Below are 115,343 nucleotides of genomic sequence, written 5' to 3' on the forward strand. Positions count from 1 at the left end.
ATCCTGGCCGACCTTCCGGCGCCGGTGCCGATCGGGCTGGACGTGCTGTCCCCGGACGAGGCGGCCACGATGTTCGCCCGGCTGGCCGCGCGGGACGCCGGCCGGGAGGTCGCCGAACTGGTCCACGCCTGCGGACACCTCCCGCTGGCCATCTCCATCATGGCCAGCCTCTACCGGCGGCACCGATCGTGGACCATCGCCGAGCTGCGCCGGGAGATGCGGCAGGCGGCCGGCGGGCTGCTCACCCTGACCGCCGAACACCGCACGGTCGCCGCCGTGTTCGACCTTTCCTACCAACACCTTCCCGCCGGCCGGCAACGCCTGTTCCGGCTACTCGGCCTGCATCCAGGGGTCGAGTTCGACGGGTACGCGGTCGCGGCGCTCGCCGGCCTGCCGGTGCCCGAGGCCGGGCTGCACCTGGACGAGTTGCAGCGTGACCATCTGCTGGAGGAGCCCGCCTACCGCCGCTACCGGATGCACGACCTGGTCCGGTCGCACGCGGTCCATCTCACTACCGCCGCCGACCCGCCCGAGACACGCGCCGCGGCGACCGGGCGGCTGCTGGCCTACTACCGCGACGCGGCCGCCCTGGCGGTGTCGGTGACCGATCCCCACGAACGGCGCCGCCGCAAGACGACGCCGGCCGACAGCCCGTTGCCGGACCTGCCGGACGCCGGCCATGCCGGCCGATGGCTCAAGAACGAGCTGGCGAACCTGCTCACGGCCGCCGCGCACAGCGGGCCGGACCGGCCGGAACCGGCGTGGGAGATGTCGGTCCTGCTCCACCGGCATCTGCGCACCCACGGCCAATACCAGGAAGCGGAGAGCCTGCACCAGCACAGTCTGGACCTGGCTCGACTCGCGGGAAACCAGGAAGCGGAGACGGATGCCCTGATCGATCTCGGCTACGTCCACCGGGCCCAGGGCCGGCACGAACTCGCCGAGGAACACTACGGTCTGGCGTTGCGGATCGCGCGGCGGCGGGGCGACCGGTCCGGCGAACTCTACGCGCAGCACGGGCTCGGCCACGTCAACTGGATGCGCGGGAACAACGAGCGATCGGCCACCCACTATGGACGGTCACTGGCGGTCGCCGCCGAGATCGGGGACCGGGGAGGCGAGCTGGCCGCCCTCAACGGGCTGGGCCACGTCGGCATGCTCCTCGGTCAGTACGAGCAGGCCGAGAACCACTACCGGCGGGCGCTACGGATCGCCGGCGATCTCGGCGACCGGTCCGGCGAACTACAGGCATTGACCGGGCTCGGCGTCATCCGGCTGAAACTGGGCGAGCTCGAACAGGCCCTGCGCCACTACGGGGAGGCGTTGCGGATCGCGCAGGACTCGGGCAACCGCGCCGGCGAACTCTACGCGCTGCACGGGCTCGGCCACGTCCGCTGGCTACTCGGCCAGCACGAGCCGGCCGCCGGGCACCAGACCCGGGCACTGCGGATCGCGCAGGACATCGGCGACCGCACCGGCGAACTGCAGGCCCTGGTCGGCCTCGGGCACGCCCACCTGGCGCAGCACCGGTTCGCGCCGGCCGACGAGTGCTATGAACAGGCGCTGCGCAAGGGCCGCGAACTCGGCAGCGCCAACTGGCAGTTCGAGGCACTGCAGGGCCTGGGCCGGTTGCGGCAGGCGATGGGACAGCCCGCGGTGGCTCTCGTCCAGCACCGGCAGGCGTTGCGGCACGCGACCGGCCTCGGCCAGTTGCCGGATCAGGCGAGGGCACACGACGGCCTGGCCCACGCCTACCTCGCCATCGGTGATCGCGAACTGGCCGGAAAGCACTGGCAGGTGGCCCTGGACCTGCTCGCCAAGCTGGGCACCGACCACACCGACGACGCGCAGACCACCGGTCCGCGCATCCGCGCCCAACTCGGCGAGCTGCGGGGCGGCCGGTGACGACCACCCCGCAGCCGGCCGGGCTCACGGCACGAGGGTCACGTCGTAGTGCTGGAGTGCGCCGATCATCGGGTCGCCGGCCGGGCGCAGGAGTGGCGCGTACAGGACGGTTCTGAAACCCAACACCGGGGAGCCCGAAGGGGCGGCCGACGGGCACGTCGCCCGGTCCACGGCACTGTCCGTCGAGCCGCCGCCCACGATGATGCCGCGCCCCTGGAAGGACGGCCCGGCGAACACGGGACCGCCGCTGTCGCCGGGGCCCGCCGCGCAGCCGGCGTTGGCCCGGGCCCGGATCAGCGGGCCGACGGCGTCCGCGCAGCGGGCGCCGTTGACCCGGGCGAAGACGTTGACCGCCTCCACCGACAGATTCTCGTGCATGCCGGTCTCGGCTCCACTGGTGGTGACGCGCTCGCCGACGAAGTCGGATCCGGCGGTGACGCCGGTGTCTAGGCCGACGATCGCGCCGGCGGTCGAGTTCCACGCGCCGGTGTAGACGACGCCGGCCGCGCCCCCTGGCAGGTGGAGCAGCGTCGTGTCCCGGCAGTCGTGCGTACTTCCGGCCTCGACGCTGCCCGCCGGGTTCGGTAGGCCGGGGACGACGACGGTTCCGCCGCTGGGCCGGGTGCAGTGGCCCGCGCTGAGCATCAGGCGGGACGGCAGGGGCTGCCCAGCCCGCTTGACGGTGAACCCGGTGCTGCACCGTTGGCTGCCGATCGTGTACGCCGCTCCGCCCCAGAACAGCGGGCTGTCGCCCTGCCGGCCGGTCGCCTGGGGACGGGCGCCGGTCCGGACGGTCACCGGAACCCTGGCGGTGCTCAGGAGATCCCGCTGGCCCGCTTCCAGCGTGGTCCCCGTGACGGTCACGGTCAGGCCGCCGCCGTCGGCATCGGGCGCGGCCTCCGCGACCCGCTCGTCGCCGACGATCCGTCGAGCCTCGGCGGTCAGTTCCCGAAGGGTGTGCCGGGCGGGCCGGAACCGTACCGGCACCCCGGCGGTGGCCGCCTCCGCCAGGACGGCGGGTGGGACGGCGCCCTTCCAGTGCACCAGCAGTTCGCGGCGGAGCGGGTCGGCGACGATGCTCGGATTGCCGGCGTCGCCGGCGCGCAAAATCCGCTCGGCGGCCGCGTTGAGCCGGGTCTGTAGTTGGTACACCTCGGCCCAGGATGCGAAGCCGGCCGGGGCGGCCTGGGTGGTCGTCTGCGTCGTGACCGACGGCTGCGGCTTGGCGTGGGCCACCGCGGGTGTCGCCACCAGCAGGAGGGCCACGGCGGCGGACATGAACCGTGCGGGCTTGAGTCTCATTCGGTCTTTCCTGCCTTTCACGTTCCAGCTTGATCGGCTGTCGATGCCCGGGCGGGGCGCCGCGTTCACCCGATGCGGCGCCCCGCCACGGAGCCGTCAGTCCACGACGGTGATGGTGTAGCGGACGCCGCCGATCGGCAGCCGGTTCGGAGGCGGCGGGCAGGGGGCGCCGGTGGGGCTGCACGGGATCGCGACGGACGTCTTGCCCTGGGCGATCTCGACCCCGTAGATGCCGGCCGGTGTGCTGCTTCCGGCCGTGAAGCGGAGGTTGACCGTGACCCGTTCGACGGGGTCGAGTGGCAGTTCCTCAATCCTCGCGGTCGTCGACACCAGCTGGAGCTGGGTGGCCCCGACCTGTTGGATCCCGGTGCCCCGGCGGCCCGCCTGCTGCCAGCGCTGGAACAGGACCGGACCGAGGTCGACGACGATCTGCCCGCCGACGAGATGGAACGGTGTGCCGACCGGGTTGAAGATCAGGCTGGTGTGGGTGCGTACGAACTGGTTGCTGGCCATGGAGAACGACCGGTCCGCCGACTGGGACTTGCCGATCGCGATCGAGTTCACGTTGCGCTGGGCGACGTTGTTGTCGTTCGTCACGACCCTGTCATGGTCGGCCGGGAACGGTTTCAGTTCGTCTCCGTCGGCGTCCCAGAGCGCCGCGAGGCAGAAGTGGCCGGGACCCGGCACGTTGTCGAACTGGATCGGGACGCGGGTGACGCCACCGGCCGGTACCGCCACGTCCAGCTTGGTGGCAATGTTGATCCAGTCGGTGTTCCAGTTGGTGCCGCCGCCCGGCTTGGTGCGCCGCAGTTCGAGGGTGCCGACGGCATCGGTGGTTCCGGAGTTGGACAGTGTGATCCACACGTGGTAGCTGCCACCGATCAGCAGTTGGTCCTGGCTGGTCGGGCACTCCACGGGTGGCACCGTGGGCGTCCAGGCGCAGACCTTGATCGCCGGGCTCTGCCAGAACGGGGAGACGGTGGAGGGTTCGGCACCGTTGTCGCTGAGGGTGTCCTGGATGAACACCTCGGAGGTGGCGTGCAACCCGACGTCGGAGCCTGCCGCGGTCGCTCCCGAAACCGTGAGCAGCAGCGCCAATCCGCTCGCCACCAGCCCGGCCCCGGCCAGCCGCCGCGGTCGCGGGAAACTCTTCAACATCGACAGCTCCTTCCTGTAGAAACGGGCCTTCAGCGTGCGGCAGCAGGTGGACGGGCGGAGAGTGTCCGACCGGCCCGGGTCAGTCCCGGTCCACCGGTTGCAAGCGACAGTGGCCGGTGTCCGGGTACGAGTACCCCGGACACCGGCCACCGCGAGACGGACCCGCACCGCGGGCGCATCACATGGTCAGGAGCGGCCGCCCACTGTCGAGCGTGCGGCGGCGGCGACCAGCGCCTCGACGTCGGCGGCCGTCAGGCGGCCGTCGACCCGCAGGCCGTTCGCCTTGGCCGTGACGAACTCGACGTACTCCTGGTTGCCGCCCACGTCCGGTCCCTCGGGTAGAGGATGTCGGTGTACGCGCAGCCGTTGCCGAGATCACCGTTGGCGACCCCGCTGTTGACGTTGCCGAGCCAGATCTTCCACCGCTTGTCCGAGTCGGGGCAGGCGTCGGGCGTGATGGTGACGATGACGTTGCCGATCTCGGACCGGTTGCCGGCCAGGTCGATCGCCCGGAATTTCACCACGTGCCGGCCCGGGGCGCTGATGGTCAGCGGCGCCTTGTACCGGGTCCAGGCCTCCCCGTCGATGGCGTACTGGAGCACCCGGACGCCGGAGCCGCCCTCGTCGGCGCCGGTCAGGGTGACCGTCACCGGGGTGTGGTAGCTCCGGTTGTCGTCCCCGTTCGGTTCGTCCGGCGACAGCGTCGTCGCCGCCGCCGTCGGCGGGGTGGTGTCGGCCGGCGGCTCGACCTCGAGCGTGAGCACGGCCGGGTTGTGGTCGGCGGCCTTGTGCCCGTCGGTGCCGAACCGGTCGGCGTAGTCGGTGTTGATCGGCGCGTACCGGAAGTCGACCACCGTGTCGTCCAGCCCGTCGGTGACCAGCACGTGGTCCAGCGTCTGCAGGACGCCCTGGTAGTGCGAGCTGTACCAGAACTCCGCCGGGGCGCTGCCCCAGAGGTTGGTGAGCGTCGAACCGGTCTGCAGGTACTGGACGGATTCGGCGGCGTGGGCCGGCGCGCCGGGAAGGGCGCCGACGGCCGTGGCGGCCAGGGCCACGGCACAGGCGAGACCACGATGGACGGATCGCATCGCCAATGTCCTCCTGGGACGGTCGCGGGTCGAAACGTCGGGGACGTCGGCAGCCAAGCGCCAGCGCATGGCAGGGACGCGAACACCGCTCGGACGCCGACCGACAGGTGCGACACAACGACGCCGGCTTGAGATCAGTGCCGTACTCTTCCGCGAATCGACCGGTAACCCGCATAGGCGGCCATAACCCGCCCGGTGCCGGGCGGGTACTGTCCGTCGTCTTCGATGGCGAATGCGTTCATGGACCCGGTGGGGCCGCGCGGGTGCCCGGGGTGTCGCCGATCACCCGCGACCGCGCGTGGGGTGGACCGGCCACATCCCGGGCACCGCGACGCCCGCCGCTCCGGCTATGCGGGCAGTACCGGGCAGTCCCAGACCCGGTGCCGCCAGTTCCTGCGGTCGTGCAGCGCCACCCGGTCCGGCAGAGTCCCGAAGTCCAGCGTCCGCTCCTCGGTCCAGCCCTCGAACCGGTACTCGTCGGGGCCGACCCGGACCAGGAGGCACTCGACGCCCTCCGCCGTGCGCAGCAGCGGGCCGTCCGGACCGGCGGTCACCTCGGTACGCACCCCGTCGGTATCGCCGACCGGCGCGTCGGTGACGTGGGCGAGCAGGTCTTTGCCGAGCACGGCCGGCAGCAGGAACGGCCGGACCTCCAGCGCCGGATCCACGGGCTGGCGCGGCCGGTTGCTCACGTACGAGATCGATTCGAGATTCCCGCGGAACCGGTCGGGGAAGAGTCCGACCATCGCGTCGTTGACCATGCAGTCCACCACCAGGTGGATCCTGCGGCTGGACCCGCCGTTGCGCAGGTAGTGCGGCAGGGCGAAGTTGGCGTACCAGAGTTCGCCCGGGCGCCAGTGGTAGCTGCGGTCCTCGATGAACAGCAGCGCGTCCGGGTTGGTCACGATCGGGACGTGCAGTCGAAGCTGTCCGTAGCCGAAGCCGATGAACTCGTCCGTGTGCTCGTCGAGGCTGGCACCCGGGTCGAGCGCGAGCAGGCGGACGGCGCGCAGTTCCCCGGGGATGCGGTCGAGCAGTCGCGCGAACGCCGGCATCCGGGCCAGCGCCGGGGTCGGGGCGAATCGCACCGTCCCGGGTCCGCCCGGGTCGGTCCGGTCCGCCCGGCCACCGGGGCTGTGCAGCGGGAAGCAGGTCCAGCCGGCGGCGATCGGATCTCCGACCCGCCCGGCCGAATAGGGGCGTTGGTGGTCCCACGGCCCCTGGGCCATGGCGAGCAGGTCGTCTCGCAACGGTGCGGGGTCGATGTCGGTCGTGAGGCGTACGGCGGCTGCGTCGCCGCGCAGTGCCGGCGGAGGTGGCGGGAGTGCGGTCATTGGGCATCCTCGGTCTCGGGCCGGAAGACGCGACGGGGCGCTGCGGTCCCGACATGGGTCGGTCCGGCGGCGGTGATCGATTGGGCGCACGACGGTCCGGTGGTGGTCGACGGGCACGCAGATGGTGGTGACCGGGCGGCGTGCCGCCGCATGGCCATCTCGCACCCGCGGCGGCACGCCTGTTTCGATCAGTAGTAGTGACGCATGGCGAGGACCCCTCTCTGTCGATGGACAAGCGGGGCGGAAGGGGCGTCCCCTGACGCCCCGGATAACCCTTCGCTCCGTCGGCGCGTTGCACTGAGCGTCCCGAGGAGTTGCCGCCAGGGTTACCCTCGCGAGCGATGGGTGTCAATGCCGGTCGTCGTAGATTTTTCATGTTATGAACGACGAGCTGTTTACATTTGCCATCATCGATGGCGGGGTGAAGGATGCGGTTATCGCCATCGGGGATGTCCGCGTACTATCGCGACCCACCGACGCTCGAATCTGCCGATGTGGCGGCACGCCCGGGATCCACGGGTGCCACGCACGGGGACGGACGGATTTGCGGAGGCAGGAGATGAACATCATTGGCGAAGGGGTGCAGGATGCGGCCGGCGCCCCGGATGTCGCGGGCGGCGAACTCTTCGATCCGCTGTCGCCCGAATTCATCGACAATCCCTATCGGACCTACCGAGAAATGCGTTCGGTGGACCCGGTGCACTGGCACGCCGGGCTCTCGGCCTGGATCCTCACCACCTACCGCGACTGCCGGCGGGTCGTCGAGGACTCCACCACCTTCGCCGCCGACTACCGCCGGGCCGGGGTGCCGATGGAGCCCCAGACGATCACGGTCCAGACCCTCGACCCGCCGGACCAACTCCCCGTCCGCCGTCTGCTCGCCGAGGCGTTCCGGGCCCAACGAACACCGGCGATCCGGCGGGAACTGGTGCCGTTCGTCCGGGGCAAGCTCGCGGAACTCGCCCGCCGCGAGGAGTTCGACCTCGTCGCCGAGCTTGCGGTACCGCTCGCCACCTTCGCCATGAGTGGAGTGTTCGGCGGCGACCTGGCCCGTGGCGACGAGTTCCGTACGGCCTCGACAGCGGTGGTGCGAAGCATGATCGCCGGCGTTGCGCCGGAACGGGAACGGCCGGGGCTCGAAGCGCGGGCACTGCTCGCCGACCTGATCCGTACGGAGTACGAACGTGGGCCGACAACGGGCATCCTCGGCTTCCTGTATCGCGGGAACGCGCACCATGCCGTCGGGACCGACCTGTTGACCAATTCGCTGCGCGCGGTCCTGCTGGCCGGACTCAACACCGGGCAGCGCTTTCTCGGAAATTCCGTGCACGGCCTGCTTCAGCAGCCGGGAAGAGTGCGGGAATTCGCCGGGATGCCGGCACGCGAGCGGACCACCGCGCTGCATGAGCTTCTTCGCCACGACACTCCTTTCCAGGCGCAGGAGCGAATTGTCACCACAGACGCCCGGATAGGTGGACGTCAGGTCCGGCGCGGCGATCGGGTGGTAGTGCTGTTCGGGGCGGCGCACCGTGATCCGGCAGTTTTCGCCGAACCCGACGAACTCGTGCTCTCCCGTACACCGAATCCCCATTTCGGATTCGGTCGCGGCGTGCACGCCTGCCTGGGCGCGGCACTCGCCTTCGCGGAGGCGGACGTGCTGCTGTCCGAACTCGCGACCCACCCGGCGGTTCGGCTCGCGGCACCACCGGTGCGCGAGCCGAACCCGACGCTTCGCGGGCTCGCTACGCTACCGGTACGTCTCGGAACCGATGACTGAACCGCGCGCGGACTCACCCGCCGAAGGCATCCGCGAGCCGGTCCAACGCCTGCGCCAGCAGCGGGCGCGGCAGGGCGAAGTTGAACCGCGCGAAGCCTTCGGCGGCGAAGGGTTCGCCGTCGGAGAGTTGGACCCGGGCCCGGGCCAGCAACTCGGCGGCGGGCGCGGCGGCGAAGCGGGTCCGCCGCAGGTCCCACCAGGCCAGATAGGTGGCCTCCGGTGGCCGGCACCGGACGCCTGGCAGCCGCGGCAACGCGTCGAGCAGATCGGTGCGGCGGGCGGCGAGGTACCGCACTACGTCGTCCATCCACCGGTCGCCCTGCCGCCAGGCGGCCTCGGCGGCCACCGCGCCGAGCAGGCTGGCTGTCGCCCCACGGGTGTAGCGGCGATGGGAGATGGCCGCGTGCAGGTCGGCATTTGGCGCCACGGCCAGCGCGTGGCGCAGGCCGGCGGTGCCGAACGCCTTGCTGGTCGAGGTCAGCGTAACGGTTCTGGCCGCGACCGCGTCGCCGAGCGACGCCGTCGGCACGTGCCGCACGCCGGGCAGCGTCACGTCGGCGAAGACCTCGTCGCTGATCACCCACCCGTCATGCGCGGCCACCAGCTCCGTCAACTCCCGCAGTTCGTCCGCCGACCAGCACCGACCGGTCGGGTTGTGCGGCGAACAGAGCAGCAGCAGGCGCGCGCCGTCGCGCAGCGCGGCCGCGACGGCGCCCAGGTCGAACGCGTCCCGGCCAGATCCGTCGACGGTCAACGGCACCGGCAGTGGCCTACGGCCGAGGTCCCTTACGGCGAGCAGGAACGGCGGGTACGTGGGCACCGGCACGATCACCGGTTCACCTGCGGCGGTGAGCAGGTCGATGCAGGCGGCCATCGCCGCCACCACGTTGCCGTGCGCGCTGGCGTAGCTGACGTCCGGCTCCCAGCCGTACCGGCGGGCGGACCAGCGCGCCCAGGCGCGGGCGGGAGCGGCGTCCTCGTACGGATGCCCGAGGTCGTTGCTGTCGAGCGCCGCCCGTACGGCCGCCGCAACCGGCGGAGCGATCGGGAGATCCGGGTCGGCCACCCATGCGGGCAGGACGCCGGGCGCGGTCTCGCCCCACTTGGCACCGCGCTTGCGGCGCAACCGGGCCTCGGTCAGCGCGTCGGCCAGCGCCGCGAACTCCGAGGACCCGCTGGGGGAAGGAGCCGACAGTTGTCCGACCTGATGTTCCATGACTCGTCTCCCCGAGATCGTGACGAGGTGGCCGAGATGATCGATCCGGCCCCCCACATCAAGAAGACTATCGATGTCTTTCGGATCGTCAACGTCCCCGTGGACCGGCCCGACCGGGCACGACGACACGATGGGCCGGCGCGACGGGCGGGTACGCGCCGATGAGCCGGCCACGGACCGTCGACTGGGCCGCCGTCGCCGACGAACTGGAGCAACTCGCGCGGGTGCGGTCCGCGTGGCAGCGCGCTGCGGCCCGCTGGCTGGCGGAGTTGACGGCGGACTCACCGCCGCGCCGGATCCTGGACGTGGGATCGGGCCCCGGGGTGACCACCTGCCTACTGGCTCGGCAGTTTCCGGAGGCCGAGGTGCTCGCGGTCGACGTCCAGCCGGAACTGCTGGCCCGTGCTGCCGCCCTGGCCGGTCGCCTTGGCCTCGACGCGAGGGTCCGCACCCGGCGGCTCGACCTCAACGACGTCACCGAACTGCCCACCGCCGACCTCATCTGGGCGAGCAGCGTGGTGCACCACTTCGGCGACCAGGTCGCGATGCTCGCCCGGTTGGCAAGCAGGATCTCGCCCGGCGGTCTACTGGCGGTCGCCGAGGGCGGCCTGCCGAGCCGCTTCCTTCCCCGCGACACCGGGATCGGCCGGCCCGGACTGCAGGCCCGCCTTGACGCGCTCATGGAGGACTGGTTCACCGAACGGAGGCATGCCGCACCGGGCAGCGTGCGGCGCGTCGACGACTGGCTCGCCCTGCTCGCGGCGGCCGGCCTGCGGCCCCGCCGCAGCCGCACCTTCCTGGTCGACCTGCCCTCCCCGCTGGACGACGAGGCCCGCGACCACGTCCGTTCGATGCTCGCCCGGCTACGGGACCTGCTCGCCGACCGGATCGAGGCCGACGATCGGGCACAACTGGAACGGTTGCTCGACCCGCGCGCGGACGAGGGAGTGCTGCGCCGGCCGGACGTCTTCGTGCTCGCGGCCACGACCGTGCACATCGCACATACGCCCGCGACCCCGCCGCGGCCCCGGACGCCCGCCGCACGCGCGACGCCATGACCACCGGAACGACCCGACGACGGAGCGGACAGATGGAGAACACCCTCGAACCACCGGTCCATGCGGACACCGATCCGCGACAACTGCACCAGGACGCCGCCGGCCTCTTCGCGGACCTCGTCGCCGGTGTGGCGCCACGGCAGTGGACCGGCCCGACCGGCTGCCCGGACTGGGACGTACGCGGTCTCGTCAACCACGTCGTCAACGGCAACCTCCGGTTCCTGGCGATCGTCACGAACCGGCCCGTACCCGACCGCGACGAGTTCGTGCTCGGCGAGAACCCGCTCGCGGCGTTCCGCGGCACCCTCGCCCCGCTGGTCGCAGAGTTCGCCCGCGACGGCGTGCTCACCGGAGAGTTCGTCACCCCGGGCGGGCCGGAACCCGGCCGCCAACTGGTGCAGACCCGCTTCATCGAACTGCTCGTACACGGCTGGGACCTGGCCCGGGCCACCGGCCAGGACACCGAACTCGACCCGGCGCTCTGCCGGGCCTGCCTCGACATCCTGCGCCGCCGCCGGCTGCCGCGCGGCCCGGACCGGCCGTTCGCCGAGGAACGGCCCACCACCGGCGACCTTCACCCGGCCGACCGGCTGGCCGCGTTCGCCGGCCGCGCCGTCACGCCGATCCCGCAATCGGGGCGGTGACCGCGCCCCGCGCCAGACGCGGCTGGCCGATCACCGCCCGATCACCGGAAGGAGAAGACATGCGTTGGTCCACCCCCGTGACCGCGGCCGTTGCCGCCCTCGTCGTCACCGCCTCCGTCGCGGTCACGAGCCCGGCGTACGGGCGGCCGACCGTCCCGGCGGCCGGCTCCGGTCACCAGCTCGCCGACCGGTTGGAACGGGCCACCCGGGCAGCCGGCGCCCTGCGCCACCTCCGGGCCTGGCAGTCGGCTGCCGACGCGAACGGCGGGACACGCGCCGCCGACACCCCCGGGTTCGCCGCGTCGGCCGACTATCTCGTCCGGCGGCTGCGCCTCGCCGGGTACCGGGTAACCCGTCAGCCGGTGCCGTACGAGTACTACCGGATCGACACCGAGCGCGCGGTGGCGCTGACCACGCCACCCGAACCGCTGCGACTCCTCGCGATGACCTGGTCGCCGACGACACCGCCGGGCGGTGTCGAGGCACCGGTACGGGTGCTGCCCACCTCACGCGACGGCGTCGTCGACCCCACGCCGGGTTGCGAGCCAGCCGACTACGCCGGCCTGCCGGTCACCGGAACGGTTGTCGTGCTGCCGAGAGCGAGCTGTGGTTTCGTCGTACAGGAGCAGACCGCGGTGGCGCTCGGGGCGGTTGCGGTGCTGTTCTACATGCCGACCGTCCGGCCGGACAACATCTACCGGGCGTACCTGTTCGACCCCGCCGCGATCTCGGTGCCGGTCGCGACCATCACCCAGCGGGCGGCCGGGCAGCTCGCAGCGCGGACGGCGGGCAGCGAGGTCCGCGTCCGGCTGGAGATCACGGCCCACCGGGCACGAGCGGTCACCGAGAACATCCTGGCCGAGACGGCCGGCGGCCGTCCCGACCGGGTCGTCATGGCCGGCGCGCACCTGGACAGCGTGACCGAGTCCCCGGGCATCAACGACAACGCGGCCGCCGCCGCGGCCCTGCTGGAGACCGCGATCCGCCTGGCACCGCATCAGCGGGCGGTACGCAACAAGGTGCGGTTCGCCTGGTGGGGCGCGGAGGAACTGATCGAGGTGGGCTCCCTGCACTACCTGGCCCAGCTCGACGCCGAGCAGCGCCGACGGATCTCGCTGTACCTCAACTACGAACTCATCGCGTCTCCGAACTTCGGCCGCTTCATAGTCGACGGTGACGACGCCGAGCACCCCGGCGTCGGCGAGAAGCCGCCGCCACCGGGTTCCGGCGCCGTCGAGAAGGTCCTCACCGGCTACTACGGCAGCCGGGGACTGGCCTACGAGACCGTCGACCTGTACAGCATCGGGTCCGACCACTGGCCCTTCGCCGACGTCGGAATCCCGGTCGGCGGCATGGACGGCGGCACCTACCAGGCGAAGACCGCCGAGCAGGCGGCCCGGTACGGCGGCACGGCCGGCGAGATGTTCGACCGTTGCTACCACCAGCCCTGCGACGACCTGTCGAACCTCAACCTCGCCGAGTTCGACCGCAACTGCCGGGCGGTGGCGTGGGTCGTGGGCCGGTTCGCGACCGACGTCGAGGACGTGCTGGCGCAGCGTCACGACGCGTGAGCCGACCGGACGGACCGGGTGGGGGAGGGCGCGTCGGCTCAGTGCGTCGACGCCGACGTGAACGCGAACGAGGACAGGCACAGCGGGGGCGCGTACGCGTCCCCGTAGAACCGCTCGGTCGCCACCTGACCCTCCCGTCCGACCGCCTCCACGCCGGACAACGCCTCCAGCACCGACTGGGTGAAACGCAGGTTGCGGATCCCGCCGACGATCCTGCCGTTCTCGATCAGGAAGGTGCCGTCGCGGGTCGTACCCGTCACGGTGGTGCGCACGGGATGCACCACGTTGGTGTAGTGGAACCGGGTGACGTAGATCCCCCGGTCGATCCGGCCGACCAACGACTCCGTCGTCTCGGATCCCGCCGCCATGAACAGGTGCGTCGGCAAACCGGAAAGCGGGTTCGGCGGTGCCAGCGCGTGACCGGTGGATTCGGTCCCGCCCATCCGTGCCGCCGCCGAGTCGTAGGTCAGGCCCACCGCCACACCCCGGTCGACGAGGATGGTCCGGCGCCGCGGTATGCCCTCGGCGTCGAACGGTGCCGCCGGCAGCGCGGAGGAGAGCGGATCGTCCGACAGTGTGACCGCCGGCGCGCAGATCGGCGCTCCCAGCCGGTCCGCCAGCGGTGAACTTCCCTCGCGCACCGCCCGGCCCGCGAAGGCGTGCGCCAGCCGGTGCAGGAGCACGGCGGTCGCGCACGGCTCCAGCACCACCGGATAGCTGCCGGGTGCCAGCTCCCGCAGCCCGGCGCCGAGCCGCGCCTTCTCGCCCGCCCGGGAACCCAGCGTCACCGGATCGAGACCCGCCAGCCCGACCGCCACACCCTCGGCGTAGCCTGTCGAGTCCCCAGCCGTGGCGAGGATACTCAGGGCCGCCCTGGTTCCCGCGTCGTACGCTCGCACGCCACGACTGTTGACGATCGCCAGTTCGTTGCCGGTCGTCTCCAGGGCACCGGCGCCGTCGGTTCCCGCCGGCAGCGACCGCAGCAGCGCCGCCACGAGATCGGCCCGACGCGCGGGCGGGCACCTCGCCGTGTCGGGGTCGTCCCGGCGTACCGAGTCGTAGGTCGTACCGCCCGCCGGCAGACCGGCGAAGTCGGGATTCCCGGGGACCGTGCGAGCGATCTGGTACGCCCGGTCGACCGCGCGCCGCACGCCCTCCGGCGTCAACAGCCCGGAGGTGGCCGAGCCGACCCGCGCTCCGGCCTCGCCGCCGTCGACCACCACCCGCACCCGCACGTGGTGGTCGAGCCGATGGACGTTCTGGTGGATCCGGCTGTCCGCGAACCGGGTCAGCGCCACCTGTTCTCGGCCGAGGGTCACCTCGACCTCGTCCGGCCCCGGGTGGCGCAGCGCCGCCCCGGCTAGTTCGAACAGGCGGTCGGCCCCGTAGCGGATCATCGGATCCCCACCGCTGCCCGGAACCGGCCGGTCGGCGCGCCGTGCCCGACCCTGGCCAGTTGCGACGGTTGCCCCTTGCCGCAGATCGGCACGCTCCAGACCCGCCAGTCCGAGCGGCCGCCCAGCGCGTCGCAGGACCGCCAGAAGTCGAGTGTACGACCGGCGTAGGTGGGATTGCGGTAGAGCCGCCCCAGCGACCCGGCGGAGATCTCGTAGGCGGCCTCACAGGCGAACTGGAAGTTCGTCCGCCGGTCATCGATCGACCAGGAACGGTTGGTGCACAGCAGGAACCCGTCGTCGGTCGCCGCCACGATCTCGGCGAGGCCAGCGGCGTCGTCCGTGCCGGGCGCGAGCGAGACGTTGTTCATCCGGACGAGCGGGATGCTGCCCCAGGAGTCGGCCCGGGCGGTACCGTTCGACTCCAGCCCGACCGCCGCCGCCGTCTCCCGGTTGCTGAGGAAGCCGACGAGGACCCCATCGGATATCAGTGGCGCACGGCCCGCCCGCACCCCCTCGTCGTCGAAGCCGAACGTGCCGAGCGCTCCCGGCGTCGTCGCGTCGGCCGTGATCGAGACGATGGGGGAGGCGTACCGCAGCCGGTCGCGGTCGTCGACCCGGACGAAGGAGCCGCCGGCGTACGCCTGCTCCATGCCCAGGATGCGGTCGAGTTCCAGCGGATGCCCGATCGACTCGTGGATCTGCATCGCGAGCTGTGAGGAGTCGAGGACGATCGTCGTCTCCGCCCGGCTCGGCAGGTCCGGCGCGGCGAGCAGCGCCACCGCCTCGCGTCCGGTGGCCGCGGCGTGCCCCGGCAGGTCGAGCGCGAGTACGGCCTCCCAACCGCCGCTGGCGAACTGTCCACGGAACGCGGTGGGGTACGACCGGCGCTGGGACTCCCCGCCGCCGACCGCGTAGGCGACCAGCCCGCCACCAGCGTGCAGCACGGTCTGTTCGATGGCGGCACCATCGCTGGACCGGTAGACCGTCCGGCGCCGCCAGCCGTCCGTGCTGGCCTCCACGAACGACACCCCGGGCACCCCGCGGGCCGCCGCGGTGGCCGCGAGCAGATGGTCCGCCTTCTCGGCGACCGGCATCTCCAGCGGGTCGATCTCGTGCGGTGTGACGTAGTCGCCCCGGCAGGGCGGGGAGTCGTCGAGCCGTATCGGCTCGTGCGCCACCCGGCCACTGGCCCGGGCAAGCTCCACCGCCAGCCGGGCCGCGTCGCGTACCGCCCCGCCGTCGTGGTCGGCCGTCGCCGCGAAGCCCCAGGCGCCGCCGACCAAAACCCGGATCCCCACCCCCCGACTGGCGGAGCGGCTGACCCGCTCGACCCGCCCGTCGCGTACGTCGACGGACTCGGACTCGTCGTCGACCGCGCGGACGTCGGCGAACTGCGGGCCGAGGCGGGTGACCTCGTCGATGGCGACAGCGGCGAGATCGGCGATATCCATGAATGTCATTCTATTGATTCGGGTGGTCGGCGTCCCGCCCTCCGCAGGAGAAGTGGCGCCGCGACCGCGGCCACGAGCGCCAGCGCGACCGGGGTGAGCAGCGCAACGGTCGAGTGACCGTGGCCCAGCAGGCTGGTGACCAGCAGTGCGGCGGCGGCCGAGCCGACGGTGTTGGCGGAGACGAGCCAGGCCTGCGCCTCGGTCGCGGTGCCCTCCGGCGCCCGTGCCGCCGCCTCGATCGCGAGACTGGCCAGGACCGCCGCGACCGGCAGGCCCGCGACGGGGGCGACCGCCAGCAGCAGCACCGGACTGGTGCCGGCCAGGGGAAGGACGGCCAGGGTCAGCGTCAACGCGGCGAGTGGCGGTACCAGTGCGCTGACCGGGGCCGGCCCGTTCCGTGGCCCGTCCGACCGGCGCCGGCCCCAGTAGAGGCCGCCGACGATGCTGCCCACGGAGAACGCGGCGACCAGTGGACCGGCCGCCCACGGCGCGTCGCGGACCGCGGCGAGCGCCGGCAACCCGACCGCCACGCCGGCGATGGCGCAGCTCGCCAGCACCATCAGGGCGGCCACCCGGCGGTAGGCCGCGACGCGCATCGGCCCGAACGGGCCGGCGGGCCGGTGCCGGCCCGCCGGCGGGGGCGACGGACCGGTGGCCGCCGGCCGTACGGCCGAACCGAGCAGGGCGACGCCGGCCCAGGTGACCAGGAGAATGGCGCAGACACCGAGCGCCGCGTGCATCGCCACCAGGGTCGATGCCAGCACCGGTCCGGCGATGAGGCAGAGGTCGAGGAAGATCGCGTCGAGCGCGAACCCGGTTCGCCGGACGGGTGCGGGCAGTCGCGCCCACTGCGCGCGTACGGCCGGGCCGAGCGGCGGGGTGCTCGCACCCGTCAGAGCCGCCGCGGCGGCGGTCACCGGTTGCGTCGCCCCGCCGAAGGTGGCGAAAAGTAGCGCGGCGGTCGCGGCGGTGTAGGCGAGCACACTCCACCGGACGACGCGGCCCGGGCCAAACCGGTCGACCAGCCGGCCGCTCACCGGAACGGCCAGCCCGAGCGCCAGGGTGTACACCGCGGTCAGCGCCCCCGCCGCCCCGATGCCCTCCCGCTCCACCAGCAGGAAGAGCACCGAGATGCCGGTCATCCCCTGCGGCAGGCGCGCGCCGAGGGCGGCCAGCGCCATCCGGCGACCGTGCGGGTGGCGCAACAACGTCGCGTAGGGACCGGCGCCGTTCGGCGCCCTGGCGCGCGGGAGGTTCGGGCCTTTGCGCAAACCAGCCACTCCGGGAATTCGTCGCCTTCCCTGACCCGGCTAGCGTAGGCGCCGGCAGGCCCGCTCCGTGACCCGAGCGGGCGGGACGCCGCGGCCGGTCGTGGGCACCGGGGCCCGACCGGCCGGGCCGTGTTCGGCGCCGGAGGTGACCGAAGGTGGTCAGGTCACCCGGACCTGGAACTGGTCGCCGTCGAGGACCCGCGACTTGTAGTAGAAGTCGCCGAGGTCGGTGCCGCCGAGGGAGTTCTGGCCCGCGGGGATCATGCAGGCGCTGAAGCCGCCGGAGTCGCCCGGTTGGCGGCTTGCAGCCAGGGCACGTTGCAGTTGAATCCCCGACCGGTGTTCCAGTCGATCCAGAAGAACTGTCGGCCGTAGGGCTGCATCGACGCACCCTGGTAGGTGGACGCGAACGGAGACTCGTCGCACTGATATTGGCCCGGGGTTCCCGGCCGGGGATAGCCGGGCCGGTGGGGCAGGCCGCCGCACGGGTCGCATCCCGGAGCGCCTCGCTCTGCGTCCTGGTCAGGATGTTCGGCAGGCCGTAGGACAGGGCCAGGCGGATGTGGTTGAGCGCGTGGCCGGGACGTCGAGCACCGGGCGCACCGAGTCGTAGACGCATCCGGGGTGGTAGCCGCCGAGCGCCATGTCACAGCGGTGCGCGCCCGGCGTGGTGGTCAACGGGTTGCTCACGCCGTGCACCCACAGCGAGTTGGCGAACCAGAACTTGAAGCCGCTCTGTGCCGCCCATCGGACACCACTGATCGGGGTCGAGAAGAAGCCGGTGGCCGAGTGCGGGTGGCCCGGCAACGCCGATCCACCGATGGTGCTGCTGCCGGGGTTCACCGTACAACTGGTGACGCACAGCGGTTCGGCGTAGACGGATGTGTTCGTCACGGCCGCGCCGGCGGCCTGGCCCGCGACGGAGTTGGCCCGGTAGTGGAACGACCGCGACCAGTTCAGCGATCCGTAGTCGAGCGCCGTCAGGCTCGCCACGGTATAGCTGATGCTGCCGATGACCTGGCCGTTGGGCACCAGGAAGACCACCAGCACACCGTCCTCGACGAGGCACGCGGCGACCCGCGTCTTGGTCGTGGTTCCGCCGCAGATGTCGCTGGTGAGTGTCGCGCCGTCGCCGTCGGTCTGCCGCGCGTGCCTGCGTACGCAGGTTGCCGGTCCGGACCGGCCGGCGGTGGCGAGCCTCGCCGCGTCCTGTTTGATGTCGCCGCACTCCGGCGCCGGGGCGCCGGCCGTTGCCGCGGGCGCTGTGTCGGCGCCGGGTGCCGGCGCGGGTGCGTGCTCGCCGGTGTCACCGGCAGGACCGCGGCCACCAGTCCCAGAACCACCCCGGCATCCCGACCTGTCGTCTGCGTATTCCGGTTCTCTCCCTCCACCACAGGCGTTTGGCGAGGATAGGCGCGGGGTTCTGGACATTCTCTGGTCACGGCCGACAACGGGGGAGGGGCACATCAGCCCACCCCAAGACATTAGACTTTATCTATGGCACGAGGTTGGCCGCTCGTGGGACGCCGGGAAGAACTACCCTGGCCCAGGGCCGGCCGGTCAGCGCCCTGCGCTGGCTGCGTGAGGCGCACGCCGGCCTGGAGCGGTTCGACACCGCCGGCGGCTTCGAGCATGTGTGCCTGATCCCGCTGGGCCGGGCGCTGGCGCTGACCGGTGACCTGGCGGCGGCGGCCGACGTACAGGCCCGACTGCACGCCCGGCAGCACCCGATGGTGCTGTTCCTCCAGCCGGACCTGTACCTGTCCCGGGCCTGGCTGGCCGCCGCCCAGGGGGTGTCGAGCGAGGCGGTCGCGCTCGCCCACGAGGCGGCCTCGGTGGCGGCGGCGACCGGGCACTCCGCCCACGAGGTGCTGGCGCTGCACACCGCCGTCTGCTTCGGCGACCGGTCGGTGGCCGCGCGGCTCACCGCGTTGGCCGCCCGCGTGGACGGCCCGCGCCCCCGGCCGCCGCCGCGCACGCGACCGCGCTGGCCGCCGACGACGCCGACGGTCTGCGGGCCGCGTCGGACCTGCTGGAGCGGATGGGGGACCTGCTGGCGGCCGCCGACGCGGCGGCCCAGGCGGCCGCCACCTACCAGCGGATGAACCGGCGGTGCGCGGCACACCGGGCCGCCGCCCGGGTACGCCGGCTGACCGAACGCTGCGAGGGCGTCCGGACCCTCGCGACGAGCACCGTCGCGCCCCTGCCGCTCACCGGACGCGAGCGCGAGATCGGCAGCCTGGCCGCCCGGGGCATGTCGAACCGGGAGATCGCGCACCGGCTGGTCGTCTCGGTACGCACCATCGAGAACCATCTCTACCGGATCAACGGGAAGCTGGGCACCAGGGGCCGGGCCGAACTGGCCGAGGTGCTACACGACGACCCGCCCGAGCCGCCGCCCGCCGCCGGAGACGAGCGTCCGTGACGTCGCGCCCGGTGCCGCCCGGTGCTCCTGCTGCCGTACCGCCAGCCGGGCGACCAGCCAGGTGGTGAGCACGATGCCGGCGAACGGGAGATACCTCGCGACCGTCCTCATCGTGTTGCCTCCTTCTCCGCGAGCCGTTCGCGCTGTGGGGTCACGGTGTACATCGGATCCCGGGCCGAGGCGACGCCGGCGGTGAAGAACCCGAAGCGGGTGCAGACGGCCCCGGCCAGGAAGGCCGCCCCGGCCAGGGCAGTGGCCGTACGGCTGCGCCGGCCCGCGACCGCGAGCACCGCACCACCGATGCCGAACGCCCTACCCGCCCGCAGCAGCCACCCGCCCGCCCCCTCGCGCAGGGGCTCGGCCACCAGCCCGAGGCGGCGGTCCATCCGCCGGGCCGCGACCAGCTCGACGGCGGTGCCGAGGACGGCCGCCCGCCGGGCCGGGCCGGCTTCACCGGCCGGGGCGACCAGCAGGCCCAGCCCGCCGGCGGAGGCGGCGGCGGACCCGACGAACAACGCCGGCAGCTCGCGGTACGCCTCGTGCCAGGTCGGCACGGCGGTGTCGGCGATCAGCGCGGCGGTGTAGGCGGCGACCGCCGGACCCAGCAGGGCCGCGCCCGCCGTGCCGAACCGGCCGAGCCGGGGCAGCAGCCCGGTCACCTGACTGCCCGCGGCCAGGCCGGCGAGCGGGCCGTAGCCGGCCAGCAGCCAGGACCCGACGCTCATCGGCGAACTGGGTTTGAACACCCGCAGCATGTTGAGGAACCGTTCGGGCCGGCCCAGGTCGTGGATCAGGGCGTACAGCGATCCGCCGAGCGCGCCGGCGGCACCGACCTTGAGCCCGGCGGCGAGCCGGGGCCGCCCGGCCAACTCGGCGGCGGCGCCCAGCGTGGACGAGGCGCCGGCCAGCCCGCCGAGGAAGAGGTATCCGGCGATGTCCGCCGCCCGCCAGGTCGGGGCGTTGAGCACCGGCAGCCCGTAGTAGGAGCGGAACTCGGCCTTCGGCACCATCAGCCGCTCGCCCCGTTGGCGGCGCCGCCAACGGCCGGCCGAGCCGACCACCGCCTCGCGCCCGGCCGGCAGGCCGGGGGCGCCGTCGAGGCGTACGTCGGTCCGGTTCACCTGCCACCTCCGATGACCGTCACGCCGACCAGCCCGACCAGCAGCCCGGCGGCGGCCACCGCGACCCGGCGCCACATCGCCGGCAGGTCGCGGGTGGTGACCACCGGATCCGGGGGCAGGCCGTACACCTCCGGCTCGTCGAGCAGCAGGAAGAACGCACCGGTGCCGCCGACCCCGTCGCCCGGGTCGGCGCCGTAGAGGCGGGCGTCGGCGACGCCCTGGTCGTGCAGCCGCCGGACCCGCGTCTCGGCCCGCTCGCGCAGCTCGGCCAGCTCACCGAACTGGATGGAGTCGGTCGGGCAGCTCTTCGCGCAGGCCGGCTCCTGGCCGACCGACAACCGGTCGTAGCACAGTGTGCACTTCCACACCCGGCCGTCGTCCCTGCGCTGGTCGATGACGCCGTACGGGCAGGCCGGGACGCAGTAGCCGCAGCCGTTGCAGATGTCCTCCTGCACCACCACGGTGCCGAACTCGGTCCGGAACAGCGACCCGGTCGGGCAGACGTCCAGGCAGGCGGCGTGGGTGCAGTGCTTGCACACGTCGGACGACATCAGCCAGCGGAACTCCATGTCGCGCACCGGGTGGGGGTGTCCGTCCGGCGGCCGGGACTCGGGCATCCCGAGCGAGACGGCGGTACGGCCCGCCGCCTGCGCGGTGACCGCCGCCGGCAGTTCCACGTCGGCGAGGTGGGTCTCCTGCCGGCCCAGCCGTCGCGGCTGCTCGACGAAGGCCACGTGGCGCCAGGTGTCCGCGCCGAGCCCGACGGTGTTGTCGTACGACATGCCGGTGAAGGTCAGCCCGTCCTCCGGGATGGCGTTCCACTCCTTGCACGCCACCTCGCACGCCTTGCAGCCGATACAGACGCTGGTGTCGGTGAAGAAGCCCATCCGCGGCGGGTGCGTGTCGTACCCGCTCGCGGTGGCCGGGTCGAGGCCGTGTTCGGCGGCCACTCTCAGGTCGAGTCCCATCGCCTAGACCTCCGTTCCGGTCAGGCCGGTGATGCCGGCGCGGGCCTGGTATTCGCCGACCAGTTCGAGGCGGGCGGGGCCGCGTGGTCGCCGCCCGGGGCGGATGTCGGCGGAGAACGCCTTCACCTCCTGGATGTGCGAGTTCGGGTCCAGCGAGATGGCGGACAGCTCGTTGGCGGCGTCGCCGCGGCTGTAGCCGTTCGGTCCCCAGTGGAACGGCAGCCCGATCTGGTGGATGACCCGCCCGTCCACCCGCAGCGGCGCCATCCGTTCGGTGACCATGACCCGGGCCTCGATGGCGTTGCGCGCGGTGACGATGGTGGCCCAGCCGCCGTGTTCCAGCCCGCGTTCCACCGCCAGCTCGGGGGAGACCTCGCAGAAGAACTCGGGTTGCAGCTCGGCCAGGTACGGCGTGTGCCGGCTCATTCCGCCGGCGGTGAAGTGCTCGGTGAGCCGGTAGGTGGTGACCACGTACGGGAAGACGTCCGCGCCGGACTGCCGGCCGCTGGGCTGGTACCGGTTGTGTTCGTGCGGGTAGAGCAGCCGGGCCGGGTTGCGCTGCTGGCCGTACAGCGGGTTGCTGATCGGGGAGTCCTGCGGCTCGTAGTGGGTGGGCAGCGGCCCGTCGGTGATGCCGGCCGGGACGTAGAGCCAGCCCAGCCCGTCGGCCTGCATGATGAACGGGTCGGTGCCCTTCAGGGCCGCCACCCCGGTGGCACCCTCCGGCGGCCGGTAGTCGGGGCGCTTGGCCGGCTCGAAGTCGGGCACGTCGTAACCGGTCCACCTGCCCGCCTGCTCGTCCCACCAGACCAGCTTCTTCCGCTCGCTCCACGGCCGGCCGTCGGGGCGGGCGGAGGCGCGGTTGTAGAGCAGCCGGCGATTGTCCGGCCAGGCCCAGGCCCACTCCTGGGCGACCCAGTTCTGCTCCTCGGCCGGCTTGCGCCGGGCCGCCTGGTTGATCCCGTCCTTGTACACCCCGCAGTAGATCCAGCAGCCGCAGGCGGTGGAGCCGTCGTCCTTGAGGCTGGTGTAGCCGGGGAGGGGGTTGCCGCCGGCGTCCCAGCCGTTGATCTCCGCCAGTACCGCCTCGGCCGACGGCTCGGCCACCGTGCCCTCGGTGGGGTAGTCCCAGGTGAGGTCCAGGACCGGGCGGTCCATCAGGGCGGTGGAGCCGGCGAGCCGGTCGCGGATGATCCGGCCGAGGTGGTACATGAACCACAGCTCGCTGCGCCGGTCGCCCGCCGGCTCGACCGCCTGGTGGTGCCACTGCAGCATCCGGTTGGTGTTGGTGAAGCTGCCGGACTTCTCGGTGTGCGCGGCGGCGGGCAGGAAGAAGACCTCGGTGCCGATGTCCTCGGTGCGCAGCTCGCCGGACTCGATCTCCGGGCCGTCCTTCCACCAGGTGGCACTCTCGATCAGATTGAAGTCGCGGACCACCAGCCAGTCCAGGTTCGCCATGCCCAGGCGCTGCATCTTCGCGTTCGCCGAGCCGACCGCCGGGTTCTCGCCCAGCAGGAAGTAGCCCTTGCAGGTGCCGGCGAGCTGTTCCATGACGGTGTCGTAGGTGCAGTGGCTGCCGGTGATCCGGGGCAGGTAGCCGAAGCAGAAGTCGTTGTCCGGCGTCGCCGCCGGCCCCCACCAGGCTTTCATGAGGCTGACCAGGTATGCCTTCATGTTGGCCCAGTAGCCCTTCGGGGCGGCGTCGGCGGCGACCAGGTTGTCGAGCGTCTGGCCGGCGTGGGCGTGCGGCATCGGGATGTAGCCGGGCAGCAGGTTGAACAGGGTCGGGATGTCGGTGGAGCCCTGGATGCTGGCGTGGCCGCGCAACGCCTGGATGCCGCCGCCGGGGCGGCCGATGTTGCCCAGCAGCAACTGCAGCACGCTGGCGGCGCGGACGAACTGCGAGCCGTCGGAGTGCTGGGTCCAGCCCACCGCGTAGACCAACTCGCTGGTCCGCTCCGGGCCGGAGTTCTCCACCAGGTGCCGGCACACCTCGGCGAAGACGTCGGGTGCGATGCCGCAGATCCGCTCGACCATCTCCGGGGTGTAGCGGGCGTAGTGCCGCTTGAGGATCTGGTAGACGCAGCGCGGGTGCCGCAACGTCAGGTCCTGGTGCGGCTCGCCGGTCAGGGCCGCGCCGGCGGAGCCGTGCTTCTCGCCCCGTCCGGTCGACGAGCCGGACGCGCGCTGCTGGTACTGGGTGTCCCGCTGCCCGGTGGCGGAGACGACGTCGACGCCGTCGTACTGCCAGCTCCGCTCCGAGTAGACGTGCTCTTCCGGATCGAATCCCGAGAAGAGACCGTCGAGGTCCTCGGTGTCCCGGAAGTCCTCGTTGATGATCGTGGCCGCGTTCGTGTACGCCAGGACGTACTCCCGGAAGTCCTTTCCCTCGGTCAGGACGTGGTTGATGATCCCGCCGAGGAACGCCACGTCGGTCCCGGCCCGGATCGGCACGTGCAGGTCCGCCAGGGCACTCGTACGGGTGAACCGCGGATCGACGTGGATGACGACCGCGCCACGCGCCTTCGCCTCCATGATCCACTGGAAGCCGACCGGGTGGGCCTCGGCGTAGTTGGAGCCCTCGATGACGATGCAGTCGGCGTGCTGGGCGTCCTGCATGAAGGTGGTGGCGCCGCCCCGGCCGAACGAGGTGCCCAGACCGATGACGGTGGAGCTGTGACAGACCCGGGCCTGGTTCTCGATCTGCACCATGCCGAGCGCGGTGAACAACTTCTTGATGAGGTAGTTCTCCTCGTTGTCCAGCGTCGCGCCGCCCAGGCTGGCGATGCCCATCGTGCGGGCCACCGGCAGGCCCCGCTCCTCGGCCCGCCACGTCTCCCGCCGGGTCCGGAGCACCCGGTCGGTGATCATCTCCATCGCAGTGTCGAGGTCGAGCTCCTGCCAGTCCGAGGCGTACGGCGGACGGTGCAGCACCGTACGTAGCCGGCCCGAGTCCGTGGTCAGTTGCAGCGAGGCGGCGCCCTTCGGGCACAGCCGGCCACGGCTGACCGGCGAGTCAGGGTCCCCCTCGATCTGCACGACCCGGTCGTCGCGGACGTACACGTTCTGGGCACAGCCGACGGCGCAGTACGGGCAGACCGACTTGACGACCTTGTCCGCGCCGGCCGTACGCGGCTCCAGGGAGTCGCTGCGCGGCGACCTGACCGCCGCGCCCCGCCCGGACCGGTCAGGGCCGGTGATCTGCCGCCAGACGGGCCATCCCCGGGGGGAGATTCCGGCCATCGGTCCTGCCCTTCCGCTCGGTCGCTCAGTTCCGTCCGTCCGCCCGGGCGGCCCGCTGCATTGGCTGGTCCTCGGTGGCGCGGCGGCGTACCCATTCGCGTACCAGCGCCGACGACATCGGGTTGACCTCACGGTCGTTGACCAGCCGCTGCGTCCGGGACGGCAGGAGCCCCGGCCGGCCGCGCCGCTCCCGGTTCACCGTGACCCCGTCGTCCGCCGGCACGCCGGTGGCGATGAGGTACGCCTGACCGGGCGGGATGCCGAGCCGGCGCCCGACCTCGACGTAGTCGTTCCCCTGGTCGAGCAGCCGCAGTACCTGATCCCTGTCCGGCATGACCAAAGCCTCCTAGGGGATAATCCTGGCATCACGGACGGACCGTGGCGGCCACTTTCCCCAACGCGCGGCCGCCCACCGCCGCGCGACTCACGGGACCCTGGAACTAGCTCGCGGGATGGGTGCCGGGGGTGTGGCCGAAGGTGCGGCGGAACACGTCGATGAACGCGCTGGCCGATGACCATCCGCACCGATGGGCCACCGCGGTCACGGGCGTCCTGTCGGCGAGCAGGATCAGCGCGTGGTGCAGGCGCAGCTGGGTTCGCCACTGCGGATAGCTCATGCCGAGGTCGCGGCGAAACAGCCGGGACAGGGTCCGGTCGCTGGCGCCGACCTCGCGGCCGAGGTCGACCAGCGTGCGGTTGCCGCCCGGGTCGGCCTGCAGCAGTGCGCACACGGCACGCAGCAGCGGATCGGTCGGGGTCGGCACGTGCAGCGGCTGCTGCGGAGAGGCGCGTAACCGGTCGAGCAGCACGTCGCGCAGCCGGTCACGTTCCGGGCTCTGCTCAACGGGGCCGCGGGTGTAGGCCATGATCAGCTCACGCAGCAGCGGGGCGACCGACAACACGGTCGGGGTGTCCAGGCCGAGTGGGTTGCTCGTGGCGGGCAGCCCCACCAGGTGCAGTTCGAGTTCGCCGTAGGCGCGGTGGGCGTGAACGGTGCCGGCCGGCACCCAGATGGCCCGGGTGCCCGGCGTGACCCACGAGCCCGCGCTGGTCGTCACGGTCAGGACACCGCGAGCGGCGTAGATGATCTGGTGATCGTCATGGCGATGCGCGTCGATCTCAGCCCCGGACGCGAGCCACTGGCTGCGTGTGGGGGCCACCGACACGTGGCGGATTTCCGTCATTGATTGTCAGGTTATCGGAAGCCCGACAGGGTGGCGCGTTGGAAGCATCGGATCGTGCGCAGAAGAACGTCCATCACCCTGCTCTCCGTCGGCCACGCCTGCGTCGACATCTACCAGGGCACCGTCGCCGCACTGGTGCCCCTGTTCGTCGCCGAGCGCGCCTACACGTACGCGGCCGTGTCCGGCATCGTGCTCGCCGCGACGCTGCTGTCCTCGATCGCGCAACCGGTGTTCGGCGCCCTCACCGACCGCTGGGCGATGCCGTGGCTGCTGCCCGCCAGTACCCTGCTCGGCGGGGTCGGCATCGCCCTGAGCGGGCTGAGTGGCAACTACACCCTCACCCTTCTGTTCGTGGCGCTCTCCGGCATCGGCGTGACCGCCTACCACCCCGAATCCGCCCGCATCGCCCGCGAAGCCAGCGAGGGCAGCCACACCGCGATGGCCTACTTCTCGACCGGCGGCAACATCGGCTTCGCCCTGGCACCGCTGATGGTCGCCGGTATCGCCGCCCTCGGCGGACTGAGTTGGACGCCACTGCTGGTCGCGCCGGCACTCGCCGGCACCGCGATGGCGCTGCCCGTGCTGCACGCCCTCGCCCGGCGCGGGAACACCACCCGCGAGAACACCACGCGGGCCGGGCGTGACGACGTCACCTCGTTCGTGCGGCTGACCTTCGCGGTGGTGTTCCGGTCGATCGCCTTCGTCGGCCTCGGCACGTTCATCTCCCTCTACGCCCAACAGCGCATGAACGGCAGCGCCGCCGCCGGCACCGCCGCCCTGTTCCTGCTCTACCTCGGCGGCGTCGCCGGCTCCCTGCTCGGCGGATCCGCCGCGAACCGATGGGGCCGCGTCACCGTGTCCCGCTGGTCCTACGCGGTCACCGTCCTCGCGATCGCGGGCGTGGTGTGGGCGCCCGGACCCGCCATGTACCTGTTCGTGGCCCTGGCCTCCGCCGGCCTCTACGTGCCCTTCTCCCTGCAGATCACCCTCGGACAGGACTACCTGCCCAACAGAGTCGGCACCGCCAGTGGCATCACCCTCGGTCTGGCCGTCAGCATCGGCGGACTCGCCAGCCCCGTCATCGGCGTCCTGGCCGACGCGACCTCGCTACGGACCGCGCTCACACCCCTGATCCTCATGCCGGCCCTGAGCTGGCTGATGTTCCGCACCCTGCGCGACCCCGAAGCGTCGAAGCGGCCTCTGCCCGCCGAACAACAGGAAGATCCCGCCCCGTCCAGTCCTGTTCGGGTCGACTGACCCGTTCGCCCTACCGGGACTCACCGGCCCGGTCGAAAGCCCGAGGCGGCCCGTGGGGTCCGGCGCGACTGCCGCACCCCACCGACCGTCCGGCCCGGACCGGCTCAGGTCTGGTTACCGGGTATGTTCTTGTACTCCTGCGGACGGACCCCCTTCGGCCGAGGATCCTTCTGGGTCTGACCGCCGCCCTGTCTGGCGTTGGTGGTGCCGCCGAGAGCACCGATCAGGTCTTCCTTGTCCATCTGGTCGGTGTTGCCGATCCCGGCACGCTGCGCCTCTTCGCGCAGTTGCCCGGTGGTCATCTGGGCCAGGTTACGTCCCATCGTCCTCACACCTCCTAGCTCGGGTGGACCGCCCGCAACGCCCGGTATGCGCCGGCCGGGTCGGAGGGGGCCGTGCTGAGTTCGTTGTCGGCCTGCGGGAATCCCATGTCAACCGCGCGTCGCGTCGGCTCCCCGCGCTTACCCGGGCAGCCCGCGATCGAACACCACCACGGCGGCGGCCCCGACGGGCCGATGGGCGTAGGTGTAACGGTCTATGTCTTTCAATTGTCGGTCGGCACCCGTGAATAACGTTCCCGGGAGATTGTTCGTTCCAGCTGCCCAGGTCAACCACTTGGCGGCACGGACGCGGCCGGCGATGAGTAGGGCGCTACTCACGACATCACGCGGCCTCGACGATACGTTTTGGCGAACTCGGAATCAATCCGACAACGACCCATCGCCTATGGAGGGCATATCCCGATGCGTCACCGATCCAGCTCGCTCCACCGTGTCATCGGCCTGTTCGCAGCCGGCCTGCTCGCGGCCGTCGGTGCGGCCGTCGCCGCGACCCCTGCCAACGCCGGCCCCATCGCCTGCAACAAACATGACCAGCTTCACCCTGGTCTTTCGAACTGGCGGCGACGACCTGCGCAGCAACAGCGAGGTGATGCCGTTCCTGACGACCAGGTACGGCGACGTGGAACTACAGCATTTCCGTTCCGGCTTCGGCAACAATTCGACCCATACGAAAGTGCTGGGCCTCCACAACCTGAACTGGACGGTCAACTCCTGCGACGTCACCGGTCTGAAGCTGCGAATGTTGTCGCACAACGGCCCTTTCCAGACCGACGACAACTGGAACCTGGATGCGGTCACGATGTACGGATACGGCCAGAACGGCGCCTACAGCTACTACTTCCACGCCGCCGGCACACCACTGAAGCGCTTCACCGGAAGTAGCCAGTGGTGGTCGCAACTGGGCTGACACCACAGTCGGCGCCGGCAGCGGAGCACCCGTCCCTGCCGGCGCCGCTGCCCGGTGGTGGGCGATCCGATCAGCCGCGCAGAACCGCGACCACGGTGTCGGCGAGCGCGGCGGCGTGGCGCCCGTCCGGATCGAGGTCCGGGTCGTAGACCGTGACCTGTAGGCCGACGCAGGCCGGATCGGTGACCAGCGGACGGAGAAGTTCGGTCAACTGCGGGTGGTCGAGGCCGCCCGGATCGGGGGCATCGGCGGCCGGCATGACCTCGGGGTCCAGCACGTCGACGTCGAGGTGGACGAAATAGCCGTAGGCTGCCCCCGTCCGGTGACGATCGCGGTGCCCTCACCGGCGGAGGCACCCACGCGGTCGCTGTTGCCGACATGCCGGAAATCGATCGACCCGTCGAGGTACGCGATGCCGTAGCGCCCGCGCCGGCGCAGGGCGAGCGCCGGGCCGAGGAGAATCGAACAGTCTCCGCCGAGCAGCACCAGGAAGTCACCGCTGTCGACGACGGCGTCGACCCGTTCCGCGAGCTGTCGCGTGTAGCGCGCCAGCGCGGCGGCGTTCAGCACCCCGTCGCCGGGCCGCCAGTCGCGGATGTCGTAGCGCGGCGGTACGACGACACCCGCGTCACGGGCCGCGAGCCGGGACAGCAGGCGCTGGTCACGTAGGGCGCCGGCCAGCTTGTAGCAGCCGGGCACCAGGCCCGGTGCCGGCGGGCGCAGACCGAGGTTGGACGGCGCGTCGAGGACGGCGATGGGACGCATCGGCGCAGGATATCCAACCCGTCCCGGGAGGCCGGTGCGCCGAACCCGTACCGTGCCCACCTGACCGGCCCGGTCGCCGCGCGTGGCTGCGGTGAACCCGCCGCGCCGGCCGATCAGGTGTCGCGGTCGGTCATTCGAAGAACTTGAGGCTGTAACCGACGTTGGTGGTGGCCCCGGGAACGTTGGCCCGCCGGTAGGTGGTGTTGCCCCACCACACGGCCGTGCCGGTGTACCAGTACCGGTTGGACCACGAGTACGGCGTGCCCTTGGCGACCGCGTGGAACATGGTCGGGAACCGGTTGCCGGACGGCGGGCTGGTGGCGATGTCGCCACGCTCCAGGACGAACGAGTTGTGGCCGGGGCCGTCGACGTGCAGGGTGGCGTGCCAGCCCGACATCATGTTGTCGGCGTGCGAGCCGAACAGGCAGCCGTTGCTCTTGTACCAGTCCCAGACGTACGTCGGGTCGCCGCCGGCCCGTAGCCGCAGGTCGGCCAGGCAGTACCGGCTGCTCCAGCTTCCGTTGGCGGAGTACACGATGTGCAGCTGCCCGTTCGGGTCGCGGACCGGCTGCGGCGCCTCGTTGATGAACGGGTTGCCGACGACGCGTTCCCACGGCTCCCGCGGCTGCGAGATGATGTAGCGGCCGCCGGTGGTCGTGGTGGGGCTGGTCATCCGGGCGATGTAGAGGTTCTGCTCCACATTGGTGTCGCCGGCCCAACCGGACCACACGAACCAGCGCTGGCCGTTGTGGGTGAACGGCACGCCGTCGATCGCCCACTTGTCGCCGGGCAGGGCGACCTTCGTGGCGGCCGAGTAGCCGGAGTCGGCGGTGGCGGAGCTGATGTGGTACATCCGGTGGGCGGCGCTGCGGCCGGCGGCGAAGTAGATGTGGTATCGACCGTCGTGGTGCACGATCTCGGGCGCCCACACCTCGCCGAGGTTGCCGGTGTCCCGCCACACCTGGCGCTTGGGCGCGGTGGCGATGCCCTCGAGGGTGGACGCCGTCCGCACCGCGACCCCGCCGTCCACGGACTTGGCCGAGACGTAGAGGCCGCCGACCCGGATGACGCTGGGGTCGGCGCCGCCCAGCGTGGTACGGCCGAAGGGCTGCGGCTGCGCGGCGGTGTCGGTCCCGGCCACGGCAGCGGTCGGCGCGTGCCCGAGTGCGAGCGCGCCCACCAGGGCGGCGGACGCGATGCCGGCGAGTCGGCGTTGGTGAGGCATCAGAATGTCCTCCTGATCGCTTGGTCCCGGCGGGCGGCCAGTTGCCAGAGAGCGCTCTCAGAGTATTGCCATGGCGTGAACGGTCGTCAATGTTCTGATGTCAATTGTTAGGAAAGTTTTCTGCAGGCTCCGATCCTGCGGCCCGCGCTGTCAGCGGCCGGTGGACCCGTCGATCTGCTCGCGGAGAATGTCGGCGTGGCCGGCATGCCGTCCGGTCTCCTCGATCATGTGCACGAGGACCCACCGCATGGACGGTGTCGGTCCCCGGCGCGGGGGACGCGGGGCAGGATGAGCCAGATCCGGGCAGGCGTCGATGACCTTGTTCGCCCGGTCGACAGTGCTGCGGTAGTCGGCGAGCACACTGTCGACCGTGTCCTCCACGGACGGCCGCATGGTCGCCCGCCAGTTGTCGACATCCTCACCAAGGAAGTAGAACCGCTCGACGTACGTCAGATGCTTGAGCAGCCCGAGAAGGCTGGTGCCCGACGGCACTCCACCTGTCCGCACCTGCGGTTCCGGCGCACCCGCGACCTTGTCCGTGATCGACTTACGTAGATAGTCGAGAAAACCCTGCAAGGTGGCCTTCTCGCCGCCGCCGGTCCACGGCGGTCCGGTGTCCTTTGCCCGCGTTCCAGACATCAAGTCACTTCCTCCGACCGGACGGTCGCGCGGTCCCGGCGGCTCGCCGGACCAGCAGGACGTTGTCGACGACGGTGGCAGTCTCACCACCGGGTCCGGTGGCCCGGCGGCGGGGCATGTCGGCCCGCAGGACGCACCACCGCGCCGGGTCGAGATCGAGTTCGGCGGCGATCTCGATGGGCGTGGGGAAGTGGGCGTCGGGGGCCTGGTTCCACGACCACGGCGCGGTGGAGCCGTGGTCGACGACCAGCAGAAGACCGCCGGGACGCAGGGCATCCGCCGCGGTACGCAGGACCCGGCTACGGTGCAACGCAAACGGGGTGTGGAAGTACTGGGCAGACACGAGATCGAACCGGCCGGCCGGAAAGCTCCTGGCCAGATCGTGCTGCTCGGTGGCGACCCGGTCCGCGACGCCAAGTTCCCGGGCGCGATCCCGCACCCGCTCGACGGCGGTCGTCGAAATATCCACCGCGGTCACGTGCCAGCCCCGCTGCGCGAGCCAGATGGCATCGCCGCCAGCGCCACAGCCCAGATCCAGTACGGCGCCACAGGGCAGCGGTGCGGCAGTCTCGGCGAGCAGCGGGTTCACGCGTACGCCCCAGCTGCCCCGGGTGCGGTAGTGCCGCTCCCAGAACGCCTCAGCGTCCCCGCCGTGGTCGCCCGCAGGTCCTCGGCTTCGGGTGAAATCCATCTGTGGGTCGATCCCCTCGTCGGCCGGCGTGCCGCGCGTGATCCGTACGCAGTCGATGCCAGGTTGGTGTACCGCCAGCATCGCCACCACTATTTCCTACTTGCAAGAAAAATTGCGGATCCGCATCATCGGATGCATGGACAACTCCGCAGAAGACGTGCTGGCCGGAGTCGGAGCGCGTCTGCGCGCCCTGCGCCAGGCGAGGAACGCCACGCTGGCGGCGCTGGCAAACGAAACCGGCCTCACCGCGAGCACCCTGTCCCGCCTCGAGAACGGCAAACTCCGCCCCACCCTGGAGCAGTTGCTGCCGCTGGCCCGGGCACACGGCGTACCACTCGACGATCTCGTCGCGGCGCCACCCACCGGCGACCCGCGCATCCACCTGCGACCCGTACGGCGATCCGGGCTGGTGATGGTCCCACTGACCAGGCGGGCCGGCGGTATCCAGGCCTACAAGGTGATCTACCCGCCGGCCGGCCGATCGCCCACGATGAACCTGCAGACCCACGAGGGATACGAGTGGTTCTACGTCCTCAATGGACAGGTTCGATTCGTGCTCGGTGAGCGGGAATTCCAGCTCGGCGTCGGCGAAGCCGCAGAGTTCGACACCCGCATACCGCACTGGATCGGCAGCGCCGACACCCAACCCGCGGAACTGCTCGCACTGTTCGGCGCACAGGGAGAACGCGCCCACCTGGCACCATCGGGGCACTGACCCTTCCAGCCCTCACCGGCCGTGTCCGACGTACGCAGAGTGGCATTCCTCCGCCCGAACCACAGACCATGTGCCGGGGAGCGGGCAGAGGCGGACCGTCTTTGCGTGGCTGCCTGCGGACCACCGCCCCCGTGTGCCGCAGGGGGCGGTCGTCAATCAGTTCGGCGGCAATCTCGGCGTAGGGATCACCCCGCGTGCGCGGGAAGCAGCGACCGGTCACGGTCAACAGCGGCCGCAATCCGGGATCACCCCCGCGTGCGCGGGGAGCAGCATGTCCTTAGACCGTGTGTCAGTTGGGGTTGTTGCTGGTCAACAGGTTGAGTCGGACGGCGCGGCGGTAGCAGATGACAGCGCAGGCCAGGCGCAGGAATCCGAGGAAGTGGGAAGCGGTGCGGTCGTAGCGGCGGACGAGGCGTCGGAATCGGGTGGTCCATTCCAGGCAGCGTTCGATGACGTAGCGGTGCTGGCCGAGGCGGGTGGAGGATTCGATGCCCTTGCGGGCGATCCGTGCGGTGATGCCGCGTGCCCGCAGCAGGTCACGGCAGACCGGGTAGTCGTATCCCTTGTCGCCGTGCAGTTTGAGTGGACGTCGCCGTGGTCGGCCGACCGGTTGGCGCACAGGTGTCAGGCCGTCGACCATGTCTGCGAACATGAGATGGTCGTTGAGATTGGCGGCGGAGATGTCCATGTGCAGGGGCAGGCCGCCACGGTCGCTGATCACGTGGATCTTGGAGCCGGGCTTGCCTCGGTCGACCGGGCTCGGTCCGGTCAGGTTCCCCTTTTGACGGCCCGTACGTGCATCGCGTCGATGCTCGCCCGGGACCAGTCGATCTGCCCGGCCGCGCCGAGAACGTCGAGCACGGCCCGGTGCAGAGCGGTCATCACCCCCGCCGCAACCCACTGGGCGAACCGGCGGTGCGTGGTACGCCAGTGCACCGGGAACGAGCCGGGTAGCTTCCGCCAGGAGCAGCCGGACTCCAACACATACAGGATCGCCGCGAGTGTCGCCCGGTCATCGCTGCGGGACCGCCCGCCACCCTGATGCCTTTCCGGACGCGGGGGCAGCAACGGCTGCGCGAGGCGCCACAACGCATCCGGGCAGTACTTCTCCACATCATCCACACCCAGTCAACGAATGACCTTGCACTTCAACCACCCCAACTGACACACGGTCTTAGCGCTTACGCCACGGGATTTCAGGGATCACCCCCGTGTGCGCGGGGAGCAGGTGTCGCGGTGGGCGGCGCGGCGCGACTCCCCGGGATCACCCCCGCGTGCGCGGGGAGCAGGCGCGACGCCGGCGGCAAGACGATTGCCAGCGGACATGAAAAGCTCCGGATGCGCGGAAGCGTCTCTCCGGGCAGGCGGGCATGCCGACTCCGGATCGGCGGACAGCCTCGGTTACCTAAAGTGACGTGCCAGGTGGTCGGCGGCGAGGCTCACACCAAGCCGACTCGCTGGAACACCGTGCTGGGCAAAGGCGACTGCCGCGCCGCTTCCGCTCCTCGGCGCGTCATACGCGTCTGTGGTGCGGATCGGCTTGCCACCGGACGACGCGGCCTCGCCGACGTCGATGGCGGATGCGCTGAACGCGGTACGGTCTTCGGCCGTTGTCCCGATCGTTGCCAATCACAAGGCGTAGCGGCAAGTTCTGCAAGATCCTTCAGGCTGGTGTCCGCCGGTCCGGAATTCCAGGTGACCGCCGACAACGATTTCGCTCAGGGATCACCCCCGCGTGCGCGGGGAGCAGGGTCCGGCCGTGAGCACCCGCTACCCTGAGCCGGGATCACCCCCGCGTGCGCGGGGAGCAGGTGACCGGGCGTACGACGCATTCGGGAGTGTGGGAACGCTAGGATCACCCCCGCGTGCGCGGGGAGCAGTCAGGGCCCGCCGGCGGCAGCTCGTGGACACCGGGATCACCCCCGCGTGCGCGGGGAGCAGAACGCCCCGAACATCACCGAACACCTCATCCGGGGATCACCCCCGCGTGCGCGGGGAGCAGCTCTGCCCACCGGTCGAGCTTCCATTTTCCAAGGGATCACCCCCGCGTGCGCGGGGAGCAGGGCAAATAAGCTCTGCCTCTACACCGAGGTTCCGGATCACCCCCGCGTGCGCGGGGAGCAGGAATCGCCAGAGGCTTAGCCATTGAATTACTTCGGATCACCCCCGCGTGCGCGGGGAGCAGCGTTCTTCGTCGTCCAGACCCTCGCGTAGCCGGGGATCACCCCCGCGTGCGCGGGGAGCAGAACGGATGCGGGGAATCAATGTGGACGGTCAGGGGATCACCCCCGCGTGCGCGGGGAGCAGTCAACGAGAAGCCGCTCAACATGAGTATCCCGAGGATCACCCCCGCGTGCGCGGGGAGCAGACTTCCTGACCTGGTGCTCTAGAGATCAACTAGCCGATTTTCCTTCACTTTAGTCGGCAAGGCCGCCATCTGAACTCCCTGGCTTGGCGCGGGACCAATGTCTGGCCTGAATCATCATGGCGGACGGCTCGTGGAACCGGAAGTCGTGACCGAAGTGTTGGGGTGACCTTCTCGAGGCGTGGCGGCTTGCCGTATCCGAAGGTTGTGAGGGAGTGGCGGTCTGCTCCCCGTGCGTCGGGCAACTCCCGCCCGATCGAAACCCCACAGTGGACGGATGACCTCTCATTCACCTGCCGGTGGCAGGCGTTGATGACCTGGTCGGCCGTCTGCGTAGTCGAGGATCTGGGTTCGGCGTAGGTGGCGCGGTCAGGCGTTGAGGCGTGTCGGCAGAGTTCGCGGCGACCTCGGTGTGAAAGCGGGTGCGGGCGGCCAAGCGGGCCGGCAGGACCTCCGGAAGCTCTCCGAAAGTTTCAGGGCCAGCGGCTCGATGTCGGGATCGTCGAGCCTGTTGTCGACGCCCGCCCAGAGTTGGCTCGGCCTGCCATCGTGGCAATGGTCAGGTATGGAAGTTGGCGACGTGGCGGCAGTCAAGATCAGGCTTCGGGCGGCATTTCCGGAAGTTGTTGACGAGAAGTCGGCGGCGGATCGATACTCGGGAACACCCAATGCATCGGGTGTCATCGATCAAACGCCTGTTGCGACCTTGCACTCCGGTCGTCGCCGTATGACGACCGGTCAACCTCAATCGTGTTACCACGCCCGCGCGCGGTGGCCGGCGCTCTGACCGCCGACAGCCCGCGGGGCCGTATCACGCTGCCTGGTTCCCGCCAGCCGTCCCAAGGAGGGATCATGCCCATGAACGACGTCACCGCCCGTCCGAGAAGCCGCAGACGCGGGCCAATCAGGCGGCTCATCGGCAGCGCCAGCGCGGCAGTGCTGATCGCGGCCACCATGATGCTGCCCGGCACCGCTCATGCGGCCGTGACCTCGAACCAGACCGGCACCCACAACGGCTACTTCTACTCGTTCTGGACCGACAGTTCCGGCACGGTCTCCATGGAACTGGGGGCCGGCGGAAACTACAGCACCTCGTGGCGAAACACCGGGAACTTCGTCGCGGGTAAGGGCTGGAGCACCGGCGGCCGGCGGAGCGTGACCTATTCGGGCAGCTTCAACCCGTCCGGCAACGCCTACCTGACCCTCTACGGATGGACGAGGAACCCGCTCGTCGAGTACTACGTCGTCGACAACTGGGGCACCTACCGGCCCACCGGTACGTACAAGGGCACGGTCACCAGCGACGGCGGTACGTACGACATCTACGAGACGATGCGGTACAACGCTCCCTCCATCGAGGGCACCAGGACCTTCCCGCAGTACTGGAGCGTCCGGCAGTCGAAGAGGACGGGCGGGACGATCACCTCTGGCAACCACTTCGACGCGTGGGCGCGCAACGGCATGAACCTGGGCAGTCACGACTACATGATTCTCGCCACCGAGGGATACCAGAGCAGCGGAAACTCCAACATCACCCTGGGGAGCGGTGGCGGTGGCGGTGGCGGTGGCGGTGGTGGCGGCTGCAACGCGACGCTGTCCGCGGGCCAGCAGTGGAGCGACCGCTACAACCTCAACGTCGCGGTGTCCGGCTCCAGCAACTGGACCGTGACGATGACCGTACCGTCACCCGCCGGAATCATCGCGACCTGGAACGTCAGCGCCAGCTACCCCAGCGCCCAGGTGCTGACCGCCAGGCCCAACGGCAACGGCAACAACTGGGGCGTCACCATCCGGCACAACGGCAACTGGACCTGGCCGACCGTCTCCTGTAGCACCGGCTGACCGTCCGCCGGGCACCCCGGCGCCTGTGGGCCCGGCGGCTCCTGGCCGCCGCGCCCCGGGCGCCGCGCCACGGTCGGCCACCGGTCATGCGGTGCGCCGGCCCGCGCACCAGGTGCCGGTGACCCTGATCCCGGCGATCCTCTCGGGGTTGGCGCGTACCGGGTCCCGGTCGAGTTCGATCAGGTCGGCGGCGGCCCCGGTACGCAGCACGCCGGCCCGTCCGGCCATGCCCAGGGCCGCGGCGGCGTCCCTGGTGTACGCCGCGAGGGCCTGTTCGACGGTGAGTCCCTCCTCGGCATGGACGACCGTGCCGCCGGCGACGCGACGGGTGACCGCGGCCTGGATGCCGGCCAGTGGTGACAGCGTGCCGGCCGGGTAGTCGCTGCTGGCCGCCACCGGCACGCCCGCGTCGAGCATCGTGCGCAGCGGAATCAGCCGCAGAGGGGCGGGCAGCGGCAGCATGGTGAGTTCCGCGCCGAGGTCGTACAGGAAGGACGGCTGGGCGACAACGTGTGCGCCCGAGTCGGCGAGTCGGCGCGCGGTGGCGGGGCCACAGATCATGGCGTGCTCGATCCGGACCGGGACGCCGAGCCCGTTGACGGCGTCCAGAGCGTCGGTCACCGCGCCGTTGCCGACGGCGTGCAGGGCCGGCGTCAGGCCCCGGGCGACCGCCGCCCGTACGGCGGTGGTCAGCCGGTCGCGGTCCAGGACACGCAGGCCGTTGTGCCAGCGGCCGTCCGGGCGACGGACCGGGGTGCCGCCGCGGCGGGACAGGGCGAGGGCCCGGCGGCCGTGACGCAGCACCGCCAGCGGCATCCCGGCGGCGGAGCGGAGGAGCTGCCGGCCGGTGAGGCACAGGTCGCACCGTTCGCCGCCGTCGATGAGAAGTTTGAAGCCGCCGAGCGGGGTGCGGGGGTGGCCGGGATCCTGGTCGGGGTCGAGGTCGGGCATGGTGGGATCACCGATCTCGGCGGCGCCGACGTGCCAGCGGTGGACGGTGACGGCGAGATCGGGTGCGGCTCTGGCGTACCGGCCGGCCCCCTCCGGGGGTACGGCGAGGTCCGCGATGCGGGTGATGCCGTGCCGGGCGAGGAGCCGGCTGTGTGCGGTGGCGCGTTCCACCCAGTCGGCGTCTCCGGTGGTGGCGCGCCGGGTGAGTGACTCGGCGATGAAGCTCGCCTGTTCGACGAGGACACCGGTGGGGCGGCCGCGGCGGTCCCGTTCGAGGTGGCCACCGCCGGGGTCGGGGGTGGCGGTGCCGTATCCGAGCGCCGACAGTCCGGCGGAGTTGATGGTGGATTCGTGGTAGCTGACCGATAGCAGGTGCAGCGGCCGGTTGGGGCAGGCGGTGTCCAGTTCGGCGGCGGTCGGCAGGCGGCCCTCGGCCAAAAGGAGCGGTCGTACGCCGTGCAGGCGCAGCCAGCCGGTGCCGGTGTCGGCGCGGGCGATGGCGGCGATCCGGTCGAGGAGGTCCCGCAGCCTCGCCGGGTGGTCGTCGAAGGCTCGGGTGTACCGGTCGCCGGCCACCAGGTAGAGGTGGTGGTGCGGGTCGACGAAGCCGGGCAGCAGGGTGCGGCCGGCCAGGTCGTGGTGGGTGGCGCCGGGGCCGGCGGCGGCCCGTACGGTGTCCGCGTCGCCGACGGCGGTGATCACGCCGCCGTCGATCGCCACGGCGTCGACGACCGGGTGGACCGGGTCCATGGTGCGGATCGTGCCGCCGCTGAAGACGGTGCTCACGTCAGACTCCGAGCTGGGCGAGCAGCCCCGCGGTCCAGGCCGCGAGGAACCGTTCCTGTTCGACGTGCCCGGGCGGGCAGCCGTAGGTGAACTCGCTGATCGCGAAGTAGAACAGGGACGACAGGGCGACGGCGGCGACGGCCGTCGCGTCGAACCCGGGCCGGTCACCGGCGAGTTGTGCCAGCCACCCGGCGACCTCGTCGAAGCCGGGTTGGAACAGCCGCTGGTACACGTCGGAGAGGTCGACGGGCAGGTCGCCGCCTCGCAGGACGAGCCGGTAGAGGTCCCGGTCGGCCGCGACGTAGGCGAGCACGGCGCGGCCGGCGACGCTGATCGCGATGCGTGGGTCGTCCAGGTCGGTGATTCTCGGCATGTTCTGGGCGGCGCGGCGGCTGTCGAGGACCCGGTCGAAGGCGGCGACGAGCAGTTCGCGTTTCGATCCGATGTGCCGGTAGAGCCCGCCGGCGCCGGGGGAGAGGCCGGCGGCGGCCTCGATCTGGGTGATCGTGGTGGCCTTGTAGCCCCGCTCGGCGAAGAGACGCAGGGCCACGTCGATGATCTCGTCGCGTCGACTCACGGAGAAAGTAAATACTTACTTACCCGCCGGCGCAAGCGCGACCCCGGCCGGCGTCACGCGGCGGTGGAGGAGGGGACGGTTGCTAGCCTGCTCCCGGGGTCAAAGTTCGTCGAACGGGAGCAGTGATGACACCCGCGCCAGCGGTCGCCACCGCGGTGACCTTCGTGTGGCTCGGCATGGTGCTGGCCATCTCGTTCCTGGAAGCACCGTTGAAGTTCCGCGCTCCCGGCGTCACCCTGCCGATCGGGCTCGGTATCGGCCGGCTCGTCTTCCGCGCCCTCAACACCGTCGAAGTCGTGCTCGCCGCCGTACTCGTCGTCGCGTTCGTCGCCGGCCAGCCGTCGCGCGGCGCGGTCACCGCCGCGACGGTGGCCGTGGTCGTGCTGATCGTTCAGCTCGCCCTGGTCCGGCCACGGCTGACCCGCCGGTCGGACCGCGTTCTTGCCGGTCACGATGCGCCCCGGTCACGTAGCCACCACGCCTACATCGCCCTGGAGATGATCAAGGTCATCGCCCTGATCTCTGCGGGAATCCTGCTGCTGACCGCCTGACAACGCCGCCATCCGTCTGGTCGACCTCGTCCGGGTCACCGGAGCGCAGAAGGGGGCTCGCCCTTATCGGCCGTCGGATCAACGGCAGCCGCGAAGGCTTCCGCTAGACACTCGTAGTCGTCCACTCCGCTCCTCCGAACCGCGCTGCCCGTCCCACCACCACGATCATGACCCGTGCCTCCGGCTGCGGCGAGACCGGGCGAACACCGGGCCGGCCGGCCGGCGGAGCCGACGGGCCCGGTGCGTACGCGATCAGCCGGTGGCGATCGAAACGCCGTAGGTGCGCAACGAGGCGTTGATCGGGACGTAGTACACGTAGTTGTAGCCCGGGGCGTAGATGGCGCTGGGGCAGGCGCTGTTCGGGACGGGGTTCTGGCCGGCGGTGATGGTGCCGAGGGCGTTCGCTGTGCCGTCGGGCCGGTAGGCGATCACCGGGCCGCCGCTGTCCCCCGGCGCGACGGCGCACCGGCCGGCGACCTGTCGGGCCTGGATCAGCGGTCCGACGGTGTCGCACGGGATGCCGTTGACGGCGAGGAAGAGGTTGACCGCGGTGACCTGGACGCCACTGAGTTCGCCACTGGAGGCTCCGTTGGGGATGACCCAGTTGCCGACGAAGCTGTCGGCGGTGCCGCTGATGGCCACGCTACCCGGTGCGAAGTCTTTGAAGACCCGGCCGAAGGAGGGGGCGTCGATGATCTCGATGTCCTGGCAGAGGATCTTGCTGTGGATGCTGCCCATGGGGACGCCGGCGCCGGTGGTGACGGTCTGACCGTTCTCGCCGCAGTGACCGGCGGTGAGCATTTGCTGGGGGCCGCCCAGGTTGATCGCGAAGCCGGTGCTGCACGCACCGATCGGTGACCAGAACCGGCCCCCGCCGTAGTAGGGGGAAATGTCGGCCTGCCGGCTGTGGGTGGCCACCGGCCGCTCACCGGTCACGACCGAGACCGGGACGGCGGACTCGCGTACGGCCGGCGCCATGGCGACCTGTGCGCTGTCGTCGGTGACGGTCAGTTGGACGCCGCTTCCGTCGACCTTCGGGATGACGTTGACGACGTTCGGTACGGCGGCGAGCCGGCGGGCCGCGCCGGCGAGTTCGACCTCCGAGAACCGGGCCGGCAGCAGTCTCACCGGGACGGTGCGGTTCAGGTCGGTGATCAGTGAACGCACCGTCGCACCGGGATCACCCTTCCAGTAGACCCGTACCTCGCGGTTCTCCGGAGCGGCCACGATTCCGGCGAAGCCGGCGTTCCTGGCCGAGGCGATCTTCTCTGCCGCGGTGTTGAGTCGGGTCTGGACGTCGATCAGTTCCGACCAGGTGGCGAACCCGCCGGGTACGGCGCCGACCGGCCCCGCGCCGGGTGCGGTGGGCCTGGCGTCGACCGCCGGGGGTGCTGCCGGCGCCGGACCGGCGAGCGACGCGGCGACGAGCACGGCGACGCCCACCGTGACCAGGGCGCGACGCGGCATCGCACGCCGAGCCGAGGACTGTGCTCCGATCATGATCATGTGCGGGCCTCTTCCTCCCGAATCGGAGCGGCCGGTCGACCGCTCCGATTCGGGAGTGTTCCGCTTCAGGCACGTACCGTCACCCTGCGTGATGATTCTTTCGCGCGCGTTCCCAGTTGCCGGGTGCACCAGTTGCATTGATCTCATCCGGTGCATATACGTCCAAAATCCACTATCGCCGGCGGCAGTAGTGGCATGGGACAGCGCTGGGGTCAGGCCGGGCGCTGTTGACGTAGACCCGGTCCTCCAGCCCGCGGCTGACGGCCGCCCGAGCCAGGTGATCATGTGGAGCGAGGTGTCGGACCCGGCCCGGCGCGGCCGTGACGCGGCACGGATCAGCCGGCCGGCTCCAGGACGAAGACGGGGATCAGACGCTCGGTCTTGGTCTCGTACTCGGCGTACGGCGGGAAGGCCGCGACGGCCCGCGCCCACCATTCGTCGCGCTCGGCGCCGGCCACCTCGCGGGCGACGTACGGGTCGATCGCGGTGCCGTCCTGCAGCGTCAGGGCCGGGTTCGCCTTCACATTGTGATACCAGGAAGGGTGTTCGGGGCTGCCGCCCTTGGACGCGACCATCGCGTACCGGCCGTCGTGCTCGACCCGCATGACGGGGACGTAGCGCTCCTTGCCGGTCCGCGCGCCGGTCGTCGTCACCAGCACGATCGGGCGATCCAAGATCAATATGCCCTCGGTGGTGCCCTGCGTGAGGATCTGCTCGGTCTGCCTGCGGACCCAGTCGGTCGGGCTCATTTCGGGATTCGTCGTCACAACTGGCCCCAACCGTCCATCCGGCATCACTATTCCGCCGGTGACCGACCGATCACCGGTGCGGTTCAGAATCCGCACAGCAACTGCTGCAACCGCTGTAACTGGCCCGGCGGCAGCCCGCTGCGGACCCGCCGGGGATCCGAGGGGCGGCGGCCCCACAACAGCAGCAGCCGGGCCGCCGGATCCGTCTCCACCGCCGGACCGTCGTCGGGTTCGACCAGCGCGAACCGCCCCTCGCCGCGCCGTACCTCGACGACGAGATCGGGCTGCTCGGGGCACCGCAGCCGGGCGGCGAAGTCGGCCCCGGTTCCGCCCGCACCGGCCAGACCGGTTGCGAGCAGCGAGTTCTGCAGCATCCGTACCGAGTGCGCGAGCAGTTCGGGCCGGGCCAGCACCTCGTCGCCCTGGCCGTCGTCGCCGACGAGGTCCCAGCGGTGCACGGCGAACTCCTGCCGCATGTGCAGGACCAGTTCCCCGACCGGCATGCCCCATCCCAACCCGGGAACCGCCGCGGTCGGATCGGGGGCGGCAAGGTGCTTGAAGAGTTCGGTCATCTCCCGTTCGCCGGTCTCCAGCCGGCGGCGCAGCACCCGGTCGTCCAGCGCCTGGTACGGCAGCTCCCGCGCCGCCCAGTCGGTCACCGCCGGAGCGGGCCGTCCCTCGAGATGGGCCCGGGCCTGCTCGGTCAGGAGTTCTACACCGGAGACCAGGTGGGCCACGACCTCGTGCGCGGTCCAGCCCTGGCAGGCGGTCAGCGCGTGCGGTGGCACGTCCTGCAGGGTGTCGAGGAATACGTCGATCTCCGGCCGACCCCGCGGGTCGTCGCGGTCCGTCGCTGCGGATGGCACGTTGAGGACCATTCACCCTCCCGGCGGTGATCTTGTTTCGGATGCTAGCGCACGGAAGGCCGGCTACCGTCCGCCATAAGTGCAGGTTGCGGCCACGTTCGGCGGGTGCGGGGCGAGCCGGGCCCGGGCCGGTTCGGTACGGTCGCCGGGTGAGCGACGACGAAGACTTCGCCGACCTCATCGAGCGGCACCGGGGCGAGCTGCGGGTGCACTGCTACCGGATGCTCGGCTCCTTCGACGAAGCGGAAGACCTGGTTCAGGAGACGTTGCTGCGGGCCTGGCGGGGCCGGCACGGATTCCAGGGGCGCTCGTCGATCCGCGCCTGGCTCTACCGGATCGCGACCAACGCCTGCCTCGACGCCCTCACCGGTCGGGCGCGGCGCGTGCTCCCACACCACGTCGGACCGCCGTACGACCCGGGCCAGCCGCAACCCGCCGTCGTCGACCCCTCCTGGCTGCAACCGTTTCCCGACCACCTGTGGGAGCCGGTCGCGCCGCACTCCGACGAGCCGGAAGCGAGGGTCGTCGCGAAGGAGACGCTGGAGTTGGCGTTCCTGGCCGCGATCCAACACCTGCCACCCCGGCAGCGCGCCGCGGTGATCCTGCACGACGTGCTCGGCTGGCCGATCCGGCAGGCGGCCCAGGCACTGGACGGCACCGTCGCATCCGTCAACAGCGCGCTGCAACGGGCACGAGCGACCCTGCGCAAGCACCTGCCACCGGGCCGGGCCGACTGGGCACCGTCCGCCCCGCCCACCGACGAGGAGCGCATGGTGCTACGCCGATACATGCCGGCGGCCGAACGGTGCGACCTCAACGAGATCGCCGAACTGCTGGCCGAGGACGTAAGAACGACGATGCCGCCGTACCCGGAATGGCTCGCCGGCCGACCGGGGGTGCTCGCGGCACTGTCGACGAGCTGGGACCCCGACTCGCCCGAGTACGTGGGCACGTTCCGGATGCTGCCGGCACGGGCCAACGGCCAGCTCGCCGCCGCGGCCTACGTACGACGCCCCGAAGAGCACTCGTACGCGCCGTTCGCGATCGGGGTGCTGTGCGTCGAGAAAGGCCAGATCACGGAGATCACCGCATTCCACAATCCGGCCCTCTTCCCGGCGTTCCGGCTGCCACCGCGCCTCGACCGATAGTTTTTCCGGGCGACCGTAGTCTCAAGAAGCATGACCAGAGTTCTCTACTCCGCGACCATGTCACTCGACGGCTACATCGCCGGCCCCGGCGGTGACATGTCCTGGCTCGCCGAGCACGTCGGCGGCCCCAACCCGGTGGCCGACGACCTCGTCGGGAAGATCGGCGCGCTGCTCATCGGCGCCCGCACCTACTACGGCGACGACCCGAACCGCGACACCGACAAGGAAGGCGCCTTCGGCGGCCAGTGGACCGGTCCGCAGTTCGTGCTCACCCACCGGCCGCCCACCAAGCCCGTACCCGACACCACCTTCGTCGACGACCTGACCAGCGGAGTGGCCGCGGCCAAGGCCGCCGCCGGCGACCGGTACGTCAACGTCCTCGGCGCGGACGTCGCCGCCCAGTGCCTGGCGGCGGGCCTGCTCGACGAGATCCTGGTGTTCATCGCACCCGTACTGCTGGGCGACGGCGTACGCCTGTTCCACCACCCCGGTGGCGCCCATGTGCGGATGGACGAGGTCACGACCGCGCAGGGTCCCGTACCGACCATCTGGCTGAAGGTCCGGCGGTAACGGAGGCCGCGACAGGCGTGCCGCTCCACCGCGTCCGGCGGGGAGCGGCACACCACGCGCACTGCCAGTGTTCCGCGTATGAATCCCGCCTACCGGGTCAGCGGGCGGCGACCCGTCAGGCCGCACGGACGGAGCCGCTGCGGACAGTAGGGTCGTCAACGTGGTGAGCGCACCGGTGGGTAGGCACATAGTCGTCGTCGGAGCTGGCATCGTCGGCGCGTCGGTGGCCTACCACACCGCCCGGGCGGGCGCTGCCGTGACGTTGCTCGATGCCGGGCGGCCAGGCGCCGGCGTGACGGCGGACTCGTTCGCCTGGGTCGGAGCGTCCGGCGTACGTACCGGTCCGGCGGCCGGGATCCGGGCCACCGCGACGGAGGAGTACCGCCGGGTCGAGGCCGAGTTGCCGGGACTCCCGGTGACCTGGTCCGGCTCACTGAGCTGGCGCGCGGAAGGCAGCGTGCCGGAGGCCGGACCCGGGCAGGAGATCGTGGACGCGGCCACCGTGATGACGCTCGAGCCCAACCTTCGACAGCCCCCGGAGTGGGCCGTATGGGCACCCGACGACGGCGCCGTCGACCCGGTCGGCGTGACCGAGCGGCTGGTCGCCGGCGCCCGCGCCCATGGCGCCCGGGTACATCTGGACACCGCGGTCACCGCGGTCCGCCGGGATGCGGCGGGCCAGGTGGCCGGAGTCGAGACGGCCGTAGGACCCCTGTCCGGTACGACTGTGGTGTTGGCGGCCGGCGTTGCCACGGCCGCGCTCGGCGCGTCGCTCGGCGTGCGTGTCCCGGTCGAGCCTTCACCGTGCCCGCTCTTCCGGCTTCGCGCGCCGGCCGGCCTGGTCCGTACCGTGGTCAACACTGAGGACTTCGATCTCCGGCCGGTCGCCGCGGACCGGCTGATCGCCGCCGCGGACTCGCCCGCACGGACCCTTGCCGCCGTCCGGTCCACTTTCCGTGGTGCCGGGAGCGTCGAGCTGCTCGGCACACGGCTCGGAGTACGCCCGATGCCGGCCGACGGTGAGCCGATCGTCGGTCCGGTCGCCGACGTACCCGGTCTCTACCTGGCGGTGATGCACTCGGCGGTCACGCTTGCCCCGGCCATGGGTCGCCTCATCGCGCGGGAACTGGTCGACGGCATCGACGAGCCGACGTTGTCGGGTTGCCGCCCCGATCGCTTCTAGTACTGCAACGGCGTTTCGCAACCTTCTGTGGTTGTCGTAAGTTAGTTCATTGTGGTCAGTGTCGGGTTGGTCGAGTCGTGGGACGTTGAGCTTGGGGATCTGCTGGCGCGGATTGCGGGGCGGTTTTCGCGGGTGGAGTCGCGGAAGCGGGCGTTCGCGTATGTGCGTGGGCTGCTCGCGCCGCTGGAGCGGCGCAACGGGTGGACCCTGGCCGAGCAGGCCGGTGATGGTTCGCCGGACGGGATGCAGGCGTTGCTGTGCAGCCCGTGCTGGGACCGCAACGCGGTGCGGGACGAGGTACGCGACTACGTGGTGGAACACATCGGCGACCCGGACGGGGTGCTGATCGCCGACGAGACCGGTTTCGCCAAGAAGGGCCGAGCCTCGGCGGGGGTTCAGCGGCAGTATTCCGGCACGCTGGGCCGCACGGACAACTGCCAGATCGGGGTGTTTCTGGCCTACGCCACACCGAAGGGTCGGGCGTTGCTCGACCGGGAGTTGTACCTGCCGGTGTCGTGGACTGACGACCGTGCCAGGTGCCGCAAGGCGGCGGTCCCGGACGAGGTCGCCTTCGCGACCAAGCCACAGCAGGCCAGGATGATGCTTGAACGGGCGATCGCCGCGGGTGTGCCGTTCGCCTGGTTCACCGCGGACGAGCTCTACGGGCAGAACCCCGGGTTGCGCGGCTGGCTGGAGGAGCAGGACGTCTCGTATGCGATGGCGACCCGCTGCGATGACGAGGTGGCCTCCGGGCTGCACACCACCACCCGGGTCGACGCGCTGATCGGCAAGGTGCCGGGTGGTGCGTGGCGGCGTATGTCCTGCGGCGACGGGGCGCACGGGCCGCGGGTCTACGACTGGGCCTGGCTGCCGATCCGCCGGCCGTTCCTGCACGGCCGTCGCGGCTGGGTCCTCGCGCGGCGCAGTGTCAGCGACCCGACCGAGATCGCCTACTACGTGTGCTTCGGCAAGCGCGGCACCCGGCTGCGCGAGCTGGTCAGGGTCGCCGGGTCCCGGTGGGCGGTCGAGGAGTCGTTCCAGACTGCGAAGAACGAGGTCGGCCTGGACCAGTACCAGGTCCGCCGCTACGACGCCTGGTACGCCCACATCACCCTGGCCATGCTCGCCGCCGCGTTTTTGGTCGCCACCCGGGCCCGCGAGGTGGCAAAGGGGGCACCGACGACGGCGAGCACACGCTGATCCCGTTGAGCAGCAACGAAATCCGCCGCCTGCTCAGCAAACTCGTCCTCATCGGACGGGCCACGGCCGGACACGTGCTGCACTGGTCCGGCTGGCGTCGCCGCCGACAAGCCCAAGCGAAAGCCAGCCACTACCACAAACACTTCAAAGACCATCGTACGTGACGAACCGCCGTTGCAGTACTAGCCGTCCCGCATCTGAATCTCGCTTAGTTGTGTGCGGCAGGATCTCGTCGGCGGTCTCGGTTCAGGTGAAGGGGTGGCATCGGTCGTCCCAGTCGTCGATGAAAGTGCGGATCGCGGCGATGAGTTCCTTGACGTTGTCGAACGGCCCCGCGCAGATTCGACGAGGTTGAGCCAGGATCCGGAGGGCCTCTACGAAGGATGGAATCGGCTCGGTCAGCCACGTCGGGCGCTCGACTACGGTGCGAGCGTGACGAGTACCCCTCGGGAAGCGGAAACGCGCATCGGTCCGGTCGGCGCCCTACTCTGCCGATTGGTGTTTCTGGCCATCTGCCTGCCCGGACCGGTCCTGCTCGCCGTCGCGCTGACGCTGGACCCACCGCCGCCGCCCACAGACGTCGGGGGCCTACTCGCCGGTGGCGTACTGACGACCATCGTCGGTGTCGGGTTCGGTGCCTTCGGCTGGCGGCTGGTCACCCGCTCGCGACGCGACGCGCGTCGGCTGTCCGCCGCCGGTGTCGCCGCGACGGCGGAGGTTCTGACGGTGGCGAACCACCTGGGTGGCGAGGACCCTGGGCTGGAACTCCACCTGCGTATCAGCGGGCCCGGGTTCGCTACGTTCGAGGCAGACGTGATTCGCGCCGACGACCCGGGCCTCGTGCCCGGCGCGTTGTTGACCGCCGTCGTGGACCCCACTGATCGTCTCTTTGCCATCACCTAGCGGCGAACACGTCGGCGGCCGCGCGGATGTGGCGCCACAGGGGGCATTGAATGCCGTTCTCCGAACGGATCCGACCCATGGGATCACCCCCGGGTGCGGGTTCGACCCATCTGTCGCCGCCAGCCTCATGATCAACGGAAAGTTTCTTCCGTGGGGGTAAATGGATCGGGGCGCTGATGCGTAAACCCCGTGTGGAACGAGAACGGAAGGACTTCGCGGACTTCTATCAGCGCTTCCGGGACAACTGCCTGCGTGCCGTACTGGCTGGTACGGGCGATCGCGCGCTGGCCGAGGATCTGGTCGCTGAGGCGTTCGCGCGAGCCTGGGCCTCCTGGCCGCGGGTGAGCCAGCATCCGGCACCGGCGGCGTGGGTGGTGCGCACCGCCCTCAATATCCGGGTGTCCTGGTGGCGGCGACGCCGGCGGGAGGTGGCCCTCGACGGCCACGATCGGGCGTCCCTCATCGAGGACGACCTCGACACGAACGACGCCCTGCTGGCCGCCGTTCGCCGGCTGCCGAGGCGGCAACGTGAGGTGGTCGTGTTACGTATCTGGCTCGACCTGGATACCAGGTCCGTGGCTGCGGTGTTGGACATCTCTCCCCAAACCGTAGCCGTCCATCTGTCCCGTGCCACCGCAACCCTGCGGGCGCAGCTCGCGCCCGTAGCCCGTTAGGAGATTCGATCATGAACGACGATGAGGTGTGGGACGCGGTGAAGCAGACCCTTTCCGACGTACGGATGGATCGCCCGGTCGAGGCGATCGAGCAGCGCGGTCGGGCGCGGCGGCGCAAGCGCAACCTGTTCGGCGTGGCCGCCGGTGGTGGCGTCGCGGCCGTGGCCGCGCTCGCGCTGGCCCTTCCGATGGCCACGGGATCCGGCACGGCCTCGGCTCCGACCGGCCCGGACAATCAGGCTGGGTCCGCCTCCACGGCACCGGCAGGCAACATCAGGCTCGTTTCCCTGGCGGCCAGCCTCACAGCGGAGAGCGCCTCGCTGCCGGGCGACGCGTCGCTGATCATCGAGAAGGTCGATGTCCGCCGGGGCACCGTGCCATCTCGTACCCAGTACCACCTGTACACCGACAGCGGCGAGTACTACTACACGGAGGCCAGGCGCGAACTCCCACGGGTGGTCGCTCGTGGTGAGAACCTCGGCAACGGCTTCCATACCCGTGGGGTGGCGGCGGCGCGGTACGCGGCAACCGGTGACCTCGCCAAAGCCCGGGAGCAAATGATCAACTCGGTGTACGACGGGGGAAAGCCCTCTGCTGGCGCCGAGCAGGACCGAACGGAAATCCTTCGGCAGAAGGGGATCGCAAACCCGTCGCCGCGCACCGACGAGGACCGGGCGAGCATCGCCGCCAACAACCACCTCTGGATCAACAGTGTTGACGTGCTCTCCGCGGCGGGAGGCGACCCCAAGGTACGGGCGGGCGTACTTCGCCTGATTTCCACCATCCCCGATGTCACCGTTGTGGATTCGACGACCGGCGGGCAGCCCACCCTGACCATCACCGCGAGGGTGTGGGGGGACGACAGCCAGCACGTGCTGACGATCAACGCCCAGAACGGGGTGCCGATCAGTTCTGTGCTGGATTACCCCGACCTGCGGACCTCCTTTGTGGAAACCTTCGAGGTTTCCCGTGTGAAGGTGGCCGACATCAGGGCCGGCAGGTTCTGACCCTCGATCCTCAACCGTGCGCGCCGTCCGCACCACTTGGGCGGCGCGCACGGCCCGCGTTCAGGGACAACGCGTCAATCCGGCGGAACCTGGTACGGCAGCCGCCGTTCGGGATCATGGTGGATTGAGGCGGCGTGTGTAGTGGGACCGTCGGCTCGGAGTTGCTGGAGGCGGCGCCAGCCTGACCAGTGCAATCGATGGGCGAGGTCGCTGACCGGTCGGATGATGAAGCGGTTGATCAGGCGGCGGGTTTCGTTGGTCGTGAGCTTGATCAGGCCGCTGGGTTCGGCCGCTGCGCTGCTGGCGGCGTCGGCGGCGCAGATTGTCAGGACGGCGAGGGCGGCCAGGGTGAGGGGGGTTAAGGTATGTCCACAACGTACAGACGATCACGCGGTGGCCGTGCCACGTCTACCCCGCTCCCACCAGCGGAATCTCAACCGGCGGCTGCCGTACCAGGATTACCCCCGCGTGCGTGGGGAGCAGCGCCAGCAAGTCGTCATCACCGGCAAGCCGACCGGATCACCCCCGCGTGCGCGGGGAGCAGATCGCGTGGGACACCTGGCAGGCGGCGTCGACGGGATCACCCCCGCGTGCGCGGGGAGCAGACTTTCTGACCTGGGGCGCTAGAGATCAACTAGCGCGTTTTTCCTCACTTTCATCGGTAGGTCTGCCACCTAGACTCCCTGGATCGACGGGACCGATGTCGGGCACGTACGGCTTGGGTCAACGTCCCCGTGTCAGCAGGCATCGGCGGCCGGCTCGTACAACGACCCTTGCATTGCTGAGGGCATTCTAGGGGATCAGGCGGTTATGGGCCCCTGTGCACGCCTTGGCGATCCGGTGATCACCTCAAGGCTCTGGCGACGGCGCCATTCCCTAACGGAAGAACGAATGACGCTGGCGCAGGCCGGTGCGGAATCCGTGACACGTCGTCCGGCGACGCAGTCGACGTCCATGGTGGACAAACCCTCGGGCCGCTGGCGGTCAGCGTGCGGGGGAGTGGTCGGCGCCCACCTGGCCAGCACCGTGGGTTCGTCGTATGCCGGTGGAGGCGAGACCGGCAAGGCCCGCCGAACCCCGCCAGCAAACGGTATCCGGGCGGGGTTCGGTCAGGCAGGATGCGGCGAACCCTGGATGCGCCCGGCCTGGTTGCGGCTCCGACACCGCCGATGGTGGCGGCGTGACGGGCGGTGGTTACGCTGGCCTTGCGTACGGGTTCTATGGTTGCCGGCCGTGGGACTGGCGGTCAGTATCGGGAATCCGTGTCTCGGCTTCGACGCCGAGGGGGAAGAGCACTACCGGAAGCAGTTCGACCTGCTGCACCGTGAACTGGCGGGGCAGGGCGTCGACTGGTCGCCGCCGGACGACCCGCCGCCGGCGGGAGCGACCCGGCCGCATCTGGGCAGCTTCCCGTACGGCTATCTGCACTATCTGCGCCGGGCGTACGCCCTGGTCTGTGACCGGCAACCGGTGACCCCGGTGTCCGGACCGGAGGATCTTGAGCGTGCCCGACCGTACGTCGACGAGGTCATGTTTTCGGTGCAGCCGCACCTGTTGTGTCACTCCGACTCCGCGGGCTACTACGTTCCGGCGCCGATGGACGGACCGCTTTTCCTGTCCGACGAGATCGGTGGCGGTGGGCTGGTCGGCTCCTGTCAGGGCCTGCTGCGCGAGCTGACCAGGGTCGCCGCGCCGATCGGGGTGCGGCTGGAGGCCGACGGCTCGCTGTCGGACGCCGAGGCGGCCCGGCTGTTCGACAACGGGGACGATCCGTTCGGGATCGAGCAGGCGGTGTGGCTGACGCTGTACGAGACGTGTCGGGTGAGTGTCGCCTCGGGGCACGCCGTCGTCTACACGTAGGAGCGATGGCACGGGCTGGCTGGCCGGCCTGTGCCATGATCGTCCGCGTGAGTGAGTGGATCTACAACGACCGTCCGGCCGGCGTCCGGTTCCTGACCGACCGGATCGCGGAGCCGGGCCGCACCGAGATCGAGAACGAGATCTGGGAACGGCTCGTGCGCGGCGACGACCACGCCGAAGAGTTCGTGGACTTCCTCGACCTGGACGAGGCGCGCCATGGAGCCACCGACGAGGAGTTGGTGGCGGCGTTCGAGAAGGCGGTGGCCGCCCGGCGGGACCAGCAGCGCGGGTGGGGTGAGGTGCGCGGCAATCTCTCCCAGGCCTTCGCCGAACTCAACGAGCTTGGTGTCCTGGCGCGGGAGGACTTCACCTGTTGCGGCACCTGCGCCGCCGCCGAGATTCACGACGAGCGCGACGAGTCCCGGCACTGGCACGGCTATCTCTGGTTCCACCGGCAGGACACCGAGGCGTTGATCGCCAGCTCGGACGGCGAGGTCTACCTCGGCTACGGCGCCTACCCGCCGAAGGACTTCGACCAGGCCGCGTACGACGCGTTGCCGCAGGCCGAGCAGCAGGCCAGCTACCAGGTCGACCTGGAACGGATGCTGGACGAGATCGCCTTCCCGGTGCTGCGTAGGCACGGCATGCGGGTGGAGTGGAACCGGGACCAGGCCCGGCGGATCCTGGTCACCGGCGCCCGGTGGTACGTGCCGCTGCCCTGAGGCACTGAAAGGCCGCCGTGGGCGACGGCCGGCGGGTGCCGGCCGTCGCCCACGGGAACGGTCGTCGGTGGAGCCGTCGCTCACTTGGTCAGCCGGGCGGCCTCCCGGTCGCGCCAGGCTGCGGCGAATCCCGTACGGCCGCCGGTCTTGAGCAGTGACCCCTCGTAGATGCGGGCGCCGACGAACAGCATCGCCACCGCGGTCGCCGCGAGGATCACCAGCGACAGGATCGGCTCCCAGCCGGCCGCGTCGCCGTCGAACAGCCGTACCGGCATCGCGGTCGGCGACGACACCGGCAGGTACGACAGCAGGGTCATGACCGTCGGGTTGTCCTGCAGGAAGATGACGGCGAAGAACGGCAGCATCACGATCATCTGCATCGGCGTCGACGCGGCGCCGATGTCCTCCTGCCGGCTGACCAGGGCGCCGACGGCGGCCCACAGGGCGGCCAGCATCACGAACCCGACGACGAAGAACGGCAGGAACCAGGCGATCGCCGGGCCGAGCAGCGAGAGTAGATCGCCCGGTACGCCGGCTGTCGACACGCCGATGTAGGCGACGGCGGCGATCAGCGCGATCTGCCCGAAGGCCAGGATCGCCCCGGCGATCACCTTCCCGGCGAGCAGTGCCCGGATCGGCACGGTCGCCACCAGGATCTCCACGACCCGGGTCTGCTTCTCCTCGGTGACGCTCTGCGCGATCTGCAACCCGAACGTCAGGGACGTCATGAAGAAGACGAACGCGAACGCGTACGGGATGAGGAACGCGAGCGCCGGGTCGACCGCGTTCGGGTCGAGCAGTTCGACTGGCGGGCGGGCGCTGAGGGCGTTGACCACGTCCGACGGTGCGTCGTCCATCGCCAGTACGCGTGGACCGGTGACCACCGCCGCGTCGACGTCGCCGGCACGGACCAGCCGTTCGGCCTCCGCGTCGTCGCCGACCGTGCGGACCTCGAGCCCGGCGTCGGCCAGTGCCGTGGCGGCGGGGCCCTGGACCACGGCCACCGAGGACGGGCCGCCGCCGAAGATGTTCGGCAGTACCGTAGAGGCGGCCACGATCACCAGGAAGATGATCGTGCTCCAGATGAACGTCTTGTCCCGCAGCTTGACCCGGATTTCCCGGGCCGCGACGATGCGGGCGGCGTCGAAGGTGGTCATCGGACGACCTCCCGGAAGATTTCGGCCAGGGAAGGGGTGACGGGGCGGAACACGCGTACCGGCCCGCGGTCGAGCGCGGAGCGTAGCACCGACTGGTCGTCGGTGCCGGCGGCCAGGTCGAAGACGGCGTGCGCGCCGTCGAGGTCGACCAGGGTCACGCCGGGCTGGTCGCGCAGCCATCCGGCGTCGCCGTCGACGCGGATCTCGTAGCGCGGCAGGGCGTGGGCCTGGCGCAGCTGCTCGCGGCTGCCGGCGGCCCGGATCGCGCCCTCACCGATGATGACCAGGTCGTCGCAGAGGCGCTCGACGACCTCCAGTTGGTGGCTGGAGAACAGCACGCCGACGCCGCGCGCGGTGTATTCGCGCAGCACCGTCAGCACGGTGTCGACGGCGAGCGGGTCGAGGCCGGAGAACGGCTCGTCCAGCACCAGCAGGTCCGGTTCGTGGACGAGTGCGGCGGCGATCTGCGCCCGCTGCTGGTTGCCCAGTGACAGCTTCTCCAGCTTGTCGCCGGCCCGTTCGGCCAGCCCGAGGCGGTCGAGCAGGGCGTCTACGTTGCGGGTGGCGGCGTCCGCGCTGAGGCCGTGCAGCCGGCCAAGGTAGATCAACTGCTCGCTGACGGACATCTTCGGGTAGAGCCCGCGCTCCTCCGGCATGTAGCCGAAGCGGCGCCGGTCGTCGCGGGTCAGCGGGGCGCCGTCCCAGGTCACCGTGCCGGAGTCGGCCGCGAGAGCGCCCATGATGATGCGCATCGTGGTCGTCTTGCCCGCGCCGTTGGCGCCCACGAATCCGGTCAGGCGGCCCGGTGTCACGTCGAAGGTGACGTCCCGGAGCACGCTGCGATCCCCGAAGGCGCGGTGTACCGCCTTCAGTTGCAGGAGCGAAGTCATGCATCGACGGTAGGCGCGGCGGATGCCGTTGACCTCCGTCCCACGATCGATCGTCAGGGTCCGTCGCGCGACGGATGCCGTCCTCCGGGGGTGACGACGCCGTGCTCGTACGCGTACACGACCGCGTGCGTCCGGTTACGCAGTCCCAGCTTGGTCAACACGTGGCTGACGTGGGTCTTCACCGTCGCCTCGCCGAGGAAGAGAGCGGTCGCGATGTCGGCGTTGGTGGCGCCGCCGGCCAGCAGCACCAACACCTCGTGCTCGCGCGGGGTCAGTTCGGACAGCCGGGCGCCGTCGGTGCGGCCGCTCTCCGCCATTCCGCCCGGCCCGGTGAAGCGGGCGATGACCCGGCGGGTGATTTCGGGGGCGAGCAGGGCGTCGCCGCGGGCCACCACCCGGACGGCGTGGATCAGTGCCTCCGGTGTGCCGTTCTTCAGCAGGAAGCCGCTGGCGCCGGCCTGCAGGGCGGCGAAGAGGTAGTCGTCGCGGTCGAAGGTGGTGAGGACCAGTACGGCGGGTCCGGCGCCGGCGGCGACTATCCGCCGGGTCGCCTCCAGCCCGTCGATGCCGGGCATCTCGATGTCCATCAGCACCACGTCGGGCCGTTCCCGCTCGGCGAGGTCGACCGCCCGCAGCCCGTCGTACGCCTCGCCGACCACCTCGATGTCGTCCTCGGTTTCCAGGATGACCCGGAATCCGGTCCGTACGAGGTGGTGGTCGTCGGCGAGCAGTACCCGGATCGTGTTCATGCCGTCACCCGTGCCAGGGGGAAGCGGGCCCGGACCCGGAAGCCTCCGGTGGGCCGTGGGTCGGTCGTGAGCGTGCCGTCGTGGGCGGTGACCCGCTCACGCATGCCGATGAGGCCGAGGCCGGCGCTGGGCCGTCCCGCCGTGCCGCGCCCGTTGTCGGCCACGTCGATCTCCAGTTCGGCGGCGTGGTAGCGGATCCGTACGTCCAGGTTCGTTGCCCCCGCGTGCTTCAGCGTGTTGGTGACGGCCTCCTGCACGATCCGGTACGTGGCCTGCGACAGCGACTCCGGTAGCGGCGCCGGCTCGCCGTACACGCCGAACGAGGTCTCCAGGCCGGCGTCCCGGGCGTTGACGACGAGTTCCCCGACCTGGTCGACGCCCGCCCCGGGCGGCTCGTCGGGGACCGTGCCGCCGGCGCGCAACAGGTTGAGCATCCGGCGCAGTTCGTCGACGGCCGTCCGGGCGCTCTGCTCGACCGCCGCCAGGGTGGTGCGGGCCTTGCCGGGATCCTTGTCCATCACCCGCCGGGTCGCCGCGGCCTGCACACCCATCACCGACACATGATGGGCCACGACGTCGTGCAGTTCGCGGGCGATACGTACCCGCTCACCCATGACCGCGGCCTGCGCGGCGTCGGCCTGCGACCGGCGCAGTTCCTCGGCCTGCACCTCCAGTTGGTGCTGCCGGCGGGCGGACGTCCACGCCGTGTCGCCGAAGAGATAGGCGAAACCGAAGAACAGCACGTTGACGAGCACGCCGCTGACGATGGACGCGAGCAGCGGCTCCAACGGACCGCTCGCGTTGGGGAACGCGTTCGGCGGGAGGTTGACCAACGACAGCACCGCGGAGACGGCGAGCCAGCCGAACATCGCGGCGATGATGCCGAGCCGCACCCGGCGGGCCATGACCCGGTCGATGCTCCAGGCGCCGACCGTGTACAGGGCCACGTAGAGCGCCCCGCTGGCGACCTGCTGCTCGGGCGAGTGCCGGTACTGGCTCCCGATGAGCGCCACGGAGATCACGATCGCGACGGCGATCGGGAAGCGTCGGCGCGCGACCAGCGGCAACGTGCAGGCCAGCGTCCAGAACACCTGCTCGGGCCACGCGGGCGGCCGGCCGAGGAAGAACTGGCCGACACTGTTGACCAGGGTGAGGTTGAGCATCGCCCCGGCCGCCACCGCCACACCCGTCAGGACGTCCGTGCGCCGCTGCTCACGCGACGGCCCGGGGCGCCGCCACGGCGTCAGCTCCACGCTCATGCCGCGACGATGGCACACCGGATCGGCCGGTGACGAACCGCCCCGCGGAGGTGGTTCGCGGAATGGGCCGCTTGTGGCGCCGCTCACCGTTGTGGTCGGCGCGTGCCACACTTGCGGCCGCCCGAACGATGCCGCGGGCCGGGTCGAGGAGTGCGAGATGAGCAACTATGTTTTCGTGGACGTGGAAGCCCTCGGCACCAGCCCGGTCAACGGCACGATGACGGAATTCGGTGCCGTTCACGAGAAGACCCGCCGGACATTTCACGGCGTGCTGTTCGAGGGAACGCCCGACCCGGCCAATCCGGCGGTTCCGGTGGTGGGGGCCAGGATCAACGACGCCGCGACCGTGGCCGGGGGACTCTCCGACTGGCTGCGTGAGGTCGGTGGCAAGGAGCGCCCCGTCTTCGTGTCGGACAATCCGGCCTACGACTTCATGTGGATAGCCGGGCTGTTCGACGAGGCCGGACTGCCGAACCCGTTCGGTCACAGCGGCCGGAGACTGGGCGACTTCTATGCGGGGCTGATGAACAACTGGGGCGACACCCAGGCCTGGAAGCGTTTCCGGCAGACGCCGCACGACCATCACCCGGTGAACGATGCGATGGGAAACGTCGAGGCGTTCCAGGAACTGAAGCGGATGGCGAAGGAGCAGCGTGCTGCCCGGTAGGGCGCCGTGGGTGTGAGCCGTACCCGGCTCAGGCGGTCGGGTACCGGGCGGCCCGGCCGGTGGTGTCCGGCTTCGGTCCGGCGTCGCGGTAGTCGATGCCTCGCACCGCCGAGAGGTGACCGTCCGTGGGGTTGCGGTCGCTGACCGTGTCATCGGGTGGGCGTCCGCGAAGGGGCCGACCTTCGTGACACCCGGCGCATACGAAGGTCGGTAGCGGCGTGCCCGGTGCGTTGCTGCAGTTGAGGACATGATCGAAACGTTCCGTCTCACCAAACGACATCGGGTGCTCACCGCGGTCGAGGACCTTTCGTTCACCGCTCCCGACGGGCAGGTGACCGGGTTCGTCGGCCCGAACGGATCGGGCAAGACCTCCACGATGCGGATCGTCGTCGGCCTGGACCGGCCGACGTCCGGCTGCGCGACGATCGACGGACGGCCGTCGCGGGAACACCGCTCACCGCAGCGGGTCGTGGGGGTCGTGCTCGACGCGCGCGGCGCACCCGGCGGCATGACGGCCAGGGGCCACCTGCGCTGGCTGGCCGCCGCCGGCCGGATTCCCGACCGGCGCGCCGACGAGCTGCTGGAGGAGGTCGGCCTGGCGCCGGCGGCGTCCCGCCGGATCGCCGCGCTGTCGCTCGGCATGCGACAGCGGCTGGCCATCGCGGCGACCCTGCTCGGCGACCCGGGCACGCTCATCCTGGACGAACCGGTCAACGGCCTCGACCCCGACGGCGTGCGATGGGTACGCCACCTCGTGCGCCGGCTCGCCGCCGAAGGCCGCTGCGTGCTCGTCTCCAGCCACCTCATGGCCGAGATGCAGCAGACGGCGGACCGGGTGGTGGTCATCGGCGCCGGCCGGCTGCTGGGCCAGTTCGACATCGGCGATCTGGAGCACGGCACCTCGCTCGAGGACGCCTACCTGAACCTCACCGCGGGCGCGGCCGAGTACCGCGCCGCCGTCACGGGAAGGAAGAGGCGGTGAACGGCGCGCAGTCGACGACGGCCCCAGGGTTCGCCGCCACCTTCGTCTCCGAGTGGCGCAAGATGCGCGCCCTGCGCTCGACCCCGATCGGGGTCGCCCTGATCGTCCTGGTCAGCGTCGGCGTCGGCGGCTTCATGACCGTGATCGGAGACAGCTCTGCCATCGCCGACGCCCAGGCGGAGAGCGAATTCTCCGTCATCTTCTACAGCTCCGGGCTGGTCACCTGGGCGTACGCGTACCTGGCGGCGAGCTTCGTCGCGGCGGAGTTCCAGGGACTGGGCGAGTCGACCTTCGTCGCCACCGCCCGCCGCAACCGGGTCCTGGCGGCCAAGCTCGTCCTCGTCGCGGCCGGCGGTCTGATCGTCGGCCTCCTCGCGTCGGTCATGACGGTGGCAGCCACCCAGGGCGTGCTCGCGCTTCGCGGGTCCGGGCCCCTCGACCTGACCGACCCGGGACTGGTCCGGGCGATCGCGCTGCTGGTGGCGGTATCGATGGCGGTCCAGGGACTGCTGGCCGCGGGCTTCGCGGTCCTCGTCCGCTCGGCTGTCGGGGCGGTGGTCGTCACCGGGCTGATCTCGCTTCTGCCGGTGAGCCTGGCGCCGTTCCTCGGCGACGGGTACGCCGCGAGCGTGCCCCGCTGGCTGCCGGGCGCCGCGGTGGAGAGCCTGGCCGGTGTCGCGGCTCCCGGCTCCCACGGTTACCTGGACTGGCCGCTGGCGCTCGCGTGCGTGACCGCATGGGTCGCCGCCGTCGGCACGGCCGCCGCACTACGTCTTCCCCGCATGGACAGCCGCTGACCGGACCGAGAGGAGCCACCGATGGCAAGGGTGAAACTCGCCGCCGACGCCCGACCGGAGCAGGTGCTGGCGACCGTACGGGAGACCTTCGAGAGCCGCGACTACCTCTGGGAACAGACCGGCCCGCTGACCGCCGTCGCCTGCGAGGGAGGTGAGCCGGTGCGGCAAACCCTGATCTCCCGGCGACTGCGGGTGGACGTACGCGTCGATCCCGAGGCGCACCGCCTGGAGTTGACCCAGCGGACACACGGCGCCGCGTACGCCGCCAACGACGCGCCGTACTTCTTCGTCCGGCTGACGATGCGCTTCCGGCGGATGACCAGGGCGGTGCGGGAGGACCTCGCCGCCGCGCCCCACCATTGAGCCGTACACGCCGACGACCATCGACCAGGAAGGCGGGTGCCGTGCGAACGCAGGTTGACCGGGAGGCCTGGTGGCCGACGATCGGGCTGGTCACGGCCGCGGTGCTGGGCGCGGTCATCGGCGTCGTCGCGATCCCCGCCGCGACGCCGGTCATCGTCGCGATGGCCGGCGCGCAACTCGGTGTCACCGCGCTCGGGTTCCTGGCTCCGGACCGGCCGGTGCTCTGGGCCGTCGCCGTCGCCGTCGTGGCGTTGGGCTCTCCGCTGCTGGACCCCCGGCTGGCGGAACTCACCTACAGCGGGGCCGTACCGTGGATCGCCCTCGGCATCGCGATGAGCGCGCTGAACCTCTACCGCCGCGCCGGCGACTGGATCGCCGTCGCCTGCGGCACCGCCGCCCTGGCGGTGGGCTCGGTCGGGGTCGTGGCGGTGGGCGTCCGGGCCGGTGTACCCGCGGCGATGGCGATCCTGTCGGCCAGTGTCCCGTTCCTCATCGGCGTGCTCATCGCCCTGATGCGGCACCTGCGGGAAGCGCGCGCCGACCGGGTCCGGCGCCCGGCGATGTCCGTCGAGATGACCGGGTACGACGAAGGGGCGGACCTGCCGGCCGGGACCCTGGAGGCGGCCCGGCGGGCCCTGGCCATCGTCGCCCTGCGCAGCGACGAACTCGTCGCGTCGGCGGGTGACCCGGCCACCCGTCGCGCGGCGGCGGACCTGCGTGACGTCGCCCGGCGTGGGCTCACCGGGGACAGCGTGGGCGGGAACACCGTGGCCCGGATCGAGCTGTACGACTCGACCGCGGCCCCGCCGTCCGGGGCGCCCGCCAGCAGGCCGGCCGGACCGCCGGTGCCGGACCTGTCCGACCGCGAACGCGAGATCCTGCGACTCGTCGCCACCGGCTCGTCGAACGCGGCCATCGGGCGCAGCCTGTATCTGAGCGAGGCGACGGTGAAACAGTACGTCTCCCGGCTGATGCGCCGGTTCGAGCGGGAGAACCGGACCCAGTTGGCGTTGCTGGCCGCGCGCTGGTTCGACGAGGACCCGCGACCGGACGGTCAGTAGGCGAGGGTCGATTTTTCCTCGCCGGTGGCCCGGGCGACGACGGCGTCGGCGATCACGAGGTCCTGCCAGGACATGCCCGAGCTTTTGAAGACCACCGGGCGGTCGATTGCCAGCGCCGTCGCGCCGGTCACCACCGACGGCACCGGCACCAGGTCGCCGACGTCGACCGTGCCCTCCTTGACGGCCATGACCACGTCGCCGCACTCGCGCAGCGCGGTCGCGACGTCCTCGACCACGACCTGGGCCCGGCCGAGCAGGGCGGCGTCGAGTTCCCGGGCGTCGGGCTCGTGGGAGCCGACGGCGATCACGACGGCGTCGGCGCGTACCAGGTCGGCGGCGAAGAGCGGGGTACGGGCGGTGGTGGCGCACACGACGACATCCGCGGCCCGTACGGCCCGCTCCGCCTCGCCGGTGCCGGCGCCGATGACGCGTACGTCCGCTCCCGCCAGTTGCGCGTACGCCGCCGGACGCCGCACCACGTACGTCAGGCCGGTGATCTCGCGGTGTCCGTCCACGACGGACCGCAGGGTGGCGGTGTGTCCGACGGCCTGCGGTCCGCCGCCGTAGACGACGACCCGCAGCGGTGCGGTGTCCCGCAGGAGCGCGGGCCTGACCGCCGCGACGGAGACCGCCGGGGTACGCAGCGCGGTGAGCGCGCCCGCGTCGATCAGCGCGGTCGGTGCCAGGGTCTGCGCGTCGAACAGCACGTAGACGCCCTGGATGCGGGGCAGGCCCCGGGCGGCGTTGCCGGGGCTGACCGTGGCGATCTTGATGCCGGTGCTGGCGCCGATGTCGCTGGGCATGAGCAGGAAGTGCCCGTGGCGCACCTCGACCTGGCTCCGGACGGGGTCGGTGGCCGGGTCGAAGCCGTTACGCAGTGCGGCCTCGATGGCCTCGACGGCCGCTCGTGGCGACAGGAGTTCGGCGACCCGTTCGGCGGTGAGGTAGGGCAGGGATGCGGTCATCGCGGCGGGGTCCTTCGGCGGCCGGGGCCGGTACGTCGTCCTGCTCCCTCCGGCACCCCCACAGGGTAGCCGTCCCCGAATGCCCGACCCGGTAGTCGGTCAAATGGCACATATGCTATGAAAGTGCGTCGGTCCTCGGGTGCGGGAGAAGGAATGAAGAGAACGAGACTCACCGAGCGCCTGGGCGCCCGCGAACAGGTGGCGGCAGGTGAGGTGCTGGTGGCCACGGCGGTCGACCACCCCGAACGCGGGACGGTGCGCTGCCCCGCCGCGCCACTGATCGGGGGATCGCTGACCAGGCTCGGCCGCACGGTGCGGTACGGCACCCTGACCATCACCTCGCCCCAGCCTTCGACCGCCACCGTGCTGGCCACCACCTACCTCGACCGGCACGGCGCGGCATGGGGGATCGCGGCGGCCGTACATCCATCCGACGACGAACTCCGGCAGGTGGTGGAAGAGGTGCTCGACCGGTGGTCCGCGGTGTTCCGGACCCGGCGGCTGCTGACCGGAGCCACCCCGCCGGCGTGTGCCGGGGTGCGGCGGACACTCGCCCTTGTCGACCGGGCTCTCACCACGTCGACGGGCCCCGTGTTCATGCTGAACCCTCCACCGGAGATCGAGCCGCTGCTCGACGGCACCAACCCGCGGGACGTACGCGCCGTCGGTGACCTGACCGGCGTACCGACCGGGTCGGTGGTGGTCGTCCCCGCCGCCGGCGCGCACCCCGACCTCCCGCGAAGCGCCTCGGCGAGAGGGCTGACGCTCGTCGACGCGACCTGCCCGTTCGTCGCCGCGGCGCGGGCCGAGGCCGACAGCCGCGTCGCCGAGGGCGACCGCGTGGTCGTCGCGGGCAGGGCCGGATACGCGGCCTATCCGGGGATCACCGCCGGGCTGCCCGTCCCGCCGCGGCTCGTCGAATCGGAAGCCGACGTGGCCGCACTGGTCCTGCCGGAGTCCGATCCGGTTTCCTGCGTGGTGCAGCCCGGGATCGCGATGTCCGAGGTGCTGCCGGTGGTGGCCGCCCTGCGCGGGCGCGTACCCACGCTGCGGGGTTCGCACCCCGACGACTTCTGCTACGAGGCCACCGACCGCTCGGACCTCGCGCACCATCTGGCCCGCCACTGCGACGTGGTGCTGATCTGCGGTGCGCCCGACGCGGAGGACACGGCGTCGCTGCACCGTTGGGTCGCCGGCGCGGGAGGCGAACCTGTCGTGCTCGACGCGGTGGAGGCGATCAGGCCGCAGTGGCTCGTTCCCGGCGCCGTGATCGGCCTGCTGCCGTCGACGTCGGCGCGGCCGTCGCTCGCCCAGGACGTCATCTCGGCGCTGTCCGGGCTGGGCCCGCTGAGCGTCGTACGCCGCCTGGCGCGCAGCCAGGCCGACGGCGACCCGCCCGCGGATCCGCTCACCGGCGATCCGCGACCGTCGACGGCACCGGCCCGGAATCCGTCTGGCGTGCCTGGTGAAGAAGGGCCGCGACCTCGGGTACCCGCCGATAGGGCCGCAGCCCCGCGTCAAGGGAGGCCCGCGCCCGGTGGATTCGGCCGGAATCCAGATGCGGGTAGTCGTCCAGGAACAGGTGCCACTCCCGAACGGCCCTGAGCACGTGCCCCTGGCCGAGGTGCAGTTCGGCCAGGCGGGCCCGCAGGAGCGCACGGGACCGGCGCTCCCGCACCGGCCGCAGGCGCGTCGAGGACTGCAGCGCCCTGATCGCGGCACCCCGCTCACCCAGCGACGCGTGCACCGCGGCCCGCTGATGCGCGAACGCGGCCGCGTGGTACGAGCCCAGCAGCGGGCCGTCCCGCTCGGCGCGCTCCAGTTGCGCGCCGCAGGCCCGTAGTTGAGCCATCGCGGCAGGTCGGTCACCGGCGGCCGCGTACGCCACGGCGAGTTGGCCGTGCAGGAACGCCCGGGTCAGCGGCGGCGTCCGGGGACCCGCCGCGGCGATCGCCCCCTCCGCCAGCCGGCGTGCGTCCGCGTGGTGACCGAGCCCGCGCGCCTGGACGCTGAGCGCCCGCAACGCCATCGCCGCGAGGCGCCGGTCGCCGGCCTCCGACGCCAGTGACCGGCCGACGTGGAAGTACCGCTGGGCCGGACCGTGCTGCTCGTCGTCGAAGCACATGAATCCACACAGGTAGGCCAGTTGCGAGGCGGTCGACAGCAACCGGGCACGCAGGCGCGGTGGACCGCCGGCGCGCAGGAGGGGCGAAAGGCCGGTGGCCAGGTAACCGCCCAGCGCCATCCTGCCCCGGCCCCCGCCGAAGACGGCGTCGACCTCGTCGAAGACCTCGATCATCCGCTCGGCCGCGGACACGTCGCGGGGGGTGAGGGTCCGGCCCGGCTCCGTCGCGACGAGCGGGTTCACCTCGTCGTACGCCGGGGGTGTGTCCCGCCGGTAGACGAGGGACCTCGTCAGGCCCCGCCGCTTCGCTCCGCTGCCGTAGAGCTCGTGCAGCTCGTCGACGAGGTCCAGGTGCCGGGCCGCCGTGTCCGGTGCCGGCCGCTGTGCCGGTAGCCCCACCTCGGGCAGGGAGATCTCGCGGTCGAGCCGGCGGCTGAGTGCCTCGACCACCAGTGCGGCCACCGGCTGTCGGGGACGGGATCCGGCGAGCCAGTGCGCCACCGAGGTGCGGTCGTACCGCAGCGTCATGCCGGACTCCGCGCCGCAGGCGTTGACCGCCCGGGCGAGGTCCGCGCCCGTCCAGGCCGCCTCCCGCAGCAGTGCGCGGAGTCGCGCGTTGGGCCGTGCCGGCATGTCCGCCTCCTCAGCGCCACGCTCGGACCGTGGGGGACGGGGGAGCGGTACGCCCTCGAGGGCATCTCCCCTATTAGGACATGTCACGTGAGCGATGAGGAATCACCCGCAACGGTGACCAGGAGCCGGTAGTGGGCGGTGGCGGATCGAGGTACTTGCCTGCTTCGTTCAACGTCGTCCGAGATTCAACAGATCCGCAGCTCTTCGCCCGACTCTCAGAACTTATCGATGCCTATATTCGGACTTCGGCGGGGGGACAGAGTGGAACCTCACCGCCAGAACCCAACAAATCGGGCCGACCCAAGGAGCAACGACATGGACAAGGCCGACGTGCTGGACGAGCTGCGGACCATCTACGCCGAGGCGCTGGAATATCCGAAGGAGGTGCTCACCCCCGACGCGCACCTGGAGGCGGAGCTGGGAATCGACTCGCTCAAGCAGACCGAGCTGCTGAACAGGGTGACCGAGCACTTCGGGATGGAGCGGGTACCGGACGGCGGCGTGGAGACCCTGGACAGCATCGCGGCCGTGGTGCTGGCGTCCGCCCACCGGACGGGGTCGAAGTGACCGCCGTCGCCGTGGTGGGCATGGGCGTCGCGCTGCCCGGCGCGAGCACCCCCGACGAACTGTGGGATCTGCTGCGCAGCGGGCGAAGCGTGCTGTCGGCCGCCGACGCCGACCCGGCCGGCCTGGCCGGGCTCCACGACCCGGACCGCGCCGTTGCCGACCGGAGCTACAACCGCGTCTACGGCCCACTGGCCGACCTGCGGCCGCACCCGCGACTGCGGGCGGAGAGGGACGCCGGCGACGCGCCACCGGGGCTGACCACCTACTGGCTGCGGCACTGCCTCCTCCAGGCACTGGACACCACCACCGTCGCCGACCGGGACCGGTGCGCGTTCGCGATCGGCTACGGCGTCAGCGGCTCGATCAACGCCGAGCAGGCATTCCTCGTCGAGGCCGTCGCGCAGGGCGTCGGCGCGTACGACCCGGACGCCGGGCAGATCCCGGACCTCGTACGCCGCGCGCTCGCCGGCACCTACCCGTTCGCCGGCCCCGAACCGCACGTGTTCCTGCCACACGAGGTCGGCCGGCGGGCCGCCGCCGGGCTGCTGCCGCCACGGACGGAGATCGTGACCATCGACACCGCGTGCTCGGCGAGCCTCTACACGGTCCAGGCCGCGATCAGCGCCCTGAGCACCGGCACCGCCGACGTGGTGTTCTGCGGCGGAGCCTGCAACGTCACCCCGTCGGAGTACGTGATGCTCAGCCAGGTCGGGCTCGTCTCGGCGGACGACCAGCTCCGGTCGTTCGACGTGGCGGGCACCGGCAGCCTGTGGAGCGAAGGGGCGGCGGTCGTCGCGCTGAAGACCCTCGACCGGGCGGTCGCCGACGGCGACGAGGTGCTCGGCGTCATCGCCGGCCTCGGCACCTCCTCCGACGGCCGTGGACGCGAGGTGCTGGCGCCCGACAGCCGGGGCCAGGCCCTGGCCATCCGGCGGTCCCTGGAAAGCGCCGGCGTCACGGCCGCCGGCGTCGACTGGATCCTGGCCCACGCCATCGGCGTCCCGGCCGGCGACGCGGTCGAGTTCGCCGCGCTGCGCGAGGCGGCCGACTCCGCGACGGACTGCCTGGTCACGGTGAACAAGCCGCAGTTCGGCCACACCTCCTGGGCGTCCGGCCTGCTCTCCCTGGTCCACGTCCTGCTCGCGCTGCGCAACGAGACGGTGCCCGCCCAGCGCCGGTTCACCCGTACCCCCGAGTCGTACCGGCAGGAGGCCACCAGGCTGCGGATTCCGGTCACCGACGCCCCCTGGCCGCGTACGGCCGACCGCCCCCGGATCGCCGGCGTCAACAGCTTCGGGTTCGGGGGGACCAACGTGCACGCCGTGGTCACCGACACGCCACGGGTGGGCGGGTTCGCGCGGCGCTCCGGCACGGGGGAGATCGCGGTGGTGGGGTGGGGAACACACCTGCCGGGCGCCCCGACCGCGACCGAGGTCATGGACCAACTCCGCGGCGCCGAGTGGCACGTTCCGCCCGGATTCGGGGAAAGCTATCCGCTGCCGGACCCGGTCCAGCTACGCATGCCACCGATCGCGGCGCGCAACCTCGACCGGACGCAGTTGATGCTGATCCAGTCGATGCTCCAGCTTGCCGGCGAGCACGGCGAGGTGTGGGCGCCGTTCACCGACACCACCGGCGTCTTCGTCGGTCACCACGGCGTACCGGGCGCCTTCGGCCCGGTGGTCCTGCGCATCAACCGCGACCTGATCGCGGGCGCCCTCGCCGGCGTGACCGATGCGACGGCGGCGCCGGCGGTCGACCGCTTCCTGAAGTCCCTGCAGGCGCTGGCCCCCGACCCCGACGAGACCGTCGGCGGGCTGCTGCCGAACTTCATCGCGTCCCGGGCGACAAAACGCTTCGACCTGCGCGGCATGGCGATGGTCGTCGACCAGGGAATCGACTCCGCGCTGGGCGCCGTCCACCTGGCGATGCGGGCGCTGCACACCCGGGAACTGGACATGGCCCTGGTCAGCGGGGTGAACGGCAACTCCGGGTCGGAGCTGCGCGCGATCCTCGGCGCCCCCTTCCGGTCGCCGGCGGTGGACCCCGCCGAAGGGGCGTTCACCCTGGCCCTGACCCGGCCCGACACCGCGGCGGAGCACCGGCTGCCGATCCTGGCCCGGCTGCGGGCCGGCCAGGACCCGCACGACGGTCCCGCCACCGTGCGGTGCGGTCCGAGCGCGGGACGCAGCTATCTGGGTGGCGACGGGGCACTGGCGATCCTGCGCGCCGTCGCCACCGGCGGCACCGTCCGGGTCGAACCGTACGACCCGGCGATCCAGCCGGCCGGCATCCTCGTGAGGGCGTGAGGCGCGATGACCCAGCAGTCGCTTCCCCCTGCGGCGGCCGGGAGCCCGGCCGCCGCGGCGGATACGGTCGCCGTGGTCGGCATGGGCCTGGCGCTACCGGGAGCCGTGACCGTGGAACAGTTCTGGGCGCTGCTGACCGGCGGCGAAGCCCAGATCACCGCACCACCGGCGGGCCGCTGGCGGACCGGGGACTTCGTCGACGCCGACCGCTCCGCCACCGACAAGACGTATCAGCAGGCCGGGGGATTCGTCACCGGGCTGCCGGACGCCGGCACCGACGACTACGCGCAGGTGTGGCTGCGCCACTGCGTGGAGCACGGGCTCACCGGGGTCGGCCGCCGGGACGGCGACCGCTTCAGCCTCTGCCTCGGCTACACCGCCGACGGCAGCCTGCACCAGGAGGAGGCCCTTGTCGTCGGCGGAGTGCTGGCCGAGGCCGAGTCGCTGGGCCGCCGGGACACCCGCGAGATCGAGAAGGCGCTGCGGCGCCGGTACGTCCGCGCCGCCGAACCCACCGACCACACCGCACACCGGATCGTCACCAACGCCATCCGCGGACTGATGCCGGCCGACACCCGGGTGCACGTCGTCGACACCGCCTGCTCGTCGTCGCTGTACTCCATCGACCTGGGGATGCGGGAGATCCTGGCCGGGGCCGTGGACATCGCCGTGTGCGGCGGCGCCATGGCGCTGACCCCGTCCGTCTCGGTGATGTTCGCCAAGAACGGCGGACTCTCACCCACCGGCACCGTACGCGCCCTCGACGCCGGCGCCGACGGCGTCATCTTCTCCGACGGCGCCGCCGTCATCGTCCTCAAGCGACTCGACCGCGCTCTCGCCGACCGGGACACCGTCCTCGGCGTCGTCGCCGGCTCGGGACTGTCCGCCGACGGCAAGGGCACCTCCATCTACAAGCCGGCGCCCCACGGTCAGGAACACGCCCTGAACCGGGCGTACGACAGCTCCGGACTGCCCCCCGACGACGTGGACCTCATCGTCGCCCACGCGACCGGCACCCCCACCGGCGACCTGACCGAACTCGCCGGGCTGCGCCGCCGCTACCGGGGCCACACCCCGGTCCACGTCGTGTCCAACAAGTCCCTCGTCGGCCACACCGGCTGGGCGGCCGGGGCGGTGTCCGTCATCCACCTGCTCCTGGCCATGAGACACGGGACGATCCCCGCCCAGTACGGCTTCCGGGACCTGCCCGCACCCGCCGCCACGGACGACTCCCGCCTGGTCGTACCCACCACGGAACAGCCCTGGCCCCGGCGGGGCCGCCCGCGCGCCGGCGCCGTGTCCGGCTTCGGATTCGGGGGCACCAACGCCCACCTGCTGTTCCAGGAGTACACCGGCGACCCGCCGGCACGCCGCCCGACCAGCGTGACCCCACTGGACGAACTCGTCCTCGTCGGATGGGCGAGCCGACAGCCCGACGAGGGAACCCGGTTCGGCGCCGAATACCCGATGCCTGGCATGCGGGAGCTGCGCCTGCCGCCCGCCACGGTACGCCGCATGGACCGGACCCAGCTCATGCTCGTCCAGTGCGTCCACCAGCTCGACGCCACCCTGAAGGACGTGCTGGCCCGCCGCCACCAGCGGGTCGGCGTCGTCGTGGGACACACCGGGCCGACCCGCAACGCCCTCCTCTGCCGGCTCCGCGCCCACCTCGACGAGATCCAGCGGGTCCTCACCGACGACCTCGGGCCCGAAGTCGACGAGTTCCTCGACACCCTGCGGTCGACCGTCCACGGCCTCGTGCCACCGATCACCGAGGACTCCTACCCCGGGGAGATGCCCAACGTCATCTCGGGCCGGGTGGCGAACCACTTCGACCTGTGCGGCCTCAACGTGACCGTCGACCAGGGCGCGGCGTCGCTCCTCGAGGCGTTCGAGGTGGCGGCCCGCTACCTCCAGTTCGGCGACATCGACCTCGCGCTCGTCGGGGCGGTCAACGGGAACAGCCGACCGGAGTGGCAGGCGATGCTCGGCAGCCCGACCCCGCCGCACGAGGGCGCCTTCCTGTTCGCGCTGACCACCCGGCAGGTCGCGGCCGCCACCGGCCTACCCGTCCTGGCCGGGGTCGACGACCTCGGCGTGTGCGGAGACCGGGAGGCACACCCGGCGACGCACCTCGCGGGCGCGGAGGGCGGTGACGAACTGCTCGCCTTCCTCACCGGGACAGCGCCCGCGGCCCGGATCGTCCGGCGCCCGGAACCGCAGGCCCCGGCCCGGGCGCTCACCCTCAGCCGGCCGGCGGCCGTCGCCGAGCCGGCACCGCCCGCCGTCCGGGCCCTGGAGCGCTACGAGCTGAGCCTCGCCCCGCTGCCGGCCACCGGGGCGGCGGACGACCGGCCGTTCATCCCGCCGTCGGCCGTCGTACTGACCAACAACAGCGCGGCCCTGGGACCGCTGCCGCACGACACCACCGTCATCGCCGTCGGCGACGGTGACGCACTGCTGCGGCGCGACGGGTCGAGCAGCCGGATCGACCTGTCGGAGGCGGGCTTCGACAAGCTGCTGTCCGATGTGGACCCGACGCACATCAGGGTCGTCTGCGACCTGACCACGGTCGGCCCGCGGTTCGAGCCGGAGGACGCCCGGCATCGCGGCGTGGTCGGACTCCACGACGCGATGTTCCTGGCCGCCCGTGGCGCCGCCGCCGGCTGGACGCCCCGCCACTCGTTCGCGGTCCTGCTGCTCGGCGGCGTACGCCCGGACCGGGTCCCGCACCCCCTGACCGGCCTGTTCACCGGCTTCACCAAGGCGCTCGCCCGGGAGTTCGCGTCGTCCGAGGTGTACGCGGTGGCACACGAGGCGGCCAGCGTCGACGCCACCACCGACCTCCGACCCCCGCCGCTGCTGCCGGTCGCCTACCACGTCGGTGGGCAGCGACTGGCGGTGCGGGCGCGGCACCGACCCGCGCCCGCCACCCCGATCGGCCTCACCAGGGACTCGGTCGTCGTCGCCGCCGGCGGCGGCCGGGGAGTCGGCGCCGAACTGCTGCGCGCCGTGGCGCGTACCGCCGGGCCGCGACTCTACGTGCTGGGGACGACCCGGATCGACGACACCGACACCCGCCCGGTCGCCGATGGCCGGGCCGCGTTCATCAAGGCGCGGGTCAGCGAAGGCGGCACGACCGCCGTACGGGCGAGCCGGGCCTTCGACCACCTCACCCGGGTGGCCGAGATCCGTGCCACCCTCGCCGAACTGGCCGGCCACTGCGGCAGCGACCGGGTCACGTACCTCGTCTGCGACCTCGAGGACCGCCACGCCGTCCACGCCGTGATCGACCGGATCCTGGGCGCCGAGCCACGGGTCGACCTGCTGCTCAACGTCGCCGGCCGGATCGGCACCGCACCGGTCGGCGCCAAGTCCCTGGCCGGCTTCACCGCCGTCCGGGACCTCAAGCTGCACGCCCACGCCAACCTCACCCGCGCCTTCCACGGCCGGCGCCCCGTCGCCTGGTGCAACGTCGGCTCCTTCAACGGATACTTCGGCCTCGCCGGCGACACCGACTACGCGGCGGGCAACGACTACCTCCTCCACGCCGCACAGCACGCCGCCGCCGACGGCCACCACGAACACACCATCGGGTTCAGCCTCTGGGTGGAGACCGGCTTCGTGGCCGCGCACCACCTGGGCGGCCGGGCCGACCTCGGTCGTACCCCGGACCTCACGCCGATGACCACGGCCGAGGGCGTCGGGCACTTCCTCGGCGAACTCGCCGCGCCCGGTCCGGCCGGTGTCGTACACCTGGGGTCACGCGAACGTGCCGCCGTCGAGCGCGCCGCACCGGGCTACTTCGCCTGGTGCGGCGAACCGGACGGGCCCGCGCCGCGACACCCCGGGGCCGCCGCATCGGGCTACCGGGTCGAGGAGCACGACGAGCGCGGTACGACCCTGCTCCGGGTCTTCGACCTCGAGCGGGACGGCTACCTCGCCGACCATCTGGTGCGGGGCTATCCGACGCTGCCCGCCTCCTTCTATCCCGAACTCGCCGCCACTGCGGCCGCCCGGCTCTGCCCGGGGCGGGTCCCGGCCGTCTTCACCGACCTGGAACTGCTCGGCCTCCTGCGCGTCCACCCGGGCCGGCGGCACCCCGTGCGCGTCCGCGCGCGGCTGCTGACCCACGGCGCCGAGGAATCGGTGGTCCGGGTCGACATCTGCGGCGACGTGGTCGCGCCGACCGGCCAGCTTCTCGTCCGCGACAGGCCGTACGCAAGCGTCACCGTCCACCTGCGAGGGTCCGTGCCGGCCGCGAGCCGCTGGACCGGCCCCGCCGGCACCGGCGGCGGGGCCGCCCAGCCGCTGTACGGGCCGGCATCCCCCGTCGGGCTGGCCGGGATGTTCCGGTCCCTGACCCGGCCACGGATCCACCCCGGCGGCCGGGAGGCCCTGCTGTGGCTGGACCGGGTCGACACGGACCGCTGGTTTGCGAACGAGGCCACCCCGCAGCGGATTCTCGAAGGGCTCGTGCAACTGTCCTACCTGCGTGCGCCGGGGGAGTCGGCGGCCATCGGCATCCCCCGGACGATCTCGTCGATCGAGTTGTTCGCCGCCCCGGACCGGAACCCGCACGTACGGTTGCACGGGTCCGCGTACGACCTCGACGGGGCGGCCCCGCGTGACCGGGGGGTCGCGGTCACCGTCGACGGACTGGTCCGGGCGCGGATGACCGGAATCCGTACGGCGCCCCTCGACGGGCGCGGTACCCCGGATTGACGATGCGGTGGGGTTGCCCGGGGCACGCCCCGGGGATGAGCCCTCAACGGCCCGAGCGTCCATCCTCCCGCTGTCTCAACACCGCGAGCAGGGTGTGGAGCGCGTCGGCGGCCTGGCCGGCCTGGTCGGGGCCGAGGGCCGAAGTGACCTGCTCGTGGAAGACCTCGGCGCGTTCGGTGAGGCGGTCGAGCTTCTCCTTGCCGGCCGCGGTGAGGCGCAGAAGCGGCGAGGTGCGGTGGTCGCGATTCGGCTCGGGGGCCAGGAGTCCTTCCTCGACCAGTTCGTTGGCGACTCGCTGCACAGCTTGACGGGTCACCCCGAGCCGCCGCGCGGCCTGGGAAGCGGTCATCGGCCGGTCGGACGTCACGCTCAGCACCTGCCAGCGGGCCTGTGTCTGGCCTTCGATGGCGGCAATGGCCTCACCCGTACGCCGGAGGTGGCCGGCGGCCTCGACCAGCAGCGCGACTCGGCTTGTCATCATGCTCCCATCTTGACAACATGCTGTCAGCCCATCCGGCCCCGGGTCGGCGGCTTTCCCTACCTCGCCGAGGTGCTCCGCCAGGCCGGTGTCCGGCGCAACGACTGGTTCCTTGCGAGCATGCAGAGCCTCTACATCACAGCTGCCGGGCCGGTGGTGGACCAGGGAACCCCGCTGGTCACGGGCACGGTCGACGTGGCACCGTTCGATCAGGATGCGGTCATCCGCGCATTGCGTGCCGACCAGGGCGGCGAGAGCACCTTCACCGAGTTCTGCGAGGCGATCTGGGCGGCTGGAACGACGAGTCCTACGTCGAGTCGTATCCGGCCGTGACGATCTGACCCACCGCCGGCTCACCAGGAAGAACCATCTGGGTTGAGCCCCGGGCCGCGAGGTCGGTGAACGTCGGCCCCAGGATCTCGGCGAGCACGACCCCGTCCGGGGCGACCGCCACGCAGGTGCCGCGCCCACCGTCGGTGGCTATCCGGATTCCGTCGCGACAGGTGCCGGCCAGGTGCGTGTCGGACCCGGCGTGGTGGAGCCGGACCTCGCGCAGCCGGCGGGGGACGGCGGCGGCCATCCGGCCCGCGGCGACCAGGGGCAGCGCCGCCACCCGCACCATCGCGTCGAGCAGCAGTGCGGGCACCGCGTAGCCCTCGAGGTGTGCGTCGAGGTGCTCCGGCGGCGGACGCCACAGCGCGCTGGCGTACCCGGGATCGGCACGGCACTCGCGGGTGTTGTGGAACATCCCGGTCAGCCGTACGGGGCCGCCCGGGTGGTAGGTGGGATCCCGCACCGGTCGCGCGCCGTCGGTCCCGCCCGGCCAGCGCCGCTGCGGCGTGGGACCGGTGCCGACCGTCACGACGGTGGTGCAGTGCGGGCGGTCGCGACGCAGCACCCGTCCGGCGCGTACGACGTCGGAGACGATTGTCACCTCGACATCGGTCTCGGTGTCCCGGCGCGCGATCACCGTGGCCCGGACGGCGTACCCGCGGGTCCGGCCGGCGTCGGCGCGGATGAACGCGTCGAAGGCCGCGCCGCGGAAGGCGATCGGCCGGGCCCCGGGCAGCAGGTCCAGTGCCGCCTCGGCCGCGACCTCCAGCGCGAAGGTGCCGGGCAGGGTGGGCGTGCCGTCGACGAGGTGGTGGCGGAGCACGGGATCGAGGCGTCCGTCGAACACCAGCGACCACCGGGCCCGGTCCGCGTCGCGGTGTTCGGGCCGGCCGAGGTAGGCCCGGGCGGGCGCACCCCGTTCACCCCGCCGGGCGGCCGGGTCGTCGGCGAGGCGGAAGCCGGGAAACCGGTCCCGTATCGACCTGATCTCCAGGTCCCCGGCGACCGCGACGACCGCGTGGGCCGCGTCGCGCCGTGGGGGCCGCAGTTCCGCCAGGAAATGCGCCACGCCCTCGGCGTCGTGGATCGCCGAGAAGCGGTCCCCGGAGTACTCCTGGTTGTCGACGAAGTCGCGGGTGACGATGCCGGAGTCGGCCCACTTGGGCCACTCGATGGTGTATTCGTGGGTCGGCCGGTGGCGGGCGGCGGCCGCGAGGATCTCGTTGGCGGCGGCGTAGTCGGCCTCACCGGGCAGCCCGCAGAACCCGGCCATGGAGCCGAAGTTGCACCACCGCCGGGGTGGGCGGGCGGCGAACGCGTTGCGCAGGTGGTGGCCGCCGAGCAGTTTGACGTCCCGGACCCGCCGGAAGGTGGCCAGGTCCTTGCCGGGCAGGGAGGTGGCGTGGTGCTGGCCGGCGCCGTTGATCAGCAGGTCGACGTCCCCGTGGTCGAGGATGGTGGCGGCGGCGTGGTCGACCGCGGCCGGATCGGTGATGTCGCATCGTAGGTAGGTGACCCGGTCGGCGCCGACGTGCCGGGCGAGGGTACGGAGGTTGGTGACGGCCTCGTGGGCGTCGCGCAGCCGGTCGAACCGCCGGTTGATCTCGGCGACACGTGATCGGGGGTCCGCGGTGCGCTGTTCGCGGATGTAGCGGGTCCGGCCGCCGTGGACGTCCCGGTCGAGTGCGGCCAGGTCCGTGGCGGAGAACCGGTCGAGATCCCCGCTGCCCAGCACCCACAGTCGTGGCCGATAGCGACGGGCCAGCGCGGCGACGACCGCGGCCGTGATGCCCCGGGCACCGCCGACGGCGACGACCGTCGACCGCTCGGACAGACCGGTGTCGTCGGCGGGCGGCGGTGCGGGGGCGAGCGTCTCGGCGAGCCGGCGACCGTCGTGGTACCAGGTGACGGGCAGGCCCCCGGCACCGCCAAGCTCGTGGTCGACCTGAGCCAGCGCGGTCTCCGGCGTGCCGGTGTCGGTGATCAGCGCGTGGACCGAGGCCGGCGGCAGTTCCCAGGCCATGCTCTTGACGGTCCCGGTGAAAAGGGCGGTGTCGGGATGCACGGCGCCACCGGTCGCCGGATCCATCAGCGCGACCGCCACCGATCCGCCGTCGGCGATCCCCGCGAAGTTGGTCTTCACCGCGAGGAACATCAGCTCGTGCAGGGCCAGTCGCGCCGCACCGGGTGGCTGCGGCCGGTGGCCGGCGCCGAACGACGCCACGACGCGGATGTGGCGGGCCGGCCCGGTCGCGTCGAGACTGTCCTCGTCGACGTGGGTGACGACGGTCGCCGCCGCCGACGCCGTGGGATCGGTGCACAGCAGCCGCCCGCCGGCCCGGGCGACCATCGGGGCGAGCGCCACCGCCGTGGCGGCCGAGTCGGTGAGCACGAGGGCGCTTCCCGGCAGTTCGGGTGTCGTACCGGCACGGTGTGGGCGACCCTGTTCGGCGAACGTCGCCAGGTACCGGCGGGCGGCGTACGGCGGGTCGGGTGGGGTGGGCGCGGCGGCACCGTCGCGGAGAGGGAGGACCGCGACCCGCGGGCTGTCGGGTGCGCCACGAACCACGGTGCCGGCACCCGGCCGCAGCGCGGCGCGCAGGACCGCCAGCACGGAGTCCGCGCCCCCGTAGCTGTACCGGCCGACCGGTTCGACCGCACGGACCTCACCGGTGCCGGCGTCGGGCCGCAGCGCGGGCCGGAGCCGGGCCAGGACCGGCCAGTTGTTGTCGGTGACCGTCCGGCCGCGCGCGACGGCCAGCAGGAACGCCCCTTCCGCCAGCGGCGGCCCGCCGTCGGTGGCGTAGGGGTCGAGGAGGTTTCCGTGGGCGCCCAGCACGAGAGCGAGGTCGATCTCCGTGCGGCGCAGGTACGCGGCGGCGGCGTACAGCGCGGCGAGGCCGCTGTCCGGGCCGGTGTCGAGCGTCATGGTGGGCCCGCGCAGGTCGAACTGCCGGGCCAGCCGGGCGGGGATGACGTTGGGCATGAGCCCGGGCATGGTGTCCTCGGTGATCGCCGGGGTCTGTTCGCGCAGCCGCCGCAGCCATTCCCCGTAGGCCGCCGCCTGCGGGGTGCCGGTGAGGACGCGCTCGATGCCGTGGGCGTACGAGCGCGCGGTGGCCTCCATCGACAGCCGGGTCAGTCCGGTGTGGGCGCAGAAGACCCCGGTGCGTTCCTCGATGCCGTGCCAGAGCCGGCCGTGCTCGCCGGCGAACGCGGCGGCGGCCGACAGCGCCATGAGTTGGCACCGGTCGACGGCGCGGGCCGTCCGGCGCGACATGCGGATGTCGGCGAACGGCGGCAGCGGGTAGTCGTCGCCGAAGCCCGGCTCGGTGGCGGGACCGAGGCCGGCGGCGAGGCGCGCGGCGACCTCGTCGTGTCTCGGGCCGCCGGGCAGGTGTGCGCTGAACGCGACCAGCAGCAGGTCGTCGTCGACGGGGGGCCGGCCGGAGGCGGGTGGCGGCTGCCCGGCCGGGGCGTCACGCAGCAGCAGGTGCGCGTTCGTTCCGCCGAAGCCCATCGACGACACCCCGACGGTGCGTACGGGCGCGGCGAACGCGGCGGGCTCGGTCGGCACCCGGACCGGCAGGTCCCGCGCGCCGTCGGGCAGGCCGGTGAACAGCGGCTGGGCCGGGATGCTCCGCTCGCGCAGGCACAGTGCGGCGTGGATGACCGACACCACCCCGGCGGCCCAGCCGGTGTGCCCCAGCAACGCCTTGTTGGCCACGCACGTCACGGCACGGGAGGTGGCCCCGGTCGCCAGGGCGGACAGTTCGGTGCCGTCGCCGGCCACCGTTCCGGTGGCGTGCGACACCACGAGATCGACGTCGTCACCGCCGACCCCGTTGACCTCGTACGCCCGGCGCAGCGCGATCCGCTGGCCGTCGACGTTCGGGGCGTAGATGGCGGTGCCGCGCCCGTCGGACGAGGCGCCGAAGCCGGCCAGGACCGCCAGCACGCGGTCGCCGTCGGCGCGGGCGCGGCTGAGACGTTTGAGGGTCACGATCCCCGCGCCGTCGGAGAACAGCGTGCCGTCCGCGGCCGTGTCGAAGCTGCGTACGTGGCCGGTCGCCGACAGGCCCTTGAGCTTGGCGAACACGACGAGCACGCGGGGGCCGAAGGCGTTCACCCCACCGCAGTGGGCCACGTCCGCGTCGCCGTCGAGCAGGGCGCGTACGCCGAGGTCGATGGCGTACAGGGAGGAGGAGCAGGCGGTGTCCACGGTCAGGCAGGTGGTGTCGGGAGCCAGCACCCCTTGCATCGCGGCCCGGGCGATCTCGCACGGGTTGTGGCGGGCGGGGGTGTCGCTCACGCAGCCGAACTGCCGGCGCAGCAGGTGCAGGGCCTGTTCCCCGTCACCGCCGGCCGTGGCGACGCCCCGCGCGGCCAGCCGTACGGCGACGCTCTCCTCCAGGTGCTGGCTGCCGTCGGGCCACATACCGACCACGAACGCCGCCCGGTCACCCGGGGCGCGGTGGACGTCGGCGGTGGCCTGCCGCAACGCCCGCCGTAGCCAGGTCGTGGCGAAGTCCGAGCCGTCGGCCGGCGGGTCTTCGTGGATCACGCCGGCCACGCGGGCGTAGGTGCGGTCCATCGCGGCCGGGTCAGTGGAGTGGAAGTCCGTCAGCCGGTACCGCCCACCGGGCTCGCCGTAGGTCGGCCGGCCCGCGCCGAGCACCCGCCACAGGCCGTCGACGTCGGCGACGCCGGGTGCCACCAGGCCCATCCCGACGATCGCGATCGGATCGGGCTCGGTCGTCGGCGCGCCGGCCACCGGTGGGGTGGCCGCCGCGTCCTCCCGGCCGCCGCTGGTGCTCACGCCGACGACGGAGAATCCGCCGTCGGCGATCAGGGTCTGGCCGGTGACCCAGCCGGCTTCCGGGGCGGCCATCAGCAGTACGGCCCGGGCGAGGTCCTCCTCCCGGGTCATGCGCCCGCCCGGCGTGCCGGCGATCAGCGCGCCGCGCATCCGGTCGGGGTGGGGAAAGTAGTCGGTCACGCGGTTGTCGACCGGCGGCGCGGACACGACGTTGACCCGTACGCCGTGTCGGGCGAACTCCCCGGCCTGGTAGCGAGTGAGCGCCTCCAGCGCCGCCTTGCTGACGCCGATCACGCCGTACCCTTCGAGCGTCCGCTCCGAGCCGGTCGACGACATGTTGATCACAACGCCGTGGCGGGCCGCCAGCAGCGGCAGCGCGGCCTGCGCGCACCGGCGGGCTCCGTGCAGATTGGTGTCCAGCACGCGGTGCCAGTCGTCGTCGGTGGCGTCGCACAGTTCGCCGAACACGCCGCGGGCGGCGTTGTTGACCAGGACGTCCAGGCCGTCGAGGCGCGCGGCGAGCGCGGCGAACATGCCGCGTACGTGGTCGGGTTTCGCCACCGAGGCGCGGATGGTCTCGGCCGACCCGCCGGCTTCGACGATCCTCTGTGCGGTGGCGGTGGCGGCCTCGGGGGAGTGGAAGTAGTTGACGATCACGTGCGCGCCGTGGGCGCCGAAGGCCCGGGCGATCACTGCGCCGATGCCCCGCCCGCCGCCGGTGACCAGTACGGTCTTTCCGCTGAACCGGCCCCGCACGGCTACGCCGTCGCCCGCGACGACGACAGCCGGACGAGGCCGTCGGCGACGGCCGGCAGCGTCCGGAAGCTGGTCACCCGTACGTCCGCGCCGGGTGCAGGCAGGCCGAAGCGGTTCCTGAGCCGGGCGAACATCTCGACCTGCTTCAGCGAGTCGACGCCCAGGTCGGCATCCAGGTCCGCGTCGTCGCTGAAGACGTCTTCGGGATAGTCCAGTGCCTCGGCGTACTCCCGGCGCAGCACGGCCATCAGTTCGTCGCGGGGCGGCAGCCCGGCCGGAAGCAGCCCGGTCGCTTCCGGCAGCCCGGTCGCTTCCGGCAGCCCGGTCGCTTCCGGCAGCCCGGTCGCTTCCGGCGGTGCGGCCGCTTCCGGCGGCGCGGGCGGCACGTCGGTGGCCGGCACCGGCGGCGGTGGGGGTGCCGGCGCGGCGCCGCCCCGGGCCGCGGCGACGGCCGACGCCGCGCCGACGCGCTGCTTGAGCGGGGCGTGCGTGGTGACCCCGGACAGGTTCTGTCCCACCAGGTCGGTGAGGATGGACCGGGCGCCGCACTCCACGAAGGTCTCGACGCCCTGCTCGTACAGGTCGCGTACGGCGTCGGCGAAGCGCACCGGTGTCGTCAGGTGCGACGCCAGCGCCTGGCGGAGGTCGTCGTCGGCGGTGTAGTAGCGCAGGCCGATGGCGGAGAAGACGCGTACCGCCGGTGGCCGGACGGTGATGTCCCGCAGCCCGGCGGCGTACTCCTCGGCCACCGGACGCAGTACGCGGTTGTGGAACGGGTACGGCGCGCGCAGCCGCCGCGCCCGCACCCCGGCAACGGCGGCCAGGGCCTCGACCCGGGACAGTTCCTCCTCGGGGCCGGACACCACCGTCTGCCGCGGCGCGTTGACCGCCGCCACCTCGACCTCCCACGTGCCGAGGGCGGTCAACATGGCACCGGCGCGGGTCGCCCCGGCCGACAGGCTCACCATGCCGCCGTCCGGCGGTCGCCGCCGGGCGCAGGCGGCGTCGCGGGCCGCGACCATCCGGGCGCCGTCCTCGACCGTGAGCGCTCCCGCCGCGGTCAGTGCCGCGATCTCCCCGAAGCTGTGGCCGAGCAGCACGTCCGGGCGTGCGTCGGTGGAGTCGGTGAGCAGCCGGTACAGGGCGACGGAGGTGGCGAAGATCGCCAGGTGGGCCCGTGGTGGGTCGGTGCCGGCGAGTTCGTCGGCCGGCACGGCACCGGCGTCGAGCAACAACGGCGAGACCGGTTCGTTCCCGTTCTGCCGGGCCACCAGGTCCACCGTCTCCAGGACGTCGCGGACGGCCGCGTCGTCCGCGAGTTCCATCAGTACGCCGGAAAGGTAGGCGCCCTGACCGGGAAACAACAGCGCACGTCGAGATCTCATGTACAGCCTCCTGCTGTGGTGCCCGGCTCACGCCACGGGCCAGTCAGTCGGTGATGGGGGCGCCCGGCATCTCCACGGCCTGGAGGCGGGACACACTCTCGGATCGAGGTGGCAACTGGTCGTGCAAACCGCCAGTTATCCGCATGGATCAGGCATACCTAGAAGCTACGGCAGCTCAACGGCTCATGTGCCGGATCATCGAAAGTTGCGGACCGGTCGATGACGGTCTCGCGCGGTGGGTCCGACGCCGCCGGTTCCGAAGGCGGGAGCAAGTGCCGGTGCGGCCCGACGGTCAGCCCGCCGGAGATGGTGGACGCTGTTCGAGTCTCATCGAGACGTACTCGGTGAACCCGGCGCGCCGGGCGAACCGCACCGGACGCCGCCGGTACGGGGTGAAGCCGAGCTTGCGGTAGAGGGCGAGGGCCGCGACGTTGGTGTCCTTGATGTCCTGCAGGACGTACGTCCGGTGCTCCGGCAGGGCGAGCAGGTGCGTGAGCAGTGCCGTGGCCACCCCGCGCCCCTGATGGGCGGGGGCGGTCGTGACGAAACCGATCTCGGCGACGTCCTCGCCGGCGTCGTCGGGAACACCCATGAACTGACTGCGGACCACCAGATGGCTGATCGTGCCGTGGACGAATCCGAGGTGCCGCCGGAACTCCCGCCGCTTCGGGGCGAAGCACTGCTGCTCCCCGGTGGTGAGGGAGGCGACCGCGGCGGGCTTCCCGTCGACGAGGGCGACGTGGAAGCGTCCGGGCAGGATCATGTGCGCGAACGCGTCGGCGACCTTCGCCGGGTCGGGCGAGAAGTACGCGAAGTCCTCGGCGAATCCGCCGACGAGGACCTCGGTGATCGGCCGGCGGGACTCCTCGCCGAGTTCGTCTCCCCGTACGACGTCGGTCATCGGTCGCTCCGATCGGTGTCCGTGGGGGCGAGCACCCGCAGGACCGCCTCCGGGCTGGGCAGGCTCACCTCGTCGGGCAGGGCGAGTCTGGTCGTGACGATGCCGCTGAGCAGTGCCAGATAACAGAGGACCATCTCGGCAGGATCCCCGGCGCCGAACCGGCCCCGGCGTTGACCGCGCCGGATGACCTCGGTCAGCGCCTGTCTGAACGCCTGATGACCGGGCCGGAGGCGGTCGCGGACGCCCGCCGGCTCGTCGGCCAGGAAAGCCTGGTTGACGACCATGAAGAACTCCGCGGCGTCCCTGTCGGTGGCGATGTCGGCGAGGAAACGCCGTGTGAAGTCGTGCAGCACGGACGCCGCGTCACCGTCCCCGGTGAGGGTGCGCGCGGTCGCGAACAGGCCGTCGGCCGCCCGGGTGACCACCTCGGTGAAGAGTTCGTCCTTGCTCGCGTGGTGCTGGTAGATCAAACCGGTGCTCACCCCGGCCTCGCGGGCGATGTCGCGCATGTTCGTCGCCGCGAACCCGTGCTGGGCGAACCGCCGAACTGCGGCGGTCAACACGGCCTCGCGGGTGGCCGCGCGCATCGCCTCGTTACGGGCCGCCGAGCGTGGCACCGGCCCCTCCCATCATTCAGTGAACCGATGTTCACTGTACAGAGGTGGGTCGGCCTGCCGGTTTCCGGGCGGTCCTCACGTCCTGCCGGCGGCACCCCACGCGGCCTCGACCAGGGTCGGGAGTATCCGGGCGGCGGAGCCGCGCAGGTTGACGTCGCAGATCGCGTCGAGCGGTGTCGGCAGCGGGTTGACCTGCACGACGGTGGCCCCGGAACGGGCCGCGATCCGGGGGATCTCGGCGGCCGGGTACACCACGCCGGACGTGCCGACGGTCAGCAGCACGTCGCAGGTGGCGGCGGCCTCGGCCGCCGCCGTCAACGCGGCCTCCGGCAGCGCCTCGCCGAACCACACCACCCCGGGCCGTACGAGCGCCCCGCAGTGCCCGCACCGGGGCGGTGCCAGCCGGCTGCCCTCGCCCGGATCGGCGGCGTCGTCCGCCGGGTCCGCGAAGGCGGCGGGGTGGGCGGCCCGGCCCACACAGCGGGGTGCGAACAGGCTGCCGTGCAGGTGGACCGGGGCCCGGGAGCCGGCCCGCTCGTGCAGGTCGTCGACGTTCTGGGTGACGACGACGGTGCCCGGGACCAGGTCCTCGATCGCGGCCGTGGCCAGATGCCCGGGGTTGGGCCGGGCCCGGCGCACCCGCGCGCGCCGCCACTCGTACCAGCCCCAGACCAGGTCCGGGTCCGCGTGGAACGCCTCCGGGGTGGCGAGTTGCTCGGCGTCGTACCGGGCCCAGAGCCCGGTGAGGTCGTCACGGAAGGTCGGCACGCCGCTCTCGGCCGAGATTCCGGCGCCGGTGAAGACGACGACCCGACGAGCCTGCCCGAGGAGTGCGGCGGCACCCGGAAGAACACTCTCCATCCGGGAAATCCTGCCATCGGCGGAGGCTCGTCCACGTGCCGTGCCGTCGCCGGCCGAAACTAGCGCAGCGGCCGGAAGCCGGCGCGGACCTCTTCCGAGAAGGCGTCCGGTCGCTCCCAGGCCGCGAAGTGCCCGCCCTTGTCCAGCTCGTTGTAGTAGACGAGACCGGGGTACGCCGTCTCCACCCAGGTCCGTGGGGCCTGGTACAGCTCGTGGGGGAAGACGCTGACGGCGGTCGGCGTGGCGACACCCTTGGTGGCGAAGAACGAGAGCTTGTTCTCCGCGTAGAGACGGGACGCGGACACCGCCGTGTTCGTCAGCCAGTAGAGCGTGAGGTTGTCGAGGACGTCGTCCCGGGTGAGGCCGCCGGGGCGACCGGTGAAGGCCTGGGAGATCAGCTCCAGGCTGCGCGCGTCGTGGTCGAGCAGGAAGGCCGCCATGCCGACGGGTGAATCCGCCAGTCCGGTCAGCGTCTGCGGCCGCGTACCCATCATCAGGGAGTAGGCGACGTGCTTCCAGACGAAGTCCAGTTGCTCGCACGCGCGCCGTTCCTCGGTGGAGAGGCCGGAAGGAAGCGAGCCGAGTGCGTTGTTCGCCCCGGTGATGTCGCCCTGGAACAACTTGTCGATGTCCGGTGGGACCGCGCCCGGCATGTTGGTGTGGATGCCGATCAGTTCCGGCGGTGCCTGCACGCCCATCAGGTCGGTGATGATCGCGCCCCAGTCGCCGCCCTGCGCGACGAACCGCGCGTACCCGAGGCGCTTCATCAGCTCGGTCCACGCCCGGGCGACGTGCTCGGGGCCCCACCCGGGCGTGGTCGGCTTGCCGGAGAAGCCGTGGCCCGGCAGTGACGGGATCACCAGGTGGAAGGCGTCCGAGGCGCTGGCACCGTGGGCGGTGGGATCGGTGAGCGGTCCGATGATCTTCAGTTGTTCGATCACCGAACCGGGCCATCCGTGGGTGACGATGAGCGGCAGCGCGTCGTCGTGTTTCGAGCGGACGTGGATGAAGTGGATGTCCAGCCCGTCGATCTCGGTCGTGAACTGCGGCAGGTCGTTCAGCCTCGCCTCGACCTTCCGCCAGTCGTAGTCGCTCTCCCAGTAGCGCGCGACGGCCTGGATCGTCGCGAGCGGTACGCCCTGCGACTGATCTCCGACGGTCTCCTTCTCGGGCCAGCGGGTGGCCGCGACGCGCCGGCGCAGGTCCTCGAGTGCCGCCTGCGGGATCTCCACCGTGAACGGCCGGATCTGTGCGGTGCGCGTCGGTGCTTCGGTCTTGACAGCCACGTCGGTCTCCTGCTCCCGTCCTCTTTGGAAGGTCGAGCGCGGATCATGTCCGCCCGGCCTTTCCGGCCAGCCCTTCCGCCGACACTAGAGCGCCGTCAGCGTGGGCCGTGGGGCATCCGAACAATCTCGTTCGTCGTCTCGTTCGACGCCGTTCGGGGTGTTCGTCACCACCGGGTCTCTTCATCCCGGGTCGCCGCCGGCGCGACCGTCAGCGGGATCGACCGGGCCGGCCGGCACCGGTTCCGCCGGCCGGAGCGGGCGTCGGCGCGAACGGACGTACCAGGCGACGGCGAGCGCGACGCCGAGGCCGGGCAGCCCCCACGGGTGGTTCCGGACGGTCGCGCTGAAGACGACCGGCTGGCTGAGCCCGCCGATCTCACCGCGTACGGTGTAGCGGCCGACCGCCGGGGCGGGAATGGTGAAGGGCAGCCGGACGACCCGCTGCTCGCCGGGCGCGATGGTGTCCAGCAGCGGCGGGGGTACGAAGCCGGTCGGTTCGTCACCCCGGCCGAGGGTGACCGAGACGGCCGGCTCGACCGCCGGGGCGGTGCCGTCGTTGCGGACGGTCGCCACGAGCAGTTGTCGCGCGGATCCTCCGAACACGCTGCTCCAGGACGGCTGCGCGCTCACCCGCAGTTCGGTGACGACGAGTTTCGCCGCCGGCACCGTGCCGGTTTCGGTCGTGGGGGCGGCGGCCGGTGCGGTGCCGCCGGTGACGCTCAGCGGTACGGTTCCGCTCGTGCCCTGGTCCAGGCTGGTCGCGCGGACGACGCACGGGCAGGCGGCCGGTGGGGCGGCGACCCGCAGCCGGGTACGGGCCGGCCGGTTTCCGGTGACCGCGACCTGGACCGCCGAGGTGACGGCGCAGTCGGCCGACCCGCGCCGCCCGGCGTTGCCGCACAGTTCGATGTTGACCAGGCCGGCCGGCCAGCCGGTCAGCGTCACGGTGAGCTGGGCGCCGACGGCGACCTCCGCGCGGTCGATCCCGATCGTCGGCGGGCCGGCGGTCGGCTCGGCCGCCGCGGCGACGGGCGTGCCCAGGGCGGCCGCGACCGCGAGCGCCGCGGCTCCGGTCGCGAACCGGGTGCCGCGCCGGCCTGGCCGGGCCCGACCGGCGGTTGAGGATCGGCCGATGGCTAGGGGATTGCCGGCGGCTGGAGGATGGCCGGCGGCTGGAGGTTGGCCGGCGGCTAGGGGATAACCGGCGGCTGGGGGATGGCCGGCGGTTGGGGAAGGGTGGCGGGTCATCCGGGCCGGCCGGCCGGTGTCGTCGCGGTGTCGGCCGGGCGCCCGTCGGTGTCGGCCGCCGACGCGGCGCGGCCGGCGGTGCGGGGTTTGCGCCGACGGGTCGCCCCCACGGCCAGGGCGGCGGCGAGCAGGCCGAGGACCAGCAGGACCCAGGGGACGGCCCAGACCCCGTGCGTACGGGTCACCGCCGGCAGCGGTACGTCCATGGTGGAGGGTGTGACGGTGACGGCGACGTCGAGGCGGCCGGCGGCCGGCAGGCCGGTGATCCGTTCGGTCACCTCGGTCACCCCGCCGGGCAGCAGTTCCGGTACGTCGACGGTGCCGGTCCGCGCCAGCTTCCACCGCAGCGGCCCGTCGACGCCGACGTGGGCCATACCGGCGATGCGGACGTTGCCGGTGTTGCGCAGCCGGTACCGCACCTCCACGGTGCCGCGGTCGAGCGGGTTGAGCGGCAGGTGGCTGGTGACCCGCAGGGTCTCGATCTGGAGGGCGGGGGTCAACGGCCCGGCGACGCGTAGGTAGATCCGGGCGGCGACCCGCCGGTCGACGTTGACCCGCTGGCCGTCGGCGGTCGTGCCGGCGGCCGTCACCGAGGCGATCAGGCCCCCGGCGTGGTCGCCCGGGGTGGCGTCGGCCGGGACGATCAGCTGGAACGGGACGACGACGTGGCGCCCGGCCGGCACCACGACCTGCCTGGTGGCGATGGTCGCCCAGGTGCCGACGCCGGTCGGCGGCTGGCTGGCCGGGAGCAGGCCGAAGCTTCCGTCGGCGGTGGTGAACGCGTCGGTGCCGTACAGGTTGAGGGTCAGCGGGGTGCGGCCGAGGTTGCGGACCGCGATCTGGTCGTCGATGCGCTGCCCGGGGCTGGCGTCGTAGACGAAGTAGCTGCGCCCGGTGGGACCGGTGGCGTCGGAGGGCTGGACCGCCCAGGTGATTCCGGAATCGGTGGGGGCGGTGGCGGGGCTGGAAGGTTCGGGCGCCGCGGCCACCGGCGTGGGTACGCCGACGAGCGCCGCCGCGAGTAGTGCTGGCAGCCAACGGTGCCGCATGGGAACTCTCCGGTACGGGGATGACGCGGAGGCGCCCGCCGCAGCGGCGGGCGCCTCCGCGGGGCGGATCAGGACAGGGTTACGGTCAGGGTCGCGGTGTAGTCGCCCGGCGTGCTGGACGCCGGTACGCCGAGGTTGAGCTGCGCCCCGCACTCGAACTGCCCGCCGCTGGCGCCGGCCGCCGAGGAGCAGAGGGTACGGGCCGTACCCAGGCCGGTGCCCGCGCCCGGGTTGGCCGCGGCACCCGGAGTCACCACGCCCGGGGTGCTGACCAGTCCGTCGTTGACGAACGAGGCGGTCGGCACCCAGCCGAGGTTGTCCGGCGCGATGGTCCCGCCGAGCGGGCTGGTGAACTGCTCCACCTGCCCGACGAGGTTCCAGCCCGCGTTGGTGCCGCGCTGGTCCTTGACGGTGACCGTGTTGAGGGCACCGGTGGCGGTGCCGCCCGGCTCGACCGCGGACAGGGCCACCGTCGAACCCGCCACGGCGAGCGTGAGGGGGCCCGTCTGCCGCACCTGGGCGGTGATCTCCTGGTCGGCGCTGCCGGCCGCGGGGGTGGCGAAGCTGACCGGGGTGAAGGTGTCCTGGCTCCGGTCGGCCGAGCCGTGCGCGGCGAAGGTCAGGATGTAGCACTGCACCACGGTGCAGTCGACATCGTTGCCGTTGCCGTCGGTGTAGCGGGCCGCGACGTCGAGCGTGGTGTCGAACGTGCCGTCGGCGTTCAGGACGTCCTGGCCGCCGCTCGGCGTCGTGACGTTCTTGTTGACCCACTTGACCGACTTGTAGCGGCGCGAGTTGACCCAGTAGTCGGCGTCGTTCTTCGGGCCGAAGGCGACGTAGATCCCGCTGCCGTTCGCCGCCTGCGGGTCGAACCCGGAACCGGTGACCGTCGCCGTCGTACCCGCCGGGTCGATGCCGGTTGCGGGGTTGACGGTGACGGTCGGTGCGGCCGCGCCGCCGCCGGCGGTGATCCGTACGGTCGCCGGGTCCAGGGCGGTGCCGGCACCGTAGAAGCCGGCGAACGCCGACGCCCCGATCTCGGTCATCGTCGTGGCCAGGTTGGACCAGGTCACGGTGGGGCCCTCGGACTGTGGGCTGCCGGTGGCCAGCGTCGCGATCTCGGCCTGGTCGACCGAGATCGGTTCGAAGCCGCCGCCGGTGACCGTCAGGTCGACGTCGGCACGCAGCGACCCGGCCGCACCGCTGAGGACCACCGTGGGGTTGGCCATGGTGATCGTGAAGAAGTGCGACGGGTAGGAGAAGACGACCGTGCCGTCGTAGTGGACGGTCGCCGTCCCGGCGGCGGCGTCGTAGTTGCCGTCGCGGAACGAGAACCGGAACGTGCCGTCGGTGTTGCGGGTCGCCCCGTCACTGACCGCGATCGGCGGGTTGCCGTTTCCGGTGGCGACGTAGTTGCGGAACGACGCCTTGAATCCCCAGTCGAGGCTGCCGGCGGTGACGTCCACCGGGGCTGCCGACGCCGGGGTGACCACGAAGAGGGCGGTGGCCCCACCGAGTACGGCGGCCGTCACCCAACGTAGCGGACTGCGCCGGCTGGTTCCGGCGCTGAGTCTGCCCATGTTGCTTCCTTTCGTCAGGTCGGGGGAGATCCCCAAGAGCAACTTAGGTTAGCCTCACCCAACCTCACGTCAACTCGACGTTCCGGTGGGGATTCGGCCGGTCCCGGTGGGTCTGAACTGCCCGGTCGACCGACTTGATCTTTAAGGGTGATGGACTTAGGTTAGGCAGTCCTAAGCTGTCTCGCGTGGAGAGCGTGGAGAGTCTGATGCCATCCCGTCCCAACCTTCGACGCCTCGTCGGCACCGGCCCGACGCTGGCCCTGCTCTGCGCCACCGCGGTCACCGCCGTCGGGCTCGCCCCCGCCCCGGCGTGGGCGGAGACCGTCGGCCAGGGCGCCAACGGACAACGACTGACCGTGAGCAAGACGACCGGGATCAACCGGCAGGGCGAGACGGTCTCGGTCTCCGGCACCGGCTACGACACGAACAAGGGCATCTACGTCGCCTTCTGCGTCGACAACGGCGCGGGCGCCGCGCCGTCGCCCTGCGGCGGCGGCATCGACATGTCCGGCAACTCCGGCGCATCACAATGGATCTCGTCCAACCCACCCGCGTACGGAGAAGGACTCGCCATCCCGTACGGGCCCGGCGGGTCCTTTTCCGTCCAGGTGAAGGTCAGCACCAAGATCGGCGACGTCGACTGCACCGTCACCCGCTGCGCCGTCGTCACCCGCACCGACCACCTGCGGACCGCCGACCGCTCCCAGGACGTCCGGGTACCCGTCACCTTCGCCGCCGCCCAGCCGGCACCGGGCAACCCGCCCCCTCCCGCCGCGAACCCGAGCAACCCCGGCCCCGGCCGTACGACCCCGGCACCCGGCGCCCCGACCACCGCAACCCAGTCCGCCACCGCCGGCGTCGCGGCCACCGCCTCCGCCGCCACCCCCGGCGGCGCACCCGCGGCCGACGGTGCCGCGACCGCCGCCGCCGACGTCACCCGCGTCAGCCAGAGCACCGCCGCCGACCGCTGGTGGAACGCCGCCCTGATCGCGCTCGCCGGAGTGGTGGCCCTCCTGCTCGTCCTGCGGTTCCGGCGCCGGCGGGGGGAACGGTGAGAGGCCGGCGCCTGGTCGCGACCCTCGGCGGGATCGCGCTGCTCGCACTGACCGCCTGTGCCCCGAGACCGACCGGCGCCACCGCGTCCGGCGTGGACCCCGCGGTCGGCTGCGGCCCCGCCACCGCCCGGCTCCCCGACCAGGACGTCACCCCGGTCGACGACAACCCGCCGAGCCACCTGCCGGTCACCGTGACCTCCGCCGACGGCACCGACGTCACCGTCACCGACGCCAGCCGCATCCTGCCGGTCAACCTGTACGGGTCCATCGCCGAGATCGTCTTCAGCCTCGGCCTCGGCGACCGGGTCGTCGGCCGGGACACCTCCACCACTCTCGCCGCCGCCGCCCACCTGCCGGTGGTCACCCCGGCCGGCCACGACCTGTCCGGCGAGGCGATCCTGCGCCTCGACCCGACCGTCGTCATCGCCGACAACAGCATCGGACCCCCCGAGGTGCTCAACCAGCTCCGCCGGTCCGGAATCGCCGTCGTCCTCGTCGACGACGAACAGACCCTGCCGGCGATCTCCCGCCACATCCGGGCCATCGCCACCGCGCTCGGCGTGCCGCAGAGCGGGGAGAAGCTGGTCGCCCGGGTCGAGGGCGAGATCGCCGGCGCCCGCCGGCAGGCACCGTCCGGCCGCCCCCTGCGCATCGCCTTCCTCTACCTGCGCGGCACCGCCGGGGTGTTCCTCATGGGCGGCGAGGGCGCCGGATCCGACGAGATGATCCGGGCGATCGGCGCGGTCGACGCCGGCACCGAGATCGGACTGGTCAAGTTCCGCCCGCTGACCAGCGAAGGACTGATCAACGCCGCGCCCGACGTCATCCTCGTGATGACCCACGGGCTGGAATCCGTCAAAGGTGTCGACGGCCTGATCGCGATGCCCGGCGTCGGCCAGACCCCGGCCGGCCAGAACCGGCGCATCGTCGACATGGACGACGGCCTCCTGCTCAACTTCGGCGCCCGGACCGGGCCGGCGATCGCGGCACTCGCCGAGGCGGTCTACCGCTCATGCCGTTGAACCCGACCACCGAGCGGCCGCCCACCGCCGCACCGCCACCGGCCGGCACCGAACAGCGGCCCCGGCCGACCGGACGCGCTCGCCGCCGTGGCTGGCTGCTGGTCGCCGGCCTGCTCGGCCTGCTCGCGCTGCTTTGCCTGGTCGCCGCCGGCACCGGACAGGTACGGATACCACCGGACGAGGTCCTCGGCTCGATCCTGCACCGTCTCGGCCTGCCGATCGGGCCGACACCCACCGCACCACAGGGCGACAACGCCCTGTGGGTCGTCCGGTTTCCCCGCGTCGCGCTGGCCGTCGTCGTCGGCGCCGCACTGGGCTGCGCCGGCGCCGTCATGCAGGGCGTCTTCGGCAACCCGCTCGCCGAGCCCGGCGTCATCGGCGTCTCCTCCGGCGCCGCGGTCGGCGCCGCCGCCGTCATCGTCACCGGAGTCTCCGTCGCCGGCGGCTGGACGGTCGCCGCGGCCGCCTTCTGCGGCGGCCTGCTCACCACGTTCCTGGTCTACGCGCTGTCCCGGTCCAACGGCCGTACCGAGGTCGTCACCCTGGTCCTGACCGGCATCGCGGTCAACGCCGTGGCCGGCGCGCTGCTCGGAGTGCTGATGTTCTTCGGCGACGCCGACGCCGTACGCGCCGTCGCCTTCTGGCAACTGGGCAGCCTCGCCCAGGCCAACTGGGCGGCCGTCGCGGTCGCCGCGCCTTGCGCGGCCGTCGGCATCGCCGCCTCGGTCGCCGCCGCGCGGCGGCTGGACCTGCTCGCCCTCGGCGAGCGACCGGCCCGGCACCTCGGCGTCGACGTCGAGCGGCTGCGCATCGTGATGATCACCGTCACCGCGCTGCTGGCCGCGTCCGCTGTCGCGTTCACCGGCGTGATCAGCTTCGTCGGCCTGGTCGTACCCCACCTGATCCGGATGGTGACCGGCCCCGGCCACCGCATCCTGGTCCCGGCCAGCGCGCTGGGTGGGGCGGCGGTCGTGGTCGCCGGCGACCTCGTCGCCCGCACCCTGATCGACTATCAGGAACTGCCGCTGGGTGTGCTGACCGCGCTGATCGGCGGCCCCTGCTTCTTCTGGCTCCTGCGCCGCACCCGGGCCCGCGCCGGAGGCTGGGCATGACCCGGTGGCGGCGCGGCGACCGGGCCGCCAAGGCGGCACCATCCACATCGGAGCCGCCGGTCGCCGCGCACGGACTGCACGTCCGGCTCGGCGGCCGGCCGGTGCTGCACGACGTCAGCCTGCGGGTCCGCGCCGGCGAGGTGCTCGCCCTGGTCGGGCCGAACGGCGCCGGCAAGTCGACCCTGCTCGCCGCCCTCTGCGGCGACCTACCCGTCACCGCCGGCGAGATCCGGATCCAGGGGACGCCGCTGTCGGCGTGGCGGCCGATCGAACTCGCCCGCCGCCGGGCGATGCTGCCCCAGCGGGCCACCGTCGCCTTCCCGTTCACCGCGGCCGACGTCGTGCACATGGGCCGGGCCCCCTGGGCCGGCCGGCCCGAACAGGCCGAAGACACCGAAGCCGTCGCCACGGCGCTGCGCCTGGCCGACATCGAACACCTCGCCGACCGGCCGTTCCCCAGCCTCTCCGGCGGGGAGCAGGCCCGGGTCGCGCTCGCCCGGGTGCTCGCCCAGCGGGCCCCGATCCTGCTGCTCGACGAGCCGACCGCCGCGCTCGACGTACGCCACCAGGAACTGGTGCTCGGCATCGCCCGCGACCGCGCGGCGGCCGGCAACGCCGTCGTCGTCGTGTTGCACGACCTCACCCTGGCCGCCGCGTACGCCGACCGGATCGCCCTGCTCGCCCAGGGCCGCCTGGTCGCCGACGGCCCCCCGGCCGAGGTGCTGACCGCGGAGCAGCTCAGCCGGACCTATCAACACGACATCGAGATCGTGCTCCATCCCCGCACCGGCACCCGCCTGGTGCTACCGATCCGAACGACGGAGAATGCAGATGACCGACACCCTTGACGCCGCCGCCGACGCCGGGATCGCCGCCCGGCTGCGCGCCGCCACCGACGCCGCCCACCAGGCCGCGGAGTCGACCACCTACGTGACCGACCTGATCGCCGGGAAGTTCGCCGTGGAGGGCTACGCGCTCCTGGTCACCCAGCACTACTTCATCTACGAGGTCCTGGAGGAGGCGGCCGGCGCGATGCGCGACGACCCGGTCGCCGGACCGTTCGTCGCCGACGAACTCACCCGCCTGCCCGTGCTGGTCGAGGACCTCGACTACCTTCGCGGCCCGGGCTGGCGCGAGGAGAGCGCCGCGGGCGCGGCGACCGAGGCGTACCGGCAGCGGCTGCGGGAGGTCTGCTTCACCTGGCCGGCCGGATTCATCGCCCACCACTACACCCGGTACCTCGGCGACCTGTCCGGGGGCGCCGTCGTGGCGAAGGCGATCCGTGAGACGTACGAGTTCCCGGCCGGGCGCGGCACGAGGTTCTACGAGTTCGACCGCATCCCCAGCCGGGGGCGGTTCAAGCGGGAGTACCGCGAACGGCTGGACGCGCTGCCGTTGACCCCGGAGGAGCTCGACCGGATGGCCGGCGAGGCTGTCGTCGCCTTCGACCTCAACCGGGCGGTCTTCGCGGAGCTGGCACAGGCGGCCCGGCCGTACCCGCGCAGGCTCGGGGAACCGGCCGGCTGACGGCCGGTGCGCGGGGCGGGACGGGCGCTCCTGTCCGGCCCCGTCGGTCGGCGCGATGTGCACCCTGGTGGGGCGGCGACGGGGTGGTTACGCTCAGTGTGCCAATGGTCGATGTCCTGCATGGGAGAGTCGGATGGCACCGTTGCCGGCCAACCAGGACCTGCTCCGTGGTGCCGGGGGCGGGATTCCGGCGGAGGCCGTCGACGCCGGGCTGCGCTGGCTCCGCGCCGGTGGACCCGCGCCGAGACCCCTGTCGGTCCACCTCGACGTCACCCTCCGCTGCGCCGCGCGCTGCACGCACTGCGCACAGTGGACCTGGAAGGAGCGGCCCGACCTCGACCCCGCGCGGATAGACCTGCTGATCGCGACGCTCCAGAGGTGGCGGGTCCGTACGGTGACGCTCGGCGGGGGCAACCCCCTGCTGCACCCGCACCTCGACCGGATCGCGTACGGCCTGCGCGCGGCCGGCATCCGCGTCGGCCTGATAAGCGAGGGCGGTGTGCCGATCACGCCGCAGACGGTCCGCCTGGTCGACGAGTGCCTGTCCTGGATCCGCTTCTCGATCGACGGCGCCTCGCGGGAGGTCCACGACCGCATCCGCGGCGTCGAGGGCTTGTTCGACACGACCACCGCCGGGATCCGCGGGCTGCGGGCGGCCGACACCGGCGCCGCCGTCGGGGTCAACTTCGTCGTGCAGCGCCGCAACATGCACCAGATCGGTCCGATGGTGACGCTCGCCCGGCAGCTCGACGTCGACGTGCTGCTGTTCAAACTGCCGCACGGCTCGGATCCGCGCCGCCGCTACGTGCCGACGGCCGCCGAGTGGTCCGGCATACGTGACGAGGTGGCCGGGCTGGCCGGGGCGCTGCCCGACCGCCCGCGCACCAACCTGGTGCGGTTCGCCGCGCTGCTCGACGAGCTGGACGCGACCGACGTCGCCACCGGCAGGCCCGTACGCGGCCACTACCTACGTCACGCGGCCCGCTGCTTCGTACCGCTGTTCTTCCTGGTCATCGACCCGATCGGCGACGTCTATCCGTGCGACTACCTCCAGGCCGACACCCGCACCGAGACCGACGACGCCTGGCGGTCCCGGCCGGCCTACCGCGCCGGCAACGTCTTCGACGACGGTGACGCGGTGCTCGACCGGCTCGGCGATCTCCTGCGCGCGACGGTCCACGAGTTGCCGGGCGCCGGACACCACGAATGCGGCACCTGCACCCGGTTCTTCCAGATGAACACCGCGTTGACCGCCGGCCGTACGGGCGGCCCGGCGCCCGGCGGCGCCGCGGCGCCGTTCCTCTAGCGGTGACCCGCTGTTCAGGAGAGGGGTGACCATGGCCGCCGGCGACGGGCTGGTGTTCATCAGTTACGCACGTGCCGACGAGGACCTTGCCCGTTCGCTGCGGGACCGGCTCTCGCAGGCCGGCGTCAGTTCGTTCCTCGACACCGGCGAGATCCGCGCCGGTGACGAGTGGCGCCGCGTCGTGACGTCGGCGCTGGACCGGGCGTCGCTCGTGGTCGTCGTCTGCACCGGCCGGTCGGTCGCGTCGGTGGAGGTGACATTCGAGTGGGCGTACGCGATGGCACTCGGGGTGCCGGTGGTGCCCGTCCTCTACGAGCCGGGGCTGACCCTGCCGGGCACGCTGGCCTCCCTGGACCGGCTGAGCTTCGTGGATCCGGCCCACCGGCCGTGGGACCGGCTGATCGTGCGGGCGGTCGAGGCGGGCTGGAAGGACCGGATATCTCTCGGCCGGCTGCGCCGGCTCGGCGTCGAGCGGATCTTCACCGGCCGGACGAACATCGCCCGGCAAGGCGTCCGGGACCTGCTCGACCGTGTCCTTCCGCAGACCGAGCTGCTGGTCGTCGGGCGCAGCCTGGAGAGCTGGGCCCGTGAGTTCCAGGCGATCCAGGACTGCGTGACCCACAAGGGCGTACGCGCCCGCTTCGCACTGGTCGACCCGGCCCTCGCTCCGGACGGCTGGATGGTGCCCGCCGACTACGCCCACCTCGACGTCGGTGCGGCGGTCGAGAAGTTCCGCAAGATCTCCTCAGCGCCCGGGTCGGACGGCTCGTTCGAGGTCTACTTCCTCCCCAACGCGCCGACCTTCTCGTTCGTCCACCTGCACGACGCCGCGGGCGCGTACGGCTTCCTGGAGTTCGGGGCCAGTCTGAGCTTCGCCGAGCGGTTCGCGATCGAACTGCGTTCCGGCGACGGCGACGGCCTGCTGAGAAGCGTGTTCAAGGTGCACGACGCCATGCTGCACACCCGTCCACCCGTGATTTCGTCCACCGGTCCGAGCCGAGGTGAGCAGTGATGGCGTCCACGCAGCGGGCGGCCGACGAAGGCGACTTCGCGGTCGGTAACGCCGCCGAGTCGGGGCGGGCCGGGGGATGGTTCGTCGGCCCCTTCCTGGAGAGGGCCGGCATCCGGCGCACCGACCGCGTCGAACTCAAGTGGGGCGTGCACCGCGCCGGTGAGCGCCGGGACGGGATCAGCGACGGTGCCGGCGTCGGCAGCGCCGCCGTGCTGGTCACCGGCTCGTTCGTGATGGAGTTTCCGACCAAGCGACGACATGTGCTGCTGAGCCGCTGCGGCGACTACGTGCTGTACGGCCCCGGGGTCGCGCACAGCTGGCACGCCGTGACCGACTCCACGGTGCTGACCGTCAGGTGGCCGGCTGACGGATGAGGGCCGCCCGACGTACGGGTTGGCTTCCCGACGGTCCGGTTCCACCCCGTGGGTGGCACCGCCTACGGTGTACGTGCCACCGGCAGCCGGGCGGCAGAAAGCGGGCGTGCGATGGATCTTGGCGTGCTGAAGGGCAAGGGACACGGGCTGCCGGATCTGGTCGCCCCCGCCCTGGGAGCACTCGCCGGCGCGGGACTCACCACCCCCGGCGACGAACTCGTCGACGCGGTCCGCCTGACGCTGACCCACCGGTCCTATCTGAACGACGACCGGCACCGGCCGGACCCGCCCGACCCGCGCTACCTGGAAGCGCTGGAAACCCTCGGTTCCATCTTCCAGCAACATACGGCCACCATCGCCGCCTATCGCAACCCCGGCGCCGACCAGCGGCACCTGCACCGCGAGGTGACCCGACTGGCGGCCGCCTTCCCCGGCTGGGCGGCCCGCCTCGACTGGCTGCGCGAGTCCGCGGTGCTGGGCCAGAGCCTGGGGCGGGGACCGGTCCCGGACCGCGTGTTCGCGGCACTGTTCAACCGGTTGCTGGGCCTGCTGTGCCTGGTCGGCGAGACCCGGACCGCCGAGAACCTGATGGCGGGCCTCCTGGCCGAGATCCGCGACGACGGCGGCGGCACCGGCAATCCGAAACAGTTGCTGCAGGAGTCGCTGCCGGAAGGGTCGACCCGCTTCGAATACCACCAGGAGGGCCCCGGCCACGCGCTGGTCTACCACGCGGTGGTCACCGACGCGACGGGCCGCAGCGGCACCGGAACGGCGAGCAACAAGAAGGCCGCCAGCCAGGCCGCCGCCCTCGACTTCATCCGTACGCACAGTCCGGGGCTGCTCGCGGCCCAGCGGTCGGCGGTCGGCGACAGCCGCCCCGAACCGCAGCCGGTCGACGAGTCCACCGCCCACATGGCCGTGGTGCTTCGGCTGCGCCGCACGCTCCGCCTGCCGGACCGCTGCCTCGGCCTGTTCTCCCAGGCGCTCATCCACGGCTCGTGGGCGCACGAGAACCAGGCCCTGCTGCGCAAGTACGGCCAGCGCGACAACCAGGCCCTCACCGCCCTGGGCGCCCGGGCAGTGATGTACGAGTACTACCTGTCGATCGTCCGGACGGTGCTGCTGACCGGCGCCGTCGACAGCCTGTCCCTGGCCACCCCCGAGGGCACGATGTACGCCCGGGCGCTGGAGTTGATCGACGCCGGCCCCGGACTGCTGCTCGGCGCCGGCCAGGCCCAGCAGCAGTCCAGCGTCACCGTGGCCGCGGCCGCGTTCCAGGCCCTGTACGGCGCCGCGCTGGCCGCGAACGACTTCGCCCCGCTCGGTGAGAGGTGGTCCCGGTCCTACCAGGCGGCGTGGGACACGATCGCGCCGGGCGGCGCCCGGCAGGAGGACGGCCGGACCCGTTTCGACACGTTGTGCACCGCCCTGGACCTGCACGCCCAGTACCAGGTCAGCCGGCACGGGCCGGAGCACGAGCCGCGCTACCGCACCGTCGTCGACCTGCACAGCCTCGCCACCGGCGAGGTGGTGACCCTGGCCGGTCCGGACGGGCGCAGCCAGTCCGTCGCGAACAACCACGCCGCCGAACTCTTCCTGGCCTTGACCGACAGCCTCGCGCTTCCGGTTCCGCACCACGTCGACGACCCGGCCGCCCTACGGTTCCTCGTCGCCCACCAGGCGACCGCCTTCGCCGCCGAACCGGCCCTGTGGCGCAAGTGGGCCAAGCGGAAGCTGTTCGGGCTGCACCTGGTCGATGCCCCGGACGACCTCCTCGCCTGGGCGGCGGCGGTGGACCGGCTGGTCGACGACGACATCTCACCCTGCCTGCCGGACGACCTCACCGCCGCCTACGCGTACGCCCTGCGCGGCGCGGGCGCCGCCCGACCGGAACCGGCGCCACCGGCCGGCGGGCCGAGCGGACCGCTCGCGAGCGCCGTCCGCGCCGCTCTCGCCCGGATCGCCGACCGGTGACCGGGCGCCCGGCTCAGTCCAGTTCGGAGTCGAAGCTCAGGTCTCCCTGGAGGAATTCGACCCGGTCGAACAGCCGCCGGTCGGTGCTGTGCAGCACCACCGGCAGCCCCTGAGCCAACTCTTCCACCAGCAGCGCCTTGATCTGGCCGTACTGGGCGTTCCGGTCGCGGTCCACATTGTGCAACCGGAGGCCCTTGGCCCGCAGCGCCGAACGCATTCCGCGCAGCTCCGGAATGTCCGGGCAGACGATGATGCTCCGGGCGGTCCGCCCGCCGGCGATCCGGCGCGACAGGCCCGTCTGGTCGATCCGGCGGCCCTGGCGGGCCAGCCGGCCCAGCCCCCAGTTGTCGATGACGACGACGAGTTCCACCGGCCCGGCCGGCGCCTGCGCGTCGACACCGAACTCGGGCTCCTCGGCCAGCCGGACGTCCACCCTCGTCAGGCCGCCGTAGCGGTCGGCGACGAGAAAGCCACCGGGAACGGCGGCCAGCGCCCTGGGCAGCGCCACCGGGATCAGTTCGCTGCCGGCGGGCAGCCCGGCCACCGGCCAGCGCCAGCACCGGACCGCACCGTCGTCGGCGACCGTGGCGACCCAGCGGTTGTCCGGGTCGACCACGATGTCGCGTACGGCGGAGCGGCTGCGCCCCTCGTGCAACTGCATCGCCACCCGGTGGTCGTCCAGCGACCAGACGATGGTGCGGCCGTGCTCGTCCCCGGCGATGACGAAGCCGCCGTCCGGGGTCACCGCGATCGCGGTGACCCGGGCGTGGTATCCGCTGAACGGCCGGGGCAGACCCGGGCCGAGCGCACTCCACCGGAAGACCTCGAGGCCGTTGTTGGTGGTGATCGTCGCCGCCCCGTCGGGGGTGACGGCCACCGCCCGGGCCCGGCCGCTGCGGTGCCACCCGAGCCGCATCACGTCGACCTGGCCGCCCCGCCCGATGTCGATGCGTTCGACGTTGCCGTTCTGCCTGGTCGCGATCACCGCACGGGCGCCGGGCACGGCGGCCAGCCGGTAGTACGGCGCGTCGCTCGGCTTCGACCGCAGCAGCACCGTCGGTTCGCCGCCGGCCAGCGTCCACAACTGCAACTCGTCGCCCGTGCGGACCGGCTGCTCGGTCGCGCCGGTCTCGTCGGCTTGCCCGGGTCCGCCGGTCGTACCGGTCTCGCCGGGTCCGCTGGTCGCAACGGCCTCGGCGGTCTCGCTGGTCTCGCCGGGTTCGCCGGCCTCGTCCGGCTCCGGCGGGGGCGGTGCGGGGCGTACCAGGGCGACGAACTCGTCGCGGGTGCCGTGCAACCGCACGAGCGTCCGCACGTCGACATCGGCGATCCGTTCCGGCGCCGGCAGCTCCGGGCCGTCCAGCGGCCAGCGGTGGATGCCGGTGCGCCCACCCGTGACCGCCGTCCGCTGGTCACCGGTCACGGCGATCGCCCGGATCTCGGGCTCCTCGCTTCGCGTCCGGCCCGGCCGCCCCGCCGCCGCCCGGTCGCCGACGCCCGACCAGCGCAGCAGCAGCCCGTCGCGACCACCGCTGATCACGGTGCCGTCGCGTGCCGCGCCCAGGGCGGTCACCGTACGGTCGTGGGCGCCGACGACCGTACCGGCCGCGGCACTGCCGTCGACGGGCCAGGACAGCAACGTGCCCACCCCGGTGCTGGCGACGACCCAGGTGTCGTGGGCGGTCAGCACCCCGCGCCAGAGCCGGCCCTTGTGCCGGCCGACGATCGACGGCTCACCGGCACCGTCGGCCACCGGCCAGCGCCGGATCGTGCCGTCGTATCCGCAACTGACCACCCACTCCCCGGAGCGGGCCGCGACCAGTCCGGTGACGACGGTCGGCCGACCGTGGTCGCCGACGACGTGGCCCTCTCCGGTGGCATGGCTCCAGCGGTGCAGCCGACCCCGGGCGTCCGCGGCGAGGACGTGGTCGTCGGTGGCGGCGAGCGCGAAGATCTCCTCGCCCAGGTCGGCGAACACCTCGGGGCCGGCGTCCGGAGCCCGCCGGTCCCACCGCAGCAGTTGGCCGTCGACACCCGCCGAGAACAGGTGGGTGCCGGTGGCGCAGACCGCGTGCACGATGCCTGCGTGGGCGCCCAGCCGGACGACCGGCCCCCAGCCGTCGGCGAGGTCGACGACGTGGACCGCCCCGCTCTGGTCACCGATGACGGCGACGTCTCCGGTCCCGGGGGCCAGTGCGACGGCGGTGGCCGGAGCGGACAGTTCGCCGACCGGTCGCCAGCCCGGGCCGCTGTCCGCCCGCCAGCCGAACAGTGTCCCGTCGTCGCCGCTGGCGATGACGAGGGACGCGTCGTCGCCGACCGCCACCGCCGAGATCGCGCCCCGCCCGATCCGGTAGCGGTGCCGCAGCCAGCTGGTGGAATAGCGGGTGATCAGTGCCGGCGCGGGGATGCCGGAGCCGAGCAGGTCGTCGACCCGGGCGGCGATCACCGGGGCGATCAGGTCCGTACGCGGTCTTCCGTCCGGGCTGTCGGCCCTGGTCCGGGTGGTGTAGAGCAGTTGCTGCGCGAGCGTGGCCCGGGCCCCGCCGGCCGACTCGACGCTCAGCTCCGGCAGTTCGGCCGCGGCGGCCCTGAGCAGGCCGAGCAGCTGCCCGACGCTAGAGTTCATCGGGGCCGCCCTCCGGGTCGAAGTCCTCGTCGACCGCGCGCACGACGTAGCCGCCGACGGTCGCCTCGATCCGCAGCGAGTACTGGTGTGTCGGCTTCTCGCTGCGCTCCCGGCGCCACCCCTCGTAGACCAGGACGCCCAGTCGCCCGGCCCGCCAGGCGGTGCTCAGCGGGTAGTCCTCGCGCAGGGTGTCGAGCTGGGACTCGGCCTCGGCACGGGTGGCGAAGATCTGCGGCCGCTGCTGCGGCCGCGGACTCCCCAACGCCCTGCGCAGCACCCGGTGACCCCAGTTCGGGTGTGCCTGTCCCGGCGAACGCCGCTCCGGATGCCGGTCGATACGGTCGACGCGGTGCTTGTGCACGCCGATCCGCCACTGGCCGGCCCCGACGGGTTCGGGCTCCAGGTCGACGTAGTGGCCGACGAAGCCGGCCTCCCAGTCCTGGATGGTCAGCCCGAACCACTTCACCCACAGCCGCACCGAGTCACCGTCGTCGTCCTCGCGCCGGGCGATCGGGTAGACCTCGCGCAGCCGCTGCAGTGAGGCCACCGCCTCGGCCCGGCTGGTGTAACGGAGTTCGCCGGTGAGGAAGGCGACGATCTCGCCCTGTCCCAGCACCGCGTACCGGCGCTGGCCGGGCGCCGGCGTCTCCGCCGATTCCTCCACCGGCGGTGGCGCGCTCGCGATGACCCGCGACGGCCTCGGCAGGACCGGGACACTCCGCGCGGACAGCAGCCCCGACGCGAGCCGCCCGGTGTCCAGGAGCCGCTGGGTCACCGTCAGGCCGGCGATGGCGGCGTCCAGGCCGAGCGGGATGTCGCCGGCGGCGGGCGCGGGAGCCAGCAGGCAGGCTTCCAGCCACTCCCATGACTCGACCAGCAGTGCCAGCCGGCCCTGCCACAGCGCCAGGTCCTCGTCGTCGTGGCCGAGTTCGGCCGCCGCGTCGATGATCTCGGCGAGCCGCGCCGGCGTCTCGGCCAGGGCGAGCCGGCCGGTACGGGCATCCCACTCGACCCCTTCGGGGAACAGCGGGGTGAGTGCCCGGACGAACCGGCGCCGTTCCAGGTCGGCGCCGGTCCACTCACTGTCGGAGGCGGCCATGGCCCGTACCGCCGCCGCGGCCGCCGGATGGAAGAGCATCACCCGACCGGCCGGCTCGGCACCCGCCGCCGGATCCGGCAGCACCAGGTATTCCCGTACCGGCCCACGCAGGACGTTCTCCCGGGCCCCGCGCCAGGTCTGCGAGCCCGGCCGGCTCCGGCCGGGCTCGTCGGCGACCGTCCACACCCGGGACATCTCGGTCTCGGTGAGGCCGTGCCGGGTCGTCGCCGCGATGAACAACGCCCGTTCGCTGTCCCGCAGCACCCGCTCCGGCCAGGCACCCGGACCCAGGTCACGGCCGAGCAGCCGGGGTAGCGCGCCGTGGTAGTAGTCGACCAGGCTCCCGATCGGTTCGGAGCGCCACAGGTCGGCCGGCACCTGCCCGGCCGCCCGGATCTCCGCCAGGTAACCGGCGGCGACCAGGAACTGGCCCGCGCAGCGGCGCACCACGGCGGCGGCGACGGCGTCCATCCGCTCCGCGCGAAGCCGTACGGCCAGCGCCGGATCGGTGAGCGTGGTCAGGACGTATTCGCCGATGTCGGCGTCGGCGCTGTCGGCGAGGTCGAGCCGACGCGGGTACGGCCCGTCCGGCGGGAAGCCGACCGGCGGGTACTGGGAGAACAGCAGGAGGCGCAGACCCCAGCGGGCGAAGTCCGCGTACCGGGTGAGCAGTTCGGTGAGCACCCGCAGGCTCTCCGCGTCGCGGCGCTGGTCGTCCACCGCGTCGACGACGAGGACCAGCGTGTCCGGTTCGTCGCCACGTTCCCGCGCGATCCTGGCCCGGGCCTCCAGCACCCCGTAGAGGAAGCCCAGGGTCGGGGTGGCGATGACCGGCTTGTTGACACCGATGGCGGTGCCGCTGCCGACCTGCTGGGTCAGCTTGATGAAGGTCGCACCGTGCGCGAGCAGCGCCTCGGGCGCGTCGCGGCCGATCACGTCGGCGACCGCGTGCACGAGTTCGCTCTCCCGTACGGCCGGGCCGCCGGCCTGTCCCACCTGGTCCCAGACCGTCGCGTAGGCGACCGTCACCCCGGTCTCGTCGGCGAGCCGGTGCAGGACCGTACGCGCCAGCGTGCTCTTGCCGGCACCCGGGCGACCCGTGACCAGCAGGACGTCCTGCGCGGAATCGTGGCGGGCCCAGGCGGTGACGTGGTGGAGGGCGGTGGTGCGCGGCTGGATGAAACCGACCTGCTCCACCCTGCCCTGGAACGGCTCGGCGGGACGCTGCGCCATGCCCACGACCAGCGCCAGCCGGTGCCGGTGCACGTCGGTCACGCTGCGCACCGCCCGCGCCACCAGGTCGGCGAGCGGCGGGTTACGGTCCCGCAACGCGTCCAGGTCGGCGGTCAGCAGCAGCGTGGACCGTCGCGGTGCCGGCGGTGGTTGGGTGCCGGCGGCGGCGACCGCCTCGCCGAACGGGGCGAGCAGGCTGAGCGCCCGCTCGTCGGTGCCCGGATCGTCGAGCCAGACGAGATCGACCTCGGCCGGTCGTATGTGGTGCCCGAGCTGGCTCGCCGCCTCCCGCAGAAGCTGCCGCTTGCCGAGGCCGGCCAGGCCGGTGAGGCAGAGCACCGGCCTGGTGCCGGTCAGTGCCCCCTGCAGCCAGCCGACGAAGTCCTGTGGCCTCATCCAGCGGTGGGCCGGGTGAAGTCCAATCCGGTCACGGGGCCGTCCGCTTCCTCGACGACCTGGTCGATCTCGTAGCTGCCGGCCGGAAGCTCACCGTGGACGGCGCGCAGCGGCTGCCGCAGCTTCTTGACGTCCTGCTTGAGCTTCACCCGTACGCCGGTGGCCTCGCGCGGCTCGCCGACGAACGTCAGCCGCTGCCCGACGACCGTCTCGGCGAGCCGGCGCAGCGTGTCGAGCTGCGTCAGCAGGTCCTGGTCCGTGCCGCTCGCCGGTAGATGGCCCTCCCGGTAGGGGCTGAGCATCGCCCGCGCGGTAAGGATCTCCCTCTCCCGCTCGGCGAGGACGTCGTGGTCGATCGTCACCGACCGCAGCGGCTGGTCGAGCACCTGCTCGCCGCCGGACACGGCGACGACCTCCTGCGCGGGCTCTTCCTGCCCGGCCGCGCGGGCGGCGTTCCGCTCCCGTCGGCGTTCCAGCCAGGCGCCGGTCTGGTCGTAGAGGAAACGCACACCTTCCGCGAGAACTATCGCGCTCACCGCGGCGATCGTCAGAGGTTCGGGCACGTCGGCCTCCTACCGGGGGTGAAGGTCTCCACCGTACCGCCGGCGGTCACGCGATCAGCCCGATCGGACGGTCGCGAATCCGTCAGCGGTTCCGGTTGCGCGGATGGGCCGACCGGCCGGTTCCAGCGGTCTCATCGTCCATAGTGGAGCGTTCCGGTCGTCGGCGGTCAACCGACGATGACGACGTCGAGCCGGCGTGGGCCGTGCACACCCTCGATGCGGTGCAGTTCGATGTCGCTGGTGGCGCTCGGGCCACTGACGAAGGTGAGCGGCCGGGTCGCGTCCAGCCGGGCCAGTGCCTCGGGGACGAGGCCGACGACCTGTTCGGCCCGGACCACGCAGACGTGGTGGTCGGGGACGAGGGACAGGATCCGCCGGCCCTGGCCCGGCCCGCAGTCCAGGACGATGGTTCCGGTGTCGGCGACCGCGACGGCGCAGCCGGTGACGACGGCGTCGGCGGCGTCGAGGTCGCCGACGGTCAGCGGCGGCTGGTCGGTGAGTACGGTCGCGTCCGCCGTCGCCCGCCAGCCGGTCAGCCACTGCGGCGGGGTACCGGCGGGGACGACGAGCCGCCGTACGTCGTGGAGTGCCGCCGCGATGGCGTCCGCCACCTCGTCGGCGCCGCACCGGCGTACCCCGGCCCGGTAGTCGTGCAGCCGGTCGGCGAACCGGTCGAGCAGGTCGGGGTGGCCCGGGGGAAGGGCGCCGGCCCGGCGGTAGTCGCGCGGCACGGTGACCCCGCCGGCACCGTCCGGCACCGCCTGCCGGAGGCGGGCGAGGATCCGTTCGCGGGCGTTCATGGTGTGTTCCCTCCGTCTTCGGCCCGGCCGGACCGGGCCCACCATTCGCGGAACGTCTGGGCCGGTGGTGCGGGCAGGTCCCGGCTGCGGGTCCAGGCCGCGCCCGGGCCGGGCAGCCGGCGGATCCGGGGCGGGGCGGGGTCGCGGCGGCTCTGCCAGCGGGCGAGGAGCCGGCCCCAGCGGCTGAGTCGTTGGGCGATCCGTAGCCGGCGGGGGTCACGGAGCGTCCACGCGACCGCGCCGAGGCCGGCCGCCTCGGCCGACGGCAGCGGCCCGGACCGGGCCTCGGTCGCCCGGGCGCGCAGGTGCACCAGCATGGCCGGGATGTCGATCCGGACCGGGCAGGCGTCGAAGCAGGCGCCGCAGAGTGACGACGCGAACGGCAGCGCGGCGTTCGGGTCGTCGCCGCCGGTGATGCCGGTCAGTTGCGGGGAGAGCACCGCCCCGATCGGGCCGGGGTAGACCGACCCGTACGCGTGGCCGCCGGCGCGCTCGTAGACGGGGCAGACGTTCAGGCACGCCGAACAGCGGATGCAGTGCAGGGCGGCGCGGCCGTGCGGGTCGGCGAGGACGGCGCTGCGGCCGTTGTCGAGCAGGACGACGTGGACGTGCTGCGGCCCGTCGCCGGGCGTCACCCCGGTCCACATCGAGGTGTACGGGTTCATCCGTTCGCCGGTGCTGGAGCGGGGGAGGAGCTGCAGGAACACCTCCAGGTCCTGCCAGGTCGGCACGAGCTTCTCGATCCCGACGACGGAGATGAGGGTTTCCGGGAGGGTGAGGCACATCCGGCCGTTGCCCTCCGACTCGACCACCGACAGGGTGCCGGTCTCGGCGACGGCGAAGTTCGCCCCGGAGACGGCGACCCGGGACCGCAGGAACGTGGCGCGCAGGTGCCGGCGGGCGGCCTCGGCCAGCGCGGCCGGGTCGTCGCTCAGCTCCGGGTCGACGCCGGGCATCTCCCGGCGGAAGATGTCGCGGATCTCCCGCCGGTTGCGGTGGATGGCGGGGACCAGGATGTGGCTTCCCTCGTCCCGGCCGAGTTGGACGATCAGTTCGGCGAGGTCGGTCTCCACCGCCCGTACGCCGGCATCCGCGAGCGCCTCGTTGAGGCGGATCTCCTGGGTCACCATCGACTTGACCTTGACGACCTCGTCGGCGCCGGTGGCCCGGACGAGGTCGGTGACGATCCGGCGGGCGTCGGCGGCGTCGGCGGCCCAGTGCACGGTCGCCCCGCGGGCGGTGGCCGCGGCCTCGAACGTGGTCAGCAGTTCCGGCAGCCGGGCCAGCACGTCGGCCTTGATGGCGCTGCCGGCCAGGCGCAGCTCTTCCCAGTCGGGTACCTCGGCGACCATCCTGCGCCGCTTCTCCCGGATGGTGGCGGTGGCGTTGCCGAGGTTGTGGCGCAACTGGGTGTCGCGCAGCGTACGCGCCGCGGCGGCCGGGAACGGCTCGTCGCCGCGCAGCCGCGACCCGGGGTCCGCGGTCGGTGGGCCGGGCATGCCGAGGAACGTCGTCACGGTGTCGCCTCCGTCGCCAGGATCTCCGCCAGATGCGCGGTCCGCACCCCGCCGTGTGGTGTCGAGGTGGTCAGTCGGGCCAGGCCCCCGCCGATGTGCAGCAGGCACGACGCGTCGCCGGCGGTCACCACCCGGGCCCCGGTCGACCCGACGTGCCGCAGCTTGTCCGCCAGCATCGCCGCGGAGGTGTCGGCGTTCTTCAGCGCGAACGTGCCGCCGAAGCCGCAGCACTCGTCGGCCGCCGGCAGTTCGACCAGGTCGATGTCGCGTACCCGGCGCAGCAGGCGCAGCGGGCGGTCGCCGACCCGGGTCATCCGCAGCGAGTGGCAGGTCGGGTGGTAGGTGACCCGGTGCGGGTAGGTCGCGCCGACGTCGGTGACCCCCAGCACGTCGACCAGCAGTTCGCTCAGCTCGTAGGTGCGGGCGGCGACGGCGCGGGCCCGCGCCGCCAGTTCGTGGTCGCCGGCAGCCTCGGCGACCACGGCGTGCTGGTGCCGGATCGAGCCGGTGCAGGAGCCGGACGGCACGACCACCGCCTCGGCGTCCTCGTACGCCTCGACGTAGCGGCGGACCAGGGGGAGTGCCTGGCGCGGGTAGCCGGAGTTGACGTGCATCTGCCCGCAGCAGGTCTGGGCCGGGTCGAAGGTCACCCGGTGGCCGAGGCGACGCAGCAGCGTGACGGTGGCGATACCGACCCGCGGGGCGATGGTGTCGGCCAGGCAGGTCACGAACAGGGCGATACGCACGGCTAAATGGTCAGGCCATTTCTCCCGTGGTGCAAGCCCGGATGTCTAGACTCGCGCCGTGACGGTGGAACAGCTCTTCTCGCCGGTGGTCGGCGCCCGCCCCCACGAGGCGATCCTCGGCCAGGTGGAGCAGCTGCTCAGCGCCGGACTGCTGCGCCCCGGCGACCGCCTGCCCAGCGAGCGGAGCCTCGCCGAACGGCTCGGTGTCAGCCGTCCCACCGTCCGGGAGGCGATGCGGACCCTGGAGGCGCTCGGCGTCGCCCGGCCCGCCGACACGGCCGGACGTGGCAGCGCCGCGGTGATCGCCGGTCGGGCCGACACCGCGCTCGGGGCGGTGCTGCGGCTCGCGATCGCCACCAGTGACCTGTCGGTGCCGGACGTCGTCGACACCAGGGTGCTGCTCGAGCGGGACGCGGTGTCCCGGCTGGCGCGTACGCCCGAACCGGCGCTCACGGCCGCCGAGGTGCTGCTGCGGGAGATGGACGAGCCCGGGCTCACGCCAGAGCGGTTCCATGCCGCCGACGTTTGGTTCCACATCGCACTCGCCGAGGCGGCCGGCAACCGGGCGGTGGCCCTGATGATGTCGTCCCTGCGGTACGCGATCGAGGGGTACGTCCTCGACCTGGTCGCCGGACTCGACGACTGGCCGGGCGTCAGCCGGCGGTTGCGGGTCGAGCACCGGGACATCCTGGCCGCGATCGCCGACCGCGACGCCGACGAGGCGGCCCGGCGGGTCGAGCGGCACATCCGCGCCTTCCACGGCACCGCGACCGCGTCCCGCTGACCGCCGGGTCCGGCGTCGCCGGCCCCTGTGCTCCCGTCAGGGTTGCAGGCGAATCGAGCGACGCCGACGTCTCCGGCGAAGCGACTCGATGCCTTGACAGTCGTCGTAACACGGTTGATACTTCCAGGCTAAGTGAAACGATTCATAGAGTTGTCGAGATCACGAGTGACGCTGAAGAACAGGTGGGCACTGTGGAGATGGCCGAGGTGGTGAGACCCTCCACCGCGCCCCGACCGGGGCGGTCCGCGGACGGCGGGGCTGACCGGAAAACCCGGCGGGCGCCGCGCCGCGGCGGTCGGCGGGCACCCGGCGCGGTGGCCGTCCTCCTACTGCCGTTCGTCGTACTCTTCCTGCTCTTCTACCTGGTGCCGATCGGTTACGCCATCCACCAGTCCTTCTTCAAGGTGCGGCGCGAGGGGACGTTCGGCCGTCCGGAAACCGTCTTCGGCGGCTTCGAGCAGTACGTCAGGGTCTTCGAGAACGAGGCCTTCCGGGAGAGCGTCGGCCGGGTCCTGCTCTTCGGGGTCGTCCAGGTGCCGGTCATGCTGGGACTGGCCCTGCTCTTCGCCCTGCTGCTCGATTCCGGCCTGCTGCCGTTGAAGCGTTTCTTCCGCCTCGCCTACTTCGCGCCGTACGCGGTGCCCGGCGTCATCGCGGCCATCATCTGGGGATTCCTCTACTCGCCGTCGCTGTCGCCGTTCAGTTGGGTCACCGAGCGGGTCCCGTTCATGTCCGGCTCGCTGGTCCTGTGGTCCCTGGCCAACGTCACCACCTGGATGTTCACCGGCTACAACATGTTGATCATATATGCGGCTCTCAAGGCCGTACCCCAGGAGTTGTACGAGGCCGCCAGGCTCGACGGAGCCGGCAACATCCGTATCGCACTGTCCATCAAGGTGCCCATGGTGCGCCCGGCCCTGGTCCTGACCGGCGTCTTCTCCATCATTGGAACGCTACAACTCTTCACCGAGCCGCAGGTCTTCCGGTCGCTGACCACCGCGGTCACCGGCAGCTACACGCCCAATCTCGTCGTCTTCAGCACCTCCGTCATACCCAACTTCAACCTCGCCGCCGCCTTCTCGGTCGTCCTGGCGCTGGCCACGTTCGCGTTGTCGTTCACCTTCCTCCGGATCGCCCAGAGGGGATCGTCGCTGTGACCGGGACCGCAAAGACCTCGGAGCGACACGTGTCCACCAGCCCATACGTCCGGAAGCTGCTGCCGCTGCTGGTCATGGTGGTCTTCGCCGGCTACATGCTCGCGCCGCTGTGGTGGCTGCTGATCGCCGCCAGCAAGAGCCGGGCCGACCTGACCTCGACCAACCCGCTGTGGTTCGCCGACTTCAACCTCGCCGACAACCTGGGCGACCTGTTCGCCTTCCAGGACGGCCTGTTCCTGCGCTGGATCCTCAACAGCGTCCTGTATGCCGGCGTCGGCGCGCTCGGCGCGACCGTCATCGCCGCGATGGCCGGCTACGCCCTGGCGAAGTTCGAGTTCCCCGGCCGGGAGGTCGTCTTCAACGTGGTGCTGGGCGGCGTACTGCTGCCGGCCACCACGCTCGCACTCCCACTGTTCCTCCTGTTGAGCCAGGCCGGTATGGCCGACACCCTCTGGGCGGTGCTGCTGCCCAGCCTGGTCAGCCCGTTCGGCGTCTACCTGAGCCGGGTGTACGCCGCCAGCAGCGTCCCGGACGAGCTGCTCGAAGCCGCCCGCGTCGACGGGCACGGCGAGCTGCGCGTCTTCTTCCGGGTGGCGGCGCCGCTCATGGCGCCCGGCCTGGTCACCGTGTTCCTCTTCCAGTTCGTGCAGATCTGGAACAACTTCTTCCTGCCCCTGATCATGCTGCGTGACGAGTCACTCTTCCCGGTCACGCTCGGCCTGTTCGCCTGGAACAGCCAGGCGACCCAACAGGCACCGGAACTGCGCACGCTGGTGATCGTCGGCGCCGCCGTCTCGGTCGTCCCACTGATCATCGCATTCCTTTCCCTGCAACGGTTCTGGCGGTCCGGGCTGACCACGGGCGGACTGAAGTAACGCCCTGACCGGCGGCCCGGACAGGCACTCACCCCGAATGAAAGAAAGAGGGTTCTATCGTGGATCGCTGGATGAGGCGCGGCGCCGCGGGCGCGCTGGCGGCGGTGCTCGCCGCGACCGTCGCCGGCTGCGGAGGCGGTGACGAGCCGGACAACGCGGCACAGGCGTGCGAGCCCGCCGACGGCCCGGTCACCCTGGAGTACTACTCCTGGGTGCCGGGGATCGACAAGGTCATCGACATCTGGAACGCCAAGAACCCCGACATCCAGGTCAAGTTCGTCACCGGCCCCGCCGGCCCCGACGGCGCGTACCAGAACTTCTTCAACGGGATCAAGGCCGGCAACGCGCCGGACCTCGCGCAGGTCGAGTACGACTCGCTGGCGAGCTTCCGGCTGCAGGACGGCCTGGTCAACCTGGCCGACTGCGAGGGCGTGCCCGAGGTCAAGGACAAGTTCGTCCCCTGGACCTGGCAGCAGGTCTCCTTCGGTGAGGCCGACGCGGTCTACGCCGTGCCGCAGGACATCGGTCCGATCGGCATGTACTACCGCGCCGACCTGTTCCAGGAGGCGGGGCTCCAGCCGCCGACGACCTGGGAGGAGTACTACGAGGCGGCGAAGGTGATCCGCACCAAGGGTGGCCACATCCACCACTTCGCCTCCGGCGACGTCAACTGGTTCCTCGGCCAGATCTGGCAGGCCGGCGGCCAGTGGTTCTCCGTCGACGGCGACCAGTGGACCGTGAGCCTGACCGGGTCGGAGTCGCAGCAGGTCGCCAACTACTGGCAGCGGATGCTGGACGAGGATCTGGCCCGGCCGATGGCGGGCTGGTCCGACGAGTGGTGGAACGCGATGAACACCGGTGAGATCTGGACCTGGGTCAGCCCGTACTGGGCCAACGCCCTGCTGTCCCAGAACGCCCCCGACGCCAGCGGCAAGTGGGCGGTCGCGTACATGCCACAGTGGACGGCTGGACAGCGGGCCGCCGGCAACTGGGGCGGATCCACCACCGCCGTGCTGCGCTCCACCGAACACCCCTACGAGGCGGCCAAGTTCGCGACCTGGCTCAACAGCGACCCCGAGGCCCTGCAGGCACTCAACGAGAACGGCGGCCTCTACCCGGCCACGGTCGAGGGCCAGCGGATGCCGGCGCTGGCGAAGCCGCTGCCGTACTTCGGCGACCAGGACATCTCCGGCATCTTCGCCGAGGCGGCCGGAAACGTGGACGCGGACTTCCCGTGGGGCCCGACCATGACGCAGACCTACAGCGACGTCCGGGACGGGTTCGCCCGCGCCATCGAAGGCAACGGCAACCTGACCACCGCCCTCGAATCCGCCCAGAACTCCACCGTCGACGCGCTGAAGTCGCAGTCGATCCCCGTCGCGGGCAACTGACCCGACGCCGACCGCATCCCCGACCACGGTCCGTCAGCACAGTTCACGAAGGAGACCTGAATCGATGTTGTTGCAACGCGCCTTCCGGGGCAGGTTCCGCCGCCACCTGGCGGTCGCCGCGACCGTCACCGTCGTCGCAGCCGGGCTGTCCGGCTCGGCCAACGCCGGCGCCACCCGCAAGTTGGACCACGTGGCGGGCACGGCGGGGGCCACGGCCGCCACCAGCCTGCCCTGTGCGGCCACCCAGCAACTGCGGGACATCCGCGTCCACGACCCCTTCATCATGCCGGACCCGGTCAGCGGCATCTACTACCTCTACCAGGGCAACACCGTCCGCCGCAGCATCGACCTCAAGCACTGGTGCGCGCCGGTGACGGTGTTCACCAACCCGCAGGGGTCCTGGGCGAACGCCGCACACGGCACGTGGGCACCGGAGGCCTGGCACTACAACGGCAGGTACTACTGGTTCGCCACCCTGCACAACCGGGACCGGGTGCTGGCCACCGCGTCGACCAACGGACAGCACTGCGGCGACTGCGGCCAGATCTGGCAGAACCAGCACTGGCGGGGCACCGTCATCGCCGCCGCCGACTCGCCGATGGGGCCGTTCGAACTGCTCAACCTCGACTCGCCGGTCGCCCCGTCGAACCACATGACGCTCGACGGGACGCTCTACGTCGACCCGGAGGGCCAGCCGTGGATGGTCTACGCCCACGAGTGGGTTCAGAAGATCGACGGCACGATCGAGGCCATCCGGCTGGAGCGTGACGCCGCAGGCAACCTGACCGGCCGCGGGCAGGGCGACCCGATCTACCTGTTCAAGGGTTCGGACGCCCCGTGGTACTACCAGGAGGGCCGGGTCGACGACGTCCAGCTTCCGCCGTACGTCACCGACGCCCCCTCGTTCTACCGCACCTACAACAACGAACTGCTCATGTTCTGGACGAGCTACCGCAAGCACAACAACGAGTACGTGGTGACGCTCGCCCGCTCCAAGTCCGGCGACCTCAAGGGCCCGTGGACCCAGGAGGACGTGGTGATCACCGAGAACAAGGGCCACTCGATGCTCTTCCGCACCTTCGCCGACAAGCAGTTCCCGCAGGGCCGGATCATGATGTCGCTGCACAACAACATGAACGGCGGCAGCGTCATCCGCACCGAGCTCTACGAGATGCGCGAGGCCGTGAAGAACCTCGTGGTGAAGAAGCAGCGGACCGACCTCGACGGCGACCCCGTGTCGCACTGGGTCTGGCCGCGGCAGTAGCACCGGCGGGTGACGCACACCCGCGATCGACAGACAGCCGGCCCGGACCCGGGCGCGCCATCCCCGGCGCCCGGGTCCGGGCCGGCGGCCGGTTCAACGAAGGGGCGAGCATGACTCGATGGATCGAATGGCCGACCGAACCCGGCCGACCACGGATGGGCTACGGCGCCGACTACAACCCGGACCAGTGGCCGCGCGAGGTGTGGGACGACGACGTCGCCGCCATGCGCGAAGCCGGGGTGAACATCGTCTCGCTGGCGATCTTCTCGTGGTCGCGGATCCAGCCCGCACCGCAGGAGTGGGACTTCGGCTGGCTCGACGAGGTGATGGACCTGCTGCACGACAACGGCATCGCCGTCGACCTTGCCACCGCCACCGCGTCGCCACCCCCGTGGCTGACCGCCGGGCATCCGGAGATCCTGCCGGTCAACCAACTCGGCGAGACGGTGTGGCCCGGCGCCCGGCAGCACTGGCGACCCACCTCGCCGGTCTTCCGGGAGCACGCGCTGCGACTGGTCGACGCCATGGCCCGCCGGTACGCCGGCCATCCGGCGCTCGTCGCCTGGCACGTGTCGAACGAACTCGGCTGTCACAACGCCTACGACTACTCCGACGACGCGGCCCGCGCGTTCCGCGACTGGCTGCGCGACCGGTACGGCACCCTCGACAGGCTCAACCACGCCTGGGGTACGGCGTTCTGGTCGCAGCGGTACGGCGACTGGGAGCACATCCTGCCGCCCCGGCTGGCCGCCGCCCACCCCAACCCGACCCAGCAGCTGGACTTCAAGCGGTTCTCCTCCGACGCCCTGCTCGATCACCTGCGCGCCGAGCGTGACCTGCTGCGTACGCTGACCCCCGGGGTGCCGGTGACGACCAACTTCATGGTCACCGGCCAGGTGAACGCCCTCGACTACGCCGGATGGGCCGACGAGGTCGACTTCGTCGCCAACGACCACTACCGGCGGCCCGGCCCGCAGACCTTCGACGAGCTCTCGTTCTCGGCCAACCTGACCGGCAACCTCGCCCGCGGCCGCCCCTGGTTCCTGATGGAACACTCCACCAGCGCCGTCAACTGGCAGCCGGTGAACCTGGTCAAGCGGCCCGGCGAACTCGCCCGCGACTCCCTCACCCACGTCGCGCACGGCGCCGACGCCGTCTGCTTCTTCCAGTGGCGGCAGTCCGCGGCCGGCGCGGAGAAGTACCACTCCGCGATGCTGCCCCAGGCCGGCCGCGACAGCGACGTCTTCCGGGCCGTCACCGCACTCGGCCGTACGCTGGCCGAACTCGCCCCCGTCGTCGGATCCGACCGGCGGCCGGCACGGGTCGCCATCGTCTACGACTGGGACTCGTGGTGGGGCGGCGAACTGGACTCGCACCCCACCGGCCGGCTCGACTACCGGCAGGAGGCACTCGACTGGTACTCCGCCCTGCTCGCCACCGGCACCCGGGCGGACGTGGTACCCGTCGACCACGACCTGGACCGGTACGACCTGGTGATCGCACCGGTGCTGTACGTCGTACCGGCGCGGCTGGCCGCCCGGCTGCGGGCGTACGTCGACGACGGCGGCCACCTCGTCACCACGTACTTCTCCGGCATCGTCGACGAGAACGACCACCTGTGGCCCGGCGCCTTTCCCGGCGCCCTGCGCGACCTGCTCGGCATCCGGATCCAGGAGTTCGGCCCACTGCTCGACACCACGACGGTGACCCTGTCCGACGGCGGCACCGGGAGCCTGTGGACCGACCACGTCGACGTCGTCGACCCGGCCGTCGAGGTGCTGGCCCGCTACCTCGACGGCGAACAGGCCGGCCGGCCCGCGATCACCCGCCGGACCGTCGGAGCCGGCTCGGCGACCTACGTCTCGACCCGGCTCGGCGTCACCGGCCTGCGACAGCTTCTCGACCCGATGCTCGTCCGTCTCGGCCTGCGCGGCGAGGTCGCCGACCTGGCGGGCCGCGTCGAACTCGCGGTACGCACCGACGGCGTCCACGACTTCTGGTTCCTGGTGAACCGGACCGACGAGGACGTCGTCACCGGCATCGAGGGGGAGGTGCTGGTCGGGGCCGGCGAGGCGTCCACCGTCCCCGCCCGTGGCGTACTGGTCCTGCGCCGCCCGGTCTGACCACGGCCGCGCCCGGCCCCCGAGGCGCCGGGCGCGGCCGCCGTCAGGCGGTCAGCCGACGCTCGGCCGCCGCCCAGGCCGCCTCGTGACCGCGCGGCTCGTACCGCACCACCGGCTGGGTCCGGGCCACCAGTGAACGCAGCTCGGCCAGGCCACCGCCGACGGCACCGACCGCGCGCGCCTGGACCAGCACGTTGCCCAGTGCTGTCGCCTCCACCGGCCCGGCCAGCACCGGCAGCCCGCAGGCATCGGCGGTCAGCTGGCAGAGCAGGCCGTTGCGGGCGCCGCCACCGACGACGTGGATGACGTCGACATCGCGGCCGGACAGCTCGCGCGCCTGGCGGGCGGTACGCCGGTAGGCCAGCGCGAGGCTGTCGAGGATGCAGCGGGTGACCTCCGCCGGCGTACCCGGAACGGGCTGCCCGGTACGGCGGCAGACGTCGGCGATGCGGGCCGGAATGTCGCCCGGCGGCAGGAACACCGGATCGTCGCAGTCGACGACGGCGGCGAACGGGGTCACCTCGGCGGCGGCGGCGAGGACCGCCGCCAGGTCCGGCCGCGCTCCGGCCGCCGCCCAGCCACGCATCGACTCCTGCAGCAGCCACAGCCCCATGACATTGCGCAGGTAGCGGACCGTGCCGTCCGCGCCGGACTCGTTGGTGAAGTTGGCCCGACGGCTCGCGTCGGTCAGCACCGGCCGGTCCAGCTCGACCCCCACCAGCGACCACGTGCCGCAGGAGATGTAGAGGAACCGGTCGTCGCGGGCGGGTACGCCGGCGACGGCGGACGCGGTGTCGTGCGACCCGACCACCGTGACCGGGACCGCACGGTCGGCCCCGACCTGTCGTGTCACCGCCGGCAGCAGCGTCCCGCCGGGCTCGCCCGGTTCCCGCAGGCGGGGGAGCAGCCCACCGGGCAGCCCCAGCCGCTCGACGAGGTCGAGTGCCCAGCCGCGCCGGCGTACGTCGAGCAGTTGGGTGGTGGAGGCGTTGGTGACCTCGGCCCCGAGTTCACCGGTGAGCCAGTACGACAGCAGGTCCGGGATGAGCAGCATCGTGCCGGCCGCGTCCAGCAGCCCCGCCCGCTTGGCCGCGACCAGCTGGTAGACGGTGTTGAACGGCAGCGCCTGCAGGCCGGTGACGTCGTACAGGTGGCCGGCACCGAGCTGCGCCGACACCTGCGCCATGACGCCGTCGGTGCGCCGGTCCCGGTAGTGCACCGGGCTGCCGAGCAGGTGCCCGTGCCCGTCGAGCAGGCCGAAGTCGCACCCCCACGAGTCGATGCCGACACTGGCCAGCTCCGGGTGGTCGGCCAGCGTCGCGCGCAGGCCGGCGAGCACCTGCTCGTACAGGCCCAGGATGTTCCAGTGCAGGGTGCCGCGCACCTCGACCGGATCGTTGCCGAACCGGTGGACGGCGGTGAGGTCGAGGTCGTCCGGGCCGACCCGGCCGGCCATGACCCGGCCGCCGGAGGCGCCCAGGTCGACGGCCGCCACGACGGCCGGCCGCCCACCGGTCGGCCGGGTCAACGGAGGAAGGCGGCGGCGACGCCGGCGTCGACCGGAACGTGCAGCCCGGTGGTGTGCGACAGTTCCCCGGCGGTCAGGACGAAGACGGCGTTTGCCACGTGCTCGGGCAGTACCTCCCGCTTCAGCAGTGTGCGCTGGGCGTAGAAGGCGCCGAGCTCGGATTCGGGTACGCCGTACACCGCCGCCCGCTGCGCGCCCCAGCCGCCGGCGAAGATGCCGGAGCCGCGTACGACACCGTCGGGGTTGACGCCGTTGACCCGGATGCCGTGCGCCCCGAGTTCGGCGGCGAGCAGTCGGACCTGGTGCGCCTGGTCCGCCTTGGCCGCCCCGTACGCCACGTTGTTCGGCCCGGCGAAGAGCGAGTTCTTGCTGGAGATGTAGACGATGTCGCCGCCCAGGCCCTGTTCGACCAGGATTCGGGCGGCCTCGCGGGAGACCAGGAAGGAGCCCTTGGCCATCACGTCGTGCTGCAGGTCCCAGTCCTGTTCGGTCGTCTCCAGCAGCGGCTTGGAGATCGACAGCCCGGCGTTGTTGACGACCAGGTCCACCCCGCCGAACGCGAGGACCGCGTCCCGCAGCGCGGCGGCCACCGCGTCGGCGTCGGTGACGTCGGCGGCGACGGCGATCGCCGTGTCGGTGTCACCGATCTCCCGCGCGACCGTCCTGGCGGCGCCGGCGTCCCGGTCGGCGACGACGACGCAGGCGCCCTCGGCCGCGAGCCGGTGGGCGGTCGCCCGGCCGATCCCGGACCCGCCGCCGGTGACGAACGCGACCCGGGTCGCCAGCGGCTTCGGGCGGGGCATCCGGCGCAGCTTCGCCTCTTCGAGGGCCCAGTACTCGATCCGGAACTTCTCGGCCTCGTCGATCGGCGCGTACGTCGACACCGCCTCCGCCCCGCGCATGACGTTGATCGCGTTGACGTAGAACTCGCCGGCGACCCGGGCGGTCTGCTTGTTGGCGCCGTAGCTGAACATGCCGATCCCGGGCACGAGCACGATCGCCGGGTCGGCACCGCGCATCGGCGGCGAGTCGGCGTCGGCGTACCGCTCGTAGTAGGCCCGGTAGTCGCGGCGGTACTCCTGGTGCAGTTCCCGCAGGCGGGCGACGACGGCGTCCAGCGGGGCGTCCGGCGGCAGGTCCAGCACCATCGGCCGCACCTTCGTGCGCAGGAAGTGGTCGGG

General features: G+C 72.0%; 95 protein-coding genes, 1 pseudogene and 1 CRISPR repeat array (2 of these 97 cut by a window edge). Of the genes and pseudogenes, 47 read left to right on the forward strand and 49 right to left on the reverse strand.

Annotated elements, in window-relative coordinates:
* A protein-coding gene (locus QCD66_RS14850) for a tetratricopeptide repeat protein (RefSeq protein WP_375734139.1) crosses the window boundary here: on the forward strand, positions 1-1,905 show its 3' portion. 798 nt of this gene lie to the left of the window's left edge; only the last 1,905 of its 2,703 coding nucleotides appear in the window; its start codon lies beyond the left edge, outside the window; it ends in the stop codon at positions 1,903-1,905.
* A gap of 24 nt (positions 1,906-1,929) precedes the next feature.
* Here the strand turns inward: QCD66_RS14850 and QCD66_RS14855 are convergent, their stop codons facing one another.
* The 4 genes from QCD66_RS14855 to QCD66_RS14870 form a co-directional block, all read right to left on the reverse strand.
* Positions 1,930-3,207: a hypothetical protein gene (locus QCD66_RS14855; RefSeq protein ID WP_375734138.1), complete on the reverse strand. Its 1,278-nt coding sequence runs from the start codon at positions 3,205-3,207 to the stop codon at positions 1,930-1,932.
* Positions 3,208-3,303: 96 nt separating this feature from the next.
* Complete coding sequence (locus QCD66_RS14860; protein ID WP_375734137.1) at positions 3,304-4,365, reverse strand: hypothetical protein; 1,062 nt, start codon at positions 4,363-4,365, stop codon at positions 3,304-3,306.
* A 251-nt stretch (positions 4,366-4,616) separates the two neighbouring features.
* Positions 4,617-5,453, reverse strand: a complete 837-nt coding sequence (locus QCD66_RS14865) for an OmpL47-type beta-barrel domain-containing protein (protein ID WP_375734136.1) — start codon at positions 5,451-5,453, stop codon at positions 4,617-4,619.
* Between the two features lie 347 nt (positions 5,454-5,800).
* A complete protein-coding gene (locus QCD66_RS14870) occupies positions 5,801-6,787 on the reverse strand; it encodes an aspartyl/asparaginyl beta-hydroxylase domain-containing protein (protein WP_375734135.1) in 987 nt (328 codons plus the stop codon).
* 379 nt (positions 6,788-7,166) lie between these two features.
* Between QCD66_RS14870 and QCD66_RS14875 the strand changes: the two genes are divergently transcribed.
* The gene (locus tag QCD66_RS14875; protein WP_375734134.1) at positions 7,167-8,564 is read left to right on the forward strand and encodes a cytochrome P450; all 1,398 of its coding nucleotides are present in this window, start codon (positions 7,167-7,169) and stop codon (positions 8,562-8,564) included.
* 13 nt (positions 8,565-8,577) lie between these two features.
* On the opposite strand, the gene QCD66_RS14880 is transcribed toward QCD66_RS14875, so the two are convergent.
* Entirely contained in the window at positions 8,578-9,780 is a 1,203-nt protein-coding gene (locus QCD66_RS14880) for an aminotransferase class I/II-fold pyridoxal phosphate-dependent enzyme (protein ID WP_364217061.1), read from the reverse strand.
* Positions 9,781-9,941: 161 nt separating this feature from the next.
* On the opposite strand from QCD66_RS14880, the gene QCD66_RS14885 reads away from it, so the two are divergent.
* From QCD66_RS14885 to QCD66_RS14895, 3 genes are read left to right on the forward strand one after another with little or no spacing between them, the layout of a single operon-like run.
* Entirely contained in the window at positions 9,942-10,838 is an 897-nt protein-coding gene (locus QCD66_RS14885) for a class I SAM-dependent methyltransferase (protein WP_364217058.1), read from the forward strand.
* Between the two features lie 32 nt (positions 10,839-10,870).
* Positions 10,871-11,482: a TIGR03086 family metal-binding protein gene (locus QCD66_RS14890; protein ID WP_375734133.1), complete on the forward strand. Its 612-nt coding sequence runs from the start codon at positions 10,871-10,873 to the stop codon at positions 11,480-11,482.
* Positions 11,483-11,541: 59 nt separating this feature from the next.
* Positions 11,542-13,053: a M28 family peptidase gene (locus QCD66_RS14895; protein WP_375734132.1), complete on the forward strand. Its 1,512-nt coding sequence runs from the start codon at positions 11,542-11,544 to the stop codon at positions 13,051-13,053.
* 38 nt (positions 13,054-13,091) lie between these two features.
* Here the strand turns inward: QCD66_RS14895 and QCD66_RS14900 are convergent, their stop codons facing one another.
* The 4 genes from QCD66_RS14900 to QCD66_RS14915 all read right to left on the reverse strand — a co-directional run bounded on the left by QCD66_RS14900 (position 13,092) and on the right by QCD66_RS14915 (position 18,216).
* The gene (locus tag QCD66_RS14900) at positions 13,092-14,450 is read right to left on the reverse strand and encodes a TldD/PmbA family protein (RefSeq protein ID WP_364217049.1); all 1,359 of its coding nucleotides are present in this window, start codon (positions 14,448-14,450) and stop codon (positions 13,092-13,094) included.
* Complete coding sequence (locus QCD66_RS14905; protein WP_375734131.1) at positions 14,447-15,901, reverse strand: TldD/PmbA family protein; 1,455 nt, start codon at positions 15,899-15,901, stop codon at positions 14,447-14,449. Before QCD66_RS14905 ends, QCD66_RS14900 begins: the two co-directional genes overlap by 4 nt.
* Before the next feature lie 5 nt (positions 15,902-15,906).
* Positions 15,907-17,082 (reverse strand): MFS transporter, encoded by a 1,176-nt coding sequence (locus tag QCD66_RS14910; RefSeq protein ID WP_364217043.1) that lies wholly within the window; start codon positions 17,080-17,082, stop codon positions 15,907-15,909.
* 612 nt (positions 17,083-17,694) lie between these two features.
* Complete coding sequence (locus QCD66_RS14915; RefSeq protein WP_375734130.1) at positions 17,695-18,216, reverse strand: hypothetical protein; 522 nt, start codon at positions 18,214-18,216, stop codon at positions 17,695-17,697.
* A gap of 464 nt (positions 18,217-18,680) precedes the next feature.
* Here QCD66_RS14915 and QCD66_RS14920 point away from each other — a divergent pair, with 464 nt between their 5' ends.
* Positions 18,681-19,277, forward strand: a complete 597-nt coding sequence (locus QCD66_RS14920) for a hypothetical protein (protein ID WP_407567160.1) — start codon at positions 18,681-18,683, stop codon at positions 19,275-19,277.
* Complete coding sequence (locus QCD66_RS14925) at positions 19,214-19,597, forward strand: helix-turn-helix transcriptional regulator (RefSeq protein ID WP_407567161.1); 384 nt, start codon at positions 19,214-19,216, stop codon at positions 19,595-19,597. The genes QCD66_RS14920 and QCD66_RS14925 overlap by 64 nt, the downstream gene beginning before the upstream one ends.
* Here QCD66_RS14925 and QCD66_RS14930 read toward each other — a convergent pair.
* The 6 genes from QCD66_RS14930 to QCD66_RS14955 form a co-directional block, all read right to left on the reverse strand.
* Positions 19,544-19,708: a hypothetical protein gene (locus QCD66_RS14930; RefSeq protein ID WP_364217034.1), complete on the reverse strand. Its 165-nt coding sequence runs from the start codon at positions 19,706-19,708 to the stop codon at positions 19,544-19,546. The genes QCD66_RS14925 and QCD66_RS14930 overlap by 54 nt on opposite strands.
* Entirely contained in the window at positions 19,705-20,718 is a 1,014-nt protein-coding gene (gene nrfD / locus QCD66_RS14935) for an NrfD/PsrC family molybdoenzyme membrane anchor subunit (protein WP_407567162.1), read from the reverse strand. The genes QCD66_RS14930 and nrfD overlap by 4 nt, the downstream gene beginning before the upstream one ends.
* Positions 20,715-21,686: a 4Fe-4S dicluster domain-containing protein gene (locus tag QCD66_RS14940; RefSeq protein WP_375734126.1), complete on the reverse strand. Its 972-nt coding sequence runs from the start codon at positions 21,684-21,686 to the stop codon at positions 20,715-20,717. The genes nrfD and QCD66_RS14940 overlap by 4 nt, the downstream gene beginning before the upstream one ends.
* Before the next feature lie 3 nt (positions 21,687-21,689).
* Positions 21,690-24,929: a formate dehydrogenase gene (gene fdh / locus QCD66_RS14945; protein ID WP_375734125.1), complete on the reverse strand. Its 3,240-nt coding sequence runs from the start codon at positions 24,927-24,929 to the stop codon at positions 21,690-21,692.
* Between the two features lie 25 nt (positions 24,930-24,954).
* On the reverse strand, positions 24,955-25,263 hold the full coding sequence (locus QCD66_RS14950) for a hypothetical protein (protein WP_375734124.1): 309 nt from the start codon (positions 25,261-25,263) through the stop codon (positions 24,955-24,957).
* Between the two features lie 106 nt (positions 25,264-25,369).
* Positions 25,370-26,113, reverse strand: a complete 744-nt coding sequence (locus tag QCD66_RS14955; protein ID WP_375734123.1) for a helix-turn-helix transcriptional regulator — start codon at positions 26,111-26,113, stop codon at positions 25,370-25,372.
* A gap of 54 nt (positions 26,114-26,167) precedes the next feature.
* Between QCD66_RS14955 and QCD66_RS14960 the strand changes: the two genes are divergently transcribed.
* Positions 26,168-27,370, forward strand: a complete 1,203-nt coding sequence (locus tag QCD66_RS14960; RefSeq protein WP_407567163.1) for an MFS transporter — start codon at positions 26,168-26,170, stop codon at positions 27,368-27,370.
* Positions 27,371-27,474: 104 nt separating this feature from the next.
* Here QCD66_RS14960 and QCD66_RS14965 read toward each other — a convergent pair whose 3' ends face one another.
* Positions 27,475-27,672 carry a hypothetical protein gene (locus QCD66_RS14965; protein ID WP_364217015.1) on the reverse strand — a complete coding sequence of 66 codons (198 nt, stop codon included), beginning with the start codon at positions 27,670-27,672 and terminating at the stop codon, positions 27,475-27,477.
* 565 nt (positions 27,673-28,237) lie between these two features.
* Here QCD66_RS14965 and QCD66_RS14970 point away from each other — a divergent pair.
* Positions 28,238-28,618, forward strand: a complete 381-nt coding sequence (locus QCD66_RS14970; RefSeq protein ID WP_375734120.1) for a hypothetical protein — start codon at positions 28,238-28,240, stop codon at positions 28,616-28,618.
* A 76-nt stretch (positions 28,619-28,694) separates the two neighbouring features.
* Here the strand turns inward: QCD66_RS14970 and QCD66_RS14975 are convergent.
* From QCD66_RS14975 to QCD66_RS14990, 4 genes and pseudogenes are all read right to left on the reverse strand, one after another.
* Positions 28,695-29,383: pseudogene (locus QCD66_RS14975) on the reverse strand (arginase family protein); the annotation flags it as partial.
* A gap of 130 nt (positions 29,384-29,513) precedes the next feature.
* The gene (locus tag QCD66_RS14980; protein WP_375734119.1) at positions 29,514-30,608 is read right to left on the reverse strand and encodes a glycoside hydrolase family 43 protein; all 1,095 of its coding nucleotides are present in this window, start codon (positions 30,606-30,608) and stop codon (positions 29,514-29,516) included.
* A 150-nt stretch (positions 30,609-30,758) separates the two neighbouring features.
* A complete protein-coding gene (locus QCD66_RS14985; RefSeq protein ID WP_375734118.1) occupies positions 30,759-31,247 on the reverse strand; it encodes a DinB family protein in 489 nt (162 codons plus the stop codon).
* 4 nt (positions 31,248-31,251) lie between these two features.
* A complete protein-coding gene (locus QCD66_RS14990; RefSeq protein ID WP_375734164.1) occupies positions 31,252-31,938 on the reverse strand; it encodes an SAM-dependent methyltransferase in 687 nt (228 codons plus the stop codon).
* 136 nt (positions 31,939-32,074) lie between these two features.
* Here QCD66_RS14990 and QCD66_RS14995 point away from each other — a divergent pair, with 136 nt between their 5' ends.
* Entirely contained in the window at positions 32,075-32,653 is a 579-nt protein-coding gene (locus QCD66_RS14995) for a helix-turn-helix domain-containing protein (RefSeq protein WP_375734117.1), read from the forward strand.
* Positions 32,654-32,942: 289 nt separating this feature from the next.
* Here the strand turns inward: QCD66_RS14995 and QCD66_RS15000 are convergent.
* A protein-coding gene (locus QCD66_RS15000; RefSeq protein ID WP_407567247.1) for an IS5 family transposase occupies positions 32,943-33,781 on the reverse strand; the annotation gives its coding sequence in 2 pieces (ribosomal slippage) (positions 32,943-33,434 and positions 33,437-33,781; 837 coding nt in all).
* Between the two features lie 594 nt (positions 33,782-34,375).
* Positions 34,376-35,021: direct repeats of the CRISPR family, unit length 28 nt; unit sequence GGATCACCCCCGCGTGCGCGGGGAGCAG.
* Between the two features lie 855 nt (positions 35,022-35,876).
* On the opposite strand from QCD66_RS15000, the gene QCD66_RS15005 reads away from it, so the two are divergent.
* Entirely contained in the window at positions 35,877-36,860 is a 984-nt protein-coding gene (locus tag QCD66_RS15005; RefSeq protein WP_375734162.1) for a glycoside hydrolase family 11 protein, read from the forward strand.
* 84 nt (positions 36,861-36,944) lie between these two features.
* On the opposite strand, the gene QCD66_RS15010 is transcribed toward QCD66_RS15005, so the two are convergent.
* Together QCD66_RS15010 and QCD66_RS15015 are read right to left on the reverse strand one after the other, a co-directional pair.
* Complete coding sequence (locus tag QCD66_RS15010) at positions 36,945-38,597, reverse strand: amidohydrolase (protein ID WP_375734116.1); 1,653 nt, start codon at positions 38,595-38,597, stop codon at positions 36,945-36,947.
* Position 38,598: 1 nt separating this feature from the next.
* Entirely contained in the window at positions 38,599-39,174 is a 576-nt protein-coding gene (locus tag QCD66_RS15015) for a TetR/AcrR family transcriptional regulator (protein ID WP_364216991.1), read from the reverse strand.
* Between the two features lie 125 nt (positions 39,175-39,299).
* On the opposite strand from QCD66_RS15015, the gene QCD66_RS15020 reads away from it, so the two are divergent.
* Positions 39,300-39,725 carry a hypothetical protein gene (locus tag QCD66_RS15020; protein ID WP_375734115.1) on the forward strand — a complete coding sequence of 142 codons (426 nt, stop codon included), beginning with the start codon at positions 39,300-39,302 and terminating at the stop codon, positions 39,723-39,725.
* 252 nt (positions 39,726-39,977) lie between these two features.
* Here the strand turns inward: QCD66_RS15020 and QCD66_RS15025 are convergent, their stop codons facing one another.
* The 3 genes from QCD66_RS15025 to QCD66_RS15035 all read right to left on the reverse strand — a co-directional run bounded on the left by QCD66_RS15025 (position 39,978) and on the right by QCD66_RS15035 (position 42,846).
* Positions 39,978-41,192: a hypothetical protein gene (locus QCD66_RS15025; protein WP_375734114.1), complete on the reverse strand. Its 1,215-nt coding sequence runs from the start codon at positions 41,190-41,192 to the stop codon at positions 39,978-39,980.
* Positions 41,193-41,566: 374 nt separating this feature from the next.
* Positions 41,567-42,076: a nitroreductase family deazaflavin-dependent oxidoreductase gene (locus QCD66_RS15030; protein WP_407567164.1), complete on the reverse strand. Its 510-nt coding sequence runs from the start codon at positions 42,074-42,076 to the stop codon at positions 41,567-41,569.
* The gene (locus QCD66_RS15035) at positions 42,064-42,846 is read right to left on the reverse strand and encodes a maleylpyruvate isomerase N-terminal domain-containing protein (RefSeq protein WP_375734112.1); all 783 of its coding nucleotides are present in this window, start codon (positions 42,844-42,846) and stop codon (positions 42,064-42,066) included. The genes QCD66_RS15030 and QCD66_RS15035 overlap by 13 nt, the downstream gene beginning before the upstream one ends.
* A gap of 149 nt (positions 42,847-42,995) precedes the next feature.
* On the opposite strand from QCD66_RS15035, the gene QCD66_RS15040 reads away from it, so the two are divergent.
* The 10 genes from QCD66_RS15040 (at position 42,996) to QCD66_RS15085 (ending at position 52,113) form a co-directional block, all read left to right on the forward strand.
* Positions 42,996-43,994 carry a sigma-70 family RNA polymerase sigma factor gene (locus tag QCD66_RS15040; protein ID WP_375734111.1) on the forward strand — a complete coding sequence of 333 codons (999 nt, stop codon included), beginning with the start codon at positions 42,996-42,998 and terminating at the stop codon, positions 43,992-43,994.
* 30 nt (positions 43,995-44,024) lie between these two features.
* Entirely contained in the window at positions 44,025-44,564 is a 540-nt protein-coding gene (locus QCD66_RS15045) for a dihydrofolate reductase family protein (protein ID WP_375734110.1), read from the forward strand.
* Between the two features lie 175 nt (positions 44,565-44,739).
* Entirely contained in the window at positions 44,740-45,747 is a 1,008-nt protein-coding gene (locus QCD66_RS15050; RefSeq protein WP_375734109.1) for an NAD(P)/FAD-dependent oxidoreductase, read from the forward strand.
* A 66-nt stretch (positions 45,748-45,813) separates the two neighbouring features.
* Positions 45,814-46,947: an IS701 family transposase gene (locus QCD66_RS15055; protein WP_407567234.1), complete on the forward strand. Its 1,134-nt coding sequence runs from the start codon at positions 45,814-45,816 to the stop codon at positions 46,945-46,947.
* 5 nt (positions 46,948-46,952) lie between these two features.
* Positions 46,953-47,111 carry a hypothetical protein gene (locus QCD66_RS15060; RefSeq protein WP_375737403.1) on the forward strand — a complete coding sequence of 53 codons (159 nt, stop codon included), beginning with the start codon at positions 46,953-46,955 and terminating at the stop codon, positions 47,109-47,111.
* Between the two features lie 94 nt (positions 47,112-47,205).
* Positions 47,206-47,850: a hypothetical protein gene (locus QCD66_RS15065; RefSeq protein ID WP_375735785.1), complete on the forward strand. Its 645-nt coding sequence runs from the start codon at positions 47,206-47,208 to the stop codon at positions 47,848-47,850.
* Between the two features lie 176 nt (positions 47,851-48,026).
* On the forward strand, positions 48,027-48,524 hold the full coding sequence (locus tag QCD66_RS15070; RefSeq protein WP_375735784.1) for a sigma-70 family RNA polymerase sigma factor: 498 nt from the start codon (positions 48,027-48,029) through the stop codon (positions 48,522-48,524).
* An 11-nt stretch (positions 48,525-48,535) separates the two neighbouring features.
* Positions 48,536-49,531 carry a hypothetical protein gene (locus tag QCD66_RS15075; RefSeq protein ID WP_375735783.1) on the forward strand — a complete coding sequence of 332 codons (996 nt, stop codon included), beginning with the start codon at positions 48,536-48,538 and terminating at the stop codon, positions 49,529-49,531.
* Positions 49,532-50,764: 1,233 nt separating this feature from the next.
* Positions 50,765-51,391: a hypothetical protein gene (locus tag QCD66_RS15080; RefSeq protein WP_375735782.1), complete on the forward strand. Its 627-nt coding sequence runs from the start codon at positions 50,765-50,767 to the stop codon at positions 51,389-51,391.
* Positions 51,392-51,438: 47 nt separating this feature from the next.
* Complete coding sequence (locus QCD66_RS15085) at positions 51,439-52,113, forward strand: DUF6891 domain-containing protein (protein ID WP_375735781.1); 675 nt, start codon at positions 51,439-51,441, stop codon at positions 52,111-52,113.
* Positions 52,114-52,193: 80 nt separating this feature from the next.
* Here QCD66_RS15085 and QCD66_RS15090 read toward each other — a convergent pair whose 3' ends face one another.
* The 4 genes from QCD66_RS15090 to QCD66_RS15105 are packed head-to-tail and all read right to left on the reverse strand — an operon-like array spanning position 52,194 to position 56,168.
* Positions 52,194-53,270: an ABC transporter permease gene (locus QCD66_RS15090; protein ID WP_364216903.1), complete on the reverse strand. Its 1,077-nt coding sequence runs from the start codon at positions 53,268-53,270 to the stop codon at positions 52,194-52,196.
* A complete protein-coding gene (locus QCD66_RS15095) occupies positions 53,267-54,160 on the reverse strand; it encodes an ABC transporter ATP-binding protein (RefSeq protein ID WP_375735780.1) in 894 nt (297 codons plus the stop codon). The genes QCD66_RS15090 and QCD66_RS15095 overlap by 4 nt, the downstream gene beginning before the upstream one ends.
* Positions 54,161-54,213: 53 nt before the next feature.
* Positions 54,214-54,909, reverse strand: coding sequence for a response regulator (locus tag QCD66_RS15100; protein WP_375735779.1), 696 nt, complete (start codon positions 54,907-54,909; stop codon positions 54,214-54,216).
* Positions 54,906-56,168, reverse strand: a complete 1,263-nt coding sequence (locus tag QCD66_RS15105) for a sensor histidine kinase (RefSeq protein WP_375735778.1) — start codon at positions 56,166-56,168, stop codon at positions 54,906-54,908. The genes QCD66_RS15100 and QCD66_RS15105 overlap by 4 nt, the downstream gene beginning before the upstream one ends.
* A 157-nt stretch (positions 56,169-56,325) precedes the next feature.
* Here QCD66_RS15105 and QCD66_RS15110 point away from each other — a divergent pair, with 157 nt between their 5' ends.
* The 5 genes from QCD66_RS15110 (at position 56,326) to QCD66_RS15130 (ending at position 60,038) form a co-directional block, all read left to right on the forward strand.
* Positions 56,326-56,835 (forward strand): hypothetical protein, encoded by a 510-nt coding sequence (locus QCD66_RS15110; RefSeq protein ID WP_375735777.1) that lies wholly within the window; start codon positions 56,326-56,328, stop codon positions 56,833-56,835.
* 247 nt (positions 56,836-57,082) lie between these two features.
* A complete protein-coding gene (locus tag QCD66_RS15115) occupies positions 57,083-57,817 on the forward strand; it encodes an ABC transporter ATP-binding protein (RefSeq protein ID WP_375735776.1) in 735 nt (244 codons plus the stop codon).
* A complete protein-coding gene (locus QCD66_RS15120) occupies positions 57,814-58,614 on the forward strand; it encodes a hypothetical protein (protein ID WP_375735775.1) in 801 nt (266 codons plus the stop codon). Before QCD66_RS15115 ends, QCD66_RS15120 begins: the two co-directional genes overlap by 4 nt.
* Before the next feature lie 21 nt (positions 58,615-58,635).
* Positions 58,636-58,977 (forward strand): hypothetical protein, encoded by a 342-nt coding sequence (locus QCD66_RS15125; RefSeq protein ID WP_375735774.1) that lies wholly within the window; start codon positions 58,636-58,638, stop codon positions 58,975-58,977.
* Between the two features lie 41 nt (positions 58,978-59,018).
* The gene (locus QCD66_RS15130) at positions 59,019-60,038 is read left to right on the forward strand and encodes a response regulator transcription factor (RefSeq protein WP_375735773.1); all 1,020 of its coding nucleotides are present in this window, start codon (positions 59,019-59,021) and stop codon (positions 60,036-60,038) included.
* Here QCD66_RS15130 and QCD66_RS15135 read toward each other — a convergent pair.
* Positions 60,032-61,003, reverse strand: a complete 972-nt coding sequence (locus QCD66_RS15135; protein WP_375735772.1) for an ornithine cyclodeaminase family protein — start codon at positions 61,001-61,003, stop codon at positions 60,032-60,034. The two genes, QCD66_RS15130 and QCD66_RS15135, sit on opposite strands and share 7 nt — an antisense overlap.
* A gap of 153 nt (positions 61,004-61,156) precedes the next feature.
* On the opposite strand from QCD66_RS15135, the gene QCD66_RS15140 reads away from it, so the two are divergent.
* The 4 genes from QCD66_RS15140 to QCD66_RS15155 all read left to right on the forward strand — a co-directional run bounded on the left by QCD66_RS15140 (position 61,157) and on the right by QCD66_RS15155 (position 71,362).
* Positions 61,157-62,608 (forward strand): hypothetical protein, encoded by a 1,452-nt coding sequence (locus QCD66_RS15140; protein ID WP_375735771.1) that lies wholly within the window; start codon positions 61,157-61,159, stop codon positions 62,606-62,608.
* A gap of 1,468 nt (positions 62,609-64,076) precedes the next feature.
* On the forward strand, positions 64,077-64,328 hold the full coding sequence (locus QCD66_RS15145) for an acyl carrier protein (protein WP_375735770.1): 252 nt from the start codon (positions 64,077-64,079) through the stop codon (positions 64,326-64,328).
* Complete coding sequence (locus QCD66_RS15150) at positions 64,325-66,637, forward strand: beta-ketoacyl synthase N-terminal-like domain-containing protein (RefSeq protein ID WP_375735769.1); 2,313 nt, start codon at positions 64,325-64,327, stop codon at positions 66,635-66,637. The genes QCD66_RS15145 and QCD66_RS15150 overlap by 4 nt, the downstream gene beginning before the upstream one ends.
* Positions 66,638-66,643: 6 nt before the next feature.
* Complete coding sequence (locus QCD66_RS15155) at positions 66,644-71,362, forward strand: SDR family NAD(P)-dependent oxidoreductase (RefSeq protein ID WP_375735768.1); 4,719 nt, start codon at positions 66,644-66,646, stop codon at positions 71,360-71,362.
* Positions 71,363-71,405: 43 nt separating this feature from the next.
* On the opposite strand, the gene QCD66_RS15160 is transcribed toward QCD66_RS15155, so the two are convergent.
* Positions 71,406-71,843 (reverse strand): MarR family winged helix-turn-helix transcriptional regulator, encoded by a 438-nt coding sequence (locus QCD66_RS15160; RefSeq protein WP_375735767.1) that lies wholly within the window; start codon positions 71,841-71,843, stop codon positions 71,406-71,408.
* A 69-nt stretch (positions 71,844-71,912) separates the two neighbouring features.
* Here QCD66_RS15160 and QCD66_RS15165 point away from each other — a divergent pair, with 69 nt between their 5' ends.
* The gene (locus QCD66_RS15165) at positions 71,913-72,173 is read left to right on the forward strand and encodes a hypothetical protein (RefSeq protein ID WP_375735766.1); all 261 of its coding nucleotides are present in this window, start codon (positions 71,913-71,915) and stop codon (positions 72,171-72,173) included.
* Here QCD66_RS15165 and QCD66_RS15170 read toward each other — a convergent pair.
* The 9 genes from QCD66_RS15170 to QCD66_RS15210 all read right to left on the reverse strand — a co-directional run bounded on the left by QCD66_RS15170 (position 72,148) and on the right by QCD66_RS15210 (position 86,675).
* The gene (locus QCD66_RS15170) at positions 72,148-77,748 is read right to left on the reverse strand and encodes an SDR family oxidoreductase (RefSeq protein WP_375735765.1); all 5,601 of its coding nucleotides are present in this window, start codon (positions 77,746-77,748) and stop codon (positions 72,148-72,150) included. The two genes, QCD66_RS15165 and QCD66_RS15170, sit on opposite strands and share 26 nt — an antisense overlap.
* Before the next feature lie 2 nt (positions 77,749-77,750).
* A complete protein-coding gene (locus tag QCD66_RS15175) occupies positions 77,751-79,133 on the reverse strand; it encodes an acyltransferase domain-containing protein (RefSeq protein ID WP_407567165.1) in 1,383 nt (460 codons plus the stop codon).
* Positions 79,134-79,425: 292 nt separating this feature from the next.
* Positions 79,426-80,034, reverse strand: coding sequence for a GNAT family N-acetyltransferase (locus QCD66_RS15180; RefSeq protein WP_375737213.1), 609 nt, complete (start codon positions 80,032-80,034; stop codon positions 79,426-79,428).
* Positions 80,031-80,651: a TetR/AcrR family transcriptional regulator gene (locus QCD66_RS15185; protein ID WP_375737214.1), complete on the reverse strand. Its 621-nt coding sequence runs from the start codon at positions 80,649-80,651 to the stop codon at positions 80,031-80,033. The genes QCD66_RS15180 and QCD66_RS15185 overlap by 4 nt, the downstream gene beginning before the upstream one ends.
* A 75-nt stretch (positions 80,652-80,726) precedes the next feature.
* Positions 80,727-81,512 carry an NAD-dependent deacetylase gene (locus QCD66_RS15190; RefSeq protein WP_375737215.1) on the reverse strand — a complete coding sequence of 262 codons (786 nt, stop codon included), beginning with the start codon at positions 81,510-81,512 and terminating at the stop codon, positions 80,727-80,729.
* A 59-nt stretch (positions 81,513-81,571) separates the two neighbouring features.
* Positions 81,572-82,798, reverse strand: a complete 1,227-nt coding sequence (locus QCD66_RS15195; protein WP_364216849.1) for an epoxide hydrolase family protein — start codon at positions 82,796-82,798, stop codon at positions 81,572-81,574.
* A 180-nt stretch (positions 82,799-82,978) separates the two neighbouring features.
* Entirely contained in the window at positions 82,979-84,046 is a 1,068-nt protein-coding gene (locus QCD66_RS15200; RefSeq protein ID WP_407567166.1) for a hypothetical protein, read from the reverse strand.
* The gene (locus QCD66_RS15205) at positions 84,043-85,095 is read right to left on the reverse strand and encodes a WxL protein peptidoglycan domain-containing protein (RefSeq protein ID WP_375737287.1); all 1,053 of its coding nucleotides are present in this window, start codon (positions 85,093-85,095) and stop codon (positions 84,043-84,045) included. The genes QCD66_RS15200 and QCD66_RS15205 overlap by 4 nt, the downstream gene beginning before the upstream one ends.
* A gap of 68 nt (positions 85,096-85,163) precedes the next feature.
* Positions 85,164-86,675 carry an HtaA domain-containing protein gene (locus QCD66_RS15210; RefSeq protein ID WP_375737288.1) on the reverse strand — a complete coding sequence of 504 codons (1,512 nt, stop codon included), beginning with the start codon at positions 86,673-86,675 and terminating at the stop codon, positions 85,164-85,166.
* A gap of 206 nt (positions 86,676-86,881) precedes the next feature.
* Between QCD66_RS15210 and QCD66_RS15215 the strand changes: the two genes are divergently transcribed.
* The 9 genes from QCD66_RS15215 to QCD66_RS15255 all read left to right on the forward strand — a co-directional run bounded on the left by QCD66_RS15215 (position 86,882) and on the right by QCD66_RS15255 (position 96,057).
* Complete coding sequence (locus QCD66_RS15215; RefSeq protein WP_407567167.1) at positions 86,882-87,730, forward strand: hypothetical protein; 849 nt, start codon at positions 86,882-86,884, stop codon at positions 87,728-87,730.
* Positions 87,727-88,752, forward strand: coding sequence for a hemin ABC transporter substrate-binding protein (locus tag QCD66_RS15220; RefSeq protein ID WP_375733489.1), 1,026 nt, complete (start codon positions 87,727-87,729; stop codon positions 88,750-88,752). Before QCD66_RS15215 ends, QCD66_RS15220 begins: the two co-directional genes overlap by 4 nt.
* The gene (locus tag QCD66_RS15225) at positions 88,743-89,864 is read left to right on the forward strand and encodes a FecCD family ABC transporter permease (RefSeq protein WP_375733490.1); all 1,122 of its coding nucleotides are present in this window, start codon (positions 88,743-88,745) and stop codon (positions 89,862-89,864) included. The genes QCD66_RS15220 and QCD66_RS15225 overlap by 10 nt, the downstream gene beginning before the upstream one ends.
* Complete coding sequence (locus QCD66_RS15230; protein ID WP_375733491.1) at positions 89,861-90,712, forward strand: heme ABC transporter ATP-binding protein; 852 nt, start codon at positions 89,861-89,863, stop codon at positions 90,710-90,712. The genes QCD66_RS15225 and QCD66_RS15230 overlap by 4 nt, the downstream gene beginning before the upstream one ends.
* Positions 90,696-91,391: a heme oxygenase (biliverdin-producing) gene (locus tag QCD66_RS15235; protein WP_375733492.1), complete on the forward strand. Its 696-nt coding sequence runs from the start codon at positions 90,696-90,698 to the stop codon at positions 91,389-91,391. Before QCD66_RS15230 ends, QCD66_RS15235 begins: the two co-directional genes overlap by 17 nt.
* A 133-nt stretch (positions 91,392-91,524) precedes the next feature.
* Positions 91,525-92,697 carry a radical SAM/SPASM domain-containing protein gene (locus tag QCD66_RS15240; RefSeq protein WP_375733493.1) on the forward strand — a complete coding sequence of 391 codons (1,173 nt, stop codon included), beginning with the start codon at positions 91,525-91,527 and terminating at the stop codon, positions 92,695-92,697.
* A gap of 31 nt (positions 92,698-92,728) precedes the next feature.
* The gene (locus tag QCD66_RS15245; RefSeq protein WP_375733543.1) at positions 92,729-93,709 is read left to right on the forward strand and encodes a toll/interleukin-1 receptor domain-containing protein; all 981 of its coding nucleotides are present in this window, start codon (positions 92,729-92,731) and stop codon (positions 93,707-93,709) included.
* Positions 93,709-94,083, forward strand: coding sequence for a signal peptidase I (locus tag QCD66_RS15250; RefSeq protein ID WP_375733494.1), 375 nt, complete (start codon positions 93,709-93,711; stop codon positions 94,081-94,083). The genes QCD66_RS15245 and QCD66_RS15250 overlap by 1 nt, the downstream gene beginning before the upstream one ends.
* Positions 94,084-94,206: 123 nt before the next feature.
* Positions 94,207-96,057 (forward strand): putative dsRNA-binding protein, encoded by a 1,851-nt coding sequence (locus QCD66_RS15255; protein ID WP_375733495.1) that lies wholly within the window; start codon positions 94,207-94,209, stop codon positions 96,055-96,057.
* A gap of 13 nt (positions 96,058-96,070) precedes the next feature.
* Here the strand turns inward: QCD66_RS15255 and QCD66_RS15260 are convergent, their stop codons facing one another.
* From QCD66_RS15260 to QCD66_RS15285, 6 genes are all read right to left on the reverse strand, one after another.
* Complete coding sequence (locus tag QCD66_RS15260; RefSeq protein WP_375733496.1) at positions 96,071-98,686, reverse strand: WD40 repeat domain-containing protein; 2,616 nt, start codon at positions 98,684-98,686, stop codon at positions 96,071-96,073.
* A complete protein-coding gene (locus QCD66_RS15265; RefSeq protein ID WP_375733497.1) occupies positions 98,676-101,414 on the reverse strand; it encodes an ATP-binding protein in 2,739 nt (912 codons plus the stop codon). Before QCD66_RS15265 ends, QCD66_RS15260 begins: the two co-directional genes overlap by 11 nt.
* Positions 101,411-101,977, reverse strand: a complete 567-nt coding sequence (locus QCD66_RS15270) for a hypothetical protein (protein WP_357539104.1) — start codon at positions 101,975-101,977, stop codon at positions 101,411-101,413. The genes QCD66_RS15265 and QCD66_RS15270 overlap by 4 nt, the downstream gene beginning before the upstream one ends.
* Positions 101,978-102,144: 167 nt before the next feature.
* Positions 102,145-102,777, reverse strand: a complete 633-nt coding sequence (locus QCD66_RS15275) for a lactate utilization protein C (protein WP_375733498.1) — start codon at positions 102,775-102,777, stop codon at positions 102,145-102,147.
* Positions 102,774-104,276: a lactate utilization protein B gene (locus QCD66_RS15280; protein WP_375733544.1), complete on the reverse strand. Its 1,503-nt coding sequence runs from the start codon at positions 104,274-104,276 to the stop codon at positions 102,774-102,776. The genes QCD66_RS15275 and QCD66_RS15280 overlap by 4 nt, the downstream gene beginning before the upstream one ends.
* Before the next feature lie 14 nt (positions 104,277-104,290).
* A complete protein-coding gene (locus tag QCD66_RS15285) occupies positions 104,291-105,040 on the reverse strand; it encodes a (Fe-S)-binding protein (protein ID WP_357539106.1) in 750 nt (249 codons plus the stop codon).
* A 58-nt stretch (positions 105,041-105,098) separates the two neighbouring features.
* Here QCD66_RS15285 and QCD66_RS15290 point away from each other — a divergent pair, with 58 nt between their 5' ends.
* From QCD66_RS15290 to QCD66_RS15315, 6 genes are all read left to right on the forward strand, one after another.
* A complete protein-coding gene (locus tag QCD66_RS15290; protein WP_375733501.1) occupies positions 105,099-105,824 on the forward strand; it encodes a FadR/GntR family transcriptional regulator in 726 nt (241 codons plus the stop codon).
* 314 nt (positions 105,825-106,138) lie between these two features.
* Entirely contained in the window at positions 106,139-106,981 is an 843-nt protein-coding gene (locus QCD66_RS15295) for a sugar ABC transporter permease (protein ID WP_357539108.1), read from the forward strand.
* Positions 106,982-107,010: 29 nt separating this feature from the next.
* Complete coding sequence (locus tag QCD66_RS15300; RefSeq protein ID WP_357539109.1) at positions 107,011-107,856, forward strand: carbohydrate ABC transporter permease; 846 nt, start codon at positions 107,011-107,013, stop codon at positions 107,854-107,856.
* 71 nt (positions 107,857-107,927) lie between these two features.
* Positions 107,928-109,247, forward strand: a complete 1,320-nt coding sequence (locus tag QCD66_RS15305; RefSeq protein ID WP_364216794.1) for an extracellular solute-binding protein — start codon at positions 107,928-107,930, stop codon at positions 109,245-109,247.
* 64 nt (positions 109,248-109,311) lie between these two features.
* The gene (locus tag QCD66_RS15310; RefSeq protein WP_364216791.1) at positions 109,312-110,511 is read left to right on the forward strand and encodes a glycoside hydrolase family 43 protein; all 1,200 of its coding nucleotides are present in this window, start codon (positions 109,312-109,314) and stop codon (positions 110,509-110,511) included.
* A gap of 110 nt (positions 110,512-110,621) precedes the next feature.
* On the forward strand, positions 110,622-112,634 hold the full coding sequence (locus QCD66_RS15315) for a beta-galactosidase (protein ID WP_375733502.1): 2,013 nt from the start codon (positions 110,622-110,624) through the stop codon (positions 112,632-112,634).
* Positions 112,635-112,677: 43 nt separating this feature from the next.
* Here QCD66_RS15315 and QCD66_RS15320 read toward each other — a convergent pair whose 3' ends face one another.
* On the reverse strand, positions 112,678-114,162 hold the full coding sequence (locus QCD66_RS15320; RefSeq protein ID WP_375733503.1) for a rhamnulokinase family protein: 1,485 nt from the start codon (positions 114,160-114,162) through the stop codon (positions 112,678-112,680).
* Positions 114,159-115,343: the 3' portion of a bifunctional aldolase/short-chain dehydrogenase gene (locus QCD66_RS15325; RefSeq protein ID WP_375733504.1), read on the reverse strand. The gene runs 837 nt beyond the window's last position; only the last 1,185 of its 2,022 coding nucleotides appear in the window; its start codon lies off the right edge, out of view; its stop codon occupies positions 114,159-114,161. Before QCD66_RS15325 ends, QCD66_RS15320 begins: the two co-directional genes overlap by 4 nt.

It is taken from the genome of Polymorphospora sp. A560 (assembly GCF_045781765.1).
GTDB classification, from domain to species: Bacteria; Actinomycetota; Actinomycetes; order Mycobacteriales; family Micromonosporaceae; genus Polymorphospora; species Polymorphospora lycopeni.

Excerpts from the sequence above, each read along its gene's own strand:
- QCD66_RS14855 (WP_375734138.1), bottom strand. The coding sequence starts at position 3,207 with ATGAGACTCAAGCCCGCACGGTTCATGTCCGCCGCCGTGGCCCTCCTG.
- QCD66_RS14860 (WP_375734137.1), bottom strand. The coding sequence starts at position 4,365 with ATGTTGAAGAGTTTCCCGCGACCGCGGCGGCTGGCCGGGGCCGGGCTG.
- QCD66_RS14865 (WP_375734136.1), bottom strand. The coding sequence starts at position 5,453 with ATGCGATCCGTCCATCGTGGTCTCGCCTGTGCCGTGGCCCTGGCCGCC.
- QCD66_RS14870 (WP_375734135.1), bottom strand. The coding sequence starts at position 6,787 with ATGACCGCACTCCCGCCACCTCCGCCGGCACTGCGCGGCGACGCAGCC.
- QCD66_RS14875 (WP_375734134.1), top strand. The coding sequence starts at position 7,167 with ATGAACGACGAGCTGTTTACATTTGCCATCATCGATGGCGGGGTGAAG.
- QCD66_RS14880 (WP_364217061.1), bottom strand. The coding sequence starts at position 9,780 with ATGGAACATCAGGTCGGACAACTGTCGGCTCCTTCCCCCAGCGGGTCC.
- QCD66_RS14885 (WP_364217058.1), top strand. The coding sequence starts at position 9,942 with ATGAGCCGGCCACGGACCGTCGACTGGGCCGCCGTCGCCGACGAACTG.
- QCD66_RS14890 (WP_375734133.1), top strand. The coding sequence starts at position 10,871 with ATGGAGAACACCCTCGAACCACCGGTCCATGCGGACACCGATCCGCGA.
- QCD66_RS14895 (WP_375734132.1), top strand. The coding sequence starts at position 11,542 with ATGCGTTGGTCCACCCCCGTGACCGCGGCCGTTGCCGCCCTCGTCGTC.
- QCD66_RS14900 (WP_364217049.1), bottom strand. The coding sequence starts at position 14,450 with ATGATCCGCTACGGGGCCGACCGCCTGTTCGAACTAGCCGGGGCGGCG.
- QCD66_RS14905 (WP_375734131.1), bottom strand. The coding sequence starts at position 15,901 with ATGGATATCGCCGATCTCGCCGCTGTCGCCATCGACGAGGTCACCCGC.
- QCD66_RS14910 (WP_364217043.1), bottom strand. The coding sequence starts at position 17,082 with ATGGCGCTGGCCGCCCTCGGCGCGCGCCTGCCGCAGGGGATGACCGGC.
- QCD66_RS14925 (WP_407567161.1), top strand. The coding sequence starts at position 19,214 with ATGGGGGACCTGCTGGCGGCCGCCGACGCGGCGGCCCAGGCGGCCGCC.
- QCD66_RS14930 (WP_364217034.1), bottom strand. The coding sequence starts at position 19,708 with ATGAGGACGGTCGCGAGGTATCTCCCGTTCGCCGGCATCGTGCTCACC.
- QCD66_RS14940 (WP_375734126.1), bottom strand. The coding sequence starts at position 21,686 with ATGGGACTCGACCTGAGAGTGGCCGCCGAACACGGCCTCGACCCGGCC.
- fdh (WP_375734125.1), bottom strand. The coding sequence starts at position 24,929 with ATGGCCGGAATCTCCCCCCGGGGATGGCCCGTCTGGCGGCAGATCACC.
- QCD66_RS14950 (WP_375734124.1), bottom strand. The coding sequence starts at position 25,263 with ATGCCGGACAGGGATCAGGTACTGCGGCTGCTCGACCAGGGGAACGAC.
- QCD66_RS14955 (WP_375734123.1), bottom strand. The coding sequence starts at position 26,113 with ATGACGGAAATCCGCCACGTGTCGGTGGCCCCCACACGCAGCCAGTGG.
- QCD66_RS14965 (WP_364217015.1), bottom strand. The coding sequence starts at position 27,672 with ATGACCACCGGGCAACTGCGCGAAGAGGCGCAGCGTGCCGGGATCGGC.
- QCD66_RS14970 (WP_375734120.1), top strand. The coding sequence starts at position 28,238 with ATGACCAGCTTCACCCTGGTCTTTCGAACTGGCGGCGACGACCTGCGC.
- QCD66_RS14980 (WP_375734119.1), bottom strand. The coding sequence starts at position 30,608 with ATGCCTCACCAACGCCGACTCGCCGGCATCGCGTCCGCCGCCCTGGTG.
- QCD66_RS14985 (WP_375734118.1), bottom strand. The coding sequence starts at position 31,247 with ATGTCTGGAACGCGGGCAAAGGACACCGGACCGCCGTGGACCGGCGGC.
- QCD66_RS14990 (WP_375734164.1), bottom strand. The coding sequence starts at position 31,938 with ATGGATTTCACCCGAAGCCGAGGACCTGCGGGCGACCACGGCGGGGAC.
- QCD66_RS14995 (WP_375734117.1), top strand. The coding sequence starts at position 32,075 with ATGGACAACTCCGCAGAAGACGTGCTGGCCGGAGTCGGAGCGCGTCTG.
- QCD66_RS15005 (WP_375734162.1), top strand. The coding sequence starts at position 35,877 with ATGAACGACGTCACCGCCCGTCCGAGAAGCCGCAGACGCGGGCCAATC.
- QCD66_RS15020 (WP_375734115.1), top strand. The coding sequence starts at position 39,300 with ATGACACCCGCGCCAGCGGTCGCCACCGCGGTGACCTTCGTGTGGCTC.
- QCD66_RS15025 (WP_375734114.1), bottom strand. The coding sequence starts at position 41,192 with ATGCCGCGTCGCGCCCTGGTCACGGTGGGCGTCGCCGTGCTCGTCGCC.
- QCD66_RS15045 (WP_375734110.1), top strand. The coding sequence starts at position 44,025 with ATGACCAGAGTTCTCTACTCCGCGACCATGTCACTCGACGGCTACATC.
- QCD66_RS15070 (WP_375735784.1), top strand. The coding sequence starts at position 48,027 with ATGCGTAAACCCCGTGTGGAACGAGAACGGAAGGACTTCGCGGACTTC.
- QCD66_RS15075 (WP_375735783.1), top strand. The coding sequence starts at position 48,536 with ATGAACGACGATGAGGTGTGGGACGCGGTGAAGCAGACCCTTTCCGAC.
- QCD66_RS15090 (WP_364216903.1), bottom strand. The coding sequence starts at position 53,270 with ATGACCACCTTCGACGCCGCCCGCATCGTCGCGGCCCGGGAAATCCGG.
- QCD66_RS15095 (WP_375735780.1), bottom strand. The coding sequence starts at position 54,160 with ATGACTTCGCTCCTGCAACTGAAGGCGGTACACCGCGCCTTCGGGGAT.
- QCD66_RS15100 (WP_375735779.1), bottom strand. The coding sequence starts at position 54,909 with ATGAACACGATCCGGGTACTGCTCGCCGACGACCACCACCTCGTACGG.
- QCD66_RS15105 (WP_375735778.1), bottom strand. The coding sequence starts at position 56,168 with ATGAGCGTGGAGCTGACGCCGTGGCGGCGCCCCGGGCCGTCGCGTGAG.
- QCD66_RS15110 (WP_375735777.1), top strand. The coding sequence starts at position 56,326 with ATGAGCAACTATGTTTTCGTGGACGTGGAAGCCCTCGGCACCAGCCCG.
- QCD66_RS15115 (WP_375735776.1), top strand. The coding sequence starts at position 57,083 with ATGATCGAAACGTTCCGTCTCACCAAACGACATCGGGTGCTCACCGCG.
- QCD66_RS15125 (WP_375735774.1), top strand. The coding sequence starts at position 58,636 with ATGGCAAGGGTGAAACTCGCCGCCGACGCCCGACCGGAGCAGGTGCTG.
- QCD66_RS15135 (WP_375735772.1), bottom strand. The coding sequence starts at position 61,003 with ATGACCGCATCCCTGCCCTACCTCACCGCCGAACGGGTCGCCGAACTC.
- QCD66_RS15140 (WP_375735771.1), top strand. The coding sequence starts at position 61,157 with ATGAAGAGAACGAGACTCACCGAGCGCCTGGGCGCCCGCGAACAGGTG.
- QCD66_RS15145 (WP_375735770.1), top strand. The coding sequence starts at position 64,077 with ATGGACAAGGCCGACGTGCTGGACGAGCTGCGGACCATCTACGCCGAG.
- QCD66_RS15155 (WP_375735768.1), top strand. The coding sequence starts at position 66,644 with ATGACCCAGCAGTCGCTTCCCCCTGCGGCGGCCGGGAGCCCGGCCGCC.
- QCD66_RS15160 (WP_375735767.1), bottom strand. The coding sequence starts at position 71,843 with ATGATGACAAGCCGAGTCGCGCTGCTGGTCGAGGCCGCCGGCCACCTC.
- QCD66_RS15175 (WP_407567165.1), bottom strand. The coding sequence starts at position 79,133 with ATGAGATCTCGACGTGCGCTGTTGTTTCCCGGTCAGGGCGCCTACCTT.
- QCD66_RS15180 (WP_375737213.1), bottom strand. The coding sequence starts at position 80,034 with ATGACCGACGTCGTACGGGGAGACGAACTCGGCGAGGAGTCCCGCCGG.
- QCD66_RS15190 (WP_375737215.1), bottom strand. The coding sequence starts at position 81,512 with ATGGAGAGTGTTCTTCCGGGTGCCGCCGCACTCCTCGGGCAGGCTCGT.
- QCD66_RS15200 (WP_407567166.1), bottom strand. The coding sequence starts at position 84,046 with ATGACCCGCCACCCTTCCCCAACCGCCGGCCATCCCCCAGCCGCCGGT.
- QCD66_RS15205 (WP_375737287.1), bottom strand. The coding sequence starts at position 85,095 with ATGCGGCACCGTTGGCTGCCAGCACTACTCGCGGCGGCGCTCGTCGGC.
- QCD66_RS15210 (WP_375737288.1), bottom strand. The coding sequence starts at position 86,675 with ATGGGCAGACTCAGCGCCGGAACCAGCCGGCGCAGTCCGCTACGTTGG.
- QCD66_RS15215 (WP_407567167.1), top strand. The coding sequence starts at position 86,882 with ATGCCATCCCGTCCCAACCTTCGACGCCTCGTCGGCACCGGCCCGACG.
- QCD66_RS15225 (WP_375733490.1), top strand. The coding sequence starts at position 88,743 with ATGCCGTTGAACCCGACCACCGAGCGGCCGCCCACCGCCGCACCGCCA.
- QCD66_RS15230 (WP_375733491.1), top strand. The coding sequence starts at position 89,861 with ATGACCCGGTGGCGGCGCGGCGACCGGGCCGCCAAGGCGGCACCATCC.
- QCD66_RS15235 (WP_375733492.1), top strand. The coding sequence starts at position 90,696 with ATGACCGACACCCTTGACGCCGCCGCCGACGCCGGGATCGCCGCCCGG.
- QCD66_RS15240 (WP_375733493.1), top strand. The coding sequence starts at position 91,525 with ATGGCACCGTTGCCGGCCAACCAGGACCTGCTCCGTGGTGCCGGGGGC.
- QCD66_RS15245 (WP_375733543.1), top strand. The coding sequence starts at position 92,729 with ATGGCCGCCGGCGACGGGCTGGTGTTCATCAGTTACGCACGTGCCGAC.
- QCD66_RS15250 (WP_375733494.1), top strand. The coding sequence starts at position 93,709 with ATGGCGTCCACGCAGCGGGCGGCCGACGAAGGCGACTTCGCGGTCGGT.
- QCD66_RS15260 (WP_375733496.1), bottom strand. The coding sequence starts at position 98,686 with ATGAACTCTAGCGTCGGGCAGCTGCTCGGCCTGCTCAGGGCCGCCGCG.
- QCD66_RS15265 (WP_375733497.1), bottom strand. The coding sequence starts at position 101,414 with ATGAGGCCACAGGACTTCGTCGGCTGGCTGCAGGGGGCACTGACCGGC.
- QCD66_RS15275 (WP_375733498.1), bottom strand. The coding sequence starts at position 102,777 with ATGAACGCCCGCGAACGGATCCTCGCCCGCCTCCGGCAGGCGGTGCCG.
- QCD66_RS15280 (WP_375733544.1), bottom strand. The coding sequence starts at position 104,276 with ATGCCCGGCCCACCGACCGCGGACCCCGGGTCGCGGCTGCGCGGCGAC.
- QCD66_RS15305 (WP_364216794.1), top strand. The coding sequence starts at position 107,928 with ATGAGGCGCGGCGCCGCGGGCGCGCTGGCGGCGGTGCTCGCCGCGACC.
- QCD66_RS15310 (WP_364216791.1), top strand. The coding sequence starts at position 109,312 with ATGTTGTTGCAACGCGCCTTCCGGGGCAGGTTCCGCCGCCACCTGGCG.
- QCD66_RS15315 (WP_375733502.1), top strand. The coding sequence starts at position 110,622 with ATGACTCGATGGATCGAATGGCCGACCGAACCCGGCCGACCACGGATG.